The organism is Nocardia pseudovaccinii (genome assembly GCF_050942345.1).
In the GTDB taxonomy this organism is placed as follows: domain Bacteria; phylum Actinomycetota; class Actinomycetes; order Mycobacteriales; family Mycobacteriaceae; genus Nocardia; species Nocardia pseudovaccinii.
In genome coordinates this window covers 1-115343 of record NZ_CP192074.1, presented here as the reverse complement: position 1 = coordinate 115343, position 115343 = coordinate 1, and the positions used below count along the sequence as shown (strand labels likewise).

Genomic DNA, 115343 nt, shown 5'->3' with positions numbered 1-115343 from the left:
CGAGGAGTAGCCGGTGCCGAAGTCGTCGATCGCGATGCGGACGCCACGCTCGCGCAGGATGTGCAGGTTGCCGATGGCCGTTTGGGATTCGGCCGCCAGCTCGCTCTCGGTCACCTCGAGCACCAATTGGTCGGCGGGCCAGCCGGTGCTCGCCAGGATATTGGCGACGCGGTCCGCATAACCGGTCTCGGCCAGCTCCAGGCCGCTGACATTGACGTTCAGCGTCAGATCCAGTTGCGCGAAGGTCTCCTGCAGGCGAGCCGCGTCCGCGCAGGCCCGACGCAACACCAGCTCGTCCAGATCGGAGATGAGGTCGTATTCCTCGGCAACCCGGATCAGTCCCTCGGTGGTGACATCCGGCTGCGCACTCGACGACCAGCGCAGCAGCGCCTCGACACCGACCGCCTTACCGCCGCCCTCGGTCAGGCTGACAATCGGCTGATAGTGCACATCGAGCGCGCCACGGTCGATCGCCTCGCGCAACTCGACCGCCAGCGGCAACTGCCGCGACGACTCCAGCACCGTCCGGTTGCGCCCCGCCTGCTTGGCCCGGTACAGACCGACATCGGCCCGACTCACCAGCAGTGAACCCGACTCACCCGGCTGCCAGGAGGTGACACCGGCCGAACATCCGGTGGTCACCGATGCCCGCAACTGCTCGGTCAGCAGAATCGCGGCCTGCTCGGTGGTATTCGGCAACAGCAACGCGAAGGCGTCACCACCGTAGCGAGCCAGTCGCTGATCGGGCGCGAGCAATTTCGACCAGGTATCGGCGACCCGCTGCAGCACCGCATCGCCCGCGCGATGGCCGAGGTGGTCGTTGATCTTCTGGAAGCGGTCGAGGTCGACCAGCACCAGCGCCAACCCTTGACCGGTGCGGGTGGCGGTTTCGATCGCGCCGTTCAGCGCCCGGTCGAAACCGCGCCGGTTGAGCAGTCCGGTGAGCACATCGATATCGGCCTCGGACGCCATTCGGGTCAGGATGCCGACCACCACGCCGACTCCGAACGTCACACCGGCCGGAATCAACCCGGACCACCACGGCAATGTGGGATGGACCGGCCGCGTCGGCATCACCCACAGGCACATGGCCATAGCGAACGCTATGTGCGCGAATGCCTGCGGCCAAGCGAAGAACAATGCGGCATCACAGGCCACGAATACATAGAAGGAGGCGAGACTGATCGCGCCGACGGTATTCGGGAACGCGTACACCGCGATTGTCACCAATACCGTCGCAATCGCGACATAACCGTGGTGAATCCCATGCGGCAACCGCGGACCCCAGCCGAGCAGGCTGAGTCCGAGCAGCAGCGCCACCGCGGCGGCGGTACCCACCAGTGCTCGATTGCCTTCGCTGCCCGGGGCGATTCCCGTGATCAGCAGGCCGAGCGCGCCCCCCATGACGTAGAAGGCGCCGGTGGTCCGGGACATGACCATTGCCGTCGCCAACGCAGACGCGGCCCGCACCCGGGTTCGGGTATCGCCGCGAGACCCGATTCCTCGCACGGGGAATAGCCTAGACATAGAAATTACCGACAGTTGCCACATCCTGTGAATCCGGCATGGCGAACCCCTAGCTATTTACCTGTAGGCAATGTGGGACGGGCTAATTCGAGATGTTTATCGCGGTGGTGTCAGCACCTCGGTACCGACGAACGGTACCAGCGCGGCGGGCACCCGGACAGAACCGTCGGCCTGCTGATTGTTCTCCAGGATCGCCACAATCCAGCGGGTGGTCGCCAACGTCCCGTTCAAAGTGGCTGCGATCTGCGGCTTTCCGTTCTCGTCGCGATAGCGCACGGCGAGGCGGCGAGCCTGGAAGGTGGTGCAGTTCGAGGTCGAGGTGAGCTCGCGGTAGGTCTGCTGGGTGGGCACCCAAGCCTCGCAGTCGAATTTGCGCGCGGCCGAACTGCCCAGATCACCCGCAGCGACATCGATAATTCGATAAGGCACCTCGACGGCCGCGAGCATGTCCTGCTCCCAGGCGAGCAGACGTTTGTGCTCGGCGGCGGCCTCCTCGGGCGTGGTGAACACGAACATTTCGATCTTGTCGAATTGGTGCACCCGGATGATGCCGCGGGTGTCCTTGCCGTAGCTGCCCGCCTCGCGCCGGAAACACGACGACCAGCCCGCATAGCGCTTCGGGCCGGCGCTCAGGTCCAGGATCTCGTCCGAGTGGTAGCCCGCCAGCGGCACCTCCGAGGTGCCGACCAGGTACAGCTCGTCCTCCTCGAGGTGGTAGACCTCGGCGCTGTGCTGGCCGAGGAATCCGGTACCGGCCATGATCTCCGGGCGCACCAGCACCGGCGGAATCATCATGGTGAATCCGTTGGCCACCGCCTTCTGCGCGGCGAGTTGCAACAGACCCAGCTGCAGCAGCGCACCGTAACCGGTCATGAAGTAGAAGCGCGCGCCCGAAACCTTCGCGCCGCGTTCCATATCGAACAGACCGAGCGATTCGCCGAGCTCCACATGGTCCTTGGGCTCGAAGTCGAATTCCGTTGGCGTGCCGATGGTCTCGAGCACGATGTAATCGTCCTCGCCGCCCGCGGGGGCGCCTTCCTGGACCACGTTCGAGATGGCACGGTGCGCGGTGTCCATATCGGCGTCGGCGGCGTGCTGCGCGGCCTCGGCCTCCTTGACCTTCGCCGACATCTCCTGCGCCTGTTCCAGCAGGACGGACCGTTCCTCCGGCTTCGCCTTGCCGATCAGCTTGCCCATCGCCTTGTGCTCGGCGCGCAGGTTATCGGCGTTGGCCACCGCCGCACGGCGCGCCACGTCCGCCTCGAGCAGGGCGTCGACGAGGGCGGGGTCTTCGCCGCGGGCGCGCTGCGAGGCACGGACCGCGTCGGGGTTGTCCCGCAGGAATCGGAGGTCGATCATGGGTGACCAGCCTAATGGTCGCGATATTGCTGTTTCACGCCGATATCCCAGGATGCGGACCGTGCCGCGATGAACGCGCGCATAGTTGGCTTGTGGGCACAACTTTCGACGAAACCGCTATTGATAACGCAGTGGCCGATCTGGTCGCGGGTGAGAAAACGTGGGCACACACCCCGCTGCGGCGCCGCCGCGAACTTCTCGACGATATCCACGCCCGTACCGGGCGCTTCTCCCACGAATGGGTGCGGGCCGCGCGCACCATCAAGGGCCTGGATCCGGACTCGCCACTGGTCGGTGAGGAGTGGATGTCGGGTCCGATGACGCTGCTGCAGGCCACCGCCGCGCTGTCGGCCACGCTCTCGGCGTTGGAGGAAGGGCGCAGTCCGCTCGACGGGGTCACGTTGGCCGAGGCACCTGGCCAGCGGGTCGCGGTGCCGATCCTGCCGCTCGACTTCTACGACCGGTTGCTGCTCAGCGGCTTTCACGGCGAAGTGTGGCTGCGTCCCGGCGTCGACGCCGATACCGCCCGCCGACGCGCCGGACTCGCCCAGCTCGATCCCACCGCGACCGGCGGCGTCGGAGCGGTCCTCGGCGCGGGCAATATCACCTCCATTCCCCCACTGGACGTGCTGTACGAGCTCTACGCCCACAACCGGGTGGTGGCACTCAAGCTGAATCCGATCACCGACCCGTTGTTCACGGTGTACGAGATGGTCTTCGCGCCGCTGATCGAGCTCGGCGTACTGCGGATACTGACCGGAGGGGCGGAGGCGGGCGGGCACCTGGTGCACCACGGCGACGTCGCGCATGTGCACATGACCGGCAGTATGCGAACCCACGACGCGATCGTCTGGGGGCCGGACGGCAAGGCCGCGGGCCGGCCGCTGCTGGACAAGCCGATCACCAGCGAACTCGGCGGCGTCTCGCCGACCATCGTGGTGCCCGGCGAATGGGAGGATGCCGACCTGCGCTTCCAGGCCGAGCACGTCGCGACCCAGCGACTGCACAACGGCGGTTACAACTGCGTCGCCACCCAGGCGGTGGTGGTGAGTGCGGAGTGGCCGCAGAAGGACCGGTTCCTCGCCGAGCTTCGGGACGCGATCGAGCGCGCGCCACAGCGGCGGGCCTACTACCCGGGCAGCGACGATCGGGTCGCCGCCGCACTGGATTCCTATCCGGACGCCGAGCGGCTCGGGCCGGATCGCGAACGCGTGCTCGTAGAAGATCTGCCGACGACCGAAACGCCGCTGCTGCGCACCGAATACTTCTCGCCGGTGCTCGGCGTGGTCGAACTGCCGCATACCGGCGGTGAATTCCTGCAGCGCGCGGTCGATTTCGCGAACGACGAGGTGATCGGGACGCTCGGTGTCAACGTGATCGCGCACCCGAGCACCATCAAACGGCTCGGCATCGCCTTCGACCGGGCCGTCGAGCGGCTGCGCTACGGCGCCATCGCGGTGAACGCCTGGACCGCACTGGCCTTCCTGGCCCCGCGCGCGTCCTGGGGCGCATATCCCGGCCACACCCTGGACGACGTGCAGAGCGGAATCGGCGTGGTGCACAACGCCTTCCTGCTCGACGATGTGGAGCGCACGGTGGTGAGCGGACCGTTCCGGCCGTCGCCGCGGTCGCTGCTGCGCGGCGAACTGGCGCTGTCGCCGAAACCGCCGTGGTTCGTCGACAATGCGACCGCGGCCGCGACGGGACGCAAGCTGACCGAGTTCTACGCGACCGCCAATCCTGCGCGGTTGCCCGGTTTGTTCCTGTCCGCGTTCCGCGGATGACGCACCGCGCATAGGTACGACCGGGGCGCTTCGAATCGATTCGTCCAGGTCGTGGCACCAGCGATCAGACGCTGACATGATGGGTCGCGATGTCTGCTGATGATGTGACCATGGAGCCGCACGAATCCGAGCCGCCCTCGGGCGAGTCGTCGCGCGCGGAATCGTTCCCGCAGTCGGTGATCATCGACCGCGACGCCGTCGCCGACGGCAAGCTGCATCTGTCCGCGCCGAAGCTGCGTTGGGTATTGCTCGCCGCGGCGGCCGGCGCCGTCATCATCTCGCTGGTCGGTCTGTTCATCACCGGCTACGACAACGACAAGGGTCTGGAGGCACACAATCCGGGTTCACCCGGCCAGACCGCCTTGGACAAGGAGTTCGGCACCGCGGCCAGGGGCGATTGCCTCAGCTGGAGCAAACAGGACCGCGGTGATCTGGTGAAGGTCGCCTGCTCCAACAAGCATCTGTTCGAGGTCGCGGCCGATGTCGATATGGCCAAATATCCCGGCGTGGAATTCGGTCCCGGCTCACGCTTTCCGGATTCGCTGCGACTGACCGAACTCAAGGAAGAGCACTGCACCCCGGCCGTCGACCAGTACTTGAACGGCAAGTTCGATCCACGCGGCCGCTATGTCGTCGGCCTGATGTACCCGAGCCCGGACGGGTGGAAGCACGGCGATCGAATACTGCGTTGCGGACTCCAATTCTCCGGTAGCACCGGCACTCCGCTGCCGACCACCGGCGCCGCTACCGAGCACGATCAGTCGAAGGTCTTCGAGCCCGGGACCTGCCTGGGTATCAATCAGAACCTGCCCACCGATCCGGTGGACTGCGCGCAGGCGCATGCCGTCGAGATCGTGTCCACCGTCGACCTCGGCCAGCACTTTTCCGGCGGCCCGCCCGCCAAGGACGACCAGGACAAGTTCATGGAGGACGAGTGCGCCAGGGCGGCCAACGACTACCTCGGCTCACCCGACGCGGTGCGCAATAAGACGCTGACGCTGTTCTTCGACTACCTCGACGCGCGCAGCTGGCTGGCGGGCAGCCGCAAATTGGACTGCATGATCGGAAAGGGCACCGACCGTGAGGGTTTCGCACCGATCACCGGATCGGCGAAGGGCGAGATCCTGATCAACGGCCAGGCCCCGGTGCCGCCGCCGAATTCCGGACGCTCCACCCCCGCCCCGCTGCCCGGCGCCGCACCGCTCCCACCACAGCCGCAACCGCGCTGATGGCGGTGACCATGTCCGCGGACCGGTTCGAGGAGCTGGTCGGCGATGCGCTCGATCTCATTCCGCCGGAATTGGCCAGCGCCATCGACAATGTGGTCGTGCTGATCGAACCGCGCAATCCGGAGGATCCACATCTGCTCGGGCTGTATCACGGAATCGCGTTGACCGAACGCGACAGTCACTACGGCGGCTCACTGCCCGACACCGTAACCATCTATCGCGAGGCGATTCTCGACGTCTGCGGCGATGAGCGCGAGGTCGTCGAGGAGGTCGCGATCACTGTGATCCATGAGATTGCACACTATTTCGGCATTGACGAAGACCGGTTGCATGAGCTGGGATGGGGCTAGTCTTATCCAAGCTGCATCTTCGGGCTCGGCTGTACGAGCGCGAAACCAGCACGGATGACCGGAAGAAACTTGGGGATTCGATGGAACCGATCGCGTTGCTGTCGCGTCCTATCACTCGAAGGGGGAATTCTCGTGGTTCCGCCCCACAGCCACTAGAAGGAGTCGAGTCATGGTTGGACATGTACTGATCTCGCCCGAGGCCATTCTCGCCGCCGCGGCCGAACTCGATCTGGTCGCCGAGCGGCTTTCCGCGGCGTCCATGATCACCGCACCCGCGACACACGTGATTCCGTCCGGCGCCGAAGAGGTGTCGGTCGTATCCGCCAGCCACTTCAACCAGGGCGCGGTGACCCACGATCACTCCGTCGCCCAGGGCATTCTCGAACTGCACCATGCTGCCCAGACACTGCGCATGCAGCTGGCTCAGCACATCGCCGGCGACGTCGTGCGCGCCGCCGGAGTCAACGCTATTCAGGTCTAGTCCGCACGCCTATCCTCAACCACCATTCAGACATTCAGGGGAGTTAAAGCATGGTTGCAGGAGTCACCGGGGTCCTGTGGATCACCCGGCCATCCGAAGTCAACTCGGCCACCCTTCACGCGGGCGCACACGCGATCCCGATTTCGGCCGCCGCTACCGCGTGGGGCGCACTCACCGCCGCCTGGGTCGACGCGACGACCACCGTTGCCCGCGTCATGGCCGAGCTCGGCGTCGGCATGCAGGGCATCAACGGTATCGCCGCGCTCGGCAAGCTGACCGGGTTCCTCGGCTGGTCCGAGCAGCAGGGCGTGCAGGCCGCGGCGATGGGCGGTAAGGCGGCGGCGAACGTCATCGCTTACGGCGTTGCCGCGCTCGCGATGCCGAGCCCGCCCGAAATCGCGGCAGTCAATGCCGCGTTGGTCGCTTCGACGAACCCGGCTGGAGCCGTCACCGGCGCCTATGAGGCCGCCGAGATCGCCAGGAACGCCATGGATCTGCGCGCGGCGCTGGTAATGGAGACCTATGAGGCGGCGACCTCGGCGATGTTGGCCACACCCGCCGACTTCATGATGCCGCCGCCCATCGCTGCGGGCGCGGGTCAGGCCGAGCCGAGCGGAAACGCCGATGCCGCGTTCGGAGCGCCCACCGACCCGATCTCGACAGCGGTCGCCGCCGTGCAGGCGTTCGTATCCAACCCGGGTGTGGCCGGTGCCGCCACGCAGGCCGCGCAGGCAGTCGGTTCGGTGGTCAGCACCGGTGTTTCGACGGTCGGCAGTGTGGCGACCAATGCGGTCACCGCCGCAGCGAGCACACCGATGACCACCATGGCCCCGATGGCGATGGGTGGCGCGATGGCCGCGGCGGGCGGTGCGGCCGCGACCCGTGCGGTCTCGTTCTCCGGAGTCTCGGCCGGTGCGGGCGGCACCCAGCTCAAACTGCCGGAAGGCTGGGGTACGGGCAGCGTGATCGGCGGCAACACCGCGACAGCGGCACCCGAGACGGTCGCATCTGTCGAAGCCGCACCAGCCCGGTCGAGCAACAGCGGCGCGGGTAACCCACTGCTGGGGAACCAGGCTCATGGCGACGAGGACAACGAGTCCGAGCACGACAGCAAGGTCGACCTGCGGTCCGATCACTTCACCGACGGCCGCTTCGCCGCCGACGGGGTGATCGGCGCCAACACCGGGACGGTTGGGTGACCGTCCTCGGTACCAGCGGTGGGCCGTCCGCCCTCGAGGCGGTTGTGCTGTCGCCCGACGAGATCCAGTTTCTCCGCGAGAAACTGGATCTCGATGACCTTCCGGTTGTGCTGAACGCATACGGCCGATTCGACAGTGTGCCCGCACATCAAGCGGCAATGGCCAGCGCGGCCGAGTCGCTCGAACAACGGGATCTGCTGGTCGACAACATGGTTCAGCCCGACTTGGAGGACCGGCTGCGGGTGCTGAACCGGCCGCACTGGATTGTCACCATGCGGCTGATCGTCGACGGGTACGTGAGTCGTTTCTGTCTGGCGAAGAGCGACGACCTTTCCGTCGTCGCCCTTCGCGGGCAGGACTCGTATGTGATCGATGAAGTGGGAATCGACCTGGCCGGCACCGTGCTAGCGGCGCTCGGCACGGCCCCGCCACTCGAGCTCTACGGCATGAACGCACCGACCGAGGAGCTTGCCACGATCTTCGAGGACCTCGGCGATGCCACTGCCACCGCCGAACGACTGGCAAAGGTCGGCAATCCGGCGCAGGACGCGCAAACCCTCGCCTCGGCCGTGGTCGAAATCCATTCGCATGCGCAGATCAGCGCCGTGCTGTACGGAGATGGCACCCGCGACATCGTCGACAAGCACATCGCCGTATTCAACACCCGCAACGGGCGATTCATCTCGACGGCGAGCGTCGCCGACGACGGCACCAAGTGGTCGTCACTGGCCGGCGGTACGCCCGCCCGCCTGCGCGCCGCCGTGGAGGATCTGATCCATTCCTTGCCGGAGCGGGAAGAGTTTCCGAGAAGTCCGACGTTGGCCTGAGGGCTGAGCGGGGCATTGTGCCCCAAAGGGATTCAGCCCATAGGGTCGTCGGCGGTCGGGGCCACTTCGTAGGCGAAGGGTGGCGTGAAGCGGCCCCAGCGGATGCATTCCCAGCCGCCAACGGGGCGGGGGACGAGTTCGATGGTTTCGGTGTTGTCGAGGTGGTTGTTGGTGGTGAACGGCGGCGCCACACCACTGAGGTTCCGGGAGACCAAGCGCATGGCGGCACCGTGGCTGACCACCAGGATGTCGCCGTCGCTGCCATCGGTCAGGTATTTGGTGCGCAGGTCCTCGACGACCGGTAGGAAGCGGGCCAGGACGTCGTATCCGGATTCACCGCCGGGGACGCGTTCGGCGAGATCGCCTTCGTGCCAGGCGCGGTAGATCCGCTGGAAGTACGCGTGGGCCTCCTCGGTGTTCAGGCCTTCCATTTCGCCGACCTGAACTTCGTGGATGTCATCGAGCACCTCGACCGGCACGCCGGTTGCCGCCTCGATGTACCCGGCGGTCTGGCGGGCGCGCAGCGCGGCCGAGCAGAACAGCGCCTTCGGCGGCCTCAACAGACTCGAGCCGAATGTTTTCGCTTGGGCCGCACCACGTTCGGTGAGCGGTAGGCCGGGGATGCGGGTGTCCAGGATTTTGGCTACGTTGCCTTCGGTCTCGCCGTGGCGAACGAGGATCAGTCTGCCGGTCATAGGTCGGCCACCCCCTTACGCAATTGGGTCAGCCACTCGGCGGCCGGTTCATCCGAGGGCGGTGGGGTTCCGGTCGCCGAGGTCGCGGGCCAGGAACCGAGGAAACGGATCCGCGCGGTGCGGTGCAATGCCTTGAGTGCCTCGGCGACCGCGGTGTCGTCGATATGCCCGACGCAGTCGAGGTAGAAGCGATAGGTGCCCATACCTGTTCGCGTGGGGCGAGATTCGATTCTGGTGAGATCGATGCCGCGGGTGGCGAATTCGGCGAACGCGCGCATGAGCGACCCCGGTTTGTTGGGCAGCTCGAGCACGATCGAGGTGCGGTCCGCACCGGTTGCGGGCGGCGCGACTCGAGGACGGGTCACCAGCACGAAGCGGGTGATCGCCTGCTCGTGGTCGGCGACACCCGACGCCAGGGCCGTCAGGCCGAGGCGTTCTCCGGCCAGCGCGGTGGAGACTGCGGCGTCGGCACGACCGGCCGCGACATCCTCGGCGGCAGCCGCATTCGAGGCCGAGGTGTACATCTCGACATTCGGCAGCGTGCGCGATATCCACAGCCGCACCTGGGCGGCGGCGACCGGATAGGCGGCCAGGGCGCGAACATCCGCCAGCTCCGTCCCCGGCCTGGCCAGGATCGCAAAGCTCACCTCGAGCTCGGTTTCGGCGATGATCTGCAGCCGCAGACCGATGGCCAGTGAATCCAGGGTCGACGAAATGGAGCCCTCGACCGAACTCTCGATCGGCACGACGGCACCCTCGACATCACCGGACCGGATCAGGTCTAGCGCCGAACCTTGGCTGGGCGCGGCAATCCGCTCGACCGGTCCGTCGAAGGCTTGCGAGGACTCGAGCTTGGCGAGGGCCATCTCGGTAAAGGTTCCGGACGGCCCGAAGTACGCGATTCGCGGCACGGTTACGACATTACTTGCGTGCGCGGAGGATGCTCAGAGTTCCAGCTAGATCGTCGGGCGCATCGGATTCGATCGCCAGCAACACGCTGCGCGCGGCCTCGACCGCAGGCGGCTTCAGCGAGGTCAGAAAGGCGATATCGGGCCGAGCCAACGCCGCCCGAATATCCTCACCGCACAACGCCGCAACCGTTCCCGCGACAATAGCCAGCGCCCGCTGCCCATCGGACGTGCGGGCAATGAACCCGCCATCCGAGTGCGCGACCTCGACCAGGAAACCGGCGACCTCCGCATCGCTCACGTCCGCGTCGAGAACCCGAACGCCGGCCGCCCCGGTCCCCACCGCCCGCACCAGCCCCTCATCCAAACTCCGCCGCGCCGCCGACGGCGCCGCCAACGAAAGCAACACCGGCTGCCCCGCCACCCCATGCGCTGCCTGCACTCCATCCGCCATACGTCCACCGTAACCACGCGCACTCACCGCCCCACTCGCCTGGGCTCGCGGTGCCACCTGCCCGATCCCCGCCCGCTCATGGCGGTCAGCCACTCGATACGCATCCACCCGCTCACGGCGGACGGCCACTCGATACGCATCCACCCGCTCACGGCGGGTCGCCCGATGGCCCGCACTGACCTCCGTGCCACCCCCGCCCGCTACGCGTTCGACACGCGCAGCCTGCCTGCTCGCGAAGGATGGCGGCAAGGGTTGGGCCGGGCGCCGCCGGTGCTGCCGCAAGTCGGGGCTCACGGGCGGGGGATTGTCGGATTCGGGTGCGGGAACGGTTGCGGAAAGCGAGGGCGTGACTTAGCTTAGGGTAACCTAATTGCACCGCGTGACTCGTATGGAGGTCTGCATGCTGAAGCCGACTGTTGCACCGTCGACCGCTGAGCGGGTTCGGAGTGCGTGCGCCCATGCGGAGCAGGCGGTGCTGGCGATGCCGGGTATTGATCCGACGCCGATTTCGGTACATCACGTGCGGCAGTGCGGGGATGCGGTGATCGCGGTGCCGACCGCGTCCATGGCCGCGGTATTGGCCGGGAATTCGGGTGAGAGCGGTGCACCGGCGGTGCTGGAGCTGACCGATCATGCGCCGCTGCCGCTGCGGGAGCCGGTGCGGGCGCTGGTGTGGCTGCGCGGGTGGGTGCGGGCGGTGCCGACGCAGGCGCTGCGTGCGCTGGCCACCGAGGTCGCCAAGGATCATCCGCATCCCGACCTGCTCGATGTCGGCCACGGCGCGACCCTGTTGCGCGTGGTGATCAACTCCGCGGTGGTGGCCGACTCGACCGGTGCCGAATCCGTCTGCGTCGACGAACTCCGACTGGCGCAACCGGATCCGTTCTGCGCACTGGAATCCGCCTGGCTGCAGCATATGGATGCCGACCACGCCGACATCATCGCCCAACTCGCCCGCCACCTCCCGCCGCGCCTGCAGACCGGTGCGGTGCACCCACTGGCCATCGACCGCTACGGCGTGACCCTGCGCATCGAAGGCCACGACGGCGACCACGACTTCCGCCTCCCGTTCAACGCCCCCGCCGACGACATCGAATCCCTCGGCCGCGCCGTCCGCACCCTCGCAGGCTGCCCCTTCCTGAACGGCCTCCGCCGCATCTGACGCGCCCAGCGCCCGTCGGAGCGGCGCGGGCAATAGATTCGGACGCATGCGTGCTGAGACCGGTGCCGGGGACGAGCCCGAGCTGACCGATCGGGAGCGGCTGGGGATTCGGCTCGAGATCCTGGTCGTGCTGGTGGTGACGTTCGGGCTGAGTGGGTTGAACGCGGCGCTGTCGTTGCTCGAGAGCGCGCTGTCGCCGGGCGGGGTGGGCGGGCAGACCGTCGCGCTGAATCCGACAAGGGCGGCGCAATCGACCATCGACCTGCTCTTCCAACTGCTCAGTGCGTTGCGGCTGGCCGGGTGGGGTGCGCTGGGTCTGTATCTGTTGTGGCGCAGTGGAATAGGGCCGCGGATGATCGGATTGGCCAGGGTCCGTTGGCGTTCCGATGTGCTGCCGGGGCTGATCCTCGCGGCGGTCATCGGACTGCCCGGGCTCGGGCTCTACTTGGCCGCGCATGCACTGGGGTTCAGCGTGACGATCGTGCCGAGTTCGCTCGGTGACCACTGGTGGCGGTTGCCCGCACTCATCGTATCCGCCTGTGCGAATGCGGCGGCCGAGGAAATCCTGGTTGTGGCCTATCTCATCACCCGGCTGCGCAGGCTCGGCTGGTCGGAGAACCGGTCACTGCTCGCTTCGGCACTGCTGCGCGGGAGCTATCACCTGTATCAGGGCTTGGGCGGCGGGCTCGGCAATCTGGTCATGGGTGTGATCTTCGGCCGATTCTGGCAGCGCACCAACCGGCTGTGGCCGCTGGTGCTTGCGCACGCGACGATCGATGCGGTCGCCTATATCGGCTATACATTGCTACGCGGTCACGTTTCCTGGTTGCCGTAACACCCGCCGGTCCCCGCAACGAATTTATCGACGAGCGCTCACTGGAGCGCACCACCTTCCGGCCGCTCGTCAAGCCCCCCGACGGCCCTCGAACAGTAGAGTCTGTGTGATGAACGGCTACGACCCCCAGCGCTACGACCGGACGCGCCGGGAGCCGCAACCCTTCGGAAATCCCGGTGCGCCATCCATGCCGCCGCAGCGGCGCGACCCCCATCCGCCCGGTCGTCGAGGACCCGGTCCGGACCCGAGGCACATCGACCCCACCAAGGTCATCCGCCGCGACGGGTCGAATTACGCACCGCCATTGGCATATTCGCAGGTACCGCCCGAAACACGAATGCCGCCGCGCAATTCCCGGCCACCCCATGCGCCGGCGCAGCAGCCGCAGCCGTATCACGAACCCCAGCCTCGCGGCGTCCCCGGCTATGCGCCACCCCAGCAGCCGGTTCCCTACCAGGACCCGCAGCACCTGCGCCCGCGCCGCGAGGGCCCCCCGCCGCCGCCATCACTGCCACCGTCGCGCCGCGACCGCGAACCCCGCCCACCGCGCCGTCGCCGCAAACGGCACCTTTTCCGCTGGTTCCTCGTGCTGTTGGTGGTTCTGGTCCTCGCGATGGTCGGCGCCGTCATCAAGCTCGACGGTTCGCTCAGCCGGATCGATGCGCTCGCCAACTACTCCGACCGCGTCGGCGATACTCCGGGAACGAACTGGCTGCTCGTCGGCTCCGACGGCCGGGCCGGACTCACGGCCGATCAGGAACAGGAACTCGCCACCGGCGGTGAGGTCGGACCCGAGCGCACCGACACGATCATGCTGGTGCACATTCCGAAATCGGGTGCGACCACGCTGGTCAGCCTGCCACGCGACTCATATGTGAGCATTCCGGGCCACGGTAAGGACAAACTCAACGCCGCCTTCGCCTTCGGCGGCGCGCCGCTGCTGGTGCAGACCGTCGAAACCGCGACCGGCGTGCACATCGATCACTACGCGCAGATCGGATTCGGCGGCTTCGCCGGCATCGTCGATACCCTCGGCGGCATCGATGTCTGTGTGCCCAAGGCCATCGACGATCCGCTCGCAGGCATCAATCTGGCTGCAGGCTGCCAAACCCTGGACGGTCCGCAGGCATTGGGTTTCGTTCGCAGCCGGGCGACCGCCCTCGCGGATATCGACCGGATGAACAACCAGCGTCTTTTCATGGCCGCCCTGCTGAAGAAGGCGACCAGCGCGGGCACGCTGGCCAATCCGTTCACGCTGTGGCCGCTGGCCAGCGACACCGCGAAATCGTTGAAGGTCGATAAGGGCGATCACATCTGGAATCTCGGCCAGCTCGGCTGGGCGATGCGCGGCGATACCGTGGCGACCACCGTACCGATCGGCGGCTTCACCGATACCGATAGCGGAAATGTATTGCTGTGGGATAAGCAACGTGCGGGTCAATTCTTCGACGACCTCGCGAAGGACCAACCGATCCCGGACGATCTGCTGACGAGGTAGCGTCGGGCCTATGCCCGATACCGATGCCGACGAGCCGTTCCCGGACCTGCTGCGCGACCAGATCCGTCGTGGCTTCACCGCCTCACAGCAGTATCTGGCGGCGGCGGTCTACTTCGATTCGAATCGCCTGCCGCAGTTGGCGAGACACAGCTACGGCAAATCCGCCGAGCACCGCTCGCACGCCCTGCGCATGGTGCAGTACCTGCTGGACCGTAATCTACAAGTGCAGGTAGGCGGCCTCGACGACGTGCGATCCACGTTCGAATCACCGCGCGGCGCCGTCGTTTTCCTGCTGGAATCCGAGCGCGCCCGCAATGCGCAGATCACCGAATTGGCCAGGACCGCGCGGACCTCCGGCGACTACCTCGGCGAGCAATTCATCCAGTGGTTCCTCAAGGAGCAAGTGGAGGATGTCGCCGGGATGACCACCCTGCTGACCGTCATCGACCGTGCCGCGGGCGATCTGTTCGATGTCGAGGACTTCATCGCGCGCGAACTGCGTACCACGCCGCGCGCAGATATTTCCGCCCCGAGAATGGCCGGTGCGGCCAAGAATTAATTAGGCAATACTAGCCTCAATAAGGTTGCACTTGGATGACACGCGGCATGACCAGCGCTAATGTCACAACTATGTCCAGCCATCCGGAGTCCCCACGCAGCAAATTTCACGGCCTGCTCCACGATCAGATCCGGCACGAATTCAATGCCGAGCATCAATACATCGCGATCGCGGTATGGTTCGACAATGCGGATCTGCCGCAGCTGGCCAAGCGTTTCTATGCGCAGGCGGTCGAAGAGCGCAATCACGCGATGATGATCGTGCAGTACTTCCTGGATCGGGATATCAGCGTCGAGCTTTCCGGCATCGATGCCGCGAAATCGCATTTCGAGAATGCACGTGAACCGATCGCGCTGGCCCTCGCGCAGGAAAAGAACGTCACCGAGCAGATCATCCAATTGGCGAGCACCGCCCGCGAAGAGGGCGATTACCTGGGTGAACAGTTCATGCAGTGGTTCCTGAAGGAGCAGGTGGAGGAGGTCGCGAATATGACGACCCTGCTCACCATCGCCGATCGCGCCGGGTCGAACCTGTTCGACCTGGAGGATTTCGTCGCTCGTGAAATGAGTGGTCCGAGCGATGCTTCCGGCGCTCCGTCCACTGCGGGCGGCAGCATCTGATTCACGATTCCTGTAGCGGAATCAGGCCCGGCTCGTCGCGACGAGCCGGGCCTTTCGACTTTATGCAGCGCTCAAGGAGCTGAGCAGCGTCTTGAGCAGCGCCAGAATGGCTTCCATGATGGTCCTACTTTCCTCATCTTTCGGTGAGACTTCGCTCACCACCACCAGCTTTCGGTGATGCAGAGAACCTAACCGAGGGTTGATTAGAAAGGAGGGTGTTTCACAAAATTCTCCGTGATTTTTTTGAAATCACCGCAGGGTGACCTGACGCGACCGCAGCCCATCCCGGGAACGGCGCTCGTCCGCCGAGAGCGCTGTGTCGTCGGCCAGCGCCGCCGCCAGGCGTTCCCCGAATTCGATCGCCGGTTTGGTCCACTCGCTGGCATGCAGTTCCGGATCCAGGTCGAACACCGGCACCAGCAGGCCGTGCGTGCGGAACGAGCCCGCGAAACGGGAGCCGTCGCCGAGATGCAGTCCGCCCGAAGCATGCAGCCGCGCGAGCGCCAGCATCAGATCGTCCTCGTTCTCCGGGCGCACCCAGCGCAGATGCGCCTTATCACCGGCATCGACCCACCAGCCCGCGCCGATCGCATCGGGGCCGAGATCCAGTCGCGCGGACGGCATTATCGCCTGCTTGGCCTGTTCGATGGTCGCGGCGACCTGCGGATCGGGCTGCACGCCCTCGGGTACCCACCAGTCGAAGTCCTGGTGCACGGTCAGTTCCAGCTGTGCGTCCGCATCGATCACATCGGCCAATCGCGGTCCGCCCTCGGCACTCTCGGCCGCGGTCAGCGATTCACCGGGTTCGGCGGACTGTGTCCACAGGATCGCCGCCGCGATATCGGCAGCCGGATCCACACCCTGGAATTGCACCTGCGTGGCGACGTATCCGGTCGGCGGCTCGCCCGCCCGCACCAATCCGGCGACCGCGCCCGGCAATACCGTGGCCAGCACGACGGAACGCTCCGCGGCGATATCGGACGACAGCGGCAACGTCGCGGTCGCCGACGGCACGAATTCGCGCAGCGCGACCAGATCGCACTCCGCGGCCAGCCCTTCGAACGGACGCGCACCGGACTGCGCTGCCTGCAGTTCCAGAGCCGCCCGCCGCTCGGCGAGACGCTGGGCCCGGTTCCCTCCGGGCTTCGGACTATTCCGCTTACTTTTACCCACGGCAGGTCAAACTACAGGGTCGAACGCGGGATGTGCCGCGCGCCGCTCGGTCTGATTTGCAGCTGTTCGGGCGGGTAGATCAGGCCGCGGCCAGCAGGGCCTTCGTACGGGCCGGGTGGTTGGTGGCCACCCAGCTGACCCCCAGGTCGGCGCACAGGCGCACATCGTCGGGATCGTCCACCGTCCAGCAGTAGGTGGCACGGCCCGCGGCGGCGGCTTTGTCGACGAGGTCCGGATGCTCGCGCAGGGTTTTCACCGAGGGACCGACGGCGGTCGCGCCGACCGTGGTCGCGGCGCTGCCGCCCAGGTAGCGCGATGATTCACCGAGCAGCACAGTCGGCAGCAGCGGTGCGGAACGACGGATCCGCCACACCGCGGTGGCGGCGAAGGACATGACGACCGCGCGGGAGTGGTCGGCGGAGGCGGGCGTGGCGATGCCGAAGCGCTGGAGTTCGGCGAGCAGCTTGTTCTCCACCAGCGCGCCGTAGCGCACCGGATGCTTGGTCTCGATGAACAGCTTGGTCGGCCTACTGCGCCAATCCAATACCAACTCGATCAGTTGGCTGAGGGTGAGTACCGACGCGGGTGCGCCGTCGGCCCCGAAGTCGAGTCCCTCGAGTTCGTCCAGGGTCATTTCGCTGACCAGTCCGGTGCCCGACGAGGTCCGGTCGACGGTGCGGTCGTGCACACAGACCAGATGTCCGTCCCTGGTCAGCCGGACATCGCACTCCACGCCATCGGCGCCCTCTTGCAGCGCTAGCTCATACGCGGCGAGCGTATGTTCCGGCAGCGCAGCCGATGATCCCCGGTGCGCGACGACGAACGGTGCGCGACTGCCCTGGCTCACTTGGCCAAAACCTCCTCGTGCTCACGGTGCGGTGTACTTGTTTCGAGCGCGACGGGCTGTTTCGCCGCGGCGCCACCGGGCTGCACCGGTTCGATGACGGGCACCGCCGGATCGACGGCGATCACCCACCGGCGCGCAATCCTGGTGCGGCCGAACAGATCCCGGCCGGTCATCGACCGCTGCACCCAGAGGGTCAGCACCGCGACCCCGGCCGCGACCAGATCGGTGAACGCGGTGAACAGCACACCGTCCGCTTTGGCCTGCAGGGTATCCGCGGTCCGCCACAGCAGTGCCGCCACCGTGCAGCCCGCGCCGAGCACCCAGCCCACCCACCAGATGCGCACGGCCCGCAGCGTGCGCGGATTCGGACGCACGGCGACCGTCTCGGTGAGATATACACCGGGCCACAACAGATTCACCACCGGTATCAGACAGCCGAGTGCGAGCGTCCGGGCCAAGCGCGGGTCCCGGCGGCCGACCGCGGCGAAGGCGGCCCGACGCGTTTCGATCAACCAGCCGAGCATCGCGATCGCGGTGATCAACCCGAGCGCGAGGCCGACCAATGCCGAAAGCCACACCATGGCATCGGAGATGTACAGCAACCACGACGGAATCAGCCGGGTGCGGTTGCGCAGCAGGATCAGATAGCGCCCGAGTTCGGCGCAGGCGGCGATCGCGAAAACCGCCGCGGTCGCGATGAGTAGCGCACCGGCCCTATTGGTCAGCCGGTCCAGCGGCCGTTGGGGCGCAGGCGCGGACTCGACCGGCGGATCCAGTAGGCCCCAGCGCGGAATCTGCTGGTAGCGCGGCGTTTCCACTGACGGCCGCAGCCGACCGGAGCTCAGCTTGCGGGTGCGCTGATCTGGGCGGCGGGCCACCCAGCGGTAGTTTCGCCGCTCGGCGGGGGCGTCGATGGGCGCCGGTGACAACAGCACGCCACGGCAGCGCGGGCACCAGTGCATCGGCGTCGTCTGCACGGCCCAGCGCGCGCCGCAACGCGCACAAGGTTGTACCACCGTACTCACGGTGTCTCCCTTGCGGCATGCCCGGGCCCTCCGTGGTTACGCGGGCTGCCGCCTCCGGGCCTGACGTTCATGCCGCGTGCCCCTCTCTCTAGCCTCAGTAGATCTTCGCCTGGTGATCGCCGTCCGCAACCAATGGTCGACCCACTCGCTGCCATGCCACCATGCCACCGCTGACATCGACCGCGTCGTATCCGATGTGCGCCAGGTACTTGACCACCTCGATGGAGCGGCCGCCCTGGCGGCAGATCACATACAGCTGGGCGTCGTAGTCCAGCTCGTCGACGCGGGCGGGCACGTCGGCCATCGGAATGTGGATCGCCCCCGGCGCATGTCCGAGCTGCCATTCGTCGTCCTCGCGCACGTCGAGCAGAATCGCCGCCGGGGCGTCCGCCGCGACACGCTCGGTCTTGTCGAATTCGTCCGGTACGGCTTCCACCGGCACCGACGACACTTCGGGGCTCGTCACGCTTCGATCCTGCCATGGGTGGCGCACCACGGGGGAGTTCCGGCCCCGCTATGCCGGTGACCAACAGGCACTTCACGGCCTCGACATCGGCACGTTACCTCGGGTATGTTCTGTGCTTCTGGATCATGTCCGATGCCCCGCTCCGGGGCCGCTTGTGCATATCTCGATCAAAGTTATCCACATAATCCACAACTTGATCCACAGGTGCAGCTATCACACAGCACACCGATCACAGGCCTCAACTGTCGAGCGAACGTCGATCTACAAGGGCCGATGCGCTGGATCCCGGATCGAACGGGCGATCCCAAGAGATTGCTGCAGCAGGTCGCGGTACGAACGACCGATCCGAGACTCCCCTCCTTGCCATCCCGGAGCGGTCATTCGCCGCTGCGTCGGGATCTGAGGCTGTGCAGGTCCCGATATCTACTTGGACGCCGCCGGTCGCAGATCGGTTCCCCAAAAAACCAGAACACCAGCGAATAACTGAAATACCGGGTTCCCGCAGGTGCTGTCGGTAGCCTGGATGCATGAACGTGAGCAGGGGGCTACTCGACGGAATGGAAACAACAGCACTCAACACAGCACTCTCCGAGGCCACATGCCTAGGCGTGGAGGTCGATACAGCGAACGCACAACTGAGCCTCGACCTGGAAGTTCTGACGCTTCCGGCCGAGGGCCCCGCGCCCGAGGATTATCGCGTGAAGTTGACATTCACCGGTGTCGGTCGAGTCGCGGCCTCACTGCGCATTCAGGAATGGGACGACGTGGCGGCCAGGGTGCTGCCGCTACAGCTGGACAAACTGGACGCGGCCATCCGGAGCTTCGGCGGCGGTCGGCTGCACGGCTGGGAATTCATCGACGTGGACGAAAGTGGCTGGGTGCACTGGAGTGAACTGCTCAGCTTCGACACCCGGATCGACTCCCACACCACCACGCACGTCATCGAGTTCTCCCAGGAGGAGGGCATCGACCCGCGCGAACTCGACGTGCGGGTCTGGTTCGACGACATGACGATTCACGATGCCGATGGCGCCGAAATCCCGCTGAAGGAATTCATCGCGGGCGGGGTGCGCTGGTGGAAAGCGCATGACGCGGGCGATCCGCGGACCCTGCGCGCCGGAATCGTGCCGCAGCTGTAGTCAGTGCACCTCGAACCGCACACCCGGCCATCGGGTGTGCGGTTCTGTTTCAGGCACCCAGTCCGGCCGGACAGCTGACGCCGGTGGCGTGCACGGGGCAGTAGCCGCCGGGATTCTTGGCCAGATACTGCTGGTGGTAGCTCTCGGCGTAGAAGAACTCGGGCAGCGCCCGCAGCGGATCCGTGCCGCCCTGTCCGGGCAGTTCGGTGATCTCCGTGGTGATCTCGCCGTAGCCCGCGGCGGCAAGCCGCGCACCGAAGGTCTGCGCGGTGCTGTGCGCGAGCCGCGCCTGCGCCGCGTCGACGGTGAAGAGCGCCGAGCGGTACTGGGTGCCGCGATCGTTGCCCTGCCGCATGCCCTGGGTCGGATCATGATTCTCCCAGAACTGGCGCAGCACACCGGTGTAGTCGATGACGTCCGGATCGAAGACGATCAGCACCGCCTCGGCATGGCCGGTGCGCCCACTGCACACCTCTTCATAGGTCGGGTTCCGGGTATAGCCCCCGACGTACCCGACCGCGGTCGTGAAAACACCGTCGAGTTGCCAGAACTCCTGTTCCGCACCCCAGAAACAACCCATGGCCACCACCGCGACCTGCAAGCCTTCCGGAAACGGCGGATGGATCGGCCGACCGGTCACATAGTGGGTGTCCGGGACCGGTATCGGGTCGGGACGACCGGGCAGCGCTTGCTCCGGCGTCACCATCGCCGGCTCGGGAAGACGGATCCGTCCGACTAGTTCGTCGTACCAGGACATGGTTGCTCATCCGCCTCTCCGCGTATTCAGGCCATACGAGTCGAGTGCCGCACGGCCTGGTCTCAGGTCCTGCGTGGGGTGCCCAGCCGAGTTTTGGAAGTACCCGGCGAGTTACCCATGTATTCACGAAATCAGTCGTACCGTCAGTTGTCCAGCGCGCTGCGCAGGTTGCCCCGGCGGAATGTGGGGGCAAGGAGCGCGGTTGCAAGCGAGCGGGTGTACGAATGATGGTTGAGTGCGTTCGAGACGGCGGGCGCACCCGGCCCGACATTAGGAAGGGACATCGTGGCTGAGTACACGTTGCCAGATCTGGATTACGACTACAGCGCCCTGGAGCCCCATATCTCCGGGCAGATCAACGAGATTCATCATTCCAAGCACCATGCTGCCTATGTCGCCGGCGTCAACACCGCGCTGGAAAAGCTCGAGGCCGCACGCGAGGCGGGCGACCACGGCGCGATCTTCCTGAACGAAAAGAACCTGGCATTCCACCTGGGCGGCCACGTCAACCACTCGATCTGGTGGAAGAACCTCTCCCCCAACGGTGGTGACAAGCCGACCGGCGAGCTGGCCGCAGCGATCGACGACCAGTTCGGTTCGTTCGACAAGTTCCGCGCGCAGTTCACCGCCGCTGCCAACGGCCTGCAGGGCTCCGGCTGGGCGGTGCTCGGCTATGACACCCTCGGCCAGAAGCTGCTGACCTTCCAGCTCTACGACCAGCAGGCCAACGTGCCGCTGGGCATCATCCCGCTGCTGCAGGTCGACATGTGGGAGCACGCCTTCTACCTGCAGTACAAGAACGTCAAGGCGGACTACGTGACCGCGTTCTGGAACGTCGTCAACTGGGAGGACGTGCAGGAGCGTTTCGCGCGCGCCGTCGGCCAAGCCAAGGGCCTCATCTTCGGCTGAGCTTTTCCCGCCCGCGAGCCCGCGAACCGACCGGTTCGCGGGCTCGTTGCGTTCACCGTGTCCGATTAGCACTCTTTGGTACTTGTGTGCCAACTGAGTTTTGGCGCATCCTCGAGAATCCACAGTTCGAGGACGGGCAAAGCCGCCCCCGGTTCGATCACGGGAGGCATCATGCATACGAACGGACCCATCGGCATCACGCCGTTCCAGGCCCGCGGATCACTGCGGGGGTTCGTCATCTCCGGACGTTGGCCCGACACCACCAAGGAATGGGCGCAGGTCCTCGTGCTCGCCGTGCGGGTCGCGTCGTATCCGGGCCTGCTGACCACCTCGACTGTCTTCGGTGTGCGCGAGGAGCTACCGGATGATCCGGAGCCTGGCACCGTCGGGCTGGTCCTCGCCGAGGGACCGGTGCTCGGTGACCAGGCGCTGGAACCCGGCCGGTTCGCCGATCATGTGCCGCCGGCGCTGTTGATGTTGCATCCACCCTCGGAGACCCGGCCGTCGCTGCCGGAATGCGTCGGCGTGGCATCGGGTTGCGTGCTCCTGCCCGGCGTACCGCATCTGGGGTTGGAGCATCGGGCAGCATGGGCGGAGGCCGAATCCGACGGCACCGTCACCTCTTTGGTGAGTCGGGTCGGACTGGATCCGATCAGCGATCCCGATACCGCGGTCCTGGCCATGCTCTTGGCCGCCTGAACCACTCTTCGCCTGGCCGTGCCCACCTCGCACCTTGTGCGAGGTGATCCGGCTGCGCCGAGCGAGTCGCTGTAATCGGACGGCATCTTCGGGGTAGGTCTGTCCGGTGCCGGGCAAACCCGTAGGTCGCGAACGGTGTGCGCTGATTGCCAAGGGCTAGCTCACTTCTGGATAAGCATGTGCTGCCGGATCAGTCAGGGAACCCGAAACTCGACAGTTGGATCACCAAACTTATTGTGCGCATTGCGATTTCGATTACAACGGCTTGGCGTGAGTATGGCTGCGGGGGTACAGTCGATGACAGCGAAGGGGAGTAGCCCGCAATCGCGCTGTCGACATACTGGTCCGCCGCCCCACGAGGGCGCGGACCCGGCCGCGTGAACCGGCGTAGATACGGTGGGCGAGACCTTCGGCCGAGACAACCATTTCGTTGTCGGCCGGAGGCGTAACCCGATCTCCCGGCCGACAGGCCGGAGCCCGGGAGTGCAGACCACATGATCGCGACGATATTGCTCAGCGTCGGAATCGTCTTTCTCGCCGAGTTGGGTGACAAGTCCCAGCTGATGGCGTTGACGTTCGCGCTGCGCTACCGCTGGTGGGTGGTGCTCGGCGGCATTGCGACCGCGAGTGCCGCGGTGCATCTGATCTCGGTCGGTGTCGGTTATTTCGTCGGTGCCGCGATGCCCACCAGGGCCATCGCGCTGGTCGCCGCACTTACCTTCCTGGCCGTCGGCCTGTGGACGTTGCGCGAACATTTCGGCAGCGATGATGCCGAGGCCGAACCCGAGCCGCCGCGTTCGACGACCGCGCCTTTCTTCGTGGTCCTCTCGGCCTTCCTGCTCGCCGAACTCGGCGACCGGACCATGTTCGCCACCGCGGCCCTGGCCACCGACAACAGCTGGATCGGCGTCTGGATCGGTTCCACCATCGGCATGGTCGCCGCCGATGCCCTCGCCATCGCCGCGGGCATCCTGGTCGGCAAACATCTCCCGGAACATGTCATCGGCATCTGCTCCGGCCTGCTGTTCCTCTATTTCGGCACCGCGAGCCTGCTCTCCGCCGCCCTCCCCGGCCTCGGCATACTCACCGGCGGCGCACTCGCCACCCTCGCCCCGGCCATCGCAGGCATTGCCCTGCTGTTGCGATCGCGGTCGGCCCGAGGCAATTCGGAACCCGTCGCGATAGCCGAGCCCGCCGAAGAGATGCGCTGACCGCGCTCAGGCCCGTACTTCGGACTGACGCAGCATCGCCTCGCCGTACAGATCACCGCTGCGGCGAACCAGGTCCAGTAGGGGTTCGCGGAGGGCTCGGAGGCCGGGGAGGTCGTCGATGGCTACCCGGGCGGTGACCATGGCGCTGACGGCGGCGGCGAGGGTTTGGCAGGCGAAGCGCTGTTGGTCGGTGCGTGCGTCGAGGACGTCGGCGATCATGGCGACGAATGATTCCTGCAATTGGGCGCGGCGGGCGACCGCCTTCGAGCCCACCGCGTAGACCTCGACGAGGTAGAGGCGGGCGTATGCGGGTTCGGCGATGAGCCCGTCGAAGTAGGCCTCGAGGATGCGGCCCATCCGATCGGGATCGGCCGGGTCGGCGGCATCCCGCGCATCGCCGCTGATCGCATTCGCGATATTCGCGATCAGCAGTTCGACGGCCCGCTCGTAGGCGGCCTCGAAACAATCCTCTTTGGAACGGAATTGCTCGTAGAAGGTCTCCCGCGAAACTCCGGCCCGCTTCAGGATGACCGCGACCGAAGTCCCGACGTATCCGTTCTCGACCATGGCCTCGGCCATCGCGCTCAGGATCCGCTCACGCTGCGATGCGATCACCTCCTCCCTCGGCAGGCCGTGTCGCCCCCGCGGGAGTTGGCGTGCGCTGCTTGCGGATTCGGTCATTCAGTGGCTCCGAGGGTCGGGCGGGCGCGTATCCGGCTTACGCCGGTCGCTCCATTTTGCGGGGTCTGGCCGGCTGATCGGTGGTGAACGGTGCCTCTTCGGTGCGCGCGATCTCCAACGCCCGCGCCACCCCGCGCCGCAGCGCGATATCGATGACCCGCTGGGCGATCGGCCGGAACGGCAGCGTCACCGCCACCCACCACGGCGATACCACCTGACGTTTGCGCCTGGCGATGGCACGCTCGACCACATCGATGGCGGGACCGAGCGGTGCGACTCCCGACACCGTGGACCGGCCGAGAATAGCCCGCGCCGCGGCGGTGCCGAAGCCGCGCGCGGTCATATCGGTATCCAGTTCGGCGAAATACGCGACCCCGACCTTCGCGCCGGTGTGCCTGACCTCGTGCCGCAACGTATTACCGAGCGCCTCCACCCCGGCCTTCGACGCGCTGTACGCCCCGACCAACGGCAGATTCACCGCGGCCGCCAGCGACGAGATGACCAGTGCGTACCCGTCCGGATGACAGATGTGCGGTCCAGCGGCACGCAGCGTGTAGTAGACGCCGAGCACATTGACCGCAAGCGTCTCCTCCATGACCATCGGATCCCCGCCCAACAGCGGCAACTGTTTGGCAATCCCGGCATTGGCCACCACCACATCCAGCCCGCCGAGTTCGGTGACCAGCGTGCTCACCACCCGCTCCACCTGCCGGTGGTCGGCGATATCGCAATAGCGCCACGGCGCGTCCCCGCATTCGTGCGCCACCTCCGCGAGCAGGTCCGCCTCCAGCCCGAGCAGCGCTACCTTCGCCCCTTTCGCGTGCAACTGCCGCGCCAGCGCGGCGCCGATGCCGCGCGCCGCGCCGGTGATCAGAATCCGGCGACCGGCGACGGACGCGGCGGAAAACAGGTGCCAACTCGTCACCCGGCCACCACCCCTCGTCGAATCGCTTCGCGATGCTGCATAGCTGCGACGATACCAGCCGCGAACATATATGTTCGCAAATAATTTCCCGTTTATCCGACAGTGCTATGTGGAGCGGGCATCGGGTGCGAGGGAGCCGTGATCGGCCTCTCGTACAGCACCGGTTAGGGTGCAATTGACGAAGGGCCAACTGGCTGTCACGAACGAGAGGACCATCGTGGAGATTTCGGGTTCCGCCGCCATCATCACCGGAGGCGCATCCGGCCTCGGCGCCGCCACTGCCAAGCGTTTCGCCGATCTGGGCGCAACCGTCTTCGGACTCGACGTACCCCAATCCATCGAGCGCGCCGGGGACAACGTGCCCGACGGCGTCACCCTCATCCCCGCCGACGTCACCAGCAACGACGAGGTTGCCGCCGCCGTCGCGCAGGTCGTCGATTCCGGTGCGCCGCTGCGCATCGTGGTGAACTGCGCCGGTGTCGGCTGGGCCGGACGCATCCTGTCCAAGAACGGCCCGCACGATCTCGAGCTGTTCCGCACCGTCATCACCGTCAACCTGCTCGGCACCTTCAATGTGATGCGCCTGGCCGCCGACGCGATCGCCAAGACCGACACCGTCGACGAATACGGCCAGCGCGGCGTGATCATCAACACCGCCTCGGTCGCCGCCTTCGAGGGCCAGATCGGCCAGATCGCGTACTCGGCCTCCAAGGGTGGCGTGCACGGCATGACCGTCCCGGCCGCGCGTGACCTGGCCCAGTTCGGCATCCGCGTGAACACCATCGCCCCCGGCATCATCGACACCCCGATGCTCTCCGGTGTCACCGAGGAGTACCGCAAGGGCCTCGAGGCCGGTGTGCCGTTCCCGTCGCGCCTGGGCCGCCCGGACGAGTACGCACAGCTGTCGCAGTACATCGTCGAGCACGACTACCTCAACGGCGAGACCATCCGCATGGACGGCGCCCTGCGCATGGCCCCCCGCTGAAGAGCCTGCGAGGCAACTACGCCCCGTCATCCACTGGATGGCGGGGCGTTTCTGCTGTCAAGGGGCCGGTTTGTGGCCGATGCCGAGGAATGCGGTGGTGGACAGGGGTTTGTTCGGGCGGTAGTTGACGGCGAGGTAGGCGCGCATCAGGGCGACGCGTTCGGCCCACACCTGCTCCCCGACGGTGCGGCGCATCAGCAGCAGTGGGGCGCTGCTGCGCACCATGGTCTCCCACATCTCGTCGGAGTCGGCGAAACCGATCGTGCTGGTGTGGCGTTGGATGCTCACCCCGGCGAATCCCGCGGTGCGCATCTCGGTCGCGAAGACCTCCGGATTCTCCAGGTTGAGGAAGTTGGGCTGGGGTTCGGAGATGGTCGGATCGGCGGCGGCGAAGGCGCCGAACATCATTCGCATGAGCGTCGATTCGGCCACCGGCGCCCAACTCGACACCACGGCGGTGGCACCGGGACGCAGTACCCGGAACAATTCCGCGAAGCCCTTGGCCCGGTCCGGGAAGAACATCAGCCCGAACATCGAGAAACCGGCGTCGAAGCTGTCGTCGTCGAACGGTAGCGCCTGTCCATCCCCCACCCGCGTTTCGATATTGGTCAGCCCAGTTGTGCGGGCGTCCTCGGTGAGACGCTGGATCATCGGCTCGGAGAAGTCGATGGCCGATACCTGTGCCACTCGTTCGGCGGCGGGCAGACTCAGCGTGCCCGGCCCGGCCGCGACATCGACCACATGTGATTCGGCGGAAAGGCCGGCCAGTTCTAGTGCGCGAGCGGAGAAGGGCGCCATGATCGCGGGTCCGAATTCGGCATATCCGTCGGCGACGAGATCCCACGGTTCGGCGGCGGCAAGCGGGTTACCAGACATCAGCTGACGATCCTTTCGACCGTCCAAGGCTAACCGGGCAGCACCCCCGGAACCTACCAACTCCGGCCGATCTCGTTGTGCGCCAAGCGGATCAGATCTTGCGTTCGAAGGTGATCAGGTGATGGCCCGGTCCGTTGTAATCACGCACCGGTCCGGCGACGGTGAAGCCAAGATGCCGGTGGAAGCCGATCGACGCGTCATTGCCGGGCGCGGTGATCGCCTTCACGATGTGCCGGTCATTCGCCCTGGCGATCGCGAAGAACCGCTCGTAGAGCTCACGCGCGAGGCCGCTCTTGCGGGACTGCGGATCGACGCCGACGAAGTGGATGTAGGCCTCATCGGATTCCGACGGCGAGAGGAAGCCGATCAGGAATCCGGCCAGCCATTCGGTCGGCTCCCGCCATCCGGCGCCGGGCACCTCGGCGACCAGGCTGGTTCGGTAGAAATGATCGAGGAACAACCTGGGCAGGTGCGGTAACACCGAGCGCCCCCACCAGTCATCGATGACGATGGCGATGGCGTCGTAGTCATCGGCACGTGCGGCCCGGATGACCGGCCCGTTCGCATTCGGCACGTTATCCATTCTCCTCAGCGCGCCGCGTTTCGCGGTGTTGGCCTGATCACGCTCGGCCATCACATGCGCAGTGGCCGTCTCGCACGATGTGCGCGACGGCCACTGGTTGTGCGACGGGTTTCGTCAGAGCGTGCGGGTCAGGCGCTCGGTGAGGATCTGGGCGAAGCGGGCCGGATCCTTCAGTTCACCGCCCTCGGCGAGAACCGCTGTGCCGTAGAGCAATTCGGCGGTCTCGGTGAGCTCGGGAACCTTGCCCGCGTCGGCGTCGTCCCGCCGGGTGTCGTAGGCGTCGCGCAGACCGGTGACCAGCGGATGGGTCGGGTTGAGCTCGAGGATCCGCTTGGACTCGGGCACCAGCTGACCGGAGGCGCGGTACATGCGCTCCAGCATCGGGGTGAAGTCGAAGACATCACCGACGAGGCAGGCCGGCGAGGTGGTGAGCCGGTTGGTCAGGCGCACCTCCTTGACGTTGTCCAGGTTCTTGCCGAGCCAGGCGAGCAGTTCGGCGAAGTCCTTGTCCTGCTGTTCGCGCAGCGATTCGGTGGCCTTCTTCTCCTCCTCGGTCTCCAGATCGACCTCGCCCTTGGCGATGGACTGCAACGGCTTGCCGTCGAATTCGGTGACCGAACCGACCCACATCTCGTCGACCGGATCGGTCAGGATCAGCACCTCGCGGCCCTTGGCCTTGAAGGCCTCCATATGCGGAGAGCTTTCGACCTGCTGCCGGGTCTCGCCGGTCATGTAGTAGATGGCGTCCTGGCCGTCCTGCATCCGCTCGACATAAGCGGCGAGGGAGGTCAGCTCGTCCTCGGAGTTGGTCGAGGCGAACGAGGAGACCTGCAACAGCGTCTCGCGGTTGTCGAAGTCCGAGAGCAGGCCCTCCTTGAGGACGCGCCCGAATTCCTTCCAGAACGTCTGGTATTTCTCCTGATCCTCCGCGCCCTGCAGTTCCTTGACCGTCGAGAGCACCTTCTTCACCAAGCGCTTGCGGATCATCTGAATCTGCCGGTCCTGCTGCAGGATCTCGCGGGAGACGTTGAGCGACAGGTCCTGCGCGTCCACCACACCCTTGACGAAGCGCAGGTATTCCGGCATGAGCTCTTCGCAGTTGTCCATGATGAACACCCGCTTGACGTAGAGCTGGACACCGCGCTTGTGCTCGCGGGTGAACAGGTCGAACGGCGCATGCGATGGAACGAACAGCAGTGCTTGGTACTCGAAGGTGCCCTCGGCCTTCATCGGGATGATCTCCAGCGGATCGTCCCAGCCGTGGCTGACGTGCTTGTAGAACTCCTTGTACTCCTCGTCGCTGACCTCGCTCTTCGGGCGGGTCCACAGCGCCTTCATGGAGTTGAGGGTCTGCTCCTCGAGAATCGTCTTCTCGGTCTTCTCCTCGCCCTCGCCCTCGGTGACGGTCCGCTCGACCTGCATGCGGATCGGCCAGGCGATGAAGTCCGAGTACTTTTTGACGATCTCGCGGAGCTTCCACTCCAGCGTGTAGTCGAAGAGGTGGTCGTCCTCGTCCGGGGTCTTGAGGTGCAGCGATACGGCGGTGCCCTGGGGAGCCTCGTCGAGGGTTTCGATGGTGTAGGTCGAGCTGCCCGCGGCCGACTCCCAGCGGGTGCCCTCGGTCTCGCCCGCCTTGCGTGTGGTCAGGGTGACCTTGTCGGCGACCATGAAAGTCGAATAGAAGCCGATGCCGAACTGGCCGATCAGCTCCTCAGCGGCCGCCTCGGATTTCGCCTCGTTCAGTTTCTTGCGCAGTTCCGCGGTGCCGGATTTGGCCAGCGTGCCGATCAGATCGACCACCTCGGCGCGGGACATGCCGATGCCGTTATCCCTGACGGTCAGGATCCGGTTGTCCTTGTCGACCTCCAGCTCGATATGCAGATCGGCGGTGTCGACGTGCAGATCCTTATCGCGGAAGGACTCCAGCCGCAGCTTGTCCAGCGCGTCGGAGGCGTTCGAGATCAGCTCCCGCAGGAACGTGTCCTTGTTGGAGTAGACCGAGTGGATCATCAGCTCGAGCAGCTGATGGGTTTCTGCCTGGAACTCGAGTTGTTCGACGTGCTCTGTCACGTCGCGATGGTACCGCCGCGCCTATCCGACATCCGCCGACATCTGCCCGAAGTCGGCCAAGCCGGGCACCTCGATGTCGGCGCGGTGGGGATCATCCGCCCGTGTGGGCCGGGGATGCATCCATTCGCGCAACACCATGGTGGCCCGCACATCGTCCTCGTTGTACTCGAGCAGCCGGGTGCGTTGACTCAGCTCGGGTTCGCCCTCGTAGCCGACGGCCAGCCGATACCAGCTCATCGACGCCTCGCCCCCGGCCTCGGGATCGCGCCAGGAGAACCCGGCCACCGGCGCGATCTTCTTGAGCCCTTTGCCGTTCGGGCAGATGAATTGATCGGAGACGGCCTGGAACATATCCACCCACTGCGGTCCGTCGACGAAGGCGCGCACCTGATCGACCGTCGGCACTCCGGGCTTACCCGCGAAACGGCGCGCCGATTCGTAGAGCCACTTGTCCTCGGCCGTGCGCGAATAGCAGTAGGCGGCAAAGGTTTTCCCGGCCGCGACGGCCTCGGCCCGCACCGTCATCAGCCAGGTCCAGAATTCGCCGAAGGAGCGGCCCTCATCTTCGGTGGGCAGCGGATCCCAGGTGACGAACGGGCGGTACACACCGTCGAGCAGCGTGCCCCACAGGTATGCGCCGTACTCCTGGAAGCTCTCCAGATCGACGTCCACCTCGACATCGGCCCGGCGCACCCAGACCCGCTCGACCCGGCGCACCAGCGGCGCGCCCGCGAGCCAGGCGCGGGCGGTCACCACGGCCTCGTCGAACGGGCCGTGCTGCCAGTCCTCCGGATCGTCGCCGACCCAGGCGGCCAGATCGTCGATGGTCTCGACGCCGTGTCCGCGCAACACCTCCGCGCGGGAACCGGGCGCGACCAGGCTCACGTCCCGGTGCTCGGTCAGCCAGCCCTCGCAACTCTGCCCCGCGACCTGCGCCTCGTCGGCGGGCGCCTTGCGCGTCCACCACGGGCACTGGCGGCATTCGGGCACCTTCGACGGAACCGTCGGCAAATCCCCGCGCACCACCGCGATTCGATCGGCATAGCGCCGGTCGTAGTCGGCGAGCAGCGGGCCGAGATCGTGCACCAGGATGCGGTCGAAGTGGTAGCCGATCACGCCGCCGACCAGCGCCGGACTGGCCAGACCGTGCCGCTGCAGCATGCGGTACAGATGCGCGAGCCGCTGTTGATCGCGGGGCTGCTGGCGCAGTTTGCGATGCGGATCGGGTTGCGGATCCCAGTGATACGGATCCGAAGTGGTCGGGTGGAAATCGGCCGGTTCGGGCTGGCGCGGGTCGGTGACCTTGTGGTTGACCACGATGACCGGGATATAGCCGCCACGATCGCGGTCACGCAGCAGGATCTCCGAACCGCCGCGGCGGCCGGTATCCGGTTCCTGCGGCAGCAGTCCGCCCCAGATGTGTTGCGCGCCTTCGGCACACGCGCGCATGGTGGCCGCGGCCCGCTCCCCCGCGCGCAATGTCGGATCGATCACCACCCAGTTGTCCGGATCCGCGGCGATCAGCGCATCACGCACCCGGGTGCGATGCGCGGTCGCGGCCTCCCGGCGCTGACGGACCCCGGCATCCTCGATCACCCCGGTCAGCAGGTTCGGATGCGCGGCATTCAAATGCAATCGGTGCCGACACCCGATCAATGCTCTGGCATCGACGAATGCGGTCGGCTCGGCGGGCATCGACGCAGCACTCACCTCGGCCTGCCGCTCGTCGGCTACGCCTTGGTGATTGCGACCGTCCCGGTCACCGCTGCCCGAATACACATACGCAGTATGGTCCAGACCCCTGACAACTCTGTGAACCGCATGACGCGACCCACTACACGGCACCGGTGGATCGGTACTCGAGCAACGAATGATTCGCTGCCAACTCGACCCACTCGGAGCGAGTCTTACGAGCAAGGAGTTCGCGGCCCGTCTCGCGGCCGAGTCGTCGAAGCGCATGCGACGTAGTCGCGAGTCTCGACGGCGCCGCTGGCGACTGCTTGCAGGTCGCTCGAAAGGGTCAGCCCGCGAGACACCCGGGGGGTTGCGAACACGCCGGGCCGTAGGCGCGGCAATATGACACAAGCTAGGGTACTGACGACACGTGTGACATGGGCGGACGAACGTTCCCCGACGTCGTACTGCCATGGCGAACCAGCATGACGGAGGGCCTCGATGGGGTTGTTCACGAAGCGCAAGCGGCGGCCGAGCCGCAGGGCCGAGGCGAAGGCCCTCAAGCACAAGGCCGCCATGGAGGCGAAACTCGGCGCCAGGAACGACCGCAAGGCCCGCCGCGCCGAGGCCCGCACCCAGGCCAAGGTCGCCAAGGCGCAGATCGCCACCCTGCAGGCCGAGGAGAAGGCGGCACTGAAGGTTGCCGCCAAGGCCGAGCGGGATCCGTTCACCGCGAGCCAGGTCCGCAAGTACCTCGGTGTCGCCCGGGTGCTCGTGCCCGTACTCGCACCGCTGGCCTATCGCGCCGCGACCTTCATCCGCGGCCGGATCGATACCCGCCGTGCGCATCAGCTGGGCATCGGCGTCGAACAGCTCGGTGATTTCAGCGGCCACGGCGGTCGGCTGCAGGCCCGGATCACCAATACCGAAGCCGCCCTTGACAAGATCGGCACGCAGTCCGGCGACAAGGCGGGCAAGGGCGAAACCCAGAAATTCGTTACCGCCACCCAGGATCGACTCGGTAATCTGACCGCCGCGATTCGGACCGCGGAGCAGATGCCCGCACCGCGTCGTCGCGCCGTACACGCGTCGATCTCGGGCGAGCTGTCCGGTATCGAGGCGGACGTCTTGGCGCGCCTCGGCGTCAGCTGATCCATCCGATGTCTCCCGGCCAGCCCTCCGGCAGCCCGCGTGGCTGTCTGGTGGGCGGCATGGTCGGTGCGCTCGCCATCGCCGCACACGGTGCGGCGGGTGGCGGATTTCCGGATTCGGCCGAATCCGCACTGCTGCTGCTTGTTTCGGCGTTGACGGGTTGGGCCGCGGGACGGCTGCACCGGGGCGCCATCGGGCATTGGGCCGTGCTCGGTCCGCTCGCGCTCGGACAGCTCGCCGGACATGCGGTGCTATCCGGGCTGATCGAACACACCCATAGCCACACCGCCGGACCGCAACTCGACCCATACCTGCCCACGGGCTGGATGTTGTCGGCGCACTTGATCGCGACGCTCGGCTGCGTCGCGCTGATCATGCTGGCCGAGCGGCTCTATGCGTTGGCGTCCAGCGTCATTCGCGCCGTTTCCGCGGCCGGATCACCGCTCGCGGTCAGCCGCCCGGTCCGCTGGTCCGATCCGATTCTCCGGCACTACCGCTTTCATCCGAACGGCGCGATCGGTCCGCGCGCGCCGCCGGTGTCGGCCTGACCCGCCACACCCCAAACCCCTTCGGACAGAAAGCACTTCACTCATGCGTACGCAGATCACGCGCGCCTGCACGGCGGTCGCCGCCGCCGGTTTCGTTCTCCTCGCGGGCGGCACCGCCTCCGCACACGTCACCGCCGACGCACCCGGTGCGACGCAGGGCGATTACTCGGTGATCACCTTCAAGGTCCCGACCGAGTCGGAGACCGCGAACACCACGTCGCTCACCGTCGCCCTGCCCAACCTCAAGAGCGCCCGCACCGAACCCATTCCGGGTTGGAGCTCCAAAGTCGACCGCAATGACAAGGCCGAGGCCACCTCGGTCACCTGGACCGCCGATCCCGGCACACCCGGTGTTCGGCCCGGCCAGTTCCAGCGCTTCGTCCTCTCGGTCGGCCCGCTGCCGACCAAGGACGAGGTCAGCTTCCCGGCCACCCAGACCTACAGCGACGGCAAAGTCGTCAAGTGGGATCAGCCCATGGGCGCCGACGGTTCCGAACCGGAGCATCCGGCACCGATGCTCACCCTCGCGGCGGCCTCCGGCGACGGCCATGACGACCACCACGTCGGCAGTTCGGCCGCCGCCTCGGAGAAGGCCGAGGACACCGACAACACCGCGCGCTGGCTCGGCGGCATCGGTCTCGCGCTCGGCCTGCTCGGCGTCGCGCTCGGTCTGGGCAATGTGATCCGCGGACGCCGGGCATGACCGGCACTGCCATGCGTCGCACGGTCGCCGGGCTGGTCGCGGCCCTGCTCTTGCTGAGCATGGGCGCGCTCGCGGCCGGAACGGCGGCGGCCCATTCGACGCCGGTCAGCAGCGTGCCCGCCGACGGCGCGAGTATCGAAACCGGGCCGGAGCGGGTGAGCATCACCTTCAACGAGCCGCTGCAGGAAAGCTTTCCGGCACTGACCGTGGTGGGTCCGGACGGAAATCTGTGGTCCAAGGGCGATCCGAAGGTGGACGGCCCGACCGTGAGCGTCGCGGTCGGCGAACTCGGCCCGACCGGCGTCTACAAGATCGGGTACCGAGTCACCTCCGCCGACGGTCATCCGGTCAAGGGTGAGCGGACCTTCACCCTCACCAAGGCGGGCAATGGTACGCCCGGCCCGAAGGCCGACAGTCAGCACAACTCCGGTGGCAGCGACGATTCCGGCGGAATTCCGCTGTGGGTCTTCATCATCGGCGCGGTCGTCCTGTTCGGCGGTGGTCTCGCATTCGCCCTGTTCGGCGGCAGGAGCCGCAAATCGCAGCGGTGAGAAGAGCACACGGGTGAACAAGGTGCAGCGGACGACCGGCGGCGGGAACGCGCAAGCGCTGCTGCTGGTCGTCCCGGCCGGGCTGCTCGGGGTGGCGCTCGCGCTGATCCTGGCCGTCCCGGCCCCCGCGCAGACCGAGAGCGTCATCAGGGTGCTGGCGGACTGCACCGGCGCCACGGTGCTCGGACTGGCCGCATTGCCCCGACTGCACGATCGGCTCCGGCTGCCGTGGCGAGCACTCGCGGTATTGGCCGGGATCTGGTGTGTCACCGAATTCGCGGTGCTCGTCTTCGAGGCGGCCGCCGTGGTCGGCGTGCCCGTCGGCAAGCTCAGCGCTGGGCAGTTCGGCAATTTCCTGGTCGAGATCAGCGGCGGTCAGGTCGGTATCGCGGTGCTGATCGGCAGCGGTGCGGTCGCCTGCTATTCGGCGATGGCATTCCGGCGGCCGGAGACCGCGTCGGCCGATCTGGTGCTGGTCTTCGCGGCGGTGGCCCTCGCGCTGCGGCCGATCACCGGACATATGTCGCAGCAGCCGTTCGGCTCGGTGCTCGCGGCGGTGCACGCGCTGGCGGCGGCGTCCTGGTTCGGCCTGCTGGTCGCGCTGGCGCTGGTGGTACGCACCCGCGGTGAGTGGGCGGTGACGCTGCCCCGGTATTCGGCGGTGGCGCTGCCGCTGGTCGGCATCGTCACGGTCACCGGCCTGGTCAACGGGTTGGTGCGGGTCGGCGGGATCGCCCCGTTCGTGACGACCGGCTACGGCCGCATTCTGCTCGCGAAAACCCTTGTGCTGGTTGCGTTGCTGGCGCTCGGCTGGTGGTGGCGACGGACCTGGGTACCGCAGGCGACGGGACATCGAATGCCCGCCGAATCCTCACTGCGGCGCGCGATCATCGAGGTGGCAGTGATGGCCGTGGCCTTCGGATTGGCCGCGACCCTGGCGGTCACCGCTTGACGCTTGCAAATGCAAGCACCTGCGGCCGGGCTGTTAGCAACCCGTTACAGTTGTGCCATGACCGAGGTGAAGATCGTCGAAGACTGTGCGGCATCGGCCGAAACAGCCTTCGCGTACGTCAACGACTACCGGAATCTGTCGCGTTTCATCACCGAGGTCCAAGACTTCACGCCGATCACCGATCAGGTCGAGGGCGTCGGCGCGACCTTCGACGGCACCATCAAACTCGGTCCTGCCGCGCTGCATTCGCGCCTGCAGGTCGTGCGGTGGGAAGAGAACTACGCGATCGCGGTGAAGTCGATCAAGGGTTTCGAAATCGAATCCACCTTCTTGTTCCACGCCAAGGGCACCGATAACTGCACGGTCGACGCGATCGTCGACTATCGGGTGCCGGGTGGAATCGCGGGCAAGGTGCTCGGCAAGACCATCGAGCCGTTCGTGAAGCTCGCGGTCAAACACTCCACGCACAACCTGACCACCCAGATCGCCGAATTCCACGCCAGCAGGCAGGGCTAGCCAGAACTTGTCCGGTCCGGTCCGGCCGGAGGATGCTGTGCACTATGGCTGACCGAACGACACCGACATTTCCGCAGCGCATCGCCTACATCTGCGGGCGCACGCTGCCGGAGTCGATGTCGGCGTGGGTGCTCGAGGATCTCACCGGCCCCGGTGCGGCACGGCGCTACCTGATGCGCTTCCTCATTCCGATGATTCCGGTGCTGAGCCTGTTCCTGCTGGTACCCGGACCGAAATGGATGGGCCTGGCGATGATGGCCCTGCTGTATCTACCGCTCATCTATTTCACCGCGGCGCTGATGTACGTGTATCGCAGGGCGCGTCTGGTCAAGCACGGCTTGGATCCGGCACTGGCCGACGCCACGTCCAGGAAGCGCGCGCAGACCGAGCGGCTGGCGTATGAACGCCGCCACGGTCGCGCTTGAATTCGGCTGCCGAATATTCGCCGAACCTGGCCGTGACGCATCTCACGGGCATAGCCTGAACATATGAAGCGTCCCACGTTAGGCCAACGGATCGCTTACGATCTCGGCCGCGAGCTCCCCGAGGAGCTGCACGAGTGGGTCATCCACGACCTCGTCGGACACGGGGCCATGGAACGCTACCTCGTCCGCTTCCTCGTACCGTTCATCCCGTTCTTCGCGCTGTGGTTGCTGTTCCCCGGCCCGATGGGGTTGAAGATCGGCATGATCGTGATGATGATCGTGCCGCTGATCGTCTTCACGGTCTCGCTCAGTTACGTCTGGCGTCGGTTCCGGCTGAGCCAGCACGGCATCGATCAGGGGTGGATCAACCACAACAAGATGCGCGAAACCGAGCGGATGAAATACGAGATGCATTACGGGCATCGATAGCGACTCGCTCGAAGGGGCAGCTGGCAGGTTCCGTATGCCATGAGCCGGGCAGACCGGGTGGTCCGTTCGGAGTCGACCGCCGCCCGAACTCTAAGCTGGCACCCGTGACGGAATCGCAGAACACCATTGCTACCGCGGACCTCGCCGACGAGATCGGCCCCGAAATCCGTAGCTGCGATACGCAGTTCATCCAGTTCGGCGGGCGCGCGGAGTTTTCCGGGCGCATCACCACAATCCGCTGCTTCCAGGACAACCTGCTGGTCAAGCAAACGCTGGGCGAGCCGGGCAACGGTGGCGTGCTCGTCGTCGACGGCGACGCCAGCGTGCACACCGCATTGGTCGGCGACATCATCGCCGGACGCGGTGTGGCCAACGGCTGGTCCGGCGTCATCGTCAACGGCGCGGTGCGCGACTCGGCCATCCTGCGCACGCTCGATATCGGCATCAAGGCGCTGGGCACCAACCCGCGCAAAAGCACCCAGACCGGCTCGGGCGACCGCGATATCCCGGTGGAATTCGGCGGCGTCACCTTTGTGCCAGGCCACATGCTCTACAGCGACCACGACGGCATCGTGGTCCGTGCCGAAGACTGAGCGGCTAGACCGCCGCCACCCTGGCCCGGTGACCGGCGATGGCCACAATGTCGCCGACATGCAGTTGCCGTCCGCGACGCAGTTCCACCTCCTCGTTCACCCGCACCAGACCCGCGGCGATCACGGTCTTGGCCTCCGATCCGGAATCGATCAGATTGGCCAGCTTGAGGAACTGACCGAGTCGAATGACGTCGTCATCGATCGGCACATCGACTGCATCGGACATGGGATACATCCTTACTCCGTGGCCGTCGAACCGGAAATCCAACCCCCACGCAAGCGACCTACACACATGGATGACGCTCCGATAACCGACATGCCCGGGTGGTCTTCGAGCACCACTACCGCGGCACCGTACACACTGGTCCTGTGACAACCACGCACGCCGGGCAACACATCGACACCGAAGCACCCTCGGAGAGATCGGCACCACCGGTTCCGCATCGCGGACACGGACGGTTGCGCGAGGTCCCGCATATCGCGGGTCTGCTCCTTGGCGTGTTCGCCGTGCTCTGCTTCCTGTGGAGCCTCTCGCCCGGACTGCGATATCTGACGCATGTACCGCGTCGCTACATCGACCTGTACTACTTCGACGCACCGGATACCAGCCTGGTGTGGGCGCTGGTGGTCGGTCTGCTCGCGGGGGCGACGGCGAGCCGCAAGCGAATCGCCTGGTGGTTGCTGCTCGGCTATATCGCGCTCTACGCGCTGGCGAATGTGCTCGAATTCGCCGACGAGAGCAATATGCACGCGCTGGTGGCCGCGGTGGTGCAGCTCGCCGCGATCGGCGTGCTGCTCGCGTCCTGGCGGGAGTTCTACACCAAGGTGCGCCCGGGGGCGGGCTGGAAGGCGTTGGGCGTACTGGCCGGCGGTCTCGCGGTCGGCTGTCTGCTCGGCTGGGGTCTGGTGGAACTGCTCCCCGGTTCGCTGCCCCGCGGCGTGCAGCGGCCGCTGTGGTCGGTCTATCGGGTGACCGCCGCGGTCTTGGTCGACAACGAACATTTCGACGGCCATCCGCGCCCGTTCGTCAACTTCCTGCTCGGCCTCTTCGGCGCCATCGCGCTGCTGGCCGCGGTGGTCATCCTGCTGCGGTCGCAACGCGCCGGCAATGCGATGACCGGCACCGACGAATCCGCGATCCGCGGTCTGCTGGAACGCTCCGATGTCGAGGATTCGCTCGGCTACTTCGCGACTCGGCGCGATAAGGCGGTGGTCTTCGCACCGAGCGGCAAGGCGGCGCTGACCTATCGCGTCGAATTGGGCGTCTGCCTCGCCAGTGGCGATCCGATCGGCATTCGTGAGGCCTGGCCGCAGGCGATCGATGCGTGGCTGCAGCTGGCCGACGAATTCGGTTGGGCGCCGGCGGTCATGGGCGCGAGCGAACTCGGTGCGACGGCGTACCGGCGAGCCGGACTTTCGGCGCTGCGCCTCGGTGACGAGGCCATTCTCGACACCAGGACCTTCTCACTCGCGGGCCCGGAGATGAAGCAGGTCCGCCAGGCGGCGAACCGGTTGCGCAAGCACGGGATCACCGTGCGGATCCGCCGCCACCGCGATATCCCGGCCGAGGAGTTCCGGCAGGTGATCGCCCGTGCCGATGCCTGGCGCGATACCGAAACCGAGCGCGGCTTCTCCATGGCGCTCGGCCGCCTCGGCGATCGGCTGGACGGCGACTGCCTGCTGGTCGAGGCGGTGAATTCACAGGAGCAGGTGCTCGGCATGCTATCGCTGGTGCCGTGGGGACGCACCGGTGCGTCACTCGAACTGATGCGTCGAGATCCACACGGCCCCAACGGTGTCATGGAGCTGATGATCTCCCAGCTCGCGCTGACCTCCGAACAGCATGGCATCACCAAGGTTTCGCTGAACTTCGCGGTATTCCGCTCCGTCTTCGAAGAGGGCGGACGCATCGGCGCCGGACCCGTGCTGCGGCTGTGGCGCGGTGTGCTGCTGTTCTTTTCGCGCTGGTGGCAGTTGGAGGCTCTGTACCGGTCGAATGTGAAGTATCAGCCGCACTGGGTGCCCCGGTTCTTCCTATTCGAGGAGCGCAGGCAACTACCTCGGGTGGCCATCGCCAGTGCGCTCGCCGAAGGCTTCCTACCGCGCTTCGGCAAGGAACCCGAGACCATCACCCACACCGGTCTGCACAGTGCGGTACCCACGGGTATCACCGGCCTGCATGCCGACGGCAGTCCGCCGGATCTGCCGGACAACGTCGGTGTGGAACAGCTTCCGCGCCGCCCGGAGCAGGTGCGGGTGCGCATGGACAAACTCGACCGGCTCGCGTCCGCCGGCGTCGACGCCTATCCGGTCGCCTATCCCCCGACGCATACCGTTGCGGCAGCACGTCGTTCACCGCGCGGCACCACGGTGCGGGTCTGCGGCCGGCTGCTGCGCATCCGCGATTACGGCGGTGTGATCTTCGCGGTGGTCCGGGACTGGACCGACGATATCCAGCTGGTTATCGACCGCGATCGGGTCGGTGCCGATCGCAGCGCCGAATTCGGCGAATTCTTCGACCTCGGCGACCTCATCGAGGTCAGCGGCCAGGTCGGGCACAGTCGACGCGGTGAACTCTCACTGCTGGCCGCGGACTGGCGGATGATCGGCAAATGCCTGCATCCGCTGCCGGACAAGTGGAAGGGCCTGGCCGATCCCGAGGCCAGGGTGCGTCAGCGCTACGTCGATATGGCGATCAATCCCGAAGTCCGCGAGGTGCTGAGCAAGCGGACCGCGGTGGTGCGCTCGCTGCGGGATTCGTTGAACGCCTGGGGATATCTCGAGGTGGAGACCCCGATACTGCAGAAGGTGCACGGCGGGGCCAATGCGACCCCGTTCCTCACCCATATCAATGCCTACGATCTGGATCTGTATCTGCGGATCGCGCCCGAGCTGTATCTCAAGCGGCTGTGCGTCGGCGGTATGGAGAAGGTCTTCGAAATCGGGCGCAACTTCCGCAACGAGGGCGTGGACTTCAGCCACAATCCGGAGTTCACCAGTCTGGAAGCCTATGAGGCACATGCCGATTACGAGCGGATGATGCAGCTGGCCCGCCAGCTCATCCAGAACGCCGCACTGGCCGCCAATGGTTCGATGGTCGCACTGCGCCCCAAACCGGACGGCTCCTTCGAAGAGGTTGACATCTCCGGGGAGTGGACGGTGAAGACCGTGCACGGCGCGGTATCGGAGGCACTCGGCACCAAGATCAACCCGCAGACCACACTCGACGAGCTGCGCGAACTCTGCGATACGGCGGAGGTGCCGTATCAGCACGGCTGGGATGCCGGGCAGATCGTACAGGAAATGTACGAGCATCTGGTCGAATCCCATACGGAGCAGCCGACTTTCTACATCGACTTCCCCACCTCGGTCTCCCCGCTGACCCGTGCACACCGCAGCATCCCCGGCGTGACCGAACGCTGGGATCTGGTCGCCTGGGGCGTCGAATTGGGTACGGCCTACAGCGAACTCACCGATCCGATCGAACAGCGCCGCAGACTCACCGAACAGTCGATGCTCGCGGCAAACGGCGATCCGGAAGCGATGGAGCTGGACGAGGACTTCCTGCAGGCGCTCGAACACGCGATGCCACCGACCGGCGGATTGGGCATGGGCGTGGACCGCATCGTCATGTTGATCACCGGCCGCAGCATTCGCGAGACGCTGCCCTTCCCATTGGTGAAGCCGCGGTGAAGGCCTCACTATGAAATATTGCAACCGGGGAAAGTTTCCCAAACGGTAATCGCCCGGTAGCCTTGATGATTCGGCCCCGGGAGGAGGCCGTTACCTTCGACACTGGGGATGCATATGTATCTTGACCTGCTGACCAACACAGCTCTGCTGGACCCGCAGGTGTGGGCGAGCGCGGACACCCTGTCCAACTCCGACACTCTGGCATCGGCAGTGGAGTTCGCGGCCAAGAAAAAGAAGAAGAGCAGCAGTGGGCTGATCATCGGCGGCATCTGCTGCCTGGTCGTCGTCGCCCTGATCGTCGGCGGCATCTACCTGCTGACCCAGCGCAAGAAGCAGCAGTAAATCCACGAAAACGGCCCGGCTCGCATCGCGAACCGGGCCGTTTCGGTATTTCGGACTAGATGGCGGTGCGTTCGGAGGCCACCTCGGCCTCGAGCAACAGCTCGTCATCGAGTTCGCCGTGCGGCTGTGCCTGTACCGACTTCAGCACCACTACCGCCGCGACCAGCGCGGCGACCACCAGTGCGGCGCCGATCCAGAACGCCAGGTGGAATCCGTTGGTGAGCGCCACATTTGCCGCAACACCGTCCTTCAGCAGATGTTCGGTCCTGCTCGCCGACAGTGTGGCCAGCACCGCCAGACCGAGCGCGCCACCGACCTGCATGGTGGTGTTGGCCAGACCCGAGGCCAGCCCGGCCTCCTGCGGCTCGACCCCCGACATCGCCAGATTCATCAACGACGGGAAAGCCAGACCAGCACCGGTACCGAACAACACCATCGGGCCGAAGATGTCGATCCAGTAGCTGCCGTCCACCGGCGCCCGGGTCAGCCAGAGCAGCGCCACGAGGATCAGCAGCAGACCGGGAATCAGCACCTTGCGGGCGCCGAAGCGCATCACCAGATGTTCGGAGTAGCGCACCGACAGCAGACCCATGATCGCCGCGACCGGGAAGAAGGCCGTGCCGAGCTGGATCGGCGAATAGCCGAGCACCTGCTTCAGGTACAGCGAACCCATGAAGAACATGCCGAACATGCCCGCCACGGTCAGCACCTGGATCACATTGGCGCCGGACAGATTCCGCGAGCGGAAGATCTTCAGCGGCATCAGCGGAGTGGCCGCCGTCGCCTCCCGCGCGATGAATCCGCCGAGCAGCACCAGCGCGGCCGCGCCGAGCCCGAGCGTGACCGGATCGGTCCAGCCGTATTCCGCCGCCGGCTTGACGATCGTGTAGACGCCGAGCATCAGCGCCGCCGTGATCAGCACGGCGCCGGGCACATCCGCGCCGTCCTTCAGTCCGGCGCCCGTGTCCTTGTCCAGGATCTTGAGCGCGCCGAGGCCGACCGCGATGCCGATCGGCAGGTTGACCAGGAAGATCAGCCGCCAGTCCAGGGACGTCAGGAAACCGCCGAGCAGCAGGCCGATCGCGCCACCCGCCGACGCGACGAAGGCGTAGCGACCGATCGCCTTGGCCTGCTCGCGCGGATCCGGGAACATCGCGAAGATCATGCCGAGGATGACCGCCGAGGTCATGGCGCCGCCGATGCCCTGCAGGAAGCGGGCCGCGATGAGGGTCACCTCGTTGACAGCCGCACCGCACAGCGCCGAGGCCAGGGTGAAGACCACCAGACCGGACAGGAACATGGTGCGGCGACCGATCAGGTCACCGAGTCGGCCTGCCAGCATGAGCAGGCCGCCGAAGGAGATCAGATATCCGTTCACCACCCAGGCCAGACCCGATGCGGTGAAGCCCAGGTCGGTCTGGATATCCGCGAGCGCGACATTCACGATCGTCGCATCGAGCACGATCATCAGCATGCCGCCGCACAACACATAGAGGGCGAGCCAGCGCTTGCTGTCCGAACCGGCCGGGGCGTCCCCCGCCTGTCTATGTCGTTCTTTTGCTTCCGTCACCACAGACGCCTTCCACCCGAAGATCGTTACTGTGGCACGCTAGCAATGGTTAGTCCTAAAAGACAACTAATTAATTCAGTTGAAGAATCGACTGATATGCTGTAGCTCATGACTGTTGCCCCGGAGCAGCGCGCCAAGCGCAGCTACCACGACGCCTGCGGTGCCGCCCGCGCGCTCGACCTGGTCGGCGAGCGCTGGACCCTGCTCGTGGTGCGCGAACTACTCCTGGGCCCGAAGCGCTTCACCGATCTGCGCGCCGGACTGCCCGGCATCAGTCCCAATGTGCTCTCGCAACGGCTCGAGGAACTCGTCCAGATCGGTGTCGTGCACAAGCGCAAGCTGCCGCCGCCGGTCGCCGCCGCCGTCTACGACCTCACCGATTGGGGACGCGAACTCGACGACGTGATCGTCGCGCTCAACCGCTGGGGGGCCCGCACCCCCAACAGTTACAGCTGCTCGGACATGTCCACCGATTCGCTGATAGTCACCCTGCGCACCTTCTTCCAACCCGCCCGTGCCGCAGGCGTGCACGCCGACTACGACTTGTACTTCACCGGATCCGATTCCGGCACAGACGAATTCCACGCGGTCATCGCCGACGAAACCCTGGGCATCAGCCGTGGCGCGACCGGTTCCGCAACCGTCGCCATCCACACCACGGTCCCTGTCTTCATCGCCGTCACCGTCCAAGGCCGACCGCTGGCCGAAAGCCTGGCCTCCGGCGAAACCAAGATCAGTGGGCCGCCCGCTGCCGTCGAACAATTCGTCAGCTTTTTCGAGCTGCCCCCGGAGTGCACCGCGAACCCCTGAAATAATCGCGGCGAATCTACATCCGATCGACTTCGGTCAGATCGATGTCGATGTCGATGTCGAACGGAACACTCGAATGCAGCCGCTCGTGATGGATCCCCGTGAGCGCGTATGCCTTTGTGGCGGGATCGAGTTCGTAGACATAGACCACCGGACGCCCGTCGACATTCTCGACCCGCCAGAAGTGGGTGATGCCTGCGCGGGCATACAGCTGGGGCTTGCGCTCACGATCACGAGTGCGAGATTCCACCGACACGACCTCGACAGCGAGCACGACATCATCAGCCTGGTAGGTCGTCAGCTCCGGACCACCATCGCGGTCGGCATGTACCGCGATGATGTCAGGTTCAGGTCGCTGGTCACGCCCCAGCGTCACTGTCATTTGCCGTCGAACCCTCAGATGTGCGGGTGCCAGTCCGCGCAAAGACATCTCCAGCAGTGAAACGGCCAACATATGGAACACGGTCTGTCGGGCCGCGACGACGAGACTTCCGTCGATCAACTGCGAATGCGGTGGCAGCTCTGGCAATCGGTCCAAGTCCTCGGCGGTAAATCCACCCGGCGGCGGTCGCAGCCACTGTGGGAAGGGCTCGCTGGTCACAACAACCCGATTCAATCGGCCACCCGCAACAGGATGGACGCCGAACGCAGGGCAGCGATCTTCGGCGCGGCACTGGTTCACCCTGATATCGGTGCGGAGTCCGGATACGGCAGAGTGGGCGGGGTGCAGTTGATATTCGTTCGTCATGCTCAGCCGTTGCGGGTGCAGACCTCCGGCGGACCGGCCGATCCCGGATTGGCGCCGGTCGGCCTAGAGCAGGCCGAACGGGTGCCTGCGGCACTGAGTCAGCATCGGATCAGCCGGATCGTGAGCAGTCCGCAACTACGGGCGCGGGAGACTGCCGAGCCGACCGCGGCGAAACTCGGGCTCCCGGTGGATGTAATCGACGATCTGGCCGAATACGATCGCGACCTGCCCTCCTACATTCCGATCGAGGATGCCAAGGTCGAATTCGCGGCCGTCTACGACCGGATCAAGTCCGGGCATCTGCCCGAACAGATCGACGCGACAGCCTTCATCACCCGGGTGCGCGATGCCATCACCTCGATCGCCGCGCACACCGATCCGGCCGATACGGTGCTCGTCTTCGCGCACGGCGGGGTGATCAACGTATTCCTGCAGGAGGTGCTCGGCCTGGCCCGGCCGCTGACCTTCCCGATCGACTATTGCTCGATCACCCGGATCCTGTTCTCCCGCAGCGGCCGCCGGACCGCGGCGACCATCAATGAGAACGGCCACGTGTGGGATCTGTTGCCGCGCAATATTTCACAGCAACCTTGATGGTTGTTCCCAGACTCGGTCATTCACAGTCGACTGCCAGAATGATCGCACCTCAATCCCAGTGACGGAGCCTTCGATGGGACCGGTGAGCCGCCATACCAGCGACTCACCATCCGAGAGAAAGGAACCGTTTTGCTCTCCAAGACAAGGCGCAGCGTCGCCCGAGTCGCCGTCGCCGCCGCATTGATCGCCGTGCCGCTCGGCGCACTCGCCGTCACCGCCTCCGCGGCCGAGCCCGATGCATCCGCCCAGTCCGTATCGGGTCCGATTCCGTTGCAGGGCACCGATATCGACCGTCACCACCACCATCACCACCACCTCGGTGATGGTGGCGACAACCAGGGTCCATGGTTCCCGGGACCCGATAACGGCCTCCCCGGCCCGGGACCGCAGCCCTTCCAGCCGCCGACCGGCTCCGCGGGCTGATCACGGTAGTAGAAAGCGAAAGGCCACCTCTCCATCCGGAGGAGAGGTGGCCTTCGCTATGTGGCTATGGAATCAGGCCATGCCCGCGATCCAGTTGTGCATCCAGGAGATGGCGGTCTGACCGCCGCCCACCGGGTAGCTGCCGTAGAGCGTATGCGCGTGCGAGTTGTAGAACCGCTCCAGATCCTTCGCCCGCTGCTGGTTGGCGGACTCGGTGAGCTGCGACTGCAGCGTCGGGATGCCGCCGAGGTTCATCAGGTCGTTCATGATGGCGCCCGCCTCGAGCTGGTAGCGCCAGAGGTTGGCCGGATTCGCCTCCGAGGTCTGCGCGAGGAAGCCGGCGAACCGGGTCACGAAATCGTCGGTGGCGGTTGCGCAGTAGAGATCGTCGAGCGCGCAGATGGTGCGGGTGCGATCGCTGAGCCAGCCGAAGCCGCCGACCCGAGCACCGCCGGCGCCCGCGCCCGGCGCGACCGGTCCGACCTGGATGTCGGTGGGCGAGCGGCGCGGATCGGAGATCAGGCCGACACCCGCGATCCGGTCCGCCGGAATCGGGCTGAGCCCGGTGCCGATTTCGGCGGCGAGGTCGCCCGCCGCATCCGCACCCTGGCTGTAGCCGAGGAGCGCGATCTTCGTGCCGCCACAACGCTGCGCCATTTCAGTGGCCAGGCCGCGGGCGCGATCGGTCGCTTCCTTCTTGGACGCGCCGTAGACATCGCCTTCCCACGGGAATGCGGTCGCGGCATAGGTCACATAATCGATGTCCACCGACCGGCCGAGACCATTGGTTACGCCGGACAGCATGCCGGGCTGCGGCGTCTTGTCCTTTCCGGTCTCCCAAGTACCGGGAATCGCAACCACATAGAGGCTCGGGCAGCCCGGATCGGCCGTTACCGAACCGCTACCGAGGACTACGCCGGATGCAACAGCCGCGCACGCACCGAGTGCGGCGGCCACCTTCTTCAACCGCATACCGCTCCAGTTCAAAACATCGCCCCTTGCGAGAGCTAGCTCCGACAGTCTTTTGCCAACCGTGCTGACCTCGGCGGATGTCGGTCCAGTGCATATCGGGTCACCCACCGGTATGACACACACGTCGCAACCCACATCCCAAGATCACGCACCACGCCGCAGATCACAATAAGGCAACGCCTCGACCTGCGCCATTCGAACTCGTTACCGTGTCCGATTCCCGTCAGCGCGCCCGCCGAAAACGGTTCCGCTCAGCGACCTTCCGCGTGTCGCGCCAAGATCGAATACGTTCGCAAGGCAAACGATAAGGGCGCCTGTGGATTCGAGATCCACAGGCGCCCTTTCCGCTCCGGTAAGAGAGGTTTATCGTTGCGCGACTGCCGTCGGCGGGATCGGCGCGGGCAGCGCGGTCTCGCCCTCGAGGAACTTGTCGACCGCAGACGCGGCGGCGCGGCCCTCGGCGATGGCCCAGACGATCAGCGACTGGCCACGGCCCATATCACCGGCGACGAATACGCCGGGGACATTGGTCGACCAGTTCTTATCGCGCTGGACATTGCCGCGCTGGTCGTAGCCGACGCCGAGACCTTCGAGCAGGCCCGGCTTCTCGGGTCCGGTGAAGCCCATGGCGAGCAGCACCAGATCGGCCTCGAGGGTGAAGTCGGTGCCTTCGACCTTCTCGAAGCGACCGTTGACCATCTTGACCTCGTGCGCCTCCAGCGCGGTGACCTTGCCGTCCGCGCCGACGAAACGCTCGGTGTTCACCGAGAACACCCGTTCGCCGCCCTCCTCGTGCGCCGAAGAGACCCGGTACATGAGCGGGTAGGTCGGCCACGGGGTGGAGGAGGCGCGCTCCTCCGGCGGCCGCGGCATGATCTCGAACTGGTGGATGCTGGCCGCGCCCTGACGGTGCGAGGTGCCCAGGCAGTCCGCGCCGGTGTCGCCGCCACCGATGATGACGACCTTCTTGTCCTTGGCGTGGATCGGCGGCAGGCCGTTCTCGTCGGTGACATCGTCGCCGTGCTGCACCCGGTTGGCCCACGGCAGGAATTCCATCGCCTGGTGGATGCCGTCCAGATCCCGGCCCGGGATCGGCAGGTCACGCGCCAGGGTGGCGCCACCGGCCAGCACGATCGCGTCGAACCGCTCGCGCAGCTGCGCGGCGGTGATGTCGACACCGACGTTCACCCCGGTCTTGAAGATGGTGCCCTCGGCCTCCATCTGCGCGAGCCGACGGTCGATGAAGCGCTTCTCCATCTTGAATTCCGGAATGCCGTAGCGCAGCAGGCCACCGACGCGGTCGGCGCGCTCGAAGACGGTCACGGTGTGACCGGCCCTGGTCAGCTGCTGTGCGGCGGCCAGACCGGCCGGGCCGGAACCGACCACGGCGACCCTCTTGCCGGTGAGGCGGGTCGGGTAGACCGGGGTCACCCAGCCCTCGTCGAAGGCGTTCTCGATGAGCTCGACCTCGACCTGCTTGATCGTCACCGGATCCTGGTTGATGCCGAGGACACAGGACGCCTCGCACGGCGCCGGGCACAGCCGCCCGGTGAACTCCGGGAAGTTGTTGGTCGCGTGCAGCCGGTCGATGCCCTCACGCCACTGGCCCTTGTGAACCAGGTCGTTCCACTCCGGGATGAGGTTGCCCAGCGGACAGCCGTTGTGACAGAACGGAATACCGCAGTCCATACACCGGCTGGCCTGGGTCTGCAGGGTCTGGTGCGAGAAACCCTGCTCGTAGACCTCTTTCCAGTCCATCAGGCGCAGCGGAACCGGACGACGCGTCGGCAGTTCCCGTTTGGTGTGCTTCAGAAATCCTTGCGGGTCAGCCACGTGCCGCCTCCATAATCGCCTCGTCGACGTCCATACCGTTCTTCTCGGCCTCGGAAATCGCGAGCAAAACCTTCTTGTATTCGCGCGGCATAACCTTCACGAAGTGGTTCACCTGCTGGGACCAGTCGCTCAGAATGCGTTCGGCGACAGCCGAACCCGTCTGATCGCGGTGCTGGGTGACGATGTCGCGCAGCCAGGTGAAGTCGTCACCGGCGAGCTGCTCGACCGCGTCGGCCTGCTCGGGGTTGAGCTTTGCCTCGAAGGTGCCGTTCGGGTCGTAGACGAAGGCGACACCACCGGACATACCGGCGCCGAAGTTGCGGCCGGTCTCACCGAGGATGACCACCCGGCCACCGGTCATGTACTCACAGCCGTGGTCACCGACGCCCTCGACCACCGCGGTGGCGCCGGAGTTGCGCACGGCGAACCGCTCGCCGACCACACCGTTGATGAAGGCCTGGCCGCTGGTGGCGCCGAACAGGATCACATTGCCCGCGATGATGTTCTGCTCTGCGACGAATTCGGCCGGTGCGTTCAGCGACGGGCGCACGATCAGGTGGCCGCCGGAAAGACCCTTGCCCACATAGTCGTTCGCGTCGCCCTGCACCCGCAGCGTGATGCCCGCGGGCACGAACGCGCCGAAGCTGTTGCCCGCGGAACCGGTGAAGGTGATGTCGATGGTGTCGTCGGGCAGGCCCGCGCCACCGTAGAGCTTGGTCACCTCGTGGCCGAGCATGGTGCCGACGGTGCGGTTCACGTTCGTGATCTTGGTTTCGAACTTCACCGCCTGGCCGCGCTCGAGCGCATCGGCGCTCTGCGCGATCAGCTGCACGTCCAACGCCCGGTCCAGGCCGTGGTCCTGGGTCTTGGTGCGGTACCGGTCCTGGCGCATGAATGCCGTCTCGACATCGTCGAGGATCGGCGACAGGTCCAGCTTGCTGGCCTTCCAGTGCGCCTTGGCCTGGGAGGTGTCGAGCATATCGACCCGGCCGATGGCCTCGTCCAGGGTGCGGAAGCCCAACTCCGCCAGCAGTTCCCGTACCTCTTCGGCGATGAACAGCATGAAGTTCTCGACGAATTCCGGCTTGCCGGTGAAGCGTTCGCGCAGCACCGGGTTCTGCGTCGCGACACCGACCGGGCAGGTGTCGAGGTGGCAGACCCGCATCATGATGCAGCCCGAAACCACCAGAGGCGCAGTGGCGAAACCGAATTCCTCGGCGCCGAGGAGTGCGGCGATCATCACGTCGCGGCCGGTCTTCATCTGGCCGTCGACCTGCACGACGATGCGGTCGCGAAGTCCGTTGAGCAGCAACGTCTGCTGGGTCTCGGCCAGGCCGAGCTCCCAGGGACCGCCCGCATGCTTCAGCGAGGTCAGCGGCGAGGCGCCGGTACCACCGTCGTGGCCGGAGATCAGCACGACGTCCGCGTGCGCCTTCGACACACCGGCCGCGACCGTGCCGACACCTGGCTCCGCAACAAGTTTCACGTGAATCCGCGCCTGCGGGTTCGCGTTCTTCAGGTCGTGGATCAGCTGCGCCAGATCCTCGATCGAGTAGATGTCGTGATGCGGCGGCGGCGAGATCAGGCCGACGCCCGGCGTCGAGTGCCGCACCTCGGCGACCCACGGGTACACCTTGTGCGCGGGCAGCTGACCGCCCTCACCGGGCTTGGCGCCCTGCGCCATCTTGATCTGGATATCGGTGCAGTTGGTCAGGTAGTGCGCGGTGACACCGAACCGGCCCGAGGCGACCTGCTTGATCGCCGAACGCCGCCAGTCACCGTTCTCCTCGACCTCGAAGCGAGCCGGATGTTCGCCGCCCTCACCGGAATTCGAGCGACCGCCGAGGCGGTTCATCGCGATCGCGAGGGTCTCGTGCGCCTCGGAGGAGATGGAGCCGTAGCTCATCGCGCCGGTGGAGAACCGCTTGACGATGGCGCTGGCCGGTTCGACCTCGTCGATCGAAATCGGCTTGCGCTCACCGGTCCTGAACTTGAACAGGCCGCGCAGCGAGGCCAGCCGCTCGGACTGATCGTCGACCAGCTTGGTGTACTCCTTGAAGATCGAGTACTGACCGCTGCGGGTGGCGTGCTGCAGCTTGAATACGGTGTCCGGGTTGAACAGGTGGTACTCACCCTCGCGCCGCCACTGGTATTCACCGCCGACCTCGAGCTCGCGGTGCGCGCGCTCGTTGCGGTTCTCCAGGAACGCCACGGTGTGCCGGGCTGCCACATCGGCGGCGATCTCGTCGAGGCCGATGCCGTCCAGATGCGAACGCAGGCCGGTGAAGTACTCGTCCACCAGTTCCTGCGACAGGCCGATCACCTGGAACAGCTGCGCGCCGGTGTAGGAGGCGATGGTGGAGATGCCCATCTTGGACATCACCTTCAGTACGCCCTTGCTCGCGGCCTTGTTGTAGTTCGCGACGGCCTTGCTGTAATCGGCGGCCAGATCGCCGGTGCTGCCCGGCATCTGGAGCCCACCGCGCTCGAGCAGATCCTCGATGGTCTCGAAGGCCATGTACGGGTTGATCGCGGCCGCGCCGAAGCCGACCAGCATGGCCATGTGGTGCACCTCGCGGGCGTCACCGGCCTCGACGACCACGCCGACCATGGTGCGAGTGCGTTCACGCACCAGGTGGTGGTGCACCGACGAGGTCAGCAGCAGCGACGGAATCGGCGCCAGCTTCTCATTGGACTCGCGATCGGACAGCACGATGATCCGCGCACCGCCCTCGATGGCGGCCGAGACCTGGGTGTTGATGGCCTCGAGCGCCTTTCGCAGGCCCTTGCCACCCTTCTTCACCGGGTACAGACCGTGCACGACCACCGAGCGCAGCTCCGGATGCGAGCCGTCGTCGTTGATGTGGATGAGCTTGGCCAGCTCGTCGTTGTCCAGAATCGGCTGCGGGATGGTGATCTGGTGGCAGGACTCCGGGCCGGGATGCAGCAGATCGGCCTCTGGGCCGAGGGCCCGGCGCAGGCTGGTCACCACTTCTTCGCGGATCGCGTCCAGCGGCGGGTTGGTCACCTGCGCGAACAGCTGGGAGAAGTAGTCGAAGAGCAGCCGGGGGCGCGAGGACAGCACCGCGATCGGGGTGTCGGTGCCCATCGAGCCGAGCGCCTCACCGCCGGTCTTGGCCATCGGCGAGATCAGCAGGTTCAGCTCTTCATTGGTGTATCCGAAGATCTGCTGGCGGATCAGCACGCGATCGTGCGACATGTGCACGTGCGGGCGGTCGGGCAGATCGGCCAGCTTGGTCACACCGGCGTCGAGCCATTCCTGGTACGGGTGTTCGGCGGCCAGCTGGCTCTTGAGCTCCTCGTCGCCGACGATGCGGCCCTGCGAGGTGTCGACCAGGAACATGCGGCCCGGCTGCAGCCGGACCTTCTGGACCACCTTGGCCGGATCGATATCGAGGACACCGACCTCGGAGGCCATGACGACCAGACCGTCATCGGTGACCCAGATGCGGCTGGGGCGCAGGCCGTTGCGGTCGAGCACGGCGCCGACCACGGTGCCGTCGGAGAAGCACACCGATGCCGGGCCGTCCCACGGCTCCATCAGCATCGAGTGGTAGCGGTAGAACGCCCGCCGCTGCGGGTCCATGTTCTCGTTACGTTCCCAGGCCTCGGGAATCATCATCAGCACCGCGTGGGGCAAGCTGCGGCCGCCGAGGTGCAGCAGTTCCAGCACCTCGTCGAAGCGCGCGGTATCGCTCGCCCCCGGGGTACAGACGGGGAAGATCTTCTGCAGGCGGTTGTTGCCCGCTTCATCGATGCCGAAGACATCCGAACGCAGCAGTGCCTCGCGAGCCCGCATCCAGTTCTCGTTACCGGTGACGGTGTTGATCTCACCGTTGTGCGCGACCCGGCGGAACGGATGCGCCAGCGGCCACGACGGGAAGGTGTTGGTGGAGAACCGGGAGTGCACGATGCCGAGGGCGGACTCCATCCGGTCGTCCTGCAGGTCCAGGTAGAACGCGCGCAGCTGCGGAGTGGTGAACATGCCCTTGTAGACGAAGGTCTGACCGGACAGGCTCGGGAAGTACACCGACTCCTTGCCGACCGCACCCTCGCCCGCACCGGCCTTGCCCAGTTCGTGCTCGACGCGCTTGCGCACCACGTAGGCCCGGCGCTCCAGATCAATGCCGGACAGCTGCTCGGCCGAACCCCTCGGCGAGCCGATGAAGATCTGGCGGAAGGTCGGCATGGCGTCGCGGGCCAGTGCACCCAGGGTGGACTCGTCGGTGGGCACCTCGCGCCAGCCGAGCACGGCGAGGCCCTCGGATTCGACGATGCGCTCCAGGCCGTAGGCGGCCTTGGTCGCCTCGCGGCGGGCCTGCGGCAGGAAGGCGATACCGGTGGCGTAGGAGCCCTCCGGCGGCAACTCGAAATCGACCACGGCACGGAAGAACCGGTCCGGAATCTGGATCAGGATGCCGGCGCCATCACCACTATTGGGTTCGGCACCTGCGGCACCGCGGTGCTCCAGGTTCAACAGAGCCGTAATAGCCTTGTCGACGATGTCGCGGCTGCGGCGGCCGTACATGTCGACGACGAATGCGACACCGCAGGCGTCGTGCTCGTTCGCCGGGTCATAGAGCCCGATGGGTCCGGGGGACCTGTGGCCAGGAAGTTGCGTCATGCCTCTGCCTTCAAGAAAGTCGGCCTCGATGAATCGGCCTATGGGAAAGGGGCCTTTCGTCGATTGCCTCCGTCAAGACTGCGCCTGTACGTTGCGAAACCAGCCGCGCTGATGGTCTTCTTCGTGCAGTCACGTCTCCAGTTGTCCACCCGCTGCGATGACGTAGGGGTGCTCGTCGGTAACGGAACGCTTACGTGTTCCTTACCTCCGCACGGGTGCGCGCCCGCTACGCTTGGGCACCGGATTTCCGAGCCCGAGCGGGCGCTATTGCCGAACATTGTTGTGTTCGGCATTAAGAGCAAACGATAAGTCAGGTCCTGGGCCCAACCAACTTAGGTCGTGCTAATAACCGGGTCTAGCTGGGCTTCTTCAATTGGTCCTCCACGTGTGCGCGTCGTCCAGTGTAAAGCAGCGAACGCGGTGCGATCGATCCCCTTGGCACCGGGTGCCAACCAGCGAGAACGGGCGCCCAGGACCCGCACCACGCCGCACCCCGCACCCCGAGAACCGGCGCTCACCTGCATCGAAGTGGATTTCCCCTGCTTCGGCCGGGGCAAACCCGATCCGCGGTGGCTAACTCGCCAGCGGGCTGGATGAGAGATTTCCGACAGGGGTGTGACAAGCACACAACCCGATCCGACCGTCCGGACTCTTTTGCTCGATGTGGGATTCAGCACATTTCCAGCAATCGAATTCGAGTGGTTTACAACACATTTACATCGGGCGACACCAGGTGCCGACGACTTGCGGCTTACCGCACACCCAGCTAGGGACCGCACAACGCGGCGGCGGCACGGACCAGCGCCGCCTGATGCAGCGCGTCGCGGCCGGAGGCGAGCATCCCGAAAACGGGAGGTGCCAGGCGCAAGACACAGTTCGGACCGGTTAGCTCGGCGCGGCGCAGTGCGAGTTGGTCGACGATTTCCACATTCACCCGGTCGATCACCGGGCGCACCGACGCCAGGTCGGGCGGCGTGCTCGGCACCGCGGCCGGATCGAAGCGCCAGCGGGTGACCAAGCCGCGCTGGACGATCTTGTTGGCCTCGATCTGTCCGAAGAACACCTGGTAGATCCAGCTTTCCGGAAGTCCGCGGTCGGCGCCGAGGCGCACCATCGCGTTGTATACCTGCGCTTCGCGTTCCGGATCGTCGATCGAGGGCCTGCCGCCGTTCTGCGCGGCGGTCGCCCATTTGGCCGCGGCGACGGCGTCGGCGGTATCCAGGCGTTCGGTCACCAGAGCGACGATGCGATCCAAGGCCGGATCGTCATCGAGTGTTTGCGCACGGCTATCGGGGGCGGCCATCAGCAGAGCCGCTGCCACACACACCAAAACCCTTGCCGAGCCTCGGAAAAACACTCGCAACACCCCGTTCGTCGGCTCGTTCCGGTGCGGTCATTCCTGCCAGATTAAGGGTGAGCGGGCGCACAGGTCCGGCGGTCGAACCGAATTCTGTGAGCCTGAACACATCCCAGGCCGCGTGCTCGGTGTGTCGCGGTCGCGCCTGTCACGCTGTGACAACGAATCAGTGACGGCTTCGGCGGGTTTCGAGCGACCTGCAAGCAGTCGCTAGCGGGCCGCCACTTTGACTTGGGATGTAGAGGATGTGGGATCCCATGACAGTCACCGGCTTGTTCACCTGGCTCGGTGGAGGTGTCGGGCGCGAGCGGGGTGGGACCGAACTCGACTATCCGCATGAGCGGGCGGATTATGCCGTGAGCGGCGCGGTGGTACTGCTGTTCGCGGCGGTGGCCGGGATCGTCGGCACGGTCGCACTTGCCACGGCCGATGCCATGCCGCTGTTCGCGATCGTGTTCGTCGCACTCGTCGTCGCACTGCTGGCGGGTGCGGTGGCTCGTGCCCTGGCGACCGCACGACCGGCCGGTGGTCCGGATCGCCGCGGCCTCGCCGGACGGATCGCGGTCGCGGTCCTGGCCGGGGTATTGGTCGCGGAACTCGCTTCGACGGTGCTGTTCGGCGGCACCATCGATCGGCTGCTGGATGAAAAGGCACAGCGTGCGGTCGATTCCGCACCTGCCGTGGTCACCGCGCGGATCGAACTGAACCGCGCCAAGGGCGATCGCGCCGCACTGGACCAGGCGATTACCAAGGCGCAGGCCGATATCGACCACGCGCTGGTGATCGCGCGCTGCGAATACAACCCGACGCCGGAATGCCCGCAGACCAGGATCACCGGTGTGCCCGGTCGCGGCCCCGAATCGCAGACCGCCAACGCGATGCTCGACGACGCGCGCAAGCAGTTGGCCGCGGCGCAGGATCGGGTGGCCGGACTGGATCAGCGGATCACCAAGGACCAGAAGGCACTCGACACCGGCGGTTCCGCCGCCTTCGCCGATGCCGATCGCGGCCTCGGCGCGCGCTGGCTGGCCATGAACGACTACACCACCGGTACCGCGGGCGCATTCCTGCTGCGGGTGCTGAGCATCCTCACCTTCGTCCTGCTCGCGCTGCTGCCGCTGATCCTGCGGTGGTGGCGTGGGGAGACCTCACTCGATCGGCGACTGGCCTTCCACACCGTGCAGGACCGCGCCGAGCGCAGCGCCGACGCCGCGATCGCGGTGAAACGCGCCGAGGTGCGGACCGAGGCCGAAAACCTGCGCACCGAACAACAATTGACCGCCGCCCGACTGGCCGTCGAGGCCGATACCGCCATCGATCGGGAGCGTCAACGCACCCGGATCATCGCCGCCATCGGCGGGTTGGAAATCGGCATCACGGACCCGGGGCGAGGCGAACTTCCAGCCGGAACGGCTGGCGACCGAGAGGACAGCTCCGTGTCTCATGAGGTTACCCCCAATCTTCCGGCCACCGTGAGTGCGGGTGCGCTCGCACCGACCGGCGGCGCAGGCGCGGTGGTGCCGCATACCGCCTCGGCCGCCCCCGCCGCACCCAAGGGCGGCGGCCTGGAACTTCCGCTGATCGGCACCGTGCCGTTCTCCGATACCGCGGCCCGCTTCATCCGACCGCTGGTACCCGCGTTCGTCGCCAATGCGATCGACACGGCCACCCACCCGCTGCGCACCGCACGCCAGGCATTCGAAGAGGTCGAGGAGATCACCTTCACCCTGCGCCGCACCCGCAAGGTGACCGTCGACTCCCAGGATTCGCATGCCCCGGCCATGACCCAGCCCCCGCACCCCGGCTACCAGTTGCCCGCTACCCCCGACTCATGGCACGCCCACCGCGTCGCAGCCACCGTCGTCGACGCGGACTACACCCAGCACCCCCACTACTCCGCCCTCCCCCAGCCCACCTCCCAGGGCTACGGCCTCCCCCAGCCCAACCGCCACGACGAACTCTCGACCCGCCCCCGCAACGAACTCCCCGGCCACCGCAGCTCGAGGGAACTGCCGCCCGCCAACTGACCAGTCACCGGCAGCGCTGACTGCCATTGACATCGCTGCGGCGCATTAGTCTGCAACGCATGCCCGACAGTGACTTGCGGACCGTGCCGGATGCGGGGGCTGCCCCGTGGGGGTCGCGGCTGCTCGGGTCGGCGGCGGAGTCGGCGGGGAAGCGGCGGATTCGGGTGCAGTTGCTGTTGACCGTGCCGTTGTTGATCGCGAATGTCACCGGGATCACCGTCTCGATCGCCTTGATCGGCTTCGTATTGCCCGGGCCGACGGTGTTCACCAGGCGGCTGGTGCTGCTCAATTTCGTTGCGACACCGCTGTACGGGGTGCTGGCGCTGCTGATCGGGATGTGGTGGGGCACGACGCGCGGACTGCGTGCGTTGCGCTGGGCCATCGATCCGGATCAGGTGCCGAACGAGGCGGAACAGATCGCGGCCACGCGGGTGCCGATGCTGCTCGTAGGGTGCCAGGCGGTGCTCTGGCTGGGCGGGATGGCGCTGCTGACCACGCTGTACGGACTGTCGGATCCGGCGCTGATTCCGAAAATCGTCTTCGGCATCGGGATCAGCGCAATCGTGGTGTCCGCCAATAGTTATCTGATCATCGAGTTCGCGCTGCGACCCTCGACCGCCCGGGTACTGGAGGCGGCGGCCTCACGACGGCGGCGCGGTATCGGTGTCTTCGGCCGGTCGATTCTAGCCTGGACGCTCGGCTCCGCGGTGCCGGTCGCAGGCTCCATGGTGCTCGCCATCATGGCACTGACCATGGACACCGTGAGCACGGCGCGGTTGGCGGTGTGCGTGCTGGCGCTCGGCGGGGCCGGGCTCTGCTTCGGTCTATTGCTGATGGCGCAGACGCTTTCGGCGACGGTCGCACCCATCCGAGGTGTGCGGCGCGCGCTGCGTCGGGTGGAGGACGGCGATCTCGATGTCGCGGTCACGGTATACGACGGCACCGAATTGGGTGAACTGCAAAGCGGATTCAATCGCATGGTGGCGGGACTGCGTGAGCGCGAACAGATCAGAGACCTGTTCGGCAGACATGTCGGCCACGAGGTGGCGGAGGCGGCGCTCGAGCGCGAGCCGAATCTCGGCGGGGTGGAGCGCGAGGCCGCCGTGCTGTTCATCGACATCATCGGCTCGACAACCATGACCGCCACCCGTCCCGCCACCGAAATCGTCGCCATCCTGAACAGTTTCTTCGAGATCGTGGTCGACGAGGTCGAAGGGTGCGGCGGCCTGCTCAACAAGTTCGAGGGCGACGCGGCACTCGCCGTCTTCGGCACGCCGGCACCGCTCGACGACGCGGCAGGCGCGGCCCTGTCGTGTGCCAGAGCAATCCGAAACCGCTTGACCGCCAAAGCGTCCGACTTCACCGCCGCCATCGGCGTTGCCGCGGGCCGCGTCGTCGCGGGCAATGTCGGCGCGCACCAACGCTACGAATTCACCGTCATCGGCGATGCGGTCAACGAGGCCGCCCGACTCTGCGAACTCGCCAAAGCCGACCCCAACCGCCTGCTCACCTCGGCATCCACCATCGCCGCCGCCGATCCGTCCGAAGCAACGCACTGGCAGGTCGGCGAATCCGTCACCCTCCGCGGGCGCGTCATACCGACCCAACTCGGCAGGCCACAGTAGGACGATCGCCACCGATCAGCACCCGCCGGTGGCGAAGTCCCGAAAGCCATACCTACCGAGGTCACAACGGTTACGTGCGACCAGTCCGCAAGCGGAAGGCCACCACCGCGGCGATCAGTAGCACCACCGCCGTGCCGATAGCCGCGGCGTGTACGCCCGAGACGAATGCTTCGTGCACCGAACTCAGAAATCCCTCCGCCACCGATTCCGGCAGCTGCCGAGCGAATTCGGTAGCGCCGCCGAGGGATTCCGACGCCGCACCGACCTGTGCGCTCGGTACCTGGGACAGGTCGAGCCCACTCCGGAACACCGCCATGGTCACGCTGCCGAGGACCGCGACCCCGAGTGCGATACCGCTCTCGTAGGCGGTCTCCGAAACCGCCGCGGCCGCACCGGCCCGCTCGGCCGGAGCCGAACTCACCACCAGATCCGACGAAACCGTCAGTGCCACACCGACGCCCGCCCCGATGAACAGGAACCCGAGAGTGAACGGCACCTTACTGGCCGCCGCATCCGGGCTCAGCCACAGGAACAGCGCCGCACCGACCGCGGCGAGCACCAGCGCACCACCGAGCACCTGTCCGGGACGCAGCACCCGCACCAACCACGCCGCCGCCAGCGAAGCGAATACGCTGGCCGCGAGACCGGGCAGCAGGAGCAGTCCGGCCTGCATCGGCGAATGCCCTAGCACCAACTGCAGATACTGCGAACCGGAGAACAGCACGCCGGCCAGTGCGAATACCGCGAGCAGATTGGTGAGCACCGCGGTGCGGAACCTGGGCAATGCGAACAGCTTCAGGTCGAGCATCGGATGCGCGAGACCCCGCTGCCTGCGCACGAACAGCACACCCGCGATCACGCCGATCGCCGCGAACACCAAGAGGCGCAGGCTCATACCGTGCGCCGCGGACTCCTTGACCGCATATACCACCGGCACCATGGCCAGCATGGACAGCACCGCGCTCGCCAGATCGAAGCGACCGGGCTTCGGGTCGCGGGATTCCAGAATCAGCACCGGGCCAACCGCGAGCAGCACCAGCATGACCGGCAGATTCACCAGGAATACCGAACCCCACCAGTAATGCTCGAGCAGCCAGCCACCGAGCAGCGGACCGGCCGCCGCACCGCCACCGGCCATCGCGGCCCAGACCGAGATGGCGACGGTGCGCTGTCGCGGATCCAGGAACATCGACCGGATCAGACCCAGCGTCGCGGGCATCAGGGTCGCACCGGCGACACCCTGCAGCACACGTGCGGCGATGAGCATCTCCGGATCGACCGACCAGGCGGCGAGCACCGAAGCGAGACCGAATCCGACGGCGCCGATCAGCAGCAACCTACGCCGCCCGATCCGGTCACCCAGATTGCCCATCACGACGAGCAGTCCGGCCAGCACGAACGAGTACACGTCGATGATCCACAGCAGCTGCGGCGTGGTCGGCGCCAGTTCCGCGCTGATCGCGGGCACCGCGAGGTCGAGCACGGTCGCGTCGACGGCGAGCAGCAGCAGGGCCAAGGCCAGTACCACCAGTCCGGCCCAATCACGCGCCGTGGCACGCGGCACCGACCCGGTGTCCTTCTCGATCTGTGTGGTCATCGCCTTCTCGACTTCCATCGCTGATTCTTATTACCGTCCAGACGGTACAGTAAATTGACCTTACCGTCCAGCCGGTATAGTGATCGGCGTGACAGCGAACACCCGCGACCGGATCCTGGACGCACTCGAGACCCTGCTGCTGGAAAAGGGCATGTCCCAGGTGACCCTGGAGAATGTCGCCGCGACCGCCGGGGTCTCCAAAGGCGGCCTGCTCTACCACTTCAAAAGCAAGGACGCCCTGCTCGCGGGCCTGGTGCGCCGACTGAGCGAACGCGCCGAAGAACAACTCGGCGCGGCCGTCGCCAAGGGCTCATCCGTCGCCGAGTGGTATCTGCAGACCCCGAATCCGAACAGCGCCACCGACGCACTCGAATTGGCGCTCTACCGTTCGACGGTCGCCGCCATGCGCACCATCGACGCCAACTCCGGCCCCGACACAGACGAGGTACAGCAGGCGCTATCGGAGATGATGGACAGCTGGTCGCAGGGCCTGGACAAGGACATCGACGATCCGGTGCGGGCCGACATCATCCGTTTGGTCGGCGACGGCGTCTATCTGCGCGCGCTGATCGGCCTCCCGCCGGTCGACCCGACGCGATACCGGAAAGTCGTGGAACGACTGCTCGAGCGCTGAGCAGACGCACCATCCGGATGTTGCGCCCCGCCTGGCGGGTCGCCGACGACTAGACTCGGCCGCGTGTTACCAGCCGCCGAGCCGGCCGGTGCCGTCGGGGCGGGGAACGATCCGGTGCCAACCTCCCCTGGAACGACGGTGCCGATCCGCCCACTGAGCTTTCGCGAACTGCTCGACGAGCCGTTCGCGCTGATCCAGGCGAATGTCGTCGTGCTGGCGGGCACGACCGCGATCGGACTCGTCATCGCCGAACTGCTGGTCGTCGCGATTACCGGCGGGATCTCCTATCTGACCGACGGCTCCGACGCGGGCACCGCGTGGGCGGCGATCCTGTCGACGGCGGCCGCCGCCTGGTTGCTGCGGTTCCTGCTGCGCGGGATGACGGTCGCCCTCGGACTCGCGACGGTCGCCGGATCGCCGATCGGCTGGCGCACGGCGCTGAGCCGGGTGGGTGCGGTCACAGGTCCGCTGTTGGCCTTCCACGTGCTGTTCTCGCTGGTCGGCATCGGCGTGCTGATCGTCGGCAGCCTGCTGATCATCACGTATCCGTTCGCGTTGATCTGGCTCGGCTATCTGCGGGCCGGACGGTTCGTCGTGGTGCCGGTGATCTTCGTCGAACGGACCACGCACGCCGGAGCGGTCGCACGCTCGAAACTGCTCGTCCAGGGGGCGCAGTCGTCGATAACCGGATTGTGGTTCGCCTGCCGTGCCTTGGTCGTCCTTGTTGCCGTGCCGCTGCTCGGCATTCCGTGGTACCTCTCGGATTTCACCGGCACTCATCGCTGGCAGGTCATCGTCCTGCTGTCGACTTCCGCGCTGTTGATCATCGCCTTCGGTGAGGTGGTCGAGTCGGCGACGCGGGTGGTCTCGTATGTGGATCGCCGATGCCGCCGCGAGGGGCTCGACATCCGCGTCCCCGGGACGGATAAACGATGACAGAACCCACAGCACCGCCACCACCACGACTCGGCCCCGCCGCCGCCCACCGCGACGCCGCCGAAAACGCCGCACTGCACCGGGATTTCGACACCGCGCTGCGCGAGCGCTTCCGCGCGGTACTACGCGGCCTGGAACAGCGCGGCATGCTGGAGGTCCGCCGCTCGCGGACCGCGCGGGAAACCGCCGACGACGCGACCACCGCGCTGCCGCTCGAGGATGCGAGCGAATTACACCCGGCCGCACACAGTTTCGACGAGGTCGTGTACGGCGGCCGCCGCGCCACCGAGGACGAGTACCGACGCCTCGAATATGCCGACCGCTACTCGCGCAGCGCTCCACCGCCCGCACCGGAACCGGTCGAAGCGACGATCACCGAGAAGACCAAGACCCGCCGACAACTTCCGCCGCTGCCGGACCTGCTGCGCAATCCGAAATTCTGGGCCGCGCTGCTGGCCGCCATCGCGCTGGTCGTGCTGCTGTACGCGGTGTTGAATTCGTGTGCCGCGCCCGCGCCGCACAAGCCGACATCGCCGGATATTCCGCCGCCCAAACCCCCCGAACACCATCCGGATGACAACCGCGACGACTCCGGCTTCGGCGCGGGCCAGGACTCCATCTTCGGCAGGCTGCCCGCACCGGTCGCCTTCGGCGGCCTGCAATTCCTCATCGCCGCGGCGGTGCTGGTGTGGTGGCGGGCGCGTCGCCGCGGTGCGCTGGTCGGCGAACCGCGCCCCGTGGAAGTGGCCGCGAACGAGCTGCTCGGCGGCCAGGCGGCGCTCTATCGCCGGTCGAAGGACCACGAACATGTCGCGGCCCGGCTGCGCGCCGCCACCCTGCGCCGCATCCGCCCGATGCTCGGCGTCGGCACCGATGTCACGCCGGACCGGCTTGTCGCGACCGTCGCCGCGCGTACCAGAGCCGATCCGGCCATGGTCGGTGCCGCGCTGTACGGACCGGTGCCCGATGCGAGCACCCTGCAACTCGTTGCCACACAACTCGAATGGATAGAGGCGGAGGTCGGATGACCAGCACGGACACCAACCACACCCCGACCGCCGAGGAGGCGGGCGCCGCATTCGCCGCACTGCGTGCCGAGATCGGCAAGGCGGTGATCGGCAACGACACCGCGATCATGTACCTGGTGCTCGCCCTGCTCTGCCGCGGCCATGTCTTGCTGGAAGGCGTTCCCGGCGTGGCGAAGACGCTGCTGGTCCGTGCGCTCGCTACGGCCCTGGATCTGGAACATGCCAGGGTCCAGTTCACCCCGGACCTGATGCCGGGCGATGTGACCGGTTCGCAGATCTACGATCCGCACACCACCGAATTCACCTTCCGGCACGGTCCGGTCTTCACCAATCTGCTACTCGCCGACGAGATCAACCGCACGCCACCGAAAACCCAATCGGCGCTGCTGGAATCGATGGAGGAGCGTCAGGTCTCGGTGGACGGGAAGCCGCAGCCGCTGCCGGACCCGTTCGTCGTGGTCGCCACCCAGAATCCGATCGAACAGGAGGGCACCTATCCGCTGCCGGAGGCGCAACTGGACCGGTTCCTGTTCAAAGTCGATATCCAATTGCCCGGGCGCGACGACGAATTCCGCATTCTGCAGCGGCACGCGGGCGGCTTCGATCCGCGCGATCTGACCGCCGCCGGTCTGCGTCCGGTCGCGGGACCGGCGCATATCGCCGCGGCGCGGGCGGCGATCACCCGGGTCACCATCAGTCCGGAAGTGCTCGCCTACACGGTGGATATCTGCCGGGCAACCCGCAATTCCCCGGCGGTCCAGCACGGTGCGTCCACCCGCGGCGCGACCGCGCTGATGGCGGCCTCGCGCGCGTTCGCATGGCTGAACGGGCGCGGGTTCGTGACGCCGGACGATGTGAAATCGGTTGCGGTCGCGGTACTTCGGCATCGGCTGCATCTGCGGCCCGAGGCGGAGTTGGACGGTGTGACGACCGAGGGCGTCATGTCGTCACTGCTGCTTTCGGTTCCGGTTCCGGTGTAGCGCGTGGTCGTTACCGGTCGGCTCGCCCTGACGGCGGCGGTGCTCGCGCTGTTCGTCTGCTTCGTCATGCCGTCGTGGCTCGGTGTCGTCCTCATGACGAGTGTGCTCGCCGCCCTTGTACTTTTCGACCTCGGCACGGTGGCGCGAGCACGCGACCTCACGCTGACCAGGGAGTCGTTGACCGTGATCCGGCTCGGGCGCAGCGCCGAGGTGGAACTCGGCGTGGTGAACAACGGAACCAGGACCGTGCGCGGACGGCTGTGGGACGACTGGCCCGGCAGCGCTCGCGCTGAAACCCGCACGCACCGACTGGATCTGCCGCCCAACACCCGCATGCGAGTACAAACCGCTTTGACACCGACTTACCGCGGCGATCGAGTCGCCGGTCCGGTGACGGTGCGATTGTTCGGCCTGCTCGGTATGGCCGGATGGCAGAGTCGCCACACTGTGCCCGCGCGGGTCCGGGCGCTGCCGGAATTCCGCAGCGAACGGCTGCTGCGCTCGAAAGTCAAACGGCTGCAACATCTCGAGGGCCGCAATGTCGCGAATATGCGCGGTCAGGGCACCGAATTCGATTCCTTCCGTGAGTATGTCGCCGGTGACGATGTGCGGGCCATCGATTGGCGCGCGACCGCCCGCGCCACCGATGTGCTGGTGCGCACCTGGCGTCCGGAACGCAACCGGCACATGCTGATGGTGCTCGACACCGGCCGCATCAGCGCGGGCCGCGTCGGCACCGGTACCCGGCTGGACGCGAGTATCGAGGCCGCCCTCCTGCTCGGCGGATTGGCCGCGGCCGCAGGCGATTCGGTGGATCTGCTCGCCTACGACCGGCGGGTCCGCACCGAGGTCCGTGGTGTGGGCGGTCGCCGCCTGCAACTGAAACTCATGCACGCCATGGCGGGCGTCACCCCCGCACTGGTCGACACCGACAGCGCGGGCCTGGTCCGCGCTGCCATCCAACGCGCCCGCCGCCGCAGTCTGGTCGTCTGGTTCACCAGTCTGGACGGGGCGGCCGTCGAAGAGAATCTGCTACCGGTCCTGCCGACTCTGGCCCAACGCCACCGCGTCCTGATCGTCTCGGTCACCGATCCCGACGTCGCCGCGGCCGCCACCAAACGCGACACCCTCGCCGACCTCTACCCCGCTGCCGCCGCCGAATCCCTGATCGCCGAACGCGCCCTGGTCCAGGAATCCCTGCGCCGCATGGGCATTGATGTAGTCGCGGCCTCCCCGGAGCGCCTCCCCGAAGCCCTTGCCGACGAATACCTGGAGCTGAAGCAGTCCGGCACCATGTGACTCCACGATCGCTCGGCCGCGGACACGAAGTCGCCTCGGCATCGATGTCGATCCGGGAACACTGCATTATCCGGATTGCGAGCTCCCGCTCCGGGGCGAGCAATTCCTCGGCGAGCGAACGATCCCACGAACCCTGCCCACAGACGGGCAATCAGAACCAGCCCGACTACAAGCCAGGGTGCAGCGCCGACCATAGAAGCCACGAACACGCTCCTCAACCGCCAGCGAGTCAACGTTCCCCCAGCGCGGCGGTCGTGCAGCCCAGCTCGGGTCACCGCCGAATGACCGTGTTGCAGGTGGAGACTCAGCTCGCGCGGGCGATCGGCATCGGGCGCGGACCTGCCATCACCATCGGCGTGATGATCGGCGCGAGCGTGCGGCGTTGGCGCTCGGCGATCACCGCGCCGAGGATCTGTACGGGCGGATACCCGGCAGGTACCGGGATCTGCAGGCGGTCACAGACGGCGAGGAGCAGGGTGTGGCCGAGGTTCGCCTGTGCGGCGGGGCTCAGGGTGTTGATGCGGGACAAGTACTGGCGTACCGCGAGTGCGAGATCCTCGGTGATGCCGGACAGGTCCAACTGTCCGGACCAGGCGACCAGCCACGGCGGTGCGACGGCCAGGAGCGGGAAGGGCACGCGGCGCTGGCTGTGCACGACAACGGTGCCCGCGAGCACATCGCCGACCCGGCGCGCATTCGGCGAACACATCGAAGTGATCACTCCGACCGCACCGAATGCGCCCAACATCCAGAAGTCGACGATCACACCCGCCAGACCGCGGGTCAGGGCGTGGCGGAAATCGATCGGCCCGCCGTCACCGCGCACCACCCGCAGCCCGAGCGCGAGCTTGCCGACGGTCCGGCCGCGCATGAGGGTTTCGCAGACCACCGGATAGCCGACCAGCGTCCCGACGATCGTGGTGATCGCCGCCGCGCTGTACCACGCGGAGTCGGCGCCGAAGTAGAGCAGCGCCACGCTCAGGCCGAGCATCAGCATGCTGCCCAGCATGAATTGCACCAGCACGTCCAAGAGGAACGCGGTGGCCCTGGTCGGGATCCGGGCGATCGGCAGCTCGAGTGCGACCGCTTCGCCGGTGGTGAATTCAGCCATGTCGATAGCATTCTTCCGACCGGCGGTATGGGAGGCAACCAATGGACGTAGATGCGTACAGCTACGCACAGCGGGGGGCATGGGATCGGCTGGCCTATCTGGCCGGGCGGCGCAAGCTCAGCGGCGCGGAGGCCGACGAACTCGTCGCGTTGTACCGGCGCACCTCGCAGCAGCTGGCGCGGCTGCAATCGCACAGTCCGGATCCGGAACTCATCGCCGGACTCAGCGCACTGCTGACCAAGGCGCGCGGCCGGGTGCTGGGCACCAAGGGCGACGCATGGAGCCAGGTCGGCCGGTTCTTCACGCACCGCTTCCCCGCGACGCTGTATCGGGCGTGGCCGTGGTGGGTCGCGGTGGCGGCGGTCTTCATCATCATCTCCACCGGTCTGGCCGTCTGGATCGCCGGTTCCGGTTCGGCGCGCGATCTGTTCGGCATCTCCGATCACAACGACTGGCTCACCGCACCCGGCGGCGAATTCGAGACCTACTACTCCGAACATCCGCACGACGCGTTCGCCGCGCAGGTGTGGACCAATAACGCATGGGTGACGGCGATGGTGTTGTTCACCGGGGTGCTGATCCTGCCCGCGGTGTACCTGCTGTTCGGAAACGCGCTCAATACGGCGGTGACCGGCGGGCTGATGGCCGATGCCGGTCGGCTCGATTCGTTCTTCGGATTCATCCTCCCGCACGGCACGCTCGAGCTGACCGCGATCTTCGTGGCGGGCGGGGTCGGCCTGAAGCTGGGCTGGACGCTGATCGATCCGGGAAGGTCGAGTCGGCTGGAGGCGGTCGCGCGCCAGGGCCGGGCCACCGCGACGGTCGCGCTCGGTCTGGTCGCGGTGCTGCTGGTCTGCGGGCTGCTGGAAGGTTTCGTGACACCGAGTTCGCTGCCCGTGCCGGTGAAGGTCGGCATCGGATTCATCGCGGAGGCACTGTTTCTCGGCTACGTCTTCGTAGTGGGTCGCCGGGCCGCACTCGAACAGGACGCACGAGCCGCCGCGACACTGGGATTCGGTGGCGCTGAAGAGGATTCCGCGAAACGGTGGCAGACAACGCCGAGCACACGGTGAGTAGAATGGGTCCGGGCAATCGGTAGCAACGCTACGTAACGACCGAGATTCGAAGTCCCCCAATTGAGTTCCGCTGGCCGCAGCGAGTCCAGCTCAGCTGCGGCCAGCGTTACCGTCAACTCTACACAATCGTTATCCCGACGCAACCCTCCCCGCCGAGGTCAGGCGTATAAAGCAGCACCCCAGCAAACCCATGTGGGCACATCGTTTTTCCGTAGTCCAGCAAACTTTCGGCGGTCATTCGGCGGCCGAAACCAGACCTCGGAACCGACCTTCGGCGCGCGATCCCAGATCACGATCCAGAAACCACAGGTGGTCGACAAACATTCTTCGAGCGATTAGCTGCATTGTTAACATAGAGTCCTCAATGGTTACAAAATGCCATTCGGACCTGCGCATTCACCGTCTCATAATTGGTGTTGCTGAGAGTTGGATGAGGTAAAAGAAACTTCAGGTTGGTTTACTGCGTTATAAACGTGATCTACACCTAGCCGTAACCCACCGGGGTGGACTTACATCCGGTCAAGATCATGATTAACCAGGTGCGCAAACGCAGTCGATGGGGTACCGAATCGGACCACGGTCAGCACCACGGCCGCAACCATAACCGACTCTGTGATCTCTGCCACCTTCCTCGCTCGACCTGGCCGGATCGGGCGAAAACGACAGTGCGACAGCCGAAACGCGGCCCCGCACTACGCATGCGGGGCCGCGTGACGTACGTCTCAGGCTTCGGCCAGACCGAGCCGCCCGTACGCCAAACGCAACGGCTTCGGCGCGTACCAAGCCGCCCGGCCGAGCAGTCGCATCGCGACCGGCACCAGCACGCCGCGCACCAGTGTCGCGTCGATCAGGATCGCCAACCCGGCGCCGAGTCCGAAGAACTGGATGAACCGGACGTCACTGCTGGTGAAGGCCAGGAAGCTGATCGAAATCAGCGCCGCCGCGGTGGTCACCAAGCGTCCGGTGCGGGCCAGTCCCTCGACAACCGCTTCCTTCGTGGACGCACCGCGATCGTGCAGTTCCTTGATCCGGCTGATCACGAAGACCTCGTAGTCCATCGACAGTCCGAAGGTGATGCAGAACAGCAGCAGCAACATCGAAACATCCAGCGGCGCAGGGGTGAATCCGATCAGTCCGGACAGGTGCCCCTGCTGGAAGACGAACACCATCAGCCCGAGCGTGGCGGCCAGACTCAGCACATTCGACAGCAGTGCGCGCAGCGGCTGCACGATGCTGCCGGTGAACAGGAACAGCAGCACGAAGGTCGTCACGACGATCCACCCGATGGCGATCGGCAGTTTCGCGCCGATCGAGGCGAGGCTGTCGCGCAGTTCGGCCACCTGTCCGCCGACCAGCGCATTGGCACCGGCCGGACCGGGCACATCACGCACGCGATCGACCAGATCGCGGGCGGCGGACGAATTGCGGTCCAGATCGGTGAGTACGGTCAGGCGCTGCGCGTCCGGGCGGGCGAACCTGGCATCGGCGGGTGTGCTCGCCGTCAGCTCGCCGTGGACGAACGTGCCCGCACTCGAATCGACCTGGGTAACATGCTCGACCCTGGACAGGGTGCGCGCGTAATCCGCGAGCGGCGCTGCGGCAACACCCGTTTCGGTGATCACCGACAGCGCGTTGACATCGCCGCCGCCGAAGTCGTCCCGCATCGCGTCACCGACCTGGCGCACCTCGGTACTGGTCGGCAGCACCCGATCGTCGGGCGTACCGAACTGGACGTGCAACAGCGGCGCGGCGGCGAGCAGCAGCACCGCCACCACCGGCACACCCGCCAGTAGCGGCCGACGCATCGCGAATCCGGCCACTCCAGCCCAGAACGGCGTTGCGTCACCACGGATTCCACGGACACCGGGCACCCGCCAGGCATCGGTCCGCACGCCGAGCACCGCGAGCAGCGCGGGCAATACGACCACCGCGGCAATGGCGGAGATGGCGACCACGCCGATGCCGCCGTAGGCGAAGGACCGCAGGAAGTACTGCGGGAAGATCACCAGCGCGGACAGGGCCGCCACGACGGTGGCCGCACTGAAGGCGATGGTGCGTCCGGCCGTCGATACGGCAGCGATCACCGCATCGTCGGGTTCGGCTCCGGCCGCGCGGCGTTCACGGAAGCGGCTGACCATCAGCAGGCCGTAATCCACCGCGAGCCCGAGTCCGAGTCCGGTGGTCAGATTCACCGCGTAGATCGACACATCGGTGACGGAACCGAGGATCGAGAGTTCGGTGAAGGTGCCGAGAATGGCGATCCCGCCGACCACCAGGGTGAGCAGCGCGGCGACCACATTGCCGAAGGCCAGCACCAGCAGCGCCAGAATCAGCGGCACCGCAACGGCTTCCGCGAGGCCGAGATCCTTGCCGATCTGCTTGGTGATCGAGTGGAAGATCGCGGTGCCGCCGCCGACCTTGATCTGCGCGACCGGACCGTCGGCGCGGTAGGTCTCGACGATCGAGGCGGCGGACTTCTCCTTTTCGGTGGCGTCTTTGTCGACGTTGCCCGCCAGGACGACGGCCTCGGTGCCGTCCGCTGAGCGCATGGCCGGTGATCCGGTATCCCAGTACGAGACGACATTGGTCAGGCGCTGGTCGGCCGCGAGCCGCCGAGCCAGATCGCGGCCGATGGTGGCGACCGCGGTGTCGTCGACCGTTCCCTGTTTCGCCTCGATCAGGAAGACGTAGTCGGTGTCGGCGCCGAATTTGTCGGCCGATCGGTTCAACGCGGCACTGGATTGGGCATTGGGATCCTGCTGGCCGCCGGGCTGCATCTTGCTGAAGGCCGTCGCGCCGACCACACCACCCGCAATGAGGGCGAGCACGCCGACGACCAGGATCCAGCGGGCGCGGTGGACAACGAATCTGCCGAGTGTTTCGAACATATCGGGTCTCCGATCGGGCATGTTGTCATGCGTAAACTTTATGGGTGTTAACTTGCCACGCCATGTGTGCGGGTGTCAACATCGATGCGATGACAGATTCGGAAACAGCAGCGAAGCGCGCCACCCGCGACGGCCCGTATCACCACGGCGACCTGCGCAATGCCCTGGTGCGCGCCGCCGCCGAACTCGCCGAAACCGGCGGGCCGGAGGCGGTGACCGTGCGCGCGGCCGCCCGGCATGTCGGCGTCACGCCGACCGCGGCCTATCGGCACTTCACCAATCACGAGGAGTTGCTGAACGCGGCACAGGAACAGGCTCAGCACACCCTGTTCGGCGCAATGGCCGAGACGATGGCGAGCTTGGCGCCGCCCGCGGACGCGATCACCCGACTGGGCGCGGTGGGCCGGGGCTACATCACCTTCGCGCTGCGCGAACCAGGCCTGTTCCGCACCGCGTTCTGCGGCGATCAGATGCCTTCGCCCGCCTTCGATCTGCTGGCCGGACTCCTGGACGAACTCGTCGACGTCGGCTTCCTCGCCCCGGCGGACCGACCGGACGCCGAATACGCCGCCTGGTCAACGGTGCACGGTATGGCCTCGCTGATCATCGACGGCGTACTCGACGACCTCGACGACGCGGCCAGGGATAGCGCGATTCACCGGGCCCTCACGGTGGTCGAACGGGGTTTGGCCACCGGACCGAATGCCCCCGACTTCAGCTGACGCGCAGGATTCCAGTGATCGTGCCCTGCAGGATCTTGCGGTCGTGCGTGATCAGCGGCGAGGTCTGCAGCGGGTCGTCGACGATGGTTCCGGCCAGCGGCCTATGCGAAATCACCGCGCCGGTATCGGGATTCACGACGGTGAACGCATAGCCGTCGAGCGGGGTGGTGATGTCGAGTCCGACGCGCGTCACGGTGTAGATCGCGCCGTCGGCGGTGGACAGATGCGGAACGGCCGCGCTGCGAACGGTGTTCTCCCACACCGTATGGCAGCCGGTGTCGTCGACATCGACCCTGGTCATCCCACCGACGAACGGCGCGGAGGCCGGAACGGCCTGGCCCGCGCCCTCGGGGACCGTGGGGTACGGGTAGCCGTAGGTGCTGGCGACGAACAGCGACCGGCCGATGCCGATCGGCGAGTTCTCGCTGCCCGCACCGCCACGGGTGAGCACCGGTTGCGAGCACACCAATTGTCCGGTGCCGGAACGGAAAACAAGTGCGTTGACCTGTCCGTCGGCATTGTCGACGATGGTCAGATATTCCGCGCCGGAGGTGGGCCCGAAGTAGGTCGGGGTGGAGCCGGTACCCCAGCTGAGTTGGCCGGGCTTGCGCGCCGATCCGCGATCGTAGGCCGCGCGCCACAGCACCTCCGGTCGCCCGGTGGCGTCGGCGCGCAACTCGTACAGCGCGTGCGTGGTGGCGACCGCGACCCGACCGCTCGGTGCCGACGAAATGCTGTTGGCCACCGACTCACCCGCGGGCAGCGCAACGGTGGCCGCCGCACCCGTGGGCGTCACCAGACCGACGAGACTCTTGCCGGTGGCGAACCAGACATTGCCGGACCAGTCGGGCACCAGCCCGGTCACGTTGTCGCCCACCGGAATTACCGAGCCGAGATCGGTGGACGAATCGATCGACAGCCGCCATTGGCCCGCCGCGTCACGCGAGTGGCCGACGCGGAGCAGAGTGCGGTTACCGTCCACGATGACCAGGCGGTCGGCATTGTCGAGATAGGCATACACACCGCCGAGCAGGCTGCCCTTGGCGATCTCGAGCGAAGCCAGCGGCGTGCCCACCGGACCGGCGAAGGACGCATCGAGCAGATGGATGGTCGGAGTCTGGCCGATCACGGGTGTGCACAGCGCGACGACCAGATTGTCCGACCCTTGCAGCAGCGTCGGACATGCCGAAGCCAATGGATACCCGGCCACCGAAATCCCGCCGGTGCCAGGCCCGGCCAGCGGCGTCGCATCCGACGATCCGGCATCACCGTGCATGGTCGCGGTGCCGAGCGGCCCGAGGTACGGATTCGGCGGCGCCAGCGGACCCCACGATCCCGCCGCCTCGGCAGTACCGATCGGCGCGAGCGCCAAGACGGCGGCGGCAAGGAGTACCAGCGGTGATCGCATCAGGTCAGCTCGCTCCCCCGCCTCCCCGCGCCTTTTGCCGATCGCCGAGAGCCACGCCGGTGCCGTCGCGGACCGGCGGTCACGTGTGAGTCGAGTTCTGGACGTACCCGACGAGTTACCCATGTTCATACGAAATCAGTGGTCCATCTGGCATGTCTTGCCGTGTCCGATTCGGAATGTCGGTCGATACTATGAGCGCTATGAACGGAATCCGGACCCGCGTGCTGTCCACGATTGCCGGTCAACTCGGCAATCCGCACGGAACGCTCGGCAAGGGCTTCGCCTTCATGCTCAATCGCGGTAATAAGCGCGCCATCGCGGGCGCGGTCGATGCGGCCGATATCGCCGCGGGTGCGACGGTCGCCGATATCGGATTCGGCGGTGGCGCAGGACTTTCGATGCTGCTCGAGCGGGTCGGCACGAACGGGACGGTGCACGGTTTCGAGATCTCGCCGGACATGTTGACCAGGGCGAAGTCGAAGTTCGCCGCGGAAATCGGTACGGGCCGAATGCAACTCGCGCCGGGCTCGATGACCGATCTGCCGCTGGCCGATGACGCACTCGATGCCGCCATCACCGTCAACACCGTCTACTTCGTGCCGGATCTGGCCGCCGCGTTTGCCGAACTCGTGCGCGTCGTGCGTCCCGGTGGCAGCCTCGTCGTGGGTATCGGCGATCCGGACGCGATGGCGAAAATGCCGTTCACCGCATACGGTTTCACGCTGCGGCCGGTGGCCGAGGTGATCGCCGCGCTGGAAGGCGCGGGCTGCACTGTCGACCATAAGAAACTCGCCGATCCGCCGATTCCGCATCACCTGCTCGTCGCCCGGCTCGCCTGACTACATCAGTGCGCCGCCGTCGATGCGGATCTCCGTGCCGGTCATATAGCGACCGTCATCGGAGGCGACCATGGCGACCACGCCGGCGATATCCTCCGGACTGCCGAGCGCACCGCCGTTGAGCCAGCCGGTCATGCGCGCGAACAGCTTCGGATCGAAGCCCTCCGGCTGATCGAGGATGGACTTGGTGGTGATCCCACTGGTGATGCCTGCGGGCACGATGTTGACCGCGCGCAGCCCCTGCTTGGCGTATTCCAGCGCGATCGCGTGCGTGAAGGCATTGACGCCGCCCTTCGACGCCGCGTACGACGCCAGATAGGGCGCGGCGCTGAAGGCCGCGGTCGAGGAGAGGTTCACCACGACGCCGTGGCCGGACTCCAACAGCGCGGGCAGCGCACTCTGGGTCATCAGGAAGGTTCCGGTGAGGTTGACCCCGATCACCTGGTTCCACACCTCGAGCGGCATTTCCTCGGTGCGCGCGGGCCGCAGAATCCCCGCCGCGTTCACCAGCACATCCAGGCCGCCGAGGAACTCGACCGCCTCGCCCGTCGCGGCGCGCACCGACTCGATATCGGCGATATTCACCTGCACGGTGCGCACCCGCTCGGCCGCGTCACCCGCCTTGGCCGCGGTGTTCTCCAGACCGGCCGCATCGATATCGGCGGCGACCAACGTCGCCCCCTCATCGAGCAGCCGCAGGGCGATCCCCTGCCCGATACCCGATCCTGCTCCGGTGACCAATACGCGGCGGCCGTCAAATCTACGCATGCCAAAAATTAGAACAGGTTCTCATTAGGAGTCAACAGGTTCTGACGGAACCGAGGTCAGGAGGCGGCGTTCTCGCGGACTGTCTCGAGGTATTCGGCGATGGCATCGCGGTTGCGGGACAGGCAGCGGATGCGGTCGGACATGCGGTCGCGTTCGCGTTCCAGGGTGGCCAGCATTTCCGGGGTCGCGTCCGGGAAGTAGATGGTGCGCGGCTTGTCCAGGCAGGGCAGGATCTGCTTGATGATGCGGGTCGGCAAGCCCGCGTCGAGCAGGCCGCGGATCTGCAGGACCCGGTCGACGAAGCGGTCGTCGTAACTGCGATAGCCATTGGCGCACCGGTCGGCGACGATGAGACCCTGTTCCTCGTAGTAGCGCAGCAGCCGCCGCGAGGTGCCGGTGTGCTCCGACAGTTCTCCGATTCGCATTGGATTCCACCTCTGGTTTGACCTTCACACGTATGTGATGGTTCGAGCATAGGCGGCATGGACAACGCACTCTTCGACTACAGCCCGATCGTCGACCGCGCACCGATTCGGTGGCCCAACGATGCCCGCGTCGCGTTCTATGTCGGGCTGAATATCGAGCACTACCAGGTGGACCGACCCTCGACCAGCATTTTCCCGGGCACCGCCGCCCTGACCCCGGATCCGCTGAACTACGGCTGGCGCGACTACGGTCCCCGGGTCGGCGTCTGGCGGGTGATACAGGCACTGGACAAGTACGGTATCCGCGCCAGCGCCCTGCTCAACTCCGATGTCGCACACCACAATCCGCAGATCATCGCTGCCGGGCTGGAGCGGAACTGGACCTGGTTGGCGCACGGCAAGAACAACTCGATCTTCCAGGCCGATATGTCGATCGACGACGAGCGCGCCTACCTCACCGATATCGTCGAAACCATCGAGCGCGCGACCGGCCGCCGCCCGCGCGGCTGGATGGGGCCCGCACTCACCGAGACCTTCCACACCCCGGAACTGCTCGCCGAACTCGGCCTCGACTATGTCCTCGACTGGACCAATGACGATCAGCCGTATCGACTCAATGTGCCCGGGGTGCTGAGCGTTCCGTACTCGGTCGAACTCAACGACATCGGCCTGTTCCTCGGAACCGGTTTGCGCGGTGCGGATTTCGTGCAGATCGTCAAGGACCAGTTGGACCGGCTCCATGAGGAGTCCGGCCGTGTCATGGCTCTTGCGCTGCACCCCTTCGTCATCGGCCAGGCCTTCCGCATCAAATATCTGGAGCAGGCCTTGGATTATGTGGCTGACCATCCGGGTGTCTGGCTCGCCACCAGCGACGAGATCGCCGATGCCGCAACTGTGTGAAAGCTATTGCGAGCAGCGCCGCCGAGGACCATTATTCACCTATGAGTAAGGTAACCCTAACTACCGAGCTGCCGATCGGCGCAGAGGTGGCATGCGCACTGGCACGGACGCCGGAGTTGTTCGCCTACGTTGTGGCACCGATCCTTTCGGTGCCACAACTGCAAATCCCGGACCACGTCGAACCGGGCGCCGAGGGTTCCGCCCGCCTCTGGTGGTTCGGCATCATCCCCTCCTGGCGCCATCACCTGCGTCTGGTGCGGCTCGATGCCCGCGAGATCTACACCAACGAATGGGGCGGCCCCGTCCGCACCTGGAACCACCGCCTCACCTTCGAGCCGATCACCGAATCCAGCTGCCGCTACACCGACGAAATCGAAATCGAGTCCGGTCTGCGCGGCGCCCCGACCCGCATTTTCGTCCACCTGATGTTCCGCCATCGCCACCGCCGCTGGCACCAACTCACCATCGTCCTCGCCAACGGCGCCGTCGAGCTCAGGGCCCCGGCGCGCGATCACTGACTACGACTGTTCTACGGAGTCGAGGTTCGGTGCTCGGTAGGCGAATGACGGGGCATGTTCAGGACGGACGTCGCCGAACCGGCCGAACACTTCACCGGTGCGGGCATTGTCGTGCTTGGGAATTCGGACCTGCCACACGTCCATCGGGATATCGAAGGCGACCACAGGCATGAGGTGATCTTCGCCGACGACGATCTCTACGACGGACTGCTGCGGGAGGCGTTCGACAACCGTGCGCCGCACGATCGCCCCGCCGACCTGCTCCTGCGGGTCCTCGGGCAGCTCAGCGGCGCGGCGGCGTGGAGCTTCCCGCTCGACCATGAACTCACCCGGGTACGAGCCCGCTTGATCGCCGAGGTCCCGGCCCTGCGCGCGGGCGCGCTGCTACGCAATGCCGCTCTGCAACAACAACTCGCCGGTGCCCTGCGAACGGCATATCCGGATGACATCGACACCGTGCAAGCGGCGGCACTCACCGGCGCATTGGTCGGAGCCGTCGATGCCGTCCTGAATTCGGTTGCCGCACATGGTGCTGCGGCGGAATCGGTCTCCGCCGTCGTCGACGAAGCGGCCAGGATCGCACTGCGCGGTCACCTGTCGGATGATCGCACCGGCTGAAGGCTGGTGTGGACGAGGGCGGCGGTCAGTAATGCCGCGCCGACCAGACCGGTTGGGGTCAGCCGCTCACCGAGGATTGCGGCGGCCAAGATCGTGCTGGTCAGCGGTTCGAGGAGGGCCAGCACCGCGGCTGTGCCGGCACCGACTTCGGAGAGACCGCGCAGGTACAGCGTGTATGCCACGGCGGTGGATATCAGCCCGAACACGATTACCAGGACAACGCTGTGTGACGTCGGGTGGAAGGTGAGTCCGGATATCGCCGCGAGCGGCGTCAGCAGCACGGCACCGCCGGTGACGGCGAAACCTGTTGTGGTGATCACGTCGAGGCCGGGCACCGGACGGGCGCTGATCAGGGTGAGGGTCGCGAAGGCGCAGGCGGATACCAATGCCATTGCGGCACCGGCGAATATCCCGCCGGATGCCGCGTCATCGGCGGGCGCGCCGACCAACAGGATCACCCCGAACACCGCGATTCCGATCGTCGCCACGCGCCGACGATCCAGCAACCGCCTGCCGGTCAGATGTTCCAGCAGCGAGACGACCACCGGTGACATTCCGAGGGTGACCAGCGTCGCCAGGCTCACCGACGAGGCCGCGACCGCACCGAAGTAGCTCGCCTGAATGATCGCGACAAGGACCGCGACCACACCGATCCTGCGCCAGGCCGAGGTGTCCCGCGGCAACGGCCGCCGCGTCACGGTCAGCAGAGCGATCAGCAACAGCCCGCCGACGGCGAGTCGGCAGGCGGCGACGGATACCGGCGAAAGACCGGTCGCACGAAGCAGCATCATGCCGAGTAGACCGCCGGTCCCCGCCGACAGTCCGGCGCCGACAAGGCAGATCAACCCGAATCGGCCGGCCGTGGATATAGCAGTGGACATTCGCGCTCCTGCGACAGAAATGGATTGGGGTCGCGGAAGCGAGGTGCACAACCGAATTCACCTGCCGGATAGGACGCGCGGTCCCGCACCTCGCTCAGGAGGTCGGCGGCGGGACGATCAGGAACATTCGGTGCACCCGACCGATACTAAAGACCGCCCGGACAAGCTGTCATTTGATTTTCTACCGCGTTCACAGGGGCTACGAGTCATCGCCGGTTCACGATCACGGCAAACCTTTGGCATTTGCCTACGCGCGATCGGCTATTACTGCGGGTAACGGCATGGCGGTTCGCCCAGCACGGTCGTCACCTCGGACATTGCTGGATATCGGATGAGGTCACGGGGAGTATGAGGAAGTATGACGGTCACCAGGGAGATCCGGCCTCGGCCCCTGCCACGCCCACGCGGCACCCTGTCCGAGGCGGTGGTAGGGCTGCTGCGCGGAATACCTGGCAAACCGGTGCCGACGACCCGATCGCTCGACCCGTACAGCGAGGATCTGCAGCTTGCGCTGCACACCTGCTATGAGCTGCACTATCACGGATTCGCGGCGGTGGACCCGGAATGGGAATGGGATCCAGGGTTGCTGGCCTTGCGAGCCGCCATGGAGACCGCATTCCTGGACGCTATGCGTACGGAGGTATCCGGAGGCGATGATCTCGAATCGGAGCTCGACGCACTTCTGGTGACGCCGATCGAATCCACCGGTCCGTCCCGATTCCTCCGAGACGAGGGCCAATGGTGGCAAATGCGGGAGTATTTCGTGCACCGGTCGATCTATCACCATAAAGAGGCCGACCCCTACGCCTGGGTGATCCCGCGCCTGCGCGGACAGGCCAAAGCTGCTTTGGTCGCGGTGGAATTCGACGAATTCGGCGGCGGTCGCGGTGAACGCATCCACGCGCGACTTTTCGCCGAGCTCATGGCGGGCGCGGGCCTCGATGCCGAATATCTGCATTACCTGGATGCTGTCCCGGAACCGATGCTTTCCCTGGTGAACATGATGTCGCTGTTCGGCTTACATCGGTCGCTGCGCGGTGCGCTGGTCGGACATTTCGCGACTGTCGAAATCAGCTCGTCACCGGCGTCGTCACGCCTGGTCGACGCCCTGCGACGACTCGAAGCGGACCCGGCCTGCGTGCGGTTCTACCAGGAACACGTGGAAGCCGATGCGGTACACGAACAATTGATGCGCGCAGATGTGATCGGTGACCTGATCGCGCACGAGCCCGCGCTGACGAAGTCCATGGTCCTCGGCATTCAAGTCACAAATATGTTGGAGGACCGCTTCGCCGACCATATCTTCGACGCCTGGCGTGCCGGACGCAGCTCCCTGCTGCCCGGCGCCGATGTTTAGGACGCTCCGAACGGATAATCCGGAGAATATGATGTTGGTCCGCGCTCCCGGCGTCTATCGAGTCCAGCACGACACGCGGCTGCTCATACGCGCACTGTCGCAGGCGCGTATCCCGCACGGCGGTCGCGTACTGGATATCGGCACCGGCACCGGGGCGCTCGCCGTTGCCGCCGCCCACCATGGTGCCCACACCATCACCGCGGTCGACGTTTCCCGTCGCGCCGTGGCCACCGCATGGTTGAACTGCCGACTGCGCGGCCTGACCGTCCGAGCCCTACACGGGGATTTCGAGGCGATACTCGGAACCGATCGCTTCGATCTCGTCCTCGCCAACCCGCCCTACGTTCCCGCTCCTCGTAGCGCTCCCGATCGCGGCGAAGCCAGGGCCTGGAACGCGGGAGAAAAGGGCAGGGCCTTTTTGGATCGCCTGTGCGCGATGATGCCGCGCCTACTCGAATCCGGCGGCGTCGCGCTGACCGTGCATTCGTGCCTGTGCCATCCCGATACGACCGTTGCCCAACTCCGCGACGGCGGACTCGAGGCCGCCGTCGTGGCGCGCTCGTCGGTGCCGTTCGGTCCCGTCATGCGCGAACTGACCCCGTGGCTGACCTCGACCGGCCTGATCGAGCCCGGCCAGCACCGAGAAGATCTGGTGGTGATCCGTGCCGACAAACCCCGACCGTGAACCCCGGCGGATCCGGCTCACGACCGATGGCCCTGCCCTCATCGAAGGGCCGGTCGAAGTCGTCACTCCGGACGGACGGACCATTCACTCCGACCGAGTCGTCGTCGCGCTGTGTCTGTGCCGCCGTTCGTCGAACTACCCGTTGTGCGACACCAGCCATCGCAAGCACCGACGACACGAACCCTGATACGGGAACTCAATGCCGGTACCCGGAGACCTGAGTGGTCTCGTCGGCCACCCGGACGCCGTAGTGGTAGGCGAGCTTGCCGCCGAGATAACCCGAGACGCCCAGCACCCCGAGGGCGATGATCGACAACACCAACTGGCCCAGCGGCACGGCGCCATCCGGTCCGTCACCGGACTGCCGCCACCAGAAGTCGATGGCGAAGGCGGCCGTCACGGTCAGATTCAGGCTCATGTGCACAAGGCCCGTGCGAAACGCCGAGGTGCCGGTCGGGATCGCGAGCAGATCCAGCAGACCGACCACGGCCGCGACGAGCGCGCCGAGCACACCGACCGCGATGAGCCATGCCGAGCCACGGGCGAGGGACTGCGGGTCGCCCGCGATATGCGAAGCGATGTCGAATACCACGCTCGCCACCCATGCCCCGATCGGCACCGTTACGAGGATCGGATGGAACGGATGTCCGTACGGACCGGCCAGCATCGCGCTGACCGGGCGCTTGGCCTGTTGCATGTCACTGGTCACGACAACCTCCTAGCGCCGCTCGATCGAGTGGGACCACACGGCCACACCGATCGCATACCCACTCGGTTTCGACCGACACGCCGACACGGAGGTACGGATCGGCCGCCTGACCACCACACCCGGCCCCACTCACCAAACCCGCTGACACACAAGGGAAAAACCCAGCAGACGACAAAAAGCCGCAGACCCGAGAAAATTCTCTGATCTGCGGCTTTCCGCGTATCTGTGGGCGAAGGGGGACTTGAACCCCCACGTCCCGAAGGACACTGGCACCTGAAGCCAGCGCGTCTGCCATTCCGCCACTCGCCCGAGCGACTGGGAGACAGTATCACGCAGGTCGGCGAGACACGAAATCGCCTGTTGACGGCACTCGAGTGCGGTCCGGACAGGCGCGGGAACCCAGGCTGGCTTCCGGGAGTTACAGGTGTGGACGATCGTGGATATCATGCAATGAACGTGGTCGATACGCGACACGCCATATCCGCGTGTCGTTGTTATGAATAAACAGACACGCACCGAAGGGAGGCCGAGATGGGCATCGTTTCTCGATTCGAGCGTCGCCTGCAAGGCGCCGTCGGTGACGTGTTCGCCAGAGCCTTCGGGGGCAGTGTCGTTCCCCAGGAGGTGGAATCGGCACTCAAGCAAGAAGCCGCCGACAATATCCAGGATCTGGGTGGCGGACATCTGTTGGCGCCCAACAGTTATGTGATCACCATCAACACCTCTGATCACCAACAACTCGACGCCGACCACGACCTCACCACCCGCGCGTTCGCCAAACACCTTCAGGACTACATCCGCGAGCAAGGCTGGCAGACCTACGGCGAAGTACACGTGGCATTCGAGGCATCACCTACGCTGCACACCGGACAGTTCAGGGCGAGCGGTCGGGTCGATCCCGACATCGGCCGCAGAGCCACCGCGGCTCGCAGCCCCGAACCCACGCCACAACGACCTGCACACCCGCAACCAGGAGCTGGCCCCATGACGCAGAACTCAGGCTACGACCCAAGCCGTGAGCCCGCGGAGTCCGATCCACGCAACCGCGGGTACGCACCGCCGCCTGCGGGGCGGCCCGGGCCGCCGAACGGTGCGTACCGCGACGACTACGGCCGGGGCGGCGCGCCATACGGCGGTGGCTCCGACTACCAGGCGCCGGACTCGCAGCAGGGTTACGGCGACTATCAGAACGGCTACGACTACCAGCAGGGTGGCCAGGGCTACGGCCAGCAGGCCTACCAGGAGCCCGGTTACGGGCAGCAGGGCTACGGCGAGCGCGGCGGCTACGGCCAGCAGCAGGGTGGCTACGCCGACCAGGACTACGGCCAGCAGGGCTACCAGGAGCCCGGTTACGGGCAGCAGGGCTACGGCGAACAGGGCTATGGCCAGCAGGGCTACGGACAGTCCGGCTATGGCGAGCAGGGCTACGCCGACCAGGGCGGTTACGGTCAGCAGCCGGGCTACGGCCAGCAGGGCTACGCGCAGTCCGGCTACGGCGAACAAGGCTACGCGGAACCGGGTTACGGCGAGCAGGGCTACGCCGCGCCCGAGGAGCAGGGCGGCTACGGCCAGGCCTACTCGCAACAGCCCAGCTACGGCGCCCAGGGCGGCGGCTACCAGGCCCCCGCGCCCGCGTATGGCGGTGGCGCACAAGCCGGTTCGGGCTACTCCGCGACGTTGCAGCTCGATGACGGCAGCGGCCGCACCTACCAGCTCCGCGAGGGCAGCAACATCATCGGCCGCGGTCAGGACGCGCACTTCCGGCTGCCGGATACCGGAGTTTCCCGCAGGCACATCGAAGTTCGCTGGGACGGGCAGACCGCGATGCTCTCGGATCTGGGTTCGACCAACGGCACGCTCGTCAACGGCTCCCCGGTTCAGGACTGGCAGCTGGCCGATGGCGACGTTATCCGCGCCGGGCACTCCGAGATCCTGATCCGTATCGTCTGATCCCGTAAGCTCGCGATGCAGGTCACGACATGGCGTACAGGGATTCTGCGGCCGTATCGTGATCGAACTCGACCCACGGCCCTATGATGCTGCCAACACACGCGCGTCGCCAGGACCGGGGCTCGCGAAACCAGCAGGCCGGTGGGGGCGAACTCGCACCTACGGCACCGACGTACACGGTCGAACAGGAGGTGGAGCGCCGTGCAGGGACTGATCCTGCAATTGACCCGTGCGGGGTTCCTGCTGCTGTTGTGGTTATTCGTGTGGGCGGTATTGCGCACCCTGCGCAGCGACATCTACGCGGCATCCGGCATCCGGATCCAGCCCAGGGCCGCACGCGGTTCCGCGGTGCTGCCGTCTTTCAGCCGAGGCCAGAAGGGCGCCAAATTTCTTGTGGTGACTCAAGGTTCACTCGCCGGCACTCGCATCTCGCTCGGCACCCAACCGGTGCTGATCGGACGTGCGGACGACTCAACGCTGGTACTCACCGATGATTACGCCTCCACCAGACATGCGCGGCTCTCACCGCGCGGTGACGACTGGTACGTCGAAGACCTCGGCTCGACGAACGGCACCTACCTCGACCGTGCGAAAGTCACCACCGCAGTCCGAGTTCCACTCGGAACCCCCGTCCGTGTCGGCAAAACAGTGATCGAGCTGCGATCGTGACACTTGTTCTCCGCTACGCAGCGCGCAGCGACCGCGGTCTTGTCCGAGGCAACAACGAGGACTCCGTCTACGCGGGCGCACGGCTGCTCGCACTAGCCGACGGTATGGGCGGCCACGCCGCAGGCGAGGTGGCATCGCAGTTGATGATCGCCGCGCTGGCCCATCTCGACGACGACGAGCCCGGCGACGATCTGCTCGGCAAGCTCAATACCGCCGTCCACGAGGGCAATGGCGCCATTGCCGATCACGTCGAGGAAGAGCCCGAACTGGACGGCATGGGCACCACGCTCACCGCAATCCTGTTCGCGGGCAAGAAACTCGGCCTGGTCCACATCGGTGACTCGCGCGCCTATCTGCTGCGCGGCGGCGAGCTGGCGCAGATCACCCGCGACGACACCTTCGTCCAGTCGCTGGTCGACGAGGGCCGGATCACGCCCGAGCAGGCGCATACCCATCCGCAGCGGTCGCTGATCATGCGCGCCCTCACCGGCAACGAGATCGAGCCGACGCTGATCATGCGCGAGGCCAGGGCCGGCGATCGCTATCTGCTGTGCTCCGACGGACTCTCCGATGTGGTCAGCGATGAGACCATCGCCAACACCATGCGCGAGGGCAGCACCGACGAATGTGCCGATCGTCTCATCGAACTCGCCTTGCGCAGCGGCGGCCCGGACAACGTCACCGTGGTCGTCGCCGATGTCATCGATCTGGACTACGGGCAGAGCCACCCGATCGTCGCGGGCGCGGCCTCGGGTCAGGACGAGGACAGCCCGCCGCCGAATACCGCCGCCGGTCGAGCCGCCGCGATGCGTCCGCCGCGGGCCGAACCGCGCCGGGCCGCCGCCACACCGGAGACGCCGCCGCAGAGCAAATCGCACAAGTTGCGCTGGATCCTGCTCGCGGTCGCCCTGGTGCTGGCCGCCGCGGTCGGATTGCTGGTCGGCTACAACATGATTCGCAGCAACTACTACGTCGGCGCGGATAACGACAAGGTCGTCATCATGCGCGGGCTGCCGGGTTCGGTGCTGGGTTATTCGATCCACGAGGTCGAAACGATCGGCTGTGTCGACCCGACCGGCGCCCTCACCCTGAAGCAGCCGGACGAAACGCTGCCGCCGAAGTGCAAGGCGCTCAAGGTTTCCGATCTCAAGCAGACCGGACACGACCAGGTGGACAAGGGGCTGCCGCCGGGTTCGCTGGACGAGGCGCGCAAGCAGATGCAGATGCTGGCGCGCAACGAGCTGCTGCCCGTCTGCCCGACCAAGGAATCGGTGCCGCAGCCCGGCGTCGTGCCGCCGAGCGAGCCGCCGACGCAGCCCGGGGTCCCCGCGCCGACGACGGTCGCGCCGACCACCGAGAACCGGCCGCCCGCGCCCGAACCGCAGCCGAGTGAGACCAAGAGCCCCGACGCCAAGACCCCGACGGCGACGACGTCGCCGAACCCCCAGACGGCGGGGGAGCCTTGCCGGGTGACGGACTGATGTCCGCTCCGGCACCGCCGTCCGCTGGGGCCTTTCCCAGTCCACCCGGCGGATTCGCGCCAGCGCCGCCACCGTCGACGAAGCGCAATGCCGAACTCGTATTGCTCGCCGGCGCGACGGGCATCGTCACCGTTTCGCTGTTTCTGGTCGAGGCGAGTCAGGAACAATCGGTCACCTGGGATATCGCCAAGTACGGTCTCGCCTATCTGGCCCTGTTCGCGGTCGCGCATCTCGCGGTGCGCCGCTTCGCACCGTTCGCCGATCCACTGCTCTTACCGATCGCCGCGCTACTCAACGGACTCGGCCTGGTGCTGATCCATCGGCTCGATCTCGCCGACGCGCAGACCGCCGCTTACAACTCGTGGCCGATCCCGTCCCCCGACGCCAATCAACAGATCCTGTGGACGGGTCTGGGGATGATCATCTTCATCGCGCTCCTGGTCGTGCTGAGCGATTACCGCACGCTGGCCAAATACAGCTACACCCTAGGCCTGACAGGCCTAGTCGCGCTGGCGATTCCGGCACTGCTGCCCGGGGCGTATTCGGAGACCAACGGCTCCAAGATCTGGATCAGGCTGCCCGGATTGAGTGTGCAGCCGGGTGAATTCGCGAAGATTCTGCTGATCATCTTCTTCGCCTCGGTGCTGGTCGCCAAGCGCGATCTGTTCACCGCAGCCGGTCGGCATTTCCTCGGCATGGAGTTCCCGCGCGCCCGCGACCTCGGCCCGATTCTGGTGGTCTGGATCGTCTGCATCGGCGTGCTGGTCTTCGAAAAGGACCTCGGCACTTCGTTGTTGATCTTCAGCACGGTGCTGGTGATGCTCTACATCGCGACCGAGCGGGTCGGCTGGCTCGTCATCGGCGGCGCGCTGCTGACCATCGGATTCTTCTTCGCCTACCAGGCCTTCAGCCATGTCCGGGTGCGCACGCAGACCTGGCTGCACCCGTTCGCGGATTACAACAACACCGGCTACCAGATCTCGCAGTCGCTGTTCGGCCTGGCCACCGGCGGATTGGCGGGCACCGGCCTCGGCAGCGGACGGCCCTCGCAGGTGCCCTTCGCCAAAACCGACTTCATCATCACCACCATCGGCGAGGAACTCGGCCTGTTCGGGCTGGCCGCGGTGCTGCTGCTGTTCCTGGTGTTCGTGGTGCGCGGTCTGCGGACCGCGCTCGCCGTGCGCGACAGCTTCGGCAAGCTGCTGGCCGCCGGGTTGTCGTTCACCATCGCGATCCAGCTGTTCGTGGTGGTCGGCGGTGTCACCAAACTGATTCCGCTGACCGGTCTCACCACCCCGTTCATGTCCTACGGCGGTTCGTCGCTGCTGGCCAACTACGCGCTACTGGCATTGCTGATCAAGGTCTCCGACGCGGCACGTGCCCCGGCGCCGGTGCGCAAGAAGGATCCGGTGGCCCCGATCGCGGATGCGACCACCGAGCTTCTGCGCAAACCGGAAGCGAGGCCGCAGGAATGAACACGCCGCTACGACGGGTCGCGGTCGCGGTGATGCTCATGATCGTCGCTCTGCTGCTCAACGCCACCTATGTCCAGGTGATCAAGGCCGACGATTACCGCACCGATCCGCGCAACTCACGCGTGCTGCTCGACGAATACGCCCGCCAGCGCGGACAGATCTCCGCGGGCGGCACCGTGCTGGCCAGTTCGGTCGCCACCGACGATCGCTACAAGTACCTGCGCACCTACCCCACCGATCCGGAGGCGTACGCACCGGCCACCGGCTTCTACTCGATGCAGTACGGCAGCACGGGGCTGGAGCGCGCCGAGGATACGGTGCTCAACGGTTCGGACAATTCACTGTTCGGACGCCGCCTGATCGATATGATCTCGGGTCGTGATCCGCGCGGCGGCAATGTGCTCACCACGCTGGATCCGATGATGCAGCAGGTCGCATACGAACAGCTGACCGCCAAGGGCTACACCGGTTCCGTGGTGGCGATCGAGCCGAGTACGGGCAAGATTCTCACCATGGTGTCCACCCCCAGCTACGACCCGAACCTGCTGTCCGGGCACGATGGCGCCCAGGGCACCAAGTCTTGGGAAGAGCTGAGTGCGGACCAGCGCCAACCCATGTTGAATCGTGCTGTGTCGCAGACCTATCCGCCGGGCTCCACCTTCAAGGTGGTCGTCACCGCCGCCGCGTTGGCCAACGGCACCGCAACCCCGGACGACCAGTTCACCGCCGCGCCGAACATCACGTTGCCGGGGACGAACACGACGCTGGAAAACTACAACGGCACCACTTGCGGCAGCGGCCCCACCGCAACGCTCACCGAGGCGTTCCGCAGATCCTGCAATACCGCATTCGTCGAACTCGGTCTCAAGGTCGGCTCGTCCAACCTCAAGGACGAGGCGGCCGCATTCGGCATCGGTGCGCACCGCGGCATCCCGATTCCGGTGGCGGAGAGCACCGTCGGCACGATTCCGGACAATGCCGCGCTGGCCCAGAGCAGCATCGGCCAGCGCGATGTCGCGCTCACCCCACTGGACAACGCGGTCATCGCCGCGACCGTCGCCAACGGCGGCGTCCGCATGGAGCCGTACCTGGTCGACCAACTACAGGGACCCGATCTGAGCGAGCTCTCGAAAAATAAACCGGTCTCGGTCGGCCAAGCTGTCAGCGCCCAGGTAGCGTCGACGCTGACCAACCTGATGATCGCGTCGGAGGACAACACCGTCGGACACGGCCAGACCCGGTATCAAATCGCCTCTAAGACCGGAACCGCCGAACACGGAAGCAATCCGCGCAATACGCCACCACACGCCTGGTACATCGCCTTCGCGCCCGCGCAGAACCCCAAGATCGCCATCGCGGTGATCGTGGAGAACGGCGGCGACCGGGCGTTGGCCGCCACTGGTGGCTCGGTGGCCGCGCCGATTGCCCGCGCGGTGCTGGACGCCGGTTTGCGAGGGCGCTGAGAGATTATGAACGTGCGAGTGGATGTACGGGGGCCGGGATGCTGAACAACGGTGCGATGATCGCCGACCGATATCGCCTGCAACGCCTGATCGCCACGGGCGGTATGGGGCAGGTCTGGGAGGCGCTCGACACCCGACTGGACCGCCGGGTCGCGGTGAAGGTGCTCAAGTCGGAGTTCTCGGCCGACCCGACCTTCCGGCACCGGTTCCGCAGTGAGGCCAAGACCACGGCCCAGCTGAATCACCCGGGTATCGCGGGAATCTACGACTACGGCGAGACCATGGATCCCAGCGGCGGGGAAACCGCCTATCTGGTCATGGAATTGGTGCAGGGCGAACCGCTCAATACGGTGCTGAACCGGCTCGGGCGGCTTTCGGTGGCCCAGGGTCTGGACATGCTGGAGCAGACCGGTCGCGCACTCGAGGTCGCGCACGCCGCCGGCGTCGTGCACCGTGACGTCAAGCCGGGCAATATCCTCGTCACGCCGACCGGTCAGGTGAAGATCACCGACTTCGGCATCGCCAAGGCCGTCGACGCCTCCCCGGTCACCAAGACCGGCATGGTGATGGGCACCGCCCAGTACATCGCGCCGGAGCAGGCGGTCGGCGAGGACGCGACCGCGGCCAGTGACGTGTACGCACTCGGTGTGGTCGGCTACGAGGCATTGGCCGGGCAGCGGCCGTTCAGCGGCGACGGTGCGATCACCGTCGCGATGAAACATGTGCGCGAGGCACCACCGCCGATGCCGTCCGATCTGCCGCCGAATGTGCGCGAGCTGATCGAGATCACCATGGGCAAGGATCCAGCCCTGCGCTACGCCAGCGGCGGCGAATTCGCCGATGCCGTCGCCGCCGTGCGCGCCGGACGCCGCCCACCACCACCGGTCACCACCGCAGGACCGGCGGCAACCGGTGCGACCCGGGTGCTGCCGCCCGGCCCGACCGTGATTCTGCCGTCGCATGACCACGATGGCCCGACGGTCCGGTACAACACCCCGGCCACGCCGATGGGTGTCGGCGGCGCTGCTTCGACCAGACAGACCCCCGCAGGTGCGCCCAGGACCGTGATGAGTTCCGGCGCCACCCGCGCCAACCCCGGGCCCGGTCCGGAGACCTCGAAGTTCACCACCGGCCAGAAGGTCGGCGCGGCCGTGGCCGTCGGCGCGGTGCTGCTCGTCGGACTCGTCTTGTGGCTGCTCTTCGGCGGCGATACCAATCCGGATACCGTGCGTCCGGTCACCACCACCACGAAGGTCGCGCCGCCGCCGGTCACCACGCTGCCGCCGACCACAACCGAGGCGCCGACGACCGTCGTCACCACGACCAGACCGGCCCCGCCACCGCCGCCGACCACGGAACCGACGACGACAACACAGCCGCCGACCACAACGCCGAGTACCACAGCGCCGAGTACGACGAAGTCGTCGAAGACGACGAGTCCGTCCACCACCACAAGAGGCTCGTGGTTCCCTACGCTCGATTTACCATTTCCGGATAGTCCCGGTGCCCGAGGACCCTCGGCCACTCCAGGCGCTGCTACTCCGCAAGGACAACCATGACGACCCCGAAGAATCTCTCATCCCGCTACGAGCTGGGTGAGATCATCGGGTTCGGCGGCATGTCCGAAGTCCACAAGGCGCGCGATCTACGGCTCAGCCGGGACGTCGCGATCAAGGTGCTGCGTGCCGACCTGGCCCGCGACCCTACGTTCTACCTGCGCTTCAAGCGCGAGGCGCAGAACGCCGCCGCACTGAACCATCCGGCCATCGTCGCGGTCTACGACACCGGCGAGGCGGAGGTGGACGGCGGCCCGCTGCCGTACATCGTGATGGAGTACGTGGACGGTGACACGCTGCGTGACATCGTGCGCGGTAAGGGTCCGATACCGCCGCGCCGGGCCATGGAGGTCGTCGCCGACGTCTGCGCCGCACTGGATTTCAGCCATAAGGCCGGAATCGTGCACCGCGATATGAAGCCGGCCAACATCATGATCAACCGGGCCGGTGCGGTGAAGGTGATGGACTTCGGCATCGCGCGCGCGATCGCCGACAGCTCCAACCCGATGACCCAGACCGCGGCCGTTATCGGTACCGCGCAATATCTTTCGCCCGAGCAGGCGCGCGGTGAGACCGTCGACGCCCGCTCGGATGTCTATTCCGTCGGCTGTGTGCTGTTCGAAATCCTCACCGGCGAGCCGCCTTTCACCGGTGACTCGCCGATCGCCGTTGCCTACCAGCACGTCCGGGAGGATCCGCGGCTGCCATCGCATGTCCACAACGGAGTGCCGCGCGAGCTGGATTCCGTCGTGCTCAAGGCGATGAGCAAGAATCCGGCCAACCGGTACCAGTCGGCCGCCGAGATGCGTGCCGATCTGATCCGGGTGCTCGGCGGCCAGAAGCCGAGCGCGCCGATGGTGATGACCGACGAGGACCGCACCACCATCCTCGGCTCGAACGAGCCGGCGCCGCGCAGCTTCCGCACCGTCGAACGCAATGACGACACCGCCGAGCAGGAGCCCGCCGAACCGGCGAGTCCGCGCCGCAATCTCTATATCGCGCTCGGCGCCGCCGCGGCGGTCATCGTCGCGTTCGCCCTGTTCTGGGTATTGATCGGACCGGGCGCGCGCCCGGATCAGGTCGCCATACCCGACCTTTCGAACAAATCCGCGCAACAGGCCCAGGACTCGCTGCAGAAGCTCGGCTTCACGGTGGCCATCCAGCAGAAGCCGGATAACAAGGTCGCCACGGGCAATGTCATCTCCACCCAGCCGCTCGGCGGCTCCCGGGTCGACAAGGGCAGCACGATCACCGTGCAGGTCTCCTCCGGACCGGCGCAGGTGCAGATTCCACGACTCGACGGCATGACCCAGGAGCAGGCGGAGCAGCAGCTGAACGCCAGTGGCTTGCGGATGGACCCGAACGTGCAGCGCAAGCCGTCGAGTGCGCAGGAGACGGACAAGGTGATCGGCACCGACCCCTCGGCGGGCTCGCGTGTCGATGTCGACCGGGCCATCGTCGTGATTCTCGGCTCCGGACCGGAGCAGATCCGGGTGCCGAATGTGGTCGGTCAGGACATCAGTGTCGCGCAGCCGAATCTGGTGGACAGCGCCGGTTTCAAGATCAATATCCAGGAGGTGCCGTCCTCGAAGCCCAAGGGCGAGGTGCTCTCGACCAACCCGGCGGGCGGCGCGAGCGCGGACAAAGGGTCGCCGGTCACCGTGCAGGTCTCCAGCGGTGACATCGTCATGCCGAGCCTGGTCGGCCTGACCACGGCGCAGGCGGTGGACAAGCTGCGGCAGGCGGGTTGGACCGGCACGTCGGCACAGATCAGCCAGACCACCCAGGGCACCTTCGATACCAACAGCGTCGGCCGGGTCGTCAGCCAGCAGCCCGCAGCAGGATCGGCGATCGGGAAGAACGGAACAGTATCGATCACCACCTACGTCCTGGGTCCGCCGTGATGGCGGCACCCAGGTCAGGGGCCTGAATACGCGCAAAGGCGGACAACTCGGCGCGAGCAGGGCCTGCTCATCCAAACCCAACCGTGGAACGGGAAGCAGCCCATCGCCACCGCGGACTACGGCAGTGCCTGACGCCGATCAGGAGAGATCCAGGTGGCGATTCATCGACATCGCCGCCTCGGCCAGCTCCGTCAATTCGACCACCTCGACGCCGCGCTGCCGCAATTGCTCCACCCCGACGCAGTTGGTCACGAAGGTCGTCGGTTCCCGCCAGGCGATGACGACGCGCGGAATCCCGGCCCGCAGGATCCGGTCGGTGCACGGCAGCCGGGTCGCGGTGGCGCGCTGGGAACACGGTTCCAGGGTGCTGTAGATTGTCGCTCGCGCCAGCCGAGGATCGTCCGCGTCGAGCTTGTCGAGCGCGGACTCCTCGGCATGGACCTTCTCATCGGTCTCGCGCGAGTAGCCGGTCGAGATCTCGACGCCGTCGGCCACGATGACCGCACCGACGGAGAATGCGGTCGGGCTGGGCGGGCACAGCCGCGCCCGATCGATTGCCCGGCGCATGAATCGGATATCGGTTTGTTCCTCGGACTCGCGCGGCAGGTAGCGCAGTAATGCGATATCACCGATCCGACTGACATCGGCCAGGTGCATTCGGCGGGCCGGGTAGCTCGCGGGGCCGAGAAAGCGCGGCGCCGCGGCATGTCCGACGACGATCGGCGCGACCGCCATCTGCAATTCGTCGGCCAGGTCCGCCGCGAGGAACTGCGTATGGATGCGGGTGCCGCCCTCGACCATGAGCTGGGCGATGCCGCGGCGGCCGAGATCGTCGAGCAATGCTGCGAGGTCGATATCGGCACCGAGCGGGACCACCTCCGCCAGACCCGCCAACCGATCACCGAGCTTCGCCGCACCGGCGTGTGTGGTGTAGACGAGTTTGTCTCCGCCGTGGTGCCAGAACCGCAGCTCGGGATCCAGATCACCGCGTGCGCTCACGGCGATCTTCAACGGGTACTCCGGTTTTCCGGCCGCGATACGCGCGGCCCGCCGGTCGGCACTGTCGACCAGCAACCGCGGATTGTCGCGCCGCAGCGTCTGCGCGCCGATCAGGATCGCGTCGGACTCCGCGCGCACCTGATCCACCCGATCGAAATCCGCGGCATTGGACAGCTTCAGTCGCTCCGGACTCGCATCGTCGATGTATCCGTCGACACTGACCGCGACGGACAGCAGGACATAGGGCCGACGCGTCACTGGGTCACCAGTGCCGCGACCTCCGCCTCCAGCATCTCCACCAGCCCCTCGGACGGACGTTCGCCACATATCTCCAGCCAGTTCGCCAACATCCGGTGCCCGCCTTGGGTCAGCACCGATTCGGGATGGAACTGCACGCCGTGAATCGGCAGCGTCCGATGCCGCATGGCCATCACGATCCCGGACTCGGTGCGCCCGATCACCTCGATATCCGGGGGCAGGGTGTTCTCCAGGACGGTGAGCGAGTGGTATCTGGTCGCGGTGAACGGGTCTGGCAGACCGGCCAGCACGCCCGCGCCGAGATGGAATACCGAGCTGGTCTTGCCGTGCAGCAACTCCGGCGCGCGAGTCACGGTGCCGCCGAACGCCTCTCCGATGGCCTGATGGCCCAGGCACACCCCGAGCAGCGGAATTCCGTGCCGGCTGCACGCATGCACCAGATCGATGCTCGCGCCCGCCCGGTCCGGAGTGCCAGGTCCGGGGCTGATCAGAATGCCGTCGTATTCGGTGACGACCGCGTCCAGATCGGCCAACTTCGGGTCGTCATTGCGCCAGACCACGGCCTCGGCACCCAACTGGCCGAGGTACTGCACCAGGTTGAACACGAAGCTGTCGTAGTTGTCGACGACCAGTACACGCATGCTGACGAGATTACGTGGCGACCCGGCGGACCGTCGCCCGCATTACCAGTTGGGATAGCCTAGAGGCAGACCGGCGGGGACCTGAGCCCTCACCCGGACCGTCTCGGCCCCCGCCGGATCGGGTTCTGTGGTGCGCGAGCTCGGCCATAATTCAACCGAATCCCGCCCGCCGGTACCCGACCTGAACGCCGAACACGAGGACGACATGCCCAAGTCGAAGGTCCGCAAGAAGACCGACTACACGATCAATCCCGCCAGCCGCACGCCGGTGAAGGTGAAGGCTGGGCCGTCCCCGGTCTGGTACGTCGTGATCATGCTCGGCTTCATGCTGGCCGGGCTGGTCTGGTTGCTCGTCTACTACTTGGCCAACGACAAGATCTCCTGGATGGCGGATCTCGGGGCGTGGAACTTCCTGATCGGCTTCGGTCTGATGGTCATCGGCCTGATCATGACCATGCGCTGGCGGTGACCTGGCTCAGTAGCTGGCCTTTTCGAGCGACCTGCAAGCAGTCGCTACGGCAAGGATTACAGACGTGTCATTCATGCACACCTGTGGATAACCGTGTGGACAACTCGAGGAACGATTGGGGAAAGTGACACGTGGATCCCGAATCCGATTCGACTGATCCGCTTCCCGAACCACGCACCACCTGGACCACGCCGATGGCCGCTCTCATCGCGGTCACCATCGGTGGTGTGGTGCTGGCCGGTGCCGCCATCCTCGCCAAGGACGGGCCGAGCCGGCTGCTGATCGGATTGGCGGCGATCGGCCTGCTGGCCTTGGCCGGACTCGGATTCCGACAGCGCCCGCGCCTGAGCATCACCACCGATCCACAGCCGCGACTGGTGGTTCGTACTCTTACCGGGCCGACCGAATACACCCGCGATCAGATAATGCGGGCCCGTGTCGTCGGCTATCGCCGCCTCGGCCGCAAGAATCCCATGCTCGAAATCGACGTCGAGCACCACGGCGACGAACGGCTGCTGATCTTCGGTCGCTGGGACCTCGGCACCAGTCCGGACGAGGTCTTCGAAACCCTTGTCGCACACGGACTGGCGCAGTAGCAGCGCGCCGAATGCACGCGGCGGCAACGTTTCACGTGAAGCATCTACCGCAGTGATATCGCCGCGGCAACGATGACGGCGAGTGCCGCCACGGCGACGGCGGCAACCGCTGCCCAGCCGATCAGCCGTGCGTTCTCTTGGGATTTCGCGCGCAACCACTCGGGCAGGAACAGAATGCCGAGCGCGGCAAGGGTGCCCGCGGCGAGTCCGCCGAGGTGTCCGGCCAATGAGATACCGGGCAGCGAGAAGCTGATGAAGACATTGATACCGATGAGGATCAACATCTGATTCGGATTCTGCCGCACCCGGATCAGGATCACGGTGATCGCGCCGAACAGTCCGTAGACAGCACATGATGCACCCGCGGTGAGGCTGTCCCTGGCGAAAACCATCACGGCGGCCGCACCGCCGAGCAGCGACACCAGGTAGACCACCAGATAGCGCACCCGCCCTAGTACCGGCTCGATACTGCGGCCGACCACATACAGCGCGAACATATTGAGCAGCAGGTGGATCGGACCGTAATGCAGGAAGCCGGAGCCGATCAGCCGCACGTACTGACCGTGCGCGACCGCGGGCGGATAGAGCACCCAGTCGACGTACAGCGCGGAATGCCCGGTGTTCTCCACCAGACTCTTCGATTGACCCGCGGTGACCGCGAAGACGATCGTGTTCAGCGCGATGAGCGCATAGGTGACATACGGAATCGGGGTCCGCGCGGTCTGCGCACCGGCGACGGTTCGCACCGGCCGGACCTCACGCTGCCCCTGACGGACACAGTCGACACAGTGCTGTCCGACCGCCGCGGGTCGCAGACACTCCGGACAGGCCGGCCGCCCGCACCGAGTGCAGGCCAGGCCCGTAGGACGATTTGGGTGGCGGACGCAGGTCGGTGCGGGCGGTTGAGCGTTCATCGGATTATTCGATAGTGATCTTGGAGATGGTGATGGCTTCCTTGGGACGGTCGTTGCGATCGGTCGGCGTGGTCGCGATGGCATCGACGACCTTGCGCGAATCGGGGTCGACGACCTCCCCGAAGATGGTGTGCTTGCGGTTCAGATGCGGCTGCGAACCGACGGTGATGAAGAACTGCGAACCATTGGTGCCCGGTCCGGCATTGGCCATCGCCAGCAGGTAGCCGCGGTCGAAGCGCAGTTCCGGGTGGAATTCGTCGCCGAATTCGTAGCCGGGTCCACCGCGTCCGGTGCCGGTCGGGTCACCACCTTGAATCATGAACCCGTCGATCACCCGGTGGAAGCTCACGCCGTCGTAGAACGGACCGGAGGCGCCGCCGCTGGCGTTCTCCGTCTTGTACGGTGCCGATCCGTCGACCAAGCCGACGAAGTTCCGCACCGTCTTCGGGGCGTGGTTACCGAAGAGCGAGATCTTGATATCGCCGTGGTTGGTGTGCAACGTGGCCACGGCGGTCTGATTCGGTGAGGTCACGCCGCCCATCGTGCCACGATCCTCGCAATCTTCGCCGCACCGGGCCGGGTGCGGCTGTGATCTGGGACTACTGCGCGATGCTCAGGTATGTGCCACAGTTGTCGAATGACCCTGGGGCGCCTACTCACCTCCGCACGTTCTCGTAACCGTCTGATCGCCGCGGTCGTCGTCGCGCTGGCCGGTGGCGTGGCCTGGTTGGTCCGTAGCAAGCGTCCACAACCGCCGGAACCGGCGCCGGCGCCGCCGCGAATCGGCTACTCCCGCAACGGTTCCGCGCCGAACCCCTTGGCGGGCGCCGGCGCGGACAACGGTCGCTGACTCCCCGCTGGCGATCCCGCTCAGCGGCTGACGGTGCGCTTGTACTGCCGCAGCGCGAGCGGGATGAACACCAGCAGGATGATCGCCACCCAAGCCAGCGTGGTCGCCACTGGATGCTGCATGGACCAGGCGTCCGATTTCGGCGCCATCGGACTGGTGTTGCCGAACAGGTCGCGGGTCGCCTGGGTGACCGCCGAGACCGGATTCCATTCGGCGAATACCCGCAGCGCCATCGGCAGATTCTCGAGCGGCACAAAGGTATTGGCCAGGAATGTCAGCGGGAAGATCACCATGAAGCTGGCGTTGTTGAACACCTCGGGCGCGCGGACCAGCAGGCCGACCACGGCCATGATCCAGGAGATCGCGTACGCGAAAAGCAGCAACAGCACATAGGCCAGTACCGCGTCGAGCAGTGATCCGCGAATCCGCCAGCCGACGACATAACCGGTCAGCGACATCACCACCAGGCTGACCACGTTGATCACCACATCGCTGATGGTGCGCCCGACCAGCACGGCCGACGGCGCCATCGGCAGCGAGCGGAACCGATCGATAATGCCCTTCTGCATATCCTCGGCCAGGCCCAATCCGGTGAACGTCGCGCCGAACACCACCGACTGCGCGAAGATTCCCGCGATCAGGAACTCCCGGTAACCGCCCGACATGCCGGGCACCTCGATCGCCGAGCCGAAGATATAGGCGAACAGCAGCACGAACATGATCGGCGACAGCGTCGAGAAGATCAGCACGTCGGGTACGCGCTTGATCTTGATGACATTGCGCTTCGCGATGGTCAAGCTGTCGGTGCAGACGATGGTGAGACGTTCGCCGAGCGGCATGCGGGTTCTGGTGTCCACGGTCGCCGCGGTCATCGCTTGCTTCCCTCCGTTGCTTCGAGCCGATCCGCGGGCTTGTCACCATTGCCGTCGATCAACTCCTCGGCCTCGTGACCGGTGAGCGTGAGGAAGACATCGTCCAGCGAGGGACGACGCAGACCGACATCGTGAATCTGCACATTGTGGGTGCTCAGCCTGCCGATGGCATCGACGAGTGCCTGCGATCCGTCACTGACCGGAACGGTGATCCGGCGCAGTCCGGGTTCGAGATGGATCTCCCCGTCCGCCAAGCCCTTCAGCGCCTCCTGGGCGGTCGCGAGATTGTCGGCGTGGTCGACGGTGAGTTCTATGCGGTCGCCGCCGACCAGGGTCTTGAGTTCATCCGCGGTGCCGCGGGCGATCACCTTGCCGTGGTCGATCACCGCGATGGCGTCGGCCAGCCGGTCGGCCTCCTCCATGTACTGCGTGGTGAGCAAGAGGGTGGTGCCACCGGCCACCAGTTCCTCGATGACATCCCAGAGGTCGAGGCGCGCACGTGGATCGAGCCCGGTGGTCGGCTCGTCGAGGAAGAGCACCGGCGGATTCGCCACCAGCGCGCCGGCCAGGTCGAGCCGTCGGCGCATGCCGCCCGAATAGCCCTTGACCGGTCGATCGGCGGCATCGCTCAGCCGGAAGCGCTCCAGCAATTCCCGCGCGCGCTCCTTACTGCGCTGTACGCCCATGTGATAGAGCCGGCCGACCATCTCCAGGTTCTCGAAACCGGTGAGATATTCGTCGACGGCGGCGTATTGCCCGGACGCGCCGATGCGTGAGCGCAGAGCCTGTGGATTGCGGAGCACGTCGATACCCGCGACGGTCGCGCGGCCGGCATCCGGAATGAGCAGGGTGGTGAGCACCCGGACCGTGGTGGTCTTGCCCGCACCGTTGGGTCCGAGCAATGCGGTGACGGTACCCTCGGGCACCGCCAGGTCGAGTCCGTCGAGAGCGACCAACTGGCCGTATCGTTTGACCAGCCCCTCGGCGACGATTGCGTCGGGCATGTTTCTCCTGAGGTTCGCTCGCTGCGGGCGAGGTGACCATTACCCGAGTCAGTATTGCCCTGTGCACCGACAATTTCCGGTGATTTTTCGTCGACCTGGGCTTTACCAGCGATCGATGCTCGCGAATCGCCATCGAACACAAAACGGTCGCATCCCTTTCCGGGCGGTGCTCGGGGGTGCCGGATCGGGATGCGACCGATTTCGATCCTGCCGCCAGATCCCCCTCCGATCGCGCGTAGCGCACTACCCGATTCAGGAACGGCCGGGTACTCGGGTCCCGCGGGCACGACATGCCCGTGCCCCAACGACACGCGACAAATCCGACCGAATCTGCCGTCCGGTCGATGAACCCCAGGAGTGATTCCGGACGCACAGCAACCGGTCGGCATGGTTTTCACATTTGTACAGACCGCTCAGTGAGCTCACGCCCCGGCCGTAAATCACTGCGCGACAACATTTTTGACAACAGTCACCGAATCGGCAAACAGGCCGACAACCGACCGGTCCGGCTACCTGGGCGGCGTCCGCACCCAGCGCAGGTGAGCCGTCCCGAAAAATCTTGGAAAGTGGTGATCCCCACGCACACACAATCCCGGAACATCGCGTAGGATCATTCACGTCGGCCCCTCCCCCCCGGGCCGACCTTACGCGGGCCTCGGCTAACTCCCCCCCTTCGCCGAGGCCCGCTCCCCATTTCCGGGGCCAGGTCAGCCCCACTCAGCTATCTGTCGGCACCGCCGGATTCTCCGCCATGCCGACCGATAGCCAGGCGGCCGTCAGCCGTTGCGCCCGTACCTTTCCGGCAGTCGCCAGCAACCGTTGATCCCGCTCCCACCGCTCGCGCACGACCGGATCGGCCTGTGCCCACAGCGGCTCCAGTTCCGTAAGTACCTGTTCGAAGTACGCGTACGCGCCGCCCAGTGCGATATGCCCACCCGGTGAGGTCGGCCGATCCATATCGAGACCACGCACGAAGGCGACCGCGGCGAGTAACCGCTGCAACGTCGCCCGCGGCCAACCGGACTCGCGCCCGACCCGCACCAGCCAGCCGAGGGTGGCCGCGAGCACATGGACGTCCTCGATGGTGCGGAACGGTTTGAGGTAATCCGAGTACCCGTCGCCGGGCAGCGGCTCGGCCGCGGCATCGGCGAATGTCACCGAGGCGTGTGGGATTTCGGGTGCGAAATGTACCGCGGGCAGATTCGTCACATCGACGCCGGGCTGTGCCGCGTCGACGAGTACCGCGCGCAGCCGGTTGCGACCGTCGGCCGCCGTGCCCGCGCTGGCGATCACCAACATCCGCCGCGCGAGTATCCCCAATGTGGTGAAGGTCTTGGTGCCGTTCACCCGCCAGCCGTTATCGGTCTCGGTCACCTCGGTCGCGATCGCGGACGGATGCGCGCCACCCGCCTCGGTCGCGGAGACCGCGACCAGCTCATCGGCCGGAAGTCCGGGCAGCAACGCACGCAGCGCCTGCTGATATCCGGACAGGAATGCGAAACCCAGTCGGTCCGCGCCGAATCCACCGGCGATCGCTATATCGATCGTGGTGCCGAACCGCTCGGCGGCCGCCCGATGCCGCGTCCACGCATCGGTGATCGACTCGAGCGGTGTCGGATCGAGCGCCTCGGTCAGCAGATAATCGAACACAGAGTCCACTCGTGCACGCTAACCGAGAATCGTCGCCCGGCTCGCACCCAGGAAGCTGGCGACTAGCCCGCAATCCTTATCCGGCACGCGGCGATGCGACAGCGGAATCTCAGGATCGCCAGGTATCACTGACTCGTCATCCCCCTCGTGAGGAGCCTGACCAGTGACGAAACCAGATCTCGAGCGCCGGAGGGCGCTGTACGACGCCGAGGCACGACTGTCCTGGGTGCTCGCCGCACTGGCCGGTCTCATCGGAGCCGCGGCCTTCATGCATACCGAGGGCTACTTCGTCACGTTCATGACCGGCAATACCGAACGCGCCGTGCTCGGCTACTTCCACGACGAACCCGATATCGCCGTCGCGGCGGCCCTGCTCATGCTCTCGTTCCTCGCCGGCGTCGTGGTTGCCTCCTGGTGTCGCACGCACTACTGGTCCGGTCATCCGCACGGGCCGACCCTGCTCACCACGCTCAGCCTCGCTGCGGCATCCCTGCTGGACGGCATCATCTACTGGGCGACGAACGCCACCAATATCGACCTCATCCCGATCCTGTTCGTCGCCTTCGGCGTCGGCGCGCTCAACACCTCGTTCGTCAAGAACGGCGAGGTCTCGATACCCCTCAGCTACGTCACCGGCACCCTCGTCAAAATGGGCCAGGGTATCGAACGCCATATCAGTGGCGGCGATTACGCCGACTGGCTCGGCTACTTCCTGCTCTATGCCGCCTTCTGCGCGGGCGCGCTGCTCGGCGGATTGCTGAGCCTGATCGTCGCGGGCTGGGCCATGCTCATCACCGCCACCGTGGTGTGCCTGATCACTACCTGCTTCACCTACCTGCACCTGGACCGCCACGGCCCGCCCACGACGAGCTGACCCACGTGCGCGTCGTCGAGGCGACGGATACGGTTGTCCGGTGGGGAGTTTCGAGGATCCAACGCCGGATCACCTTGCGGCACTTGCACAACACAGCACCTGGGCCGAAATTCGACCGCTATTGCGGCCGATTCTGCGTCCGACGACCTACAAACAGGCCGCACTCGACAACCTGCTGCACCGCTGGCCCGAGGCCGCCGAGATCGACACCCGGTTCGTCAGCCGACCGGCCTTCCCGTTCGTCGACGAATTGGTCGCGATAGACCTGCCGAACACGCGAACAGTCATCAACTACTCGACCATGGCGCTCTGGCCTGTTTCGGCCGACGAGGTCTTCACGGCGGCCCGCGAAAATCTGGAAGCCATTGCGCAGCCGCATGATCCGCGCGGCAACGCGATCCTCACCCGCACCGATCGCGACGGCAGTGCCTACCTCACCTCCTGGCCGCTCGCCCCGGGTTGGTTGGCGAGCTTCAGTCAGCGCTACGCCGGTCGCCGGCCCGTCGTCTTCATGCCCGACATCGACACACTGGTCGTGGTCCCCGATATCCCACACCTGCTCGCCCGCATCTACCGCCAAGTCGAGCAACAGTATGTGGATGCACGCCAACGCCTCTCGCCGCAGGGCTACACCCTCGACGAGGACGACACCGTCGTTCCCTTCGATCGCGCGGGCCGACACGAACAACACCAGGCTGCCGTCCGCGCCGGATACCGCCTTGCCATGTGGGAGTATGCCGTCCAAGCCCACTGGCTCAACCAGGCGCTCGAACGCGACCTCGAATTCACCCGCTACGACCTGAAGATGGCCATCGTCGGCGACTTGAAGCCGGCGGGCACCGACACCCACCCCTACACCTACACCGTCTGGGGCCAAGGCGTCGACTACCTGCTCCCCGCCGCCGACTACATCATGTTCGCCGGCACCGACGCCGACGACAACGCCGTTCCGATCTGCACCGTCCCGCTCACCGCGGCTCTCGAAATAACCGGCCTCACACCGATTCCCGGCATGTCCCCCATTCGCTTCGAAGCCCGCTTCTGGCCCGATGAAACGATGCTCACCCAGTTGAAGCAGGCCTCGGTCGCCCTGTGAGTCAAACCGGGACTCGGTCCGCATATCCGAACCCCCATGGCGAACCTGTGCAAAGATGGCACATCGCTCGAACCGCACGACCTTGCACGATGCAGGCCTAGTCGATTACGCGCAGAGCTTCACGCGTCGGCCGTCCGCCCACTCGGGCGCGACGCCCGGCCCCTTGGACGCAGCGACCACCGCATTTCGCGTCACTCAAAGCTGTTGATGAGCAAGCGATTTCGTTATGTCCATGGGACGCCGAGGCCGAAACCGTTCGAACCAGGAAAGGATGTATGAATAAGTGAAACCCGCGGATGAGATCCTCGAGCTGACCGATGAGTTCTACCAACATCCGCATGAGGTCTACGAGGCTTTGCGTAGGCGCGGCCCGATCCATCGCGTCCGCTTGGACGGGGTGCTCGGCTGGATGATCGTCGATCACGATGTGGCGAAACAGGCCTTCGCCGAGCCGACCATCAGCAAGAAGATCGGATCGCCGCGGGGACAAGCGGTCATGGCCGAACACGGCGCCGACGGCCAGTACGACGGCGCCATCAACGACAACATGCTTTTCGCCGACCCGCCGCAGCACACCCGTCTGCGCAGCCTCGTCGCGAAGGCGTTCGCGAGCCGCGCCATCCGAGATCTCGGACCGCGAATCGAGCAGATCGCCGACACCTTGCTGGATGACCTGGCCGCCCGCGAATCCGCCGACCTGATCGACAGCTATGCCTTTCCGGTGCCGATCTCGGTGATCTGCGAATTGCTCGGTGTGCCGGACGCGGACAAGGACGAATTCCGAGCCTGGACGGCCAACCTCGTCGACGACTCGGCCGACATCGACAAGCGCACCAGCGCTGGCCTGAGCTTTTTCACCTACCTGACGGACCTGATCGCCGAGCGTCGCGAACACCCCCTCGACGACCTGCTATCGGAACTCATCGTCGCGAAAGACGACGATGACCGACTCGACCAGCAAGAACTCATCTCCATGCTGTTCCTGCTGCTGACCGCCGGCCACGAGACCTCCGTCAACCTGATCGGCAACGCGCTGCTCGAGCTGCTGATCGACCCCCGAGCGGCCGACCGCCTGCGCGCCGACCCGAGCAAGATCCCCGCCTTCATCGAGGAAACCCTCCGCTTCCAGGGCCCGGTCCACTTCGGCACGGCCCGCTACACCACCGCCCCGATCACCTTGGGAAACAAAGACATCGGCGCGGACGAATTCATCATCATCTCCATCGCCGCAGCCAACCGCGATCCGAACCGATTCACCGATCCGAGCCGATTCGACCCCAACCGCAGCGACATCCGGAATATCGCATTCGGACACGGCATCCACTACTGCATCGGCGCCGCCCTGGCCCGCATGGAAGCAACCATCGCGCTCACCCGGCTACTGGCCCGCATCCCAGCAATGTCACTCGACGTACCGGGCACCGACCTGACGTGGCGCAAAAGCCTCCTCATCCGAGGCCTGACCACCCTCCCCGTCCACCTCTCGACCACCGCCGGGATCGATACCAAAGACTCCAAGATTCCCGTCAAAGCGGACCCGGCTGCCCCCGGACGGAACCCGACAACCTGGGCGAGCCACAGTTTTCAACGGTCTAGCCGACTCCTGCCCGCACCCTTAGCGCGATCCACCGCGCAACCCCAACCCGGGGGCTGATGCGGCATCCAGGCAGAGCGCTATCTACCTACGCACTGGGCACATCCATAACCTAGGGCCCCCCCGATCTACCGATGCGAAGCCGGCACGTGACGGACAGTATGAGTGCCATCAGTGAGAACACTGTGGAGTCTCATTTCATCCGAGTGGAGGATCTCTTGAACCGTGCCATGCTGAGTGCATTTGCCGCCGCGGCGATTTCGCTGACGATCGGTCTGCCGTCGGCGACAGCGGCAGCGTCCCCGGACGAGCTTGCGGCGGAATCCATACCGGCCACCCGAACCGTGGTGACAGCTCCTTTCGATCCCGTTTGCCCCCTCTGTTTCCTGCGCGAACTGCTCGAAAGCGGCTCCAGTCACCCGTAAACGATCTCGTAGACCGTACGGCAGGGTCTACCAAGGGGCCGTTGCATGGACACATCCCGACGGGGCCGGTACCGCAGAAGGGTTACCGGCCCCGTTGTCGTTTCCGGGTCGGGGATGCGGAAGGTGGCACGACGGGTCGGCGGATAGGACGTAACGGTCCGGGGGCAGCCGGTCCACATAGCGCCGTAGCCAACCGGCGAGCGTGACAAGCGGCTCGTCAGCCGTAGCGCGTTGGATGGCGAGGACATGCTCGGCCTCGACAGGGCCGACACTGTCGAGCAGTCCGGCCCAGCAGATCGCGGCGGCTTGGTCGTCGAGACTCTGCGAGATCGCGACGACGGCCGTTACGCCGAATGCGGAGCGAGTAATAGGTGAGCCCGTCGACGCGGGTACAGATGCGAGGGGCGGGCACGCGCACCTTTCGGTCGCGCGTCGAATCCCCTCGAATTCGATATGTGGACCGGTGTGGACCTGGCCCGACCTAGACCATAGATCTAGGTCGCGACCTGAACGGTTCCTGGTGGAGCCTAGGGGAATCGAACCCCTAACCCCTGCCTTGCAAAGGCAGTGCTCTGCCAATTGAGCTAAGGCCCCGAATCCCTACTGTCCGAGGACAGTTCAGCGGGTGGTGACTTCGTGCCACAGGTCCGCATCGTCACGCTTGCGCAGCTTGGTGATTCCGATGAGAACCGCGACCACGACACCGACCGTGAGAAGAATTTTCATGATTCCCACCCTACTGTGATGTTCGGGAGTGGGCCTAGGAGGACTTGAACCTCCGACCTCTTCGTTATCAGCGAAGCGCTCTAACCGCCTGAGCTATAGGCCCCTATTTCCTGTTCGGATCACCCGCCGGAGCTGCTAACCGAACCGAGGCACGAGATTACCTTACCCGCCCACCGAAGACCAAAACGGCCGGTCACCGCCCTGCGCGAGGACAGTGACCGGCCGCGCGGACACCGTTCTAGTCGGGGTCGGCCAGGGTCACCTGGATGCCGCCGACGAGGTCACAGCACTGGTTGTAGATGAAGACGCCGACGGTCGCCAATGCGGTGAAAAGCACCACATTGATCAGCCCGATGACGCCCGCGTAGCCGAATACCGAACCGGCATCGACCAACCCGACCGAGCCGCTGTCGGAGGAGACCATATCGGTGAAGGTGCTGTTGAGCCGCTCCCACACACCCATGCCCTCGAGCACGATGTAGAGCAGACCGACCGCGAGCATCCACACGAAGAACATGGCCACGCTGATCACCAGCGAGATCTTCAGGGTCGACCACGGGTCGATCCGGCGGATCTGCACCGTGGCCCGCAATGGCTCACCGGAGGCGACGGCCGCCGCGACGGCGACCGGAACCGCCGGCGAGACCGGTACGGACTGCGGGCCCGGGGTTTCGACGGGCAGCGGGTGCCGGATGTCGGACAGGTCCGGCATGTCCTTGATCAATTCCGGGCGGGCGATGCTGCGGGTCGGCCCGTCGATGCCGACGGACTTCACCATCGCCGCTTCCTTGCGCGCCGCCTTGGCCGCGAGATCCGCGGTGGTGCGGGCATTGCCGCCACCGAGACCACCGCCACCGCCGAGACCACCGCCACCGCCAGCACCACTGCCGCCGCCGCTGAGCCCGCCACCGCCGAGCCCACCGCCGGTGGAATTCGGGCGACCGGTCACCGGCGACTGTCCGGGGCGATACAGGTTCGACTGTGGCTCCCGCTGCGGCAGTTGCGACCAGCCCTCCTGGAAGGGCGACTGGCCGCCGCCGTTCGATGCCGGGCGGTCGCCTGCTTCCGGCGCGACCGGCTCGCCTGGGTTACCCGGCCGAGCCGCCCGCTGGTCGAATGCCTCGTGCCCGTCCGCACCCGAGCTCGGCTCCGGCGCTTTGAACGCGACTTCGCCTTGCTTGCTGTGCATTTCGTGCGGCTGGGCCCCTCCCTGCGGGCCACTCGGCTGGCCGTTCTCGGCCGATGCGACCGGCCGTGGGATCGGCCGCGGCGGAATCGGTGACGGTGCGATCCGTTCGGTTACACCGTTCGTCTGGTGCCGCTCGTCGTTCGGCTGATTCGTGGTCAATGGGAATCCTTAGATCCGTTCGTTGCCGCCGCTGTGGGGTTACTGCTCAGAGGAACCGGTGTCGCCGTCTCCGCCGACGAGCGAATCAGGATCGGGTTCGTCGGCATTGCGCGCGATAGCAAGCAACGTATCGCCATCGGCGAGGTTCATCAATCGCACGCCCTTGGTCTGTCGTCCAGCCTTACGAACCTGCTTCGCCGCCGTCCGGATAACACCACCGCCGGACGTGATCGCATACAACTCATCCTCGTCGTCGACGATGAGCGCACCGACCAGGGTGCCACGCTTGGTGTCATATTGGATAGTCAATACACCTTTACCGCCGCGACCCTGCGGGGTGTACTCCTCGATCGCGGTCCGCTTGGCATAACCGCCGGAAGTCGCGACGAGCAGATAGGTGTCGGCGCGAACCACATTGAGCGACAACAGTTCATCGTCGGCATTGAACCGCATGCCCTGCACACCGGAAGTGGCGCGGCCCATCGGACGCAGTGCCTCATCGGTGGCGGAGAAGCGGATCGACTGGCCGCGCGCCGAAACCAGCAGCAGATCGTCATCGGCCGAGCACAGCACGGCGCCGACCAATTCGTCGTCGTCGCGCAGGTTCACCGCGACGATGCCGCCGCTGCGGTTGGAGTCGAAATCGGACAGCTTCGACTTCTTGACCAGGCCGTTCTTGGTGGCGAGCACCAGATAGGGCGCATCCTCGTAGCCCTTGATCTGGATGATCTGGGCGATCTTCTCATCCGGCTGGAAGGCCAGCAGATTCGCGACGTGCTGACCGCGCGCGGTCCGGCTGGCCTCGGGCAGTTCGTATGCCTTGGCCCGGTACACCCGGCCCTTATTGGTGAAGAACAGCAGCCAGTCGTGCGTGGAGCTGATGAAGAAGTGCTTGACGATGTCGTCCTGCTTGAGGCCCGCGCCCTGCACGCCCTTGCCGCCGCGCTTCTGGCTGCGGTACAGGTCGGTCTTGGTGCGCTTGGCGTAACCGGTCTCGGTGACCGTGACGACCACATCCTCGCGGGCGATGAGATCCTCATCGGCCATATCGCCGTCATTGGCCACGATCTTGGTGCGCCGCTCGTCGCCGTACTTCTCGACGATCTCGGCCAGTTCGTCCCGCACGATCGCGCGCTGGCGCTCCGGCTTATCGAGAATGTCCTTGAGGTCGGCGATTTCGGCCTCGATCTTGGCCAACTCGTCGATGATCTTCTGCCGCTCCAGGGCGGACAGCCTGCGCAACTGCATATCGAGGATGGCCGTGGCCTGGATCTCGTCGATATCCAGCAACTGCATCAGGCCGGTGCGCGCGGTGTCGGTGTTGGCCGAACGCCGGATCAGCGCGATGACCTCGTCCAGCGCGTCCAGCGCCTTGACCAGACCGCGCAGGATGTGGGCGCGCTCTTCGGCCTTGCGCAGCAAGTACCTGGTACGCCGGACGATGACTTCCAACTGATGCTCGACGTAGAGCCGGATCATCTGATCCAGGCGCAGCGTGCGTGGTACGCCGTCGACGATCGAGAGCATGTTGGCACCGAAGCTGGTCTGCAGCTGGGTGTGCTTGTAGAGATTGTTCAGCACCACCTTGGCAACGGCGTCGCGCTTGATGGTGACCACGATCCGCATACCCGCGCGGTCCGAGGACTCGTCGTGGATATCGGAGATGCCCGCGATCTTGCCGTCCTTCACCTGCTCCGCGATGGAGTTGATGAAGTTGTCGGTGTTGACCTGGTACGGCAGCTCGGTGATGACGATCGTGGTGCGGCCGCGGTTGTCCTCTTCGATCTCGACCACACCGCGCATCCGGATCGAGCCACGACCGGTGGTGTAGGCATCCTGAATGCCCTGATTACCGACGATGAGGCCGTAGGTCGGGAAGTCCGGACCCTTGACCCGCTCCATACAGGCCGCCAGCGTCGCCTCTTCGTCGGCGTCGTAGTTCTCCAGCGCCCAGTAGATCGCCTCGGCCAACTCGTTGAGGTTGTGCGGCGGGATATTGGTCGCCATACCGACCGCGATGCCGTTGCTGCCGTTCATCAACAGGTTGGGCACGCGGCTGGGGAGAACGGTCGGCTCCTGTGAGCGACCGTCGTAGTTCGGCGTGAAATCGACCGTCTCGTGGTCGATTTCGCGCAGCAGCTCCATGGCCAGCGGAGTCAGGCGGCATTCGGTGTACCGCATGGCGGCCGCGCCGTCATTGCCGCGGGAGCCGAAGTTTCCCTGACCGTCGACCAGCGGATAGCGCAGCGACCACGGCTGGGCCATGCGGACCAGGGTGTCGTAGATCGACGCGTCACCGTGCGGGTGGTAGTTACCCATGGTCTCGGCGACCGGGCGGGCGGACTTCACATAGCCGCGGTCGGGCCGGTAGCCGTTGTCGTACATCGCGTAGAGCACGCGGCGATGCACCGGCTTGAGGCCGTCGCGGACGTCGGGCAGCGCGCGGCCCACGATCACGCTCATCGCGTAATCGATGTAGCTGCTCTGCATTTCGTTCTGGATATCGACCGGCTCGATCCGGTCACCCGCTCCGCCGTTGGGTGGCAGCGTGGTTTCAGTCATCTAAAAGTCTCCTTTGGCACCGGACGTGGAATTGCGCGTCACGCCGGTTACACGTCGAGGAAGCGAACGTCCTTGGCATTGCGGGTGATAAAGCTGCGACGTGCCTCGACGTCCTCACCCATCAGGATGGAGAACAGCTCGTCGGCCGCGGCGGCATCGTCGAGGGTGACCTGACGCAGCACCCGCACCGAGGGATCCATGGTGGTCTCCCAGAGCTCCTTGGCGTTCATTTCGCCGAGACCCTTGTAGCGCTGGACACCGTCGTCCTTGTTGATCTTCTTGCCCGCGGCGAGACCCGCCTCGAGCAGGCCGTCGCGCTCGCGATCGGAGTAGGCGAACTCCGGATCGGACCGCTGCCACTTGAGCTTGTAGAGCGGCGGCTGCGCGAGATACACGTGCCCGTGCTCGACCAGCGGCCGCATGAAGCGGAACAGCAGCGTCAGCAGCAGGGTCGAGATGTGCTGGCCGTCCACGTCGGCGTCGGCCATCAGCACGATCTTGTGATACCGCAGCTTGGCGATATCGAATTCGTCGTGGATGCCGGTGCCGAAGGCGGTGATGATCGACTGGACCTCGTTGTTCTTGAGGACGCGGTCGATGCGGGCCTTCTCGACATTGATGATCTTGCCGCGCAACGGCAGGATCGCCTGGTACATCGAGTCGCGGCCGGATTTGGCCGAGCCACCGGCGGAGTCGCCCTCCACGATGTAGATCTCGGACTTGCTCGGATCCTTGGAACGGCAGTCGGCCAGCTTGCCGGGCAGGCCGCCGAGGTCGGTGGCGCTCTTACGACGCACCAGTTCGCGCGCCTTACGCGCGGCGACGCGGGCCTGTGCGGAGGAAACCGCCTTGTTCACAATGGTCTTCGCATCGGCCGGATTGGCCTCGAACCAGTGCGAGAGGTGCTCGTTGCAGGTGCGCTGCACGAACGACTTGACCTCGGTATTGCCGAGTTTGGTCTTGGTCTGGCCCTCGAACTGCGGTTCGGAGACCTTCACGCTCACGATGGCGGCCAGACCCTCGCGGATATCGTCACCGGTGAGGTTGCCGTCCTTCTCCTTGAGCAGCTTCTTGTCCTTGGCGTACTTGTTGACCACCGTGGTGAGGGCCGCGCGGAAGCCCTCTTCGTGGGTTCCGCCCTCATGGGTGTTGATGGTGTTGGCGAAGGTGTGCACCGACTCCGAGTAGCCGGAGTTCCACTGCATCGCGACCTCGAGCTCGTGCCCGGTGCCCTTGCCGGTGAACGCGACGACGGAGTTGTGGATGGCCTGCTTGGTCCGGTTGATATGCCGGACGAAATCCTCCAGACCACCCGGGTAGTGGTAGGTCCGCGTCTTGACCTTGTGCTCGACCGGCGCGGCGGGCGCATCCGGATCGGCATGCTTCGGCGCCTCGGCGGTATCGCTCACCACCTCGTCGATGACGTCGGTCTCGGCCACCCGCTCGTCGGTCAGGGTGATGGTGAGGCCCTTGTTCAGGAACGCCATCTCCTGCAGACGGCGCGCGACCGTCTCGAAGTTGTAGATGGTGGTCTCGAAGATGTTCGGGTCGGCCCAGAAGCGAATCGTGGTGCCGGTGCGCTTGGTCGGATCGCCCTGCATCAGCTTGCCGGGCTTGGAATCCTTGTATTCCTGCGTCCAGTGGTACCCGTCCACGTCCACATCCGCCTCGAGGCGGGTGGAGAGCGCGTTTACCACGGAGATGCCGACACCGTGCAGACCGCCCGACACCGCATAGGAATCGGAGTCGAACTTGCCGCCTGCGTGTAGCTGGGTCATGACGACCTCGATGGTGGGCACACCCTGGGCGTGCATGGCCACCGGGATACCGCGGCCGTCGTCGATCACCTCGACGCCACCGTCCGCCAGCAGTTTCACATCCACCTGCGTCGCGTACCCGGCCATCGCCTCATCGACCGAGTTGTCGACGACCTCCCAGATCAGGTGATGCAGACCGCGCTCACCCGTGGAGCCGATGTACATACCGGGCCGCTTGCGAACGGCTTCGAGACCTTCGAGGACGGTGATGGATTCGGCACCGTAATTGCCTGACTTGGGCTTGTTCGAGCCGTCTGCGTTGGAGTCCATGGCAGCCACTGGTCGGTAGCTCTCCTTACTTGCTGATCCTTGGCGCAGCGGTCGGCCGGCACGCGTGGGTCCCAGTCTGATTCTGGTCGTGAAATACGGGTCCACGCGCGGGCTGTACGGAACGCGCCGAAAGGTTCGCCGCTAGTTACCCCACCATCCTACTGGTAGACCCAAGCCACAATGCACCTACGACACCCCTGACGGCTCCGTGGATGCGAGAAATCGACCGAGCACGGGTCGGTTCCGCCTTCAACCTCTTTGAGTCCATCAGATTCGGCCTGAGAGTTGCCTGTGTGGCGGAGCCGTGATCGCGGCCTCGTGCGTGGGTAGCCGCCGCATAGTTCAGCCTACGTTGCGGACCCGCACATGACGGCCGCGGCGTTCCACGTGAAACTGAGCTATGCGCTGGACTGTCGCTTATCCGTAGGTGTCCCGTGGACCTCGGCCTTTGATATGCCGCTCGCCCTTGCGCCAGCTCGGCGCCGCTGGACCGGTGATCCTCAAGGATGTGACCACGCCCTGTCCCACCGCCGCATTGATCTTCGCCAGGATCTGGCCCTGCAGCATACGCAGCTGGGTGGCCCACGCCGTGGATTCGGCGGCGATGCTCAGCACGCCGTCCTTCAATGTCATCGGGGTCGCATGGGAGGCGATGTCCTCACCGACCACACCGGCCCAGCGGCCGAAGACCATGCCCTCGGCGACCTTGGCCGACCAGCCCCGATTCTTCGCGATGGCGCCGGCCAGGCTCGAAAGCAGTTGCGGGTCACGGTCATCAGGCCGCGCGCCGGACCAGCCGGTGCGGCGGCGGGCTCCGGTGCGCAGCCGACGCGGCGACGCCCGGCCCTGCCCCACCGATTTACCGCTCGCCTTCGCGGCCGCCCGCGCCTCCTCCAGCGCACGTCGCGCCAGATCAATACCGCGCAACTCCGGCTCCGGCTCGGATGCGGATGCATTCGACGCAGTCGGATCGCTCACGACTGCGCCTCGCTGACGCTCGGCTCCGCCGCGCGCGACTGCGCGCTGTATTGATGGTTCACTCGCTGACGCTCGCTCACGAGGTCCGCCTCTCTCCCCGCCGCCGTTCGCGCGCTGGTTGCCGACGCGTCGCATTGCAATCGGCGCTGATCTTACCGACGCGACGGGGATCCGACGGTGCCCGATCAACCGGTGGCGGCGTCGGATTCCCGGTCGGCGATTCGGGAGATGCGGCCGTCCGCACCGCCGTTCGTTTCAACCCGGAGCGGAACCGCGGAAAGTTCCACGGGCACGTCCTCGGGGACCGCGGCGGTGATCAGCACCTGTTCGGCACCGGCCGCAACCTCGGCGAGCGCCGTGCGTCGGCGGCGATCGAGTTCGGCGAATACGTCATCGAGCAGCAGTACCGGTTCGGCACCGGTGGCGCGCAGCAGTTCGAAGGCCGCAAGCCGCAGCGCCAGCGCGAACGACCACGACTCACCATGGCTGGCAAAGCCTTTCGCGGGGGCGGTGCCGAGCATCAGATCCAGATCGTCGCGGTGCGGGCCGACCAGACAGACCCCGCGCTCCAATTCCTTCGGCCGCGCCGCTGCCAGTTCGCGCAGCATATTCGCCTCCAGCGCCGCGACGTCATCGGGCTGCGGTGCGCGCGCCGGGTCCAGGAATTCCGGCGGCAGGCTCGCGCTGCGGTAGCCGATTGCGGCGGGGCGTGATTCGGGCGCGATCGACGAGTACGCCTGTGCGAGATAGGGGTACATATCGTGCACCAGGCGCAGTCGCTGTGCGAGCAGCACCGAGGCGTGGGTCGCCAAATGCCCGTCCCATACATCCAGGGTGCTGAGCTCCGCCTTCGAGCGGGCTTGGCGCCCAGCGGATTTCAATAGGGCCGAGCGCTGTCGCAGCACCCGGTCGTAGTCGGCGCGCACGGCGGCCAGCCGCGGCAACCTGGCTGTGCACAACTCGTCGAGGAAGCGCCTCCGTTCACCCGGATCGCCGCGGACCAGGGCGAGATCCTCCGGTGCGAAGAGCACCGTCTGCAGAATGCCGAGGATTTCTCGCGGCCTACGCACCGGAGATCGGTTGATCTGCGCACGATTCGCGGCGCCCTGGTTCAATTCGAGGTCGATGCGCAGTTCGCGGCCCGCGTTCACGACCGTCGCGCCGATCCTGGCGCGTTCGGTGCCGATACGGATCAGCGGTGCGTCGGCGGCGACCCGATGTGAGCCCAGGGTGGCGAGGTAGCCGACCGCCTCGAGCAGGTTCGTTTTGCCGTTGCCGTTGGCCCCCAGAAAAACCGTTCGGCCTGGGGATAATTCGAGCTCGGCGTGCTCCCAGGAGCGGAAGTCGCGCAGTGACAGCGTCCGGATGAACACCCGTCTACTCCGCTCCGGCCGTCGTCATCGCCGTTTTCTGCCGCTGTCGGCGACGAATCGGGCGCAAACCACAACATCTTGTGGTCCATCCACTGTCTGTGGACGAACTGTGGATAAATCGCATCGCCGCCGATGCTCAGCCCGGCAACCGAACCGGCATCAACAGGTAGATGTACGGGCTTTCCAGTGCGACGAACGCACCGGACTCCGTCACCTTGGGTTCCTCGTCGCTCGCGGGCAGCAGCACCGCGGGACGGCTCGGCGTGGTGAAGCCGAAGGTGACCCGATCGGCGTGCAGCGCGGAGAGGCCGTCGATGAGGTAGCCCGGATTGAACGCGATTGTCAGTGACTCACCGCGGAATTCGGCCTCCAGCCACTCCTCGGCGCGACCCGCGTCATCGCCGCCCGCCGAGAGCAGCAGCCCCTCGTCGGTGAATTCCAGCCGAACCTGCGCACCGCGCTCGGCGACCAGCGCGACACGCTTGATCGCGTCGGTCAACGTGGCGACCGGGAGGGTGGCGATCGAGGTGTGCTCCTTGGGGAGCAATTGGCGGAACTTGGGGAATTCCGCATCGAGCAGCCGAGTAGTGGTCCGGCGGCCCCCATTCACGATGCCGAGCAGGCCGTCCGCGCCACTGCCGGTGCCGAGCGAAAGCTGTACGGGAGCATCGGAGGGACCCAGCGTCTTCGCGGCCTCCGACAGTGTCCGGGCCGGAATCAGCACCGAAGTCTCGATATCGGTGCGGGTGGGCTGCCATTCGATGTGCCGGACCGCCAACCGGAATCGGTCGGTGGCCGCGAGCACGACCTGCGGTCCCTCGATCTCGACCCGGATGCCGGTGAGCATCGGCAGCGTGTCGTCGCGTCCGGCGGCGACCGCCACCTGGCCGACCGCCTCGGCGAAGACATCGACGCTCAGCTCGCCGGTCTGCTGCGGCACCTCGGGCAGCTGGGGATAGTCCTCGACCGGCATGGTCGGCAGCGAGAACTTCGCACTGCCACAGGTGATCAGCACACGGGTGCCGTCGATGGCGACATCGACCGGCTTATTGGACAGCGCCTTGGTGATATCCGCGAGCAGTCGGCCGGAGACGAGCACCTCGCCGGGTCCGGCGACCTCGGCCGCGACGCGCATCTGCGCGGAGACCTCGTAGTCGAAGCCGGAGACGGTCAGCCCGTTCTCGCCCGCCACGAGCAGTACGCCGCCGAGTACCGGGACCGGAGGCCGCGACGGGAGGCTTCGTGCCACCCATGCAACGGACTCGGCGAAATCCTCTCGGGCGACCCGAAATTTCATACTCGCCAGCTCCATCGCCCGTTCTGTCCTCTCCCGGTTCCGTGATCTCTGTCGGCTTCGTCAGCGTTGATTCTCGAAAGGGGGTGCTGTACCTGCCGCCTTGCAGTCTGGCATAGGCGACCGACATTGAACCGTACTCGTCCGGGCCAGCTGAACCTAGTCCGACCCTCCGGTTGTTCTGTGTAGCGAACACGATCCGTGCTGCGAAATATCGAGCAAGGAGAACAGGTGCGGGTGAATCGCGCGGATGTGTCGCCCCCTCTTCTCCTTGCTTGTCTCGGCGAGTGGCTCGGGTGCCGATGCTCACTGATCGACTTTCCACACATCCTGTTTTGAAGAGAGATCTTCAAGAAGAAGAACTGAAGTAGTAGTAGGCACTGTGGAATCTGTGGACTGCGGACGAATCCGCAGGTCCGGGGGCGTGGCGCGGTGGGGATGACCGCTGGGTGACTCGAGGATGAACGGATGGGGGTTGTGGACGTTGCGGGTTTGTCCCCCATTCATCCTCGAGCGCTCCTCGAGTTGTTCCACCTGATTCACCAGGTTGTTCACACGTGTGCACCGAATCGTGGACAGCTCGAGGAATCCTCGAGGACTCCACACGGACTCCTCGAGGATTCCCCAAGCCGCTGACCGGGCCCATCGCTGGTCAGGGCCTGTGTGTGGATGCGGCTGTGGACTCTGTTGATTCCACCCCTGTTAGCAATGGATCCACGATCATCCGCACAGCCTGTGGACGAACCGGTGCACAACTCAGAGTTTCCTCGAGGACTCCACAAGAATTCCTCGAGGAGTCCACAGGGCATAAAAAAGCACCGCCCCAGGTCAGGGGCGGTGCCGAGGTGTTAGTGCCGGTCAGCGCGAACGCTGTTTAATCCGGGCTGTTAGTTCTTGTACTTGGTCGTACACGCGGCGCCGCTCGGTCATCTCCTTGCGCACTTTCTTCTCCGCGTACATGACCGTGGTGTGGTCGCGACCGAAGGCCTGGCCGATCTTGGGTAGCGATAGATCCGTTAGTTCCCGGCATAGATACATGGCGATCTGCCGGGCCTGGGCCAGCGGCCGGGCCTTACCCGGCCCGGTCAGCTCCTCGAGCGTGGTGTTGAAGTATTCGGCGGTGACGGCCATGATTGTGGCCGCGTTGATCTCCAGCGTCGCGGTATCCGGCATGAGATCGCGCAGTACGACCTCAGCCAACGGCAGATCCAACGGCTGGCCGTTCAGTGAGGCGAAGGCCGTCACCCGGATCAGCGCACCCTCCAGCTCGCGGATATTGCGCTCGACCCGACTGGCGATCAGTTCCAGCACGTCGTGCGGCACGTCGAGCCGGTCCATCCGCGCCTTCTTGCGCAGAATCGCGATGCGCGTCTCCAACTCGGGCGGCTGCACATCGGTGATCAGGCCCCATTCGAACCGGGTCCGCAGCCGCTCCTCCAGCGTGGCCAGCTGCTTGGGCGGCCGGTCGGAGGACACCACGATCTGCTTATTGGCGTTGTGCAAGGTGTTGAACGTATGGAAGAACTCCTCCTGGATACCTTCCTTGCCCTCGATGAACTGGATGTCGTCGACCAGCAGAATGTCGGTCTCGCGGTAGCGGCGCTTGAATGCGACCTTGCGGTCGTCCCGCAGACTGTTGATGAAGTCGTTGGTGAATTCCTCGGTCGATACGTACTTCACCCGCATGCCGGGGAACAGCCGCTGGGCATAGTGTCCGGCCGCGTGCAGCAGATGGGTCTTGCCGAGACCCGAGGCGCCCCAGACGAACAGCGGGTTGTAAGCGCGCGCGGGCGCCTCCGCGATCGCGACCGCCGCGGCGTGCGCGAACCGATTGGACGCGCCGATGACGAACGTCTCGAAGGTGTACTTGGCATTCAGGCTCGCCGAGGAATTCGACGGCGCCGGATTCTCCTGCGACTTGGTGAAGTAGGTCGGCCACGAATTGCGGACATTGACGACGGGTTCGTCGTCGTGCGAGTTGTCCGAGATCGGCTCGCGGACGGATTCGTGCGCGGCCGCGATGGCCGGATCGGTGCCCGGCCGGGATTCTCGTGCCGATGCCGCCTCCCGCATCGGCGCGCGGCTCTGCGCCCGCACCGGTTCCGGTGTCGGCTCCGGATTGAACAGAGACTCCTGGCCGGGCGGCACCGAATCACGTCGCGGCGGGAGTCCGGATTCGCGGCGAGGCGCGGGCGGTTCATGCCGTTCGCCATTGGTCTGGCTCGGGTATTCGCCACGGCTCGGGTATTCGTCGGTCGGGTACTCCCCCGCCACTTCGTATCCGGGCACCGGCAGGTACTCGGGTTGGCCCGCGTATTCGGGCGCGGCCTCATAGTCGGGTGCCGCCGAGTACTCCGGTCCGGCCGCGAATTCGGGCGCGGCCGGGTAATCGTTGTGCTGTGCATAACGCGGCGGGGCGTATTCGGTGCGTCCGGGATAGTCGGGGGCGGGATAGCCCGCCGGACCGCGACCGCTGTCGCGGCTCCGCTCGGGCCGACTCGTCATGCGCGCGTGACGCGGATTATTGCCGGGGCGTTCGGTCGGCTGCGTCGCCGGAGCCGCGATCCGGACGCCGAGGCCCTCGACCTGCGGACCGAGACGACGGCCCAGCGAGCGCAGAATGGGTTCCCGCAGATCGCGTTCGATGGCCTCCTGGGCCAACGACGATGGCACCGAGAGCAAGGCGAATCCCTGCGCCACGGTCAGCGGCTTGACCAGTTTCAGCCAGGCCTGCTGTGCCCGGGACACCGGCGGGATGGCACCATCGGCCGAGCCGGTGGTGAGTTCGGCGACCACCTCCGGCCACACGGTGGCCAACACGTTCTGCTCGTCGTCCAT

106 protein-coding genes and 3 tRNA genes (1 of these 109 running past the window's edge) are annotated in these 115343 nt (G+C 66.0%); 60 read left to right on the top strand and 49 right to left on the bottom strand.

The features are described from left to right. Both ACQPZ2_RS00545 and serS read right to left on the bottom strand, forming a co-directional pair. Positions 1-1509 carry the 5' portion of a putative bifunctional diguanylate cyclase/phosphodiesterase gene (locus tag ACQPZ2_RS00545; protein ID WP_433523794.1) on the bottom strand. The gene continues 354 nt to the left of window position 1, outside the view, so the window shows 1509 of its 1863 coding nt (coding positions 1-1509); it begins with the start codon at positions 1507-1509; its stop codon lies beyond the left edge, outside the window. A gap of 114 nt (positions 1510-1623) precedes the next feature. Then, positions 1624-2886, bottom strand: a complete 1263-nt coding sequence (gene serS / locus ACQPZ2_RS00540) for a serine--tRNA ligase (protein ID WP_433523793.1) — start codon at positions 2884-2886, stop codon at positions 1624-1626. A gap of 92 nt (positions 2887-2978) precedes the next feature. Here serS and ACQPZ2_RS00535 point away from each other — a divergent pair, with 92 nt between their 5' ends. From ACQPZ2_RS00535 to ACQPZ2_RS00510, 6 genes are all read left to right on the top strand, one after another. Next, positions 2979-4670, top strand: a complete 1692-nt coding sequence (locus ACQPZ2_RS00535; RefSeq protein WP_433523792.1) for an aldehyde dehydrogenase family protein — start codon at positions 2979-2981, stop codon at positions 4668-4670. Between the two features lie 89 nt (positions 4671-4759). Then, positions 4760-5899, top strand: coding sequence for a septum formation family protein (locus ACQPZ2_RS00530; RefSeq protein ID WP_433523791.1), 1140 nt, complete (start codon positions 4760-4762; stop codon positions 5897-5899). Next, positions 5899-6249, top strand: coding sequence for a metallopeptidase family protein (locus ACQPZ2_RS00525; protein WP_063044067.1), 351 nt, complete (start codon positions 5899-5901; stop codon positions 6247-6249). Before ACQPZ2_RS00530 ends, ACQPZ2_RS00525 begins: the two co-directional genes overlap by 1 nt. A gap of 169 nt (positions 6250-6418) precedes the next feature. Further along, positions 6419-6730, top strand: a complete 312-nt coding sequence (locus tag ACQPZ2_RS00520; protein ID WP_433523790.1) for a PE family protein — start codon at positions 6419-6421, stop codon at positions 6728-6730. A 50-nt stretch (positions 6731-6780) separates the two neighbouring features. Then, positions 6781-7929, top strand: coding sequence for a PPE family protein (locus tag ACQPZ2_RS00515; RefSeq protein ID WP_433523789.1), 1149 nt, complete (start codon positions 6781-6783; stop codon positions 7927-7929). Continuing rightward, positions 7926-8756: an ESX secretion-associated protein EspG gene (locus tag ACQPZ2_RS00510; protein WP_433523788.1), complete on the top strand. Its 831-nt coding sequence runs from the start codon at positions 7926-7928 to the stop codon at positions 8754-8756. The genes ACQPZ2_RS00515 and ACQPZ2_RS00510 overlap by 4 nt, the downstream gene beginning before the upstream one ends. Positions 8757-8788: 32 nt before the next feature. Here ACQPZ2_RS00510 and ACQPZ2_RS00505 read toward each other — a convergent pair whose 3' ends face one another. From ACQPZ2_RS00505 to ACQPZ2_RS00495, 3 genes are read right to left on the bottom strand one after another with little or no spacing between them, the layout of a single operon-like run. Further along, a complete protein-coding gene (locus tag ACQPZ2_RS00505) occupies positions 8789-9451 on the bottom strand; it encodes a histidine phosphatase family protein (RefSeq protein WP_063044071.1) in 663 nt (220 codons plus the stop codon). After that, complete coding sequence (pheA, locus tag ACQPZ2_RS00500; RefSeq protein ID WP_433523787.1) at positions 9448-10362, bottom strand: prephenate dehydratase; 915 nt, start codon at positions 10360-10362, stop codon at positions 9448-9450. The genes ACQPZ2_RS00505 and pheA overlap by 4 nt, the downstream gene beginning before the upstream one ends. A gap of 10 nt (positions 10363-10372) precedes the next feature. Beyond that, a complete protein-coding gene (locus ACQPZ2_RS00495) occupies positions 10373-10813 on the bottom strand; it encodes a hypothetical protein (protein WP_433523786.1) in 441 nt (146 codons plus the stop codon). A 400-nt stretch (positions 10814-11213) separates the two neighbouring features. Between ACQPZ2_RS00495 and ACQPZ2_RS00490 the strand changes: the two genes are divergently transcribed. From ACQPZ2_RS00490 to ACQPZ2_RS00470, 5 genes are all read left to right on the top strand, one after another. Continuing rightward, on the top strand, positions 11214-11975 hold the full coding sequence (locus ACQPZ2_RS00490) for a DUF2470 domain-containing protein (protein ID WP_433523785.1): 762 nt from the start codon (positions 11214-11216) through the stop codon (positions 11973-11975). Between the two features lie 46 nt (positions 11976-12021). Then, positions 12022-12810, top strand: coding sequence for a CPBP family intramembrane glutamic endopeptidase (locus ACQPZ2_RS00485; RefSeq protein ID WP_433523784.1), 789 nt, complete (start codon positions 12022-12024; stop codon positions 12808-12810). Positions 12811-12919: 109 nt separating this feature from the next. Continuing rightward, positions 12920-14308, top strand: coding sequence for an LCP family protein (locus tag ACQPZ2_RS00480; protein WP_433523783.1), 1389 nt, complete (start codon positions 12920-12922; stop codon positions 14306-14308). Positions 14309-14318: 10 nt separating this feature from the next. Next, entirely contained in the window at positions 14319-14867 is a 549-nt protein-coding gene (locus ACQPZ2_RS00475) for a ferritin (RefSeq protein WP_433523782.1), read from the top strand. A 71-nt stretch (positions 14868-14938) separates the two neighbouring features. Then, positions 14939-15487, top strand: a complete 549-nt coding sequence (locus ACQPZ2_RS00470) for a ferritin (RefSeq protein ID WP_063044080.1) — start codon at positions 14939-14941, stop codon at positions 15485-15487. A gap of 249 nt (positions 15488-15736) precedes the next feature. Here the strand turns inward: ACQPZ2_RS00470 and ACQPZ2_RS00465 are convergent, their stop codons facing one another. The 4 genes from ACQPZ2_RS00465 to ACQPZ2_RS00450 form a co-directional block, all read right to left on the bottom strand. Further along, positions 15737-16660: a DUF5926 family protein gene (locus tag ACQPZ2_RS00465; protein WP_433523781.1), complete on the bottom strand. Its 924-nt coding sequence runs from the start codon at positions 16658-16660 to the stop codon at positions 15737-15739. A gap of 79 nt (positions 16661-16739) precedes the next feature. Beyond that, positions 16740-17507 (bottom strand): glycerophosphodiester phosphodiesterase, encoded by a 768-nt coding sequence (locus ACQPZ2_RS00460; RefSeq protein WP_387287210.1) that lies wholly within the window; start codon positions 17505-17507, stop codon positions 16740-16742. Next, complete coding sequence (locus ACQPZ2_RS00455; protein ID WP_433523780.1) at positions 17504-18532, bottom strand: DUF4328 domain-containing protein; 1029 nt, start codon at positions 18530-18532, stop codon at positions 17504-17506. The genes ACQPZ2_RS00460 and ACQPZ2_RS00455 overlap by 4 nt, the downstream gene beginning before the upstream one ends. A 94-nt stretch (positions 18533-18626) precedes the next feature. Further along, positions 18627-18998 (bottom strand): rhodanese-like domain-containing protein, encoded by a 372-nt coding sequence (locus tag ACQPZ2_RS00450; RefSeq protein WP_433523779.1) that lies wholly within the window; start codon positions 18996-18998, stop codon positions 18627-18629. A 527-nt stretch (positions 18999-19525) separates the two neighbouring features. On the opposite strand from ACQPZ2_RS00450, the gene ACQPZ2_RS00445 reads away from it, so the two are divergent. Further along, positions 19526-20137 carry a hypothetical protein gene (locus ACQPZ2_RS00445; protein WP_433523778.1) on the top strand — a complete coding sequence of 204 codons (612 nt, stop codon included), beginning with the start codon at positions 19526-19528 and terminating at the stop codon, positions 20135-20137. Positions 20138-20186: 49 nt separating this feature from the next. On the opposite strand, the gene msrA is transcribed toward ACQPZ2_RS00445, so the two are convergent. Then, positions 20187-20894, bottom strand: a complete 708-nt coding sequence (gene msrA, locus ACQPZ2_RS00440) for a peptide-methionine (S)-S-oxide reductase MsrA (RefSeq protein ID WP_433523777.1) — start codon at positions 20892-20894, stop codon at positions 20187-20189. A 285-nt stretch (positions 20895-21179) separates the two neighbouring features. Here msrA and ACQPZ2_RS00435 point away from each other — a divergent pair, with 285 nt between their 5' ends. The 3 genes from ACQPZ2_RS00435 (at position 21180) to ACQPZ2_RS00425 (ending at position 23713) form a co-directional block, all read left to right on the top strand. Beyond that, positions 21180-21803: a superoxide dismutase gene (locus tag ACQPZ2_RS00435; RefSeq protein ID WP_063044086.1), complete on the top strand. Its 624-nt coding sequence runs from the start codon at positions 21180-21182 to the stop codon at positions 21801-21803. A gap of 171 nt (positions 21804-21974) precedes the next feature. Further along, positions 21975-22502 (top strand): hypothetical protein, encoded by a 528-nt coding sequence (locus tag ACQPZ2_RS00430; protein ID WP_062981370.1) that lies wholly within the window; start codon positions 21975-21977, stop codon positions 22500-22502. A 494-nt stretch (positions 22503-22996) separates the two neighbouring features. Beyond that, on the top strand, positions 22997-23713 hold the full coding sequence (locus tag ACQPZ2_RS00425; protein ID WP_433523776.1) for a TMEM165/GDT1 family protein: 717 nt from the start codon (positions 22997-22999) through the stop codon (positions 23711-23713). Between the two features lie 6 nt (positions 23714-23719). Here the strand turns inward: ACQPZ2_RS00425 and ACQPZ2_RS00420 are convergent, their stop codons facing one another. Further along, positions 23720-24394, bottom strand: coding sequence for a TetR/AcrR family transcriptional regulator (locus ACQPZ2_RS00420; RefSeq protein WP_063044088.1), 675 nt, complete (start codon positions 24392-24394; stop codon positions 23720-23722). 37 nt (positions 24395-24431) lie between these two features. Then, positions 24432-25319, bottom strand: coding sequence for an SDR family NAD(P)-dependent oxidoreductase (locus tag ACQPZ2_RS00415; RefSeq protein ID WP_433523775.1), 888 nt, complete (start codon positions 25317-25319; stop codon positions 24432-24434). A 217-nt stretch (positions 25320-25536) separates the two neighbouring features. On the opposite strand from ACQPZ2_RS00415, the gene ACQPZ2_RS00410 reads away from it, so the two are divergent. Further along, a complete protein-coding gene (locus tag ACQPZ2_RS00410; protein WP_433523774.1) occupies positions 25537-26304 on the top strand; it encodes an SDR family NAD(P)-dependent oxidoreductase in 768 nt (255 codons plus the stop codon). A 57-nt stretch (positions 26305-26361) separates the two neighbouring features. Here the strand turns inward: ACQPZ2_RS00410 and ACQPZ2_RS00405 are convergent, their stop codons facing one another. The 4 genes from ACQPZ2_RS00405 to ACQPZ2_RS00390 all read right to left on the bottom strand — a co-directional run bounded on the left by ACQPZ2_RS00405 (position 26362) and on the right by ACQPZ2_RS00390 (position 31528). Next, positions 26362-27180 carry a class I SAM-dependent methyltransferase gene (locus tag ACQPZ2_RS00405; protein WP_433523773.1) on the bottom strand — a complete coding sequence of 273 codons (819 nt, stop codon included), beginning with the start codon at positions 27178-27180 and terminating at the stop codon, positions 26362-26364. Between the two features lie 91 nt (positions 27181-27271). Beyond that, positions 27272-27754 (bottom strand): GNAT family N-acetyltransferase, encoded by a 483-nt coding sequence (locus tag ACQPZ2_RS00400; RefSeq protein WP_063044090.1) that lies wholly within the window; start codon positions 27752-27754, stop codon positions 27272-27274. 123 nt (positions 27755-27877) lie between these two features. Further along, positions 27878-29833, bottom strand: a complete 1956-nt coding sequence (htpG, locus tag ACQPZ2_RS00395) for a molecular chaperone HtpG (protein ID WP_433523772.1) — start codon at positions 29831-29833, stop codon at positions 27878-27880. A 21-nt stretch (positions 29834-29854) separates the two neighbouring features. Then, complete coding sequence (locus tag ACQPZ2_RS00390; protein WP_063044097.1) at positions 29855-31528, bottom strand: TM0106 family RecB-like putative nuclease; 1674 nt, start codon at positions 31526-31528, stop codon at positions 29855-29857. Positions 31529-32008: 480 nt separating this feature from the next. Between ACQPZ2_RS00390 and ACQPZ2_RS00385 the strand changes: the two genes are divergently transcribed. The 9 genes from ACQPZ2_RS00385 to rraA all read left to right on the top strand — a co-directional run bounded on the left by ACQPZ2_RS00385 (position 32009) and on the right by rraA (position 37376). Continuing rightward, on the top strand, positions 32009-32659 hold the full coding sequence (locus ACQPZ2_RS00385) for a DUF6474 family protein (RefSeq protein ID WP_433523771.1): 651 nt from the start codon (positions 32009-32011) through the stop codon (positions 32657-32659). A gap of 8 nt (positions 32660-32667) precedes the next feature. Beyond that, positions 32668-33207, top strand: a complete 540-nt coding sequence (locus ACQPZ2_RS00380; RefSeq protein ID WP_433523770.1) for a hypothetical protein — start codon at positions 32668-32670, stop codon at positions 33205-33207. 43 nt (positions 33208-33250) lie between these two features. Continuing rightward, positions 33251-33910 (top strand): YcnI family copper-binding membrane protein, encoded by a 660-nt coding sequence (locus ACQPZ2_RS00375; RefSeq protein WP_433523769.1) that lies wholly within the window; start codon positions 33251-33253, stop codon positions 33908-33910. An 11-nt stretch (positions 33911-33921) separates the two neighbouring features. After that, positions 33922-34461 carry a copper resistance CopC family protein gene (locus ACQPZ2_RS00370; protein ID WP_433527702.1) on the top strand — a complete coding sequence of 180 codons (540 nt, stop codon included), beginning with the start codon at positions 33922-33924 and terminating at the stop codon, positions 34459-34461. 22 nt (positions 34462-34483) lie between these two features. After that, on the top strand, positions 34484-35413 hold the full coding sequence (locus ACQPZ2_RS00365) for a copper resistance D family protein (RefSeq protein ID WP_433527701.1): 930 nt from the start codon (positions 34484-34486) through the stop codon (positions 35411-35413). 57 nt (positions 35414-35470) lie between these two features. Then, positions 35471-35929 (top strand): SRPBCC family protein, encoded by a 459-nt coding sequence (locus ACQPZ2_RS00360; RefSeq protein ID WP_433523768.1) that lies wholly within the window; start codon positions 35471-35473, stop codon positions 35927-35929. A gap of 44 nt (positions 35930-35973) precedes the next feature. Then, complete coding sequence (locus ACQPZ2_RS00355) at positions 35974-36354, top strand: DUF5313 family protein (protein WP_433523767.1); 381 nt, start codon at positions 35974-35976, stop codon at positions 36352-36354. 63 nt (positions 36355-36417) lie between these two features. Then, the gene (locus ACQPZ2_RS00350) at positions 36418-36783 is read left to right on the top strand and encodes a DUF5313 family protein (protein WP_063044103.1); all 366 of its coding nucleotides are present in this window, start codon (positions 36418-36420) and stop codon (positions 36781-36783) included. A 104-nt stretch (positions 36784-36887) separates the two neighbouring features. Beyond that, entirely contained in the window at positions 36888-37376 is a 489-nt protein-coding gene (gene rraA / locus ACQPZ2_RS00345; protein WP_433523766.1) for a ribonuclease E activity regulator RraA, read from the top strand. Positions 37377-37380: 4 nt separating this feature from the next. On the opposite strand, the gene ACQPZ2_RS00340 is transcribed toward rraA, so the two are convergent. Next, a complete protein-coding gene (locus ACQPZ2_RS00340; RefSeq protein WP_040685709.1) occupies positions 37381-37602 on the bottom strand; it encodes an RNA-binding S4 domain-containing protein in 222 nt (73 codons plus the stop codon). A 143-nt stretch (positions 37603-37745) separates the two neighbouring features. Here ACQPZ2_RS00340 and lysX point away from each other — a divergent pair, with 143 nt between their 5' ends. Both lysX and ACQPZ2_RS00330 read left to right on the top strand, forming a co-directional pair. Then, a complete protein-coding gene (lysX, locus tag ACQPZ2_RS00335) occupies positions 37746-41069 on the top strand; it encodes a bifunctional lysylphosphatidylglycerol synthetase/lysine--tRNA ligase LysX (RefSeq protein WP_433523765.1) in 3324 nt (1107 codons plus the stop codon). A gap of 114 nt (positions 41070-41183) precedes the next feature. Beyond that, a complete protein-coding gene (locus ACQPZ2_RS00330) occupies positions 41184-41411 on the top strand; it encodes a hypothetical protein (protein ID WP_063044106.1) in 228 nt (75 codons plus the stop codon). Between the two features lie 55 nt (positions 41412-41466). On the opposite strand, the gene ACQPZ2_RS00325 is transcribed toward ACQPZ2_RS00330, so the two are convergent. Then, a complete protein-coding gene (locus tag ACQPZ2_RS00325; protein ID WP_433523764.1) occupies positions 41467-42981 on the bottom strand; it encodes an MFS transporter in 1515 nt (504 codons plus the stop codon). Positions 42982-43089: 108 nt separating this feature from the next. Between ACQPZ2_RS00325 and ACQPZ2_RS00320 the strand changes: the two genes are divergently transcribed. Further along, entirely contained in the window at positions 43090-43791 is a 702-nt protein-coding gene (locus tag ACQPZ2_RS00320; protein WP_433523763.1) for a winged helix-turn-helix transcriptional regulator, read from the top strand. Positions 43792-43807: 16 nt separating this feature from the next. Here the strand turns inward: ACQPZ2_RS00320 and ACQPZ2_RS00315 are convergent, their stop codons facing one another. Then, entirely contained in the window at positions 43808-44539 is a 732-nt protein-coding gene (locus ACQPZ2_RS00315) for a Uma2 family endonuclease (RefSeq protein WP_433523762.1), read from the bottom strand. Between ACQPZ2_RS00315 and ACQPZ2_RS00310 the strand changes: the two genes are divergently transcribed. Together ACQPZ2_RS00310 and ACQPZ2_RS00305 are read left to right on the top strand one after the other, a co-directional pair. Then, complete coding sequence (locus ACQPZ2_RS00310) at positions 44516-45133, top strand: histidine phosphatase family protein (protein WP_433523761.1); 618 nt, start codon at positions 44516-44518, stop codon at positions 45131-45133. The two genes, ACQPZ2_RS00315 and ACQPZ2_RS00310, sit on opposite strands and share 24 nt — an antisense overlap. 132 nt (positions 45134-45265) lie before the next feature. Beyond that, positions 45266-45559: a hypothetical protein gene (locus ACQPZ2_RS00305; RefSeq protein ID WP_433523760.1), complete on the top strand. Its 294-nt coding sequence runs from the start codon at positions 45266-45268 to the stop codon at positions 45557-45559. A 72-nt stretch (positions 45560-45631) separates the two neighbouring features. Here ACQPZ2_RS00305 and ACQPZ2_RS00300 read toward each other — a convergent pair whose 3' ends face one another. From ACQPZ2_RS00300 to aroQ, 4 genes are all read right to left on the bottom strand, one after another. Then, positions 45632-46531, bottom strand: coding sequence for a cutinase family protein (locus ACQPZ2_RS00300; protein ID WP_433523759.1), 900 nt, complete (start codon positions 46529-46531; stop codon positions 45632-45634). 363 nt (positions 46532-46894) lie between these two features. Beyond that, entirely contained in the window at positions 46895-48364 is a 1470-nt protein-coding gene (locus ACQPZ2_RS00295; protein ID WP_433523758.1) for a glutamate synthase subunit beta, read from the bottom strand. Continuing rightward, complete coding sequence (gene gltB / locus ACQPZ2_RS00290) at positions 48357-53009, bottom strand: glutamate synthase large subunit (protein ID WP_433523757.1); 4653 nt, start codon at positions 53007-53009, stop codon at positions 48357-48359. The genes ACQPZ2_RS00295 and gltB overlap by 8 nt, the downstream gene beginning before the upstream one ends. Positions 53010-53775: 766 nt before the next feature. After that, a complete protein-coding gene (gene aroQ / locus ACQPZ2_RS00285; RefSeq protein ID WP_433523756.1) occupies positions 53776-54330 on the bottom strand; it encodes a gamma subclass chorismate mutase AroQ in 555 nt (184 codons plus the stop codon). Positions 54331-54623: 293 nt separating this feature from the next. Here aroQ and ACQPZ2_RS00280 point away from each other — a divergent pair, with 293 nt between their 5' ends. Together ACQPZ2_RS00280 and ACQPZ2_RS00275 are read left to right on the top strand one after the other, a co-directional pair. Further along, entirely contained in the window at positions 54624-56393 is a 1770-nt protein-coding gene (locus ACQPZ2_RS00280; RefSeq protein ID WP_433523755.1) for a DUF4407 domain-containing protein, read from the top strand. A gap of 59 nt (positions 56394-56452) precedes the next feature. Then, positions 56453-58018, top strand: coding sequence for an adenylate/guanylate cyclase domain-containing protein (locus tag ACQPZ2_RS00275; protein WP_433523754.1), 1566 nt, complete (start codon positions 56453-56455; stop codon positions 58016-58018). A 70-nt stretch (positions 58019-58088) separates the two neighbouring features. Here ACQPZ2_RS00275 and ACQPZ2_RS00270 read toward each other — a convergent pair whose 3' ends face one another. Further along, a complete protein-coding gene (locus tag ACQPZ2_RS00270) occupies positions 58089-59633 on the bottom strand; it encodes an MFS transporter (protein ID WP_433523753.1) in 1545 nt (514 codons plus the stop codon). A gap of 70 nt (positions 59634-59703) precedes the next feature. Here ACQPZ2_RS00270 and ACQPZ2_RS00265 point away from each other — a divergent pair, with 70 nt between their 5' ends. From ACQPZ2_RS00265 to ACQPZ2_RS00245, 5 genes are all read left to right on the top strand, one after another. Continuing rightward, positions 59704-60249, top strand: a complete 546-nt coding sequence (locus tag ACQPZ2_RS00265) for a TetR/AcrR family transcriptional regulator (RefSeq protein WP_433523752.1) — start codon at positions 59704-59706, stop codon at positions 60247-60249. A gap of 114 nt (positions 60250-60363) precedes the next feature. Further along, positions 60364-61185: a hypothetical protein gene (locus tag ACQPZ2_RS00260; RefSeq protein WP_433523751.1), complete on the top strand. Its 822-nt coding sequence runs from the start codon at positions 60364-60366 to the stop codon at positions 61183-61185. Further along, the gene (locus tag ACQPZ2_RS00255) at positions 61182-62213 is read left to right on the top strand and encodes a DUF4129 domain-containing protein (protein ID WP_433523750.1); all 1032 of its coding nucleotides are present in this window, start codon (positions 61182-61184) and stop codon (positions 62211-62213) included. The genes ACQPZ2_RS00260 and ACQPZ2_RS00255 overlap by 4 nt, the downstream gene beginning before the upstream one ends. Continuing rightward, entirely contained in the window at positions 62210-63193 is a 984-nt protein-coding gene (locus tag ACQPZ2_RS00250; RefSeq protein ID WP_040685688.1) for an AAA family ATPase, read from the top strand. The genes ACQPZ2_RS00255 and ACQPZ2_RS00250 overlap by 4 nt, the downstream gene beginning before the upstream one ends. 3 nt (positions 63194-63196) lie before the next feature. After that, positions 63197-64492, top strand: a complete 1296-nt coding sequence (locus ACQPZ2_RS00245) for a DUF58 domain-containing protein (protein WP_433523749.1) — start codon at positions 63197-63199, stop codon at positions 64490-64492. Between the two features lie 304 nt (positions 64493-64796). On the opposite strand, the gene ACQPZ2_RS00240 is transcribed toward ACQPZ2_RS00245, so the two are convergent. Next, on the bottom strand, positions 64797-65603 hold the full coding sequence (locus ACQPZ2_RS00240; protein WP_433523748.1) for an RDD family protein: 807 nt from the start codon (positions 65601-65603) through the stop codon (positions 64797-64799). Between the two features lie 41 nt (positions 65604-65644). Between ACQPZ2_RS00240 and ACQPZ2_RS00235 the strand changes: the two genes are divergently transcribed. Further along, positions 65645-66676 carry a stage II sporulation protein M gene (locus ACQPZ2_RS00235; RefSeq protein ID WP_433523747.1) on the top strand — a complete coding sequence of 344 codons (1032 nt, stop codon included), beginning with the start codon at positions 65645-65647 and terminating at the stop codon, positions 66674-66676. Positions 66677-67401: 725 nt separating this feature from the next. Here the strand turns inward: ACQPZ2_RS00235 and ACQPZ2_RS00230 are convergent. Further along, positions 67402-69567: an MMPL family transporter gene (locus ACQPZ2_RS00230; RefSeq protein WP_433523746.1), complete on the bottom strand. Its 2166-nt coding sequence runs from the start codon at positions 69565-69567 to the stop codon at positions 67402-67404. 89 nt (positions 69568-69656) lie between these two features. On the opposite strand from ACQPZ2_RS00230, the gene ACQPZ2_RS00225 reads away from it, so the two are divergent. Next, a complete protein-coding gene (locus ACQPZ2_RS00225; protein ID WP_433523745.1) occupies positions 69657-70289 on the top strand; it encodes a TetR/AcrR family transcriptional regulator in 633 nt (210 codons plus the stop codon). Here the strand turns inward: ACQPZ2_RS00225 and ACQPZ2_RS00220 are convergent. Then, positions 70282-71697, bottom strand: a complete 1416-nt coding sequence (locus ACQPZ2_RS00220; protein ID WP_433523744.1) for a hypothetical protein — start codon at positions 71695-71697, stop codon at positions 70282-70284. The genes ACQPZ2_RS00225 and ACQPZ2_RS00220 overlap by 8 nt on opposite strands. A gap of 200 nt (positions 71698-71897) precedes the next feature. Between ACQPZ2_RS00220 and ACQPZ2_RS00215 the strand changes: the two genes are divergently transcribed. Further along, on the top strand, positions 71898-72536 hold the full coding sequence (locus ACQPZ2_RS00215) for a class I SAM-dependent methyltransferase (protein WP_433523743.1): 639 nt from the start codon (positions 71898-71900) through the stop codon (positions 72534-72536). Here the strand turns inward: ACQPZ2_RS00215 and ACQPZ2_RS00210 are convergent, their stop codons facing one another. Together ACQPZ2_RS00210 and ACQPZ2_RS00205 are read right to left on the bottom strand one after the other, a co-directional pair. After that, positions 72537-73304 (bottom strand): SDR family NAD(P)-dependent oxidoreductase, encoded by a 768-nt coding sequence (locus ACQPZ2_RS00210; protein ID WP_063044124.1) that lies wholly within the window; start codon positions 73302-73304, stop codon positions 72537-72539. It lies immediately after the preceding gene. Between the two features lie 56 nt (positions 73305-73360). Beyond that, positions 73361-73729, bottom strand: coding sequence for a MerR family transcriptional regulator (locus ACQPZ2_RS00205; RefSeq protein ID WP_433523742.1), 369 nt, complete (start codon positions 73727-73729; stop codon positions 73361-73363). Between the two features lie 57 nt (positions 73730-73786). Here ACQPZ2_RS00205 and ACQPZ2_RS00200 point away from each other — a divergent pair, with 57 nt between their 5' ends. The 3 genes from ACQPZ2_RS00200 to ACQPZ2_RS00190 are packed head-to-tail and all read left to right on the top strand — an operon-like array spanning position 73787 to position 75765. After that, positions 73787-74629, top strand: a complete 843-nt coding sequence (locus tag ACQPZ2_RS00200; RefSeq protein WP_433523741.1) for a polysaccharide deacetylase family protein — start codon at positions 73787-73789, stop codon at positions 74627-74629. Between the two features lie 41 nt (positions 74630-74670). Next, the gene (locus tag ACQPZ2_RS00195) at positions 74671-75147 is read left to right on the top strand and encodes a hypothetical protein (protein WP_433523740.1); all 477 of its coding nucleotides are present in this window, start codon (positions 74671-74673) and stop codon (positions 75145-75147) included. A 54-nt stretch (positions 75148-75201) separates the two neighbouring features. After that, positions 75202-75765, top strand: a complete 564-nt coding sequence (locus ACQPZ2_RS00190; protein WP_433523739.1) for a hypothetical protein — start codon at positions 75202-75204, stop codon at positions 75763-75765. Here ACQPZ2_RS00190 and ACQPZ2_RS00185 read toward each other — a convergent pair. Then, the gene (locus tag ACQPZ2_RS00185) at positions 75738-76646 is read right to left on the bottom strand and encodes a DMT family transporter (protein WP_433523738.1); all 909 of its coding nucleotides are present in this window, start codon (positions 76644-76646) and stop codon (positions 75738-75740) included. The two genes, ACQPZ2_RS00190 and ACQPZ2_RS00185, sit on opposite strands and share 28 nt — an antisense overlap. Positions 76647-77004: 358 nt before the next feature. Between ACQPZ2_RS00185 and ACQPZ2_RS00180 the strand changes: the two genes are divergently transcribed. Genes ACQPZ2_RS00180 through ACQPZ2_RS00170 form a run of 3 tightly spaced genes read left to right on the top strand, consistent with a single transcriptional unit; the run spans position 77005 to position 78875 of the window. After that, positions 77005-78003, top strand: coding sequence for an iron-containing redox enzyme family protein (locus ACQPZ2_RS00180; protein ID WP_433523737.1), 999 nt, complete (start codon positions 77005-77007; stop codon positions 78001-78003). A 28-nt stretch (positions 78004-78031) separates the two neighbouring features. Then, positions 78032-78688 carry a HemK2/MTQ2 family protein methyltransferase gene (locus ACQPZ2_RS00175; RefSeq protein WP_433523736.1) on the top strand — a complete coding sequence of 219 codons (657 nt, stop codon included), beginning with the start codon at positions 78032-78034 and terminating at the stop codon, positions 78686-78688. Beyond that, positions 78666-78875, top strand: a complete 210-nt coding sequence (locus ACQPZ2_RS00170; protein WP_433523735.1) for a CDGSH iron-sulfur domain-containing protein — start codon at positions 78666-78668, stop codon at positions 78873-78875. The genes ACQPZ2_RS00175 and ACQPZ2_RS00170 overlap by 23 nt, the downstream gene beginning before the upstream one ends. A gap of 9 nt (positions 78876-78884) precedes the next feature. Here the strand turns inward: ACQPZ2_RS00170 and ACQPZ2_RS00165 are convergent, their stop codons facing one another. Then, entirely contained in the window at positions 78885-79397 is a 513-nt protein-coding gene (locus tag ACQPZ2_RS00165) for a DUF2231 domain-containing protein (protein WP_433523734.1), read from the bottom strand. A gap of 226 nt (positions 79398-79623) precedes the next feature. Beyond that, positions 79624-79706 (bottom strand) — tRNA-Leu (locus ACQPZ2_RS00160). 222 nt (positions 79707-79928) lie between these two features. On the opposite strand from ACQPZ2_RS00160, the gene ACQPZ2_RS00155 reads away from it, so the two are divergent. The 7 genes from ACQPZ2_RS00155 to pknB all read left to right on the top strand — a co-directional run bounded on the left by ACQPZ2_RS00155 (position 79929) and on the right by pknB (position 89895). Next, positions 79929-81347 (top strand): DUF3662 and FHA domain-containing protein, encoded by a 1419-nt coding sequence (locus tag ACQPZ2_RS00155; RefSeq protein WP_433523733.1) that lies wholly within the window; start codon positions 79929-79931, stop codon positions 81345-81347. A gap of 201 nt (positions 81348-81548) precedes the next feature. Further along, positions 81549-82016: an FHA domain-containing protein FhaB/FipA gene (locus ACQPZ2_RS00150; RefSeq protein WP_014980860.1), complete on the top strand. Its 468-nt coding sequence runs from the start codon at positions 81549-81551 to the stop codon at positions 82014-82016. Then, positions 82013-83497, top strand: a complete 1485-nt coding sequence (locus ACQPZ2_RS00145) for a protein phosphatase 2C domain-containing protein (protein WP_433523732.1) — start codon at positions 82013-82015, stop codon at positions 83495-83497. Before ACQPZ2_RS00150 ends, ACQPZ2_RS00145 begins: the two co-directional genes overlap by 4 nt. After that, positions 83497-84972, top strand: a complete 1476-nt coding sequence (locus ACQPZ2_RS00140) for an FtsW/RodA/SpoVE family cell cycle protein (protein ID WP_433523731.1) — start codon at positions 83497-83499, stop codon at positions 84970-84972. Before ACQPZ2_RS00145 ends, ACQPZ2_RS00140 begins: the two co-directional genes overlap by 1 nt. After that, on the top strand, positions 84969-86435 hold the full coding sequence (locus ACQPZ2_RS00135; RefSeq protein WP_063044145.1) for a peptidoglycan D,D-transpeptidase FtsI family protein: 1467 nt from the start codon (positions 84969-84971) through the stop codon (positions 86433-86435). The genes ACQPZ2_RS00140 and ACQPZ2_RS00135 overlap by 4 nt, the downstream gene beginning before the upstream one ends. A 38-nt stretch (positions 86436-86473) precedes the next feature. After that, positions 86474-87994, top strand: a complete 1521-nt coding sequence (locus tag ACQPZ2_RS00130; protein ID WP_433523730.1) for a protein kinase domain-containing protein — start codon at positions 86474-86476, stop codon at positions 87992-87994. After that, positions 87991-89895, top strand: coding sequence for a Stk1 family PASTA domain-containing Ser/Thr kinase (gene pknB / locus ACQPZ2_RS00125; RefSeq protein ID WP_433523729.1), 1905 nt, complete (start codon positions 87991-87993; stop codon positions 89893-89895). Before ACQPZ2_RS00130 ends, pknB begins: the two co-directional genes overlap by 4 nt. A gap of 138 nt (positions 89896-90033) precedes the next feature. On the opposite strand, the gene ACQPZ2_RS00120 is transcribed toward pknB, so the two are convergent. Both ACQPZ2_RS00120 and ACQPZ2_RS00115 read right to left on the bottom strand, forming a co-directional pair. After that, positions 90034-91152: a dihydrofolate reductase family protein gene (locus tag ACQPZ2_RS00120; RefSeq protein WP_433523728.1), complete on the bottom strand. Its 1119-nt coding sequence runs from the start codon at positions 91150-91152 to the stop codon at positions 90034-90036. Next, positions 91149-91793 carry an aminodeoxychorismate/anthranilate synthase component II gene (locus ACQPZ2_RS00115; protein ID WP_433523727.1) on the bottom strand — a complete coding sequence of 215 codons (645 nt, stop codon included), beginning with the start codon at positions 91791-91793 and terminating at the stop codon, positions 91149-91151. The genes ACQPZ2_RS00120 and ACQPZ2_RS00115 overlap by 4 nt, the downstream gene beginning before the upstream one ends. Before the next feature lie 205 nt (positions 91794-91998). Here ACQPZ2_RS00115 and crgA point away from each other — a divergent pair, with 205 nt between their 5' ends. Together crgA and ACQPZ2_RS00105 are read left to right on the top strand one after the other, a co-directional pair. After that, entirely contained in the window at positions 91999-92262 is a 264-nt protein-coding gene (gene crgA / locus ACQPZ2_RS00110) for a cell division protein CrgA (protein ID WP_063044162.1), read from the top strand. 194 nt (positions 92263-92456) lie between these two features. Next, complete coding sequence (locus ACQPZ2_RS00105; RefSeq protein WP_433527700.1) at positions 92457-92858, top strand: PH domain-containing protein; 402 nt, start codon at positions 92457-92459, stop codon at positions 92856-92858. A gap of 44 nt (positions 92859-92902) precedes the next feature. Here ACQPZ2_RS00105 and ACQPZ2_RS00100 read toward each other — a convergent pair whose 3' ends face one another. Both ACQPZ2_RS00100 and ACQPZ2_RS00095 read right to left on the bottom strand, forming a co-directional pair. After that, the gene (locus tag ACQPZ2_RS00100; RefSeq protein WP_433523726.1) at positions 92903-93772 is read right to left on the bottom strand and encodes a rhomboid family intramembrane serine protease; all 870 of its coding nucleotides are present in this window, start codon (positions 93770-93772) and stop codon (positions 92903-92905) included. A gap of 4 nt (positions 93773-93776) precedes the next feature. Continuing rightward, positions 93777-94304: a peptidylprolyl isomerase gene (locus tag ACQPZ2_RS00095; RefSeq protein ID WP_433523725.1), complete on the bottom strand. Its 528-nt coding sequence runs from the start codon at positions 94302-94304 to the stop codon at positions 93777-93779. A gap of 105 nt (positions 94305-94409) precedes the next feature. Between ACQPZ2_RS00095 and ACQPZ2_RS00090 the strand changes: the two genes are divergently transcribed. Then, positions 94410-94622 carry a hypothetical protein gene (locus ACQPZ2_RS00090; protein WP_063044151.1) on the top strand — a complete coding sequence of 71 codons (213 nt, stop codon included), beginning with the start codon at positions 94410-94412 and terminating at the stop codon, positions 94620-94622. Positions 94623-94642: 20 nt separating this feature from the next. On the opposite strand, the gene ACQPZ2_RS00085 is transcribed toward ACQPZ2_RS00090, so the two are convergent. From ACQPZ2_RS00085 to ACQPZ2_RS00075, 3 genes are all read right to left on the bottom strand, one after another. After that, a complete protein-coding gene (locus ACQPZ2_RS00085) occupies positions 94643-95461 on the bottom strand; it encodes an ABC transporter permease (RefSeq protein ID WP_433527699.1) in 819 nt (272 codons plus the stop codon). A 29-nt stretch (positions 95462-95490) separates the two neighbouring features. Continuing rightward, positions 95491-96498, bottom strand: coding sequence for an ATP-binding cassette domain-containing protein (locus ACQPZ2_RS00080; protein WP_433523724.1), 1008 nt, complete (start codon positions 96496-96498; stop codon positions 95491-95493). Between the two features lie 717 nt (positions 96499-97215). Beyond that, on the bottom strand, positions 97216-98157 hold the full coding sequence (locus ACQPZ2_RS00075) for an acyl-CoA dehydrogenase family protein (RefSeq protein WP_433523723.1): 942 nt from the start codon (positions 98155-98157) through the stop codon (positions 97216-97218). Between the two features lie 154 nt (positions 98158-98311). Here ACQPZ2_RS00075 and ACQPZ2_RS00070 point away from each other — a divergent pair, with 154 nt between their 5' ends. The 4 genes from ACQPZ2_RS00070 (at position 98312) to ACQPZ2_RS00055 (ending at position 102137) form a co-directional block, all read left to right on the top strand. Next, positions 98312-99022 carry a YoaK family protein gene (locus ACQPZ2_RS00070; RefSeq protein WP_433523722.1) on the top strand — a complete coding sequence of 237 codons (711 nt, stop codon included), beginning with the start codon at positions 98312-98314 and terminating at the stop codon, positions 99020-99022. Between the two features lie 40 nt (positions 99023-99062). Continuing rightward, complete coding sequence (locus ACQPZ2_RS00065) at positions 99063-100118, top strand: hypothetical protein (RefSeq protein WP_433523721.1); 1056 nt, start codon at positions 99063-99065, stop codon at positions 100116-100118. 283 nt (positions 100119-100401) lie between these two features. After that, positions 100402-101772, top strand: coding sequence for a cytochrome P450 family protein (locus ACQPZ2_RS00060; protein WP_433523720.1), 1371 nt, complete (start codon positions 100402-100404; stop codon positions 101770-101772). Positions 101773-101873: 101 nt separating this feature from the next. Beyond that, positions 101874-102137, top strand: coding sequence for a hypothetical protein (locus tag ACQPZ2_RS00055; RefSeq protein WP_433523719.1), 264 nt, complete (start codon positions 101874-101876; stop codon positions 102135-102137). A 518-nt stretch (positions 102138-102655) separates the two neighbouring features. Here the strand turns inward: ACQPZ2_RS00055 and ACQPZ2_RS00050 are convergent. From ACQPZ2_RS00050 to dnaA, 10 genes are all read right to left on the bottom strand, one after another. Continuing rightward, a tRNA-Ala gene (locus tag ACQPZ2_RS00050) sits at positions 102656-102731 on the bottom strand. Positions 102732-102755: 24 nt separating this feature from the next. After that, positions 102756-102863 carry a DLW-39 family protein gene (locus ACQPZ2_RS00045; RefSeq protein ID WP_218007666.1) on the bottom strand — a complete coding sequence of 36 codons (108 nt, stop codon included), beginning with the start codon at positions 102861-102863 and terminating at the stop codon, positions 102756-102758. Between the two features lie 29 nt (positions 102864-102892). Then, positions 102893-102966: transfer RNA gene (locus ACQPZ2_RS00040), tRNA-Ile, on the bottom strand. 135 nt (positions 102967-103101) lie between these two features. Continuing rightward, positions 103102-104211: a DUF3566 domain-containing protein gene (locus ACQPZ2_RS00035; RefSeq protein ID WP_433523718.1), complete on the bottom strand. Its 1110-nt coding sequence runs from the start codon at positions 104209-104211 to the stop codon at positions 103102-103104. A 39-nt stretch (positions 104212-104250) separates the two neighbouring features. Next, a complete protein-coding gene (gyrA, locus tag ACQPZ2_RS00030; RefSeq protein WP_433523717.1) occupies positions 104251-106773 on the bottom strand; it encodes a DNA gyrase subunit A in 2523 nt (840 codons plus the stop codon). Between the two features lie 47 nt (positions 106774-106820). Next, positions 106821-108860, bottom strand: a complete 2040-nt coding sequence (gyrB, locus tag ACQPZ2_RS00025) for a DNA topoisomerase (ATP-hydrolyzing) subunit B (protein ID WP_433523716.1) — start codon at positions 108858-108860, stop codon at positions 106821-106823. A gap of 417 nt (positions 108861-109277) precedes the next feature. Further along, entirely contained in the window at positions 109278-109838 is a 561-nt protein-coding gene (locus ACQPZ2_RS00020; protein WP_433523715.1) for a DUF721 family protein, read from the bottom strand. A gap of 185 nt (positions 109839-110023) precedes the next feature. Beyond that, entirely contained in the window at positions 110024-111211 is a 1188-nt protein-coding gene (recF, locus tag ACQPZ2_RS00015) for a DNA replication/repair protein RecF (RefSeq protein ID WP_433523714.1), read from the bottom strand. Positions 111212-111347: 136 nt separating this feature from the next. Continuing rightward, a complete protein-coding gene (dnaN, locus tag ACQPZ2_RS00010) occupies positions 111348-112523 on the bottom strand; it encodes a DNA polymerase III subunit beta (protein ID WP_433523713.1) in 1176 nt (391 codons plus the stop codon). A gap of 840 nt (positions 112524-113363) precedes the next feature. After that, on the bottom strand, positions 113364-115343 hold the full coding sequence (gene dnaA / locus ACQPZ2_RS00005) for a chromosomal replication initiator protein DnaA (RefSeq protein ID WP_433523712.1): 1980 nt from the start codon (positions 115341-115343) through the stop codon (positions 113364-113366).

Excerpts from the sequence above, each read along its gene's own strand:
- serS (WP_433523793.1), bottom strand. The coding sequence starts at position 2,886 with ATGATCGACCTCCGATTCCTGCGGGACAACCCCGACGCGGTCCGTGCC.
- ACQPZ2_RS00530 (WP_433523791.1), top strand. The coding sequence starts at position 4,760 with ATGTCTGCTGATGATGTGACCATGGAGCCGCACGAATCCGAGCCGCCC.
- ACQPZ2_RS00525 (WP_063044067.1), top strand. The coding sequence starts at position 5,899 with ATGGCGGTGACCATGTCCGCGGACCGGTTCGAGGAGCTGGTCGGCGAT.
- ACQPZ2_RS00520 (WP_433523790.1), top strand. The coding sequence starts at position 6,419 with ATGGTTGGACATGTACTGATCTCGCCCGAGGCCATTCTCGCCGCCGCG.
- ACQPZ2_RS00515 (WP_433523789.1), top strand. The coding sequence starts at position 6,781 with ATGGTTGCAGGAGTCACCGGGGTCCTGTGGATCACCCGGCCATCCGAA.
- ACQPZ2_RS00505 (WP_063044071.1), bottom strand. The coding sequence starts at position 9,451 with ATGACCGGCAGACTGATCCTCGTTCGCCACGGCGAGACCGAAGGCAAC.
- ACQPZ2_RS00495 (WP_433523786.1), bottom strand. The coding sequence starts at position 10,813 with ATGGCGGATGGAGTGCAGGCAGCGCATGGGGTGGCGGGGCAGCCGGTG.
- ACQPZ2_RS00490 (WP_433523785.1), top strand. The coding sequence starts at position 11,214 with ATGCTGAAGCCGACTGTTGCACCGTCGACCGCTGAGCGGGTTCGGAGT.
- ACQPZ2_RS00485 (WP_433523784.1), top strand. The coding sequence starts at position 12,022 with ATGCGTGCTGAGACCGGTGCCGGGGACGAGCCCGAGCTGACCGATCGG.
- ACQPZ2_RS00480 (WP_433523783.1), top strand. The coding sequence starts at position 12,920 with ATGAACGGCTACGACCCCCAGCGCTACGACCGGACGCGCCGGGAGCCG.
- ACQPZ2_RS00475 (WP_433523782.1), top strand. The coding sequence starts at position 14,319 with ATGCCCGATACCGATGCCGACGAGCCGTTCCCGGACCTGCTGCGCGAC.
- ACQPZ2_RS00470 (WP_063044080.1), top strand. The coding sequence starts at position 14,939 with ATGTCCAGCCATCCGGAGTCCCCACGCAGCAAATTTCACGGCCTGCTC.
- ACQPZ2_RS00445 (WP_433523778.1), top strand. The coding sequence starts at position 19,526 with ATGAACGTGAGCAGGGGGCTACTCGACGGAATGGAAACAACAGCACTC.
- msrA (WP_433523777.1), bottom strand. The coding sequence starts at position 20,894 with ATGTCCTGGTACGACGAACTAGTCGGACGGATCCGTCTTCCCGAGCCG.
- ACQPZ2_RS00430 (WP_062981370.1), top strand. The coding sequence starts at position 21,975 with ATGCATACGAACGGACCCATCGGCATCACGCCGTTCCAGGCCCGCGGA.
- ACQPZ2_RS00425 (WP_433523776.1), top strand. The coding sequence starts at position 22,997 with ATGATCGCGACGATATTGCTCAGCGTCGGAATCGTCTTTCTCGCCGAG.
- ACQPZ2_RS00420 (WP_063044088.1), bottom strand. The coding sequence starts at position 24,394 with ATGACCGAATCCGCAAGCAGCGCACGCCAACTCCCGCGGGGGCGACAC.
- ACQPZ2_RS00405 (WP_433523773.1), bottom strand. The coding sequence starts at position 27,180 with ATGTCTGGTAACCCGCTTGCCGCCGCCGAACCGTGGGATCTCGTCGCC.
- ACQPZ2_RS00390 (WP_063044097.1), bottom strand. The coding sequence starts at position 31,528 with ATGCCCGCCGAGCCGACCGCATTCGTCGATGCCAGAGCATTGATCGGG.
- ACQPZ2_RS00385 (WP_433523771.1), top strand. The coding sequence starts at position 32,009 with ATGGGGTTGTTCACGAAGCGCAAGCGGCGGCCGAGCCGCAGGGCCGAG.
- ACQPZ2_RS00380 (WP_433523770.1), top strand. The coding sequence starts at position 32,668 with ATGTCTCCCGGCCAGCCCTCCGGCAGCCCGCGTGGCTGTCTGGTGGGC.
- ACQPZ2_RS00375 (WP_433523769.1), top strand. The coding sequence starts at position 33,251 with ATGCGTACGCAGATCACGCGCGCCTGCACGGCGGTCGCCGCCGCCGGT.
- ACQPZ2_RS00370 (WP_433527702.1), top strand. The coding sequence starts at position 33,922 with ATGCGTCGCACGGTCGCCGGGCTGGTCGCGGCCCTGCTCTTGCTGAGC.
- ACQPZ2_RS00360 (WP_433523768.1), top strand. The coding sequence starts at position 35,471 with ATGACCGAGGTGAAGATCGTCGAAGACTGTGCGGCATCGGCCGAAACA.
- ACQPZ2_RS00355 (WP_433523767.1), top strand. The coding sequence starts at position 35,974 with ATGGCTGACCGAACGACACCGACATTTCCGCAGCGCATCGCCTACATC.
- ACQPZ2_RS00350 (WP_063044103.1), top strand. The coding sequence starts at position 36,418 with ATGAAGCGTCCCACGTTAGGCCAACGGATCGCTTACGATCTCGGCCGC.
- ACQPZ2_RS00340 (WP_040685709.1), bottom strand. The coding sequence starts at position 37,602 with ATGTCCGATGCAGTCGATGTGCCGATCGATGACGACGTCATTCGACTC.
- ACQPZ2_RS00330 (WP_063044106.1), top strand. The coding sequence starts at position 41,184 with ATGTATCTTGACCTGCTGACCAACACAGCTCTGCTGGACCCGCAGGTG.
- ACQPZ2_RS00320 (WP_433523763.1), top strand. The coding sequence starts at position 43,090 with ATGACTGTTGCCCCGGAGCAGCGCGCCAAGCGCAGCTACCACGACGCC.
- ACQPZ2_RS00315 (WP_433523762.1), bottom strand. The coding sequence starts at position 44,539 with ATGACGAACGAATATCAACTGCACCCCGCCCACTCTGCCGTATCCGGA.
- ACQPZ2_RS00300 (WP_433523759.1), bottom strand. The coding sequence starts at position 46,531 with ATGCGGTTGAAGAAGGTGGCCGCCGCACTCGGTGCGTGCGCGGCTGTT.
- gltB (WP_433523757.1), bottom strand. The coding sequence starts at position 53,009 with ATGACGCAACTTCCTGGCCACAGGTCCCCCGGACCCATCGGGCTCTAT.
- ACQPZ2_RS00280 (WP_433523755.1), top strand. The coding sequence starts at position 54,624 with ATGACAGTCACCGGCTTGTTCACCTGGCTCGGTGGAGGTGTCGGGCGC.
- ACQPZ2_RS00275 (WP_433523754.1), top strand. The coding sequence starts at position 56,453 with ATGCCCGACAGTGACTTGCGGACCGTGCCGGATGCGGGGGCTGCCCCG.
- ACQPZ2_RS00270 (WP_433523753.1), bottom strand. The coding sequence starts at position 59,633 with ATGGAAGTCGAGAAGGCGATGACCACACAGATCGAGAAGGACACCGGG.
- ACQPZ2_RS00255 (WP_433523750.1), top strand. The coding sequence starts at position 61,182 with ATGACAGAACCCACAGCACCGCCACCACCACGACTCGGCCCCGCCGCC.
- ACQPZ2_RS00250 (WP_040685688.1), top strand. The coding sequence starts at position 62,210 with ATGACCAGCACGGACACCAACCACACCCCGACCGCCGAGGAGGCGGGC.
- ACQPZ2_RS00240 (WP_433523748.1), bottom strand. The coding sequence starts at position 65,603 with ATGGCTGAATTCACCACCGGCGAAGCGGTCGCACTCGAGCTGCCGATC.
- ACQPZ2_RS00235 (WP_433523747.1), top strand. The coding sequence starts at position 65,645 with ATGGACGTAGATGCGTACAGCTACGCACAGCGGGGGGCATGGGATCGG.
- ACQPZ2_RS00230 (WP_433523746.1), bottom strand. The coding sequence starts at position 69,567 with ATGTTCGAAACACTCGGCAGATTCGTTGTCCACCGCGCCCGCTGGATC.
- ACQPZ2_RS00225 (WP_433523745.1), top strand. The coding sequence starts at position 69,657 with ATGACAGATTCGGAAACAGCAGCGAAGCGCGCCACCCGCGACGGCCCG.
- ACQPZ2_RS00220 (WP_433523744.1), bottom strand. The coding sequence starts at position 71,697 with ATGCGATCACCGCTGGTACTCCTTGCCGCCGCCGTCTTGGCGCTCGCG.
- ACQPZ2_RS00215 (WP_433523743.1), top strand. The coding sequence starts at position 71,898 with ATGAACGGAATCCGGACCCGCGTGCTGTCCACGATTGCCGGTCAACTC.
- ACQPZ2_RS00210 (WP_063044124.1), bottom strand. The coding sequence starts at position 73,304 with ATGCGTAGATTTGACGGCCGCCGCGTATTGGTCACCGGAGCAGGATCG.
- ACQPZ2_RS00205 (WP_433523742.1), bottom strand. The coding sequence starts at position 73,729 with ATGCGAATCGGAGAACTGTCGGAGCACACCGGCACCTCGCGGCGGCTG.
- ACQPZ2_RS00200 (WP_433523741.1), top strand. The coding sequence starts at position 73,787 with ATGGACAACGCACTCTTCGACTACAGCCCGATCGTCGACCGCGCACCG.
- ACQPZ2_RS00195 (WP_433523740.1), top strand. The coding sequence starts at position 74,671 with ATGAGTAAGGTAACCCTAACTACCGAGCTGCCGATCGGCGCAGAGGTG.
- ACQPZ2_RS00190 (WP_433523739.1), top strand. The coding sequence starts at position 75,202 with ATGTTCAGGACGGACGTCGCCGAACCGGCCGAACACTTCACCGGTGCG.
- ACQPZ2_RS00185 (WP_433523738.1), bottom strand. The coding sequence starts at position 76,646 with ATGTCCACTGCTATATCCACGGCCGGCCGATTCGGGTTGATCTGCCTT.
- ACQPZ2_RS00180 (WP_433523737.1), top strand. The coding sequence starts at position 77,005 with ATGACGGTCACCAGGGAGATCCGGCCTCGGCCCCTGCCACGCCCACGC.
- ACQPZ2_RS00175 (WP_433523736.1), top strand. The coding sequence starts at position 78,032 with ATGATGTTGGTCCGCGCTCCCGGCGTCTATCGAGTCCAGCACGACACG.
- ACQPZ2_RS00155 (WP_433523733.1), top strand. The coding sequence starts at position 79,929 with ATGGGCATCGTTTCTCGATTCGAGCGTCGCCTGCAAGGCGCCGTCGGT.
- ACQPZ2_RS00140 (WP_433523731.1), top strand. The coding sequence starts at position 83,497 with ATGTCCGCTCCGGCACCGCCGTCCGCTGGGGCCTTTCCCAGTCCACCC.
- ACQPZ2_RS00135 (WP_063044145.1), top strand. The coding sequence starts at position 84,969 with ATGAACACGCCGCTACGACGGGTCGCGGTCGCGGTGATGCTCATGATC.
- ACQPZ2_RS00130 (WP_433523730.1), top strand. The coding sequence starts at position 86,474 with ATGCTGAACAACGGTGCGATGATCGCCGACCGATATCGCCTGCAACGC.
- pknB (WP_433523729.1), top strand. The coding sequence starts at position 87,991 with ATGACGACCCCGAAGAATCTCTCATCCCGCTACGAGCTGGGTGAGATC.
- ACQPZ2_RS00115 (WP_433523727.1), bottom strand. The coding sequence starts at position 91,793 with ATGCGTGTACTGGTCGTCGACAACTACGACAGCTTCGTGTTCAACCTG.
- crgA (WP_063044162.1), top strand. The coding sequence starts at position 91,999 with ATGCCCAAGTCGAAGGTCCGCAAGAAGACCGACTACACGATCAATCCC.
- ACQPZ2_RS00105 (WP_433527700.1), top strand. The coding sequence starts at position 92,457 with ATGGCCGCTCTCATCGCGGTCACCATCGGTGGTGTGGTGCTGGCCGGT.
- ACQPZ2_RS00100 (WP_433523726.1), bottom strand. The coding sequence starts at position 93,772 with ATGAACGCTCAACCGCCCGCACCGACCTGCGTCCGCCACCCAAATCGT.
- ACQPZ2_RS00090 (WP_063044151.1), top strand. The coding sequence starts at position 94,410 with ATGACCCTGGGGCGCCTACTCACCTCCGCACGTTCTCGTAACCGTCTG.
- ACQPZ2_RS00085 (WP_433527699.1), bottom strand. The coding sequence starts at position 95,461 with ATGCCGCTCGGCGAACGTCTCACCATCGTCTGCACCGACAGCTTGACC.
- ACQPZ2_RS00080 (WP_433523724.1), bottom strand. The coding sequence starts at position 96,498 with ATGCCCGACGCAATCGTCGCCGAGGGGCTGGTCAAACGATACGGCCAG.
- ACQPZ2_RS00055 (WP_433523719.1), top strand. The coding sequence starts at position 101,874 with ATGAGTGCCATCAGTGAGAACACTGTGGAGTCTCATTTCATCCGAGTG.
- ACQPZ2_RS00045 (WP_218007666.1), bottom strand. The coding sequence starts at position 102,863 with ATGAAAATTCTTCTCACGGTCGGTGTCGTGGTCGCGGTTCTCATCGGA.
- gyrA (WP_433523717.1), bottom strand. The coding sequence starts at position 106,773 with ATGACTGAAACCACGCTGCCACCCAACGGCGGAGCGGGTGACCGGATC.
- gyrB (WP_433523716.1), bottom strand. The coding sequence starts at position 108,860 with ATGGACTCCAACGCAGACGGCTCGAACAAGCCCAAGTCAGGCAATTAC.
- dnaN (WP_433523713.1), bottom strand. The coding sequence starts at position 112,523 with ATGGAGCTGGCGAGTATGAAATTTCGGGTCGCCCGAGAGGATTTCGCC.
- dnaA (WP_433523712.1), bottom strand. The coding sequence starts at position 115,343 with ATGGACGACGAGCAGAACGTGTTGGCCACCGTGTGGCCGGAGGTGGTC.